At 56.9% G+C, this 115,343-nt stretch carries 100 protein-coding genes and 1 pseudogene (1 of these 101 running past the window's edge); 26 read left to right on the forward strand and 75 right to left on the reverse strand.

All coding sequences use genetic code 11. The annotated features are described in order from the left end of the window. Positions 1-389: 389 nt before the first annotated feature. The gene (locus tag ABD796_RS28115; protein ID WP_344914631.1) at positions 390-1,256 is read right to left on the reverse strand and encodes a nucleotidyltransferase-like protein; all 867 of its coding nucleotides are present in this window, start codon (positions 1,254-1,256) and stop codon (positions 390-392) included. 210 nt (positions 1,257-1,466) lie between these two features. Here ABD796_RS28115 and ABD796_RS28120 point away from each other — a divergent pair, with 210 nt between their 5' ends. Continuing rightward, a complete protein-coding gene (locus ABD796_RS28120) occupies positions 1,467-1,835 on the forward strand; it encodes a DUF2614 family zinc ribbon-containing protein (protein WP_344914633.1) in 369 nt (122 codons plus the stop codon). A gap of 82 nt (positions 1,836-1,917) precedes the next feature. Here the strand turns inward: ABD796_RS28120 and ABD796_RS28125 are convergent, their stop codons facing one another. The 12 genes from ABD796_RS28125 to ABD796_RS28180 all read right to left on the reverse strand — a co-directional run bounded on the left by ABD796_RS28125 (position 1,918) and on the right by ABD796_RS28180 (position 14,575). Then, the gene (locus ABD796_RS28125; RefSeq protein WP_344914635.1) at positions 1,918-3,660 is read right to left on the reverse strand and encodes a glycosyl hydrolase family 18 protein; all 1,743 of its coding nucleotides are present in this window, start codon (positions 3,658-3,660) and stop codon (positions 1,918-1,920) included. A gap of 167 nt (positions 3,661-3,827) precedes the next feature. Beyond that, the gene (gene perR / locus ABD796_RS28130; RefSeq protein WP_344914637.1) at positions 3,828-4,265 is read right to left on the reverse strand and encodes a peroxide-responsive transcriptional repressor PerR; all 438 of its coding nucleotides are present in this window, start codon (positions 4,263-4,265) and stop codon (positions 3,828-3,830) included. A gap of 157 nt (positions 4,266-4,422) precedes the next feature. Beyond that, positions 4,423-4,749 (reverse strand): hypothetical protein, encoded by a 327-nt coding sequence (locus ABD796_RS28135; RefSeq protein WP_344914639.1) that lies wholly within the window; start codon positions 4,747-4,749, stop codon positions 4,423-4,425. A gap of 20 nt (positions 4,750-4,769) precedes the next feature. Continuing rightward, positions 4,770-5,426, reverse strand: a complete 657-nt coding sequence (locus tag ABD796_RS28140) for a hypothetical protein (RefSeq protein ID WP_344914641.1) — start codon at positions 5,424-5,426, stop codon at positions 4,770-4,772. 15 nt (positions 5,427-5,441) lie between these two features. Further along, a complete protein-coding gene (locus ABD796_RS28145) occupies positions 5,442-6,140 on the reverse strand; it encodes an MgtC/SapB family protein (protein ID WP_344914643.1) in 699 nt (232 codons plus the stop codon). 161 nt (positions 6,141-6,301) lie between these two features. After that, positions 6,302-8,014 carry an alpha/beta hydrolase family protein gene (locus ABD796_RS28150; RefSeq protein WP_344914645.1) on the reverse strand — a complete coding sequence of 571 codons (1,713 nt, stop codon included), beginning with the start codon at positions 8,012-8,014 and terminating at the stop codon, positions 6,302-6,304. A 154-nt stretch (positions 8,015-8,168) separates the two neighbouring features. Next, on the reverse strand, positions 8,169-9,611 hold the full coding sequence (gatB, locus tag ABD796_RS28155) for an Asp-tRNA(Asn)/Glu-tRNA(Gln) amidotransferase subunit GatB (protein ID WP_344914647.1): 1,443 nt from the start codon (positions 9,609-9,611) through the stop codon (positions 8,169-8,171). Between the two features lie 19 nt (positions 9,612-9,630). Further along, on the reverse strand, positions 9,631-11,088 hold the full coding sequence (gatA, locus tag ABD796_RS28160; RefSeq protein ID WP_344914649.1) for an Asp-tRNA(Asn)/Glu-tRNA(Gln) amidotransferase subunit GatA: 1,458 nt from the start codon (positions 11,086-11,088) through the stop codon (positions 9,631-9,633). Positions 11,089-11,122: 34 nt separating this feature from the next. Further along, complete coding sequence (gene gatC, locus ABD796_RS28165) at positions 11,123-11,410, reverse strand: Asp-tRNA(Asn)/Glu-tRNA(Gln) amidotransferase subunit GatC (RefSeq protein WP_344914652.1); 288 nt, start codon at positions 11,408-11,410, stop codon at positions 11,123-11,125. Positions 11,411-11,559: 149 nt separating this feature from the next. Then, a complete protein-coding gene (locus ABD796_RS28170) occupies positions 11,560-12,525 on the reverse strand; it encodes an aldolase catalytic domain-containing protein (protein WP_344914654.1) in 966 nt (321 codons plus the stop codon). A gap of 166 nt (positions 12,526-12,691) precedes the next feature. Next, a complete protein-coding gene (locus tag ABD796_RS28175; RefSeq protein ID WP_344914656.1) occupies positions 12,692-13,072 on the reverse strand; it encodes an ATPase in 381 nt (126 codons plus the stop codon). A gap of 300 nt (positions 13,073-13,372) precedes the next feature. Continuing rightward, a complete protein-coding gene (locus tag ABD796_RS28180; RefSeq protein ID WP_344914658.1) occupies positions 13,373-14,575 on the reverse strand; it encodes a M24 family metallopeptidase in 1,203 nt (400 codons plus the stop codon). Positions 14,576-14,708: 133 nt separating this feature from the next. Between ABD796_RS28180 and ABD796_RS28185 the strand changes: the two genes are divergently transcribed. After that, a complete protein-coding gene (locus ABD796_RS28185) occupies positions 14,709-15,551 on the forward strand; it encodes an SMP-30/gluconolactonase/LRE family protein (RefSeq protein WP_344914660.1) in 843 nt (280 codons plus the stop codon). 159 nt (positions 15,552-15,710) lie between these two features. Here ABD796_RS28185 and ABD796_RS28190 read toward each other — a convergent pair whose 3' ends face one another. The 17 genes from ABD796_RS28190 to ABD796_RS28270 form a co-directional block, all read right to left on the reverse strand. Then, on the reverse strand, positions 15,711-16,193 hold the full coding sequence (locus ABD796_RS28190; RefSeq protein WP_344914662.1) for a hypothetical protein: 483 nt from the start codon (positions 16,191-16,193) through the stop codon (positions 15,711-15,713). Between the two features lie 24 nt (positions 16,194-16,217). Then, entirely contained in the window at positions 16,218-16,643 is a 426-nt protein-coding gene (locus ABD796_RS28195) for a hypothetical protein (RefSeq protein ID WP_344914664.1), read from the reverse strand. A 16-nt stretch (positions 16,644-16,659) separates the two neighbouring features. Continuing rightward, a complete protein-coding gene (locus ABD796_RS28200; protein WP_344914666.1) occupies positions 16,660-16,806 on the reverse strand; it encodes a hypothetical protein in 147 nt (48 codons plus the stop codon). A gap of 21 nt (positions 16,807-16,827) precedes the next feature. Further along, positions 16,828-16,983, reverse strand: coding sequence for a hypothetical protein (locus ABD796_RS28205; RefSeq protein WP_344914668.1), 156 nt, complete (start codon positions 16,981-16,983; stop codon positions 16,828-16,830). 49 nt (positions 16,984-17,032) lie between these two features. After that, positions 17,033-17,938: a hypothetical protein gene (locus ABD796_RS28210; RefSeq protein ID WP_344914670.1), complete on the reverse strand. Its 906-nt coding sequence runs from the start codon at positions 17,936-17,938 to the stop codon at positions 17,033-17,035. 12 nt (positions 17,939-17,950) lie between these two features. After that, positions 17,951-18,889: a hypothetical protein gene (locus tag ABD796_RS28215; RefSeq protein ID WP_344914672.1), complete on the reverse strand. Its 939-nt coding sequence runs from the start codon at positions 18,887-18,889 to the stop codon at positions 17,951-17,953. Beyond that, positions 18,883-20,298, reverse strand: coding sequence for an ATPase, T2SS/T4P/T4SS family (locus tag ABD796_RS28220; RefSeq protein WP_344914674.1), 1,416 nt, complete (start codon positions 20,296-20,298; stop codon positions 18,883-18,885). Before ABD796_RS28220 ends, ABD796_RS28215 begins: the two co-directional genes overlap by 7 nt. Next, positions 20,286-21,542, reverse strand: coding sequence for a CpaE/TadZ family protein (locus tag ABD796_RS28225; RefSeq protein WP_344914676.1), 1,257 nt, complete (start codon positions 21,540-21,542; stop codon positions 20,286-20,288). The genes ABD796_RS28220 and ABD796_RS28225 overlap by 13 nt, the downstream gene beginning before the upstream one ends. A 9-nt stretch (positions 21,543-21,551) precedes the next feature. Beyond that, positions 21,552-22,277, reverse strand: a complete 726-nt coding sequence (locus ABD796_RS28230) for an SAF domain-containing protein (RefSeq protein ID WP_344914678.1) — start codon at positions 22,275-22,277, stop codon at positions 21,552-21,554. Positions 22,278-22,562: 285 nt separating this feature from the next. Then, positions 22,563-23,303, reverse strand: coding sequence for an oxygen-insensitive NADPH nitroreductase (gene nfsA, locus ABD796_RS28235; protein WP_344914680.1), 741 nt, complete (start codon positions 23,301-23,303; stop codon positions 22,563-22,565). Further along, complete coding sequence (locus ABD796_RS28240) at positions 23,300-23,932, reverse strand: TetR family transcriptional regulator (protein ID WP_344914682.1); 633 nt, start codon at positions 23,930-23,932, stop codon at positions 23,300-23,302. The genes nfsA and ABD796_RS28240 overlap by 4 nt, the downstream gene beginning before the upstream one ends. Positions 23,933-24,048: 116 nt before the next feature. Then, positions 24,049-25,200 (reverse strand): YhgE/Pip domain-containing protein, encoded by a 1,152-nt coding sequence (locus ABD796_RS28245; protein WP_344914684.1) that lies wholly within the window; start codon positions 25,198-25,200, stop codon positions 24,049-24,051. Positions 25,201-25,544: 344 nt separating this feature from the next. Next, on the reverse strand, positions 25,545-26,180 hold the full coding sequence (locus ABD796_RS28250) for an SGNH/GDSL hydrolase family protein (RefSeq protein WP_344914686.1): 636 nt from the start codon (positions 26,178-26,180) through the stop codon (positions 25,545-25,547). 24 nt (positions 26,181-26,204) lie between these two features. Beyond that, entirely contained in the window at positions 26,205-27,848 is a 1,644-nt protein-coding gene (locus ABD796_RS28255) for a sialidase family protein (protein WP_344914688.1), read from the reverse strand. Positions 27,849-27,901: 53 nt separating this feature from the next. Beyond that, positions 27,902-31,978: a carbohydrate binding domain-containing protein gene (locus ABD796_RS28260; protein WP_344914690.1), complete on the reverse strand. Its 4,077-nt coding sequence runs from the start codon at positions 31,976-31,978 to the stop codon at positions 27,902-27,904. 138 nt (positions 31,979-32,116) lie between these two features. Continuing rightward, positions 32,117-32,947: a carbohydrate ABC transporter permease gene (locus tag ABD796_RS28265; protein ID WP_344914691.1), complete on the reverse strand. Its 831-nt coding sequence runs from the start codon at positions 32,945-32,947 to the stop codon at positions 32,117-32,119. Then, positions 32,940-33,320: an extracellular solute-binding protein gene (locus tag ABD796_RS28270; RefSeq protein WP_344914693.1), complete on the reverse strand. Its 381-nt coding sequence runs from the start codon at positions 33,318-33,320 to the stop codon at positions 32,940-32,942. Before ABD796_RS28270 ends, ABD796_RS28265 begins: the two co-directional genes overlap by 8 nt. A 405-nt stretch (positions 33,321-33,725) precedes the next feature. Here ABD796_RS28270 and ABD796_RS28275 point away from each other — a divergent pair, with 405 nt between their 5' ends. After that, positions 33,726-34,562: an AraC family transcriptional regulator gene (locus tag ABD796_RS28275; RefSeq protein ID WP_344914696.1), complete on the forward strand. Its 837-nt coding sequence runs from the start codon at positions 33,726-33,728 to the stop codon at positions 34,560-34,562. Positions 34,563-34,933: 371 nt separating this feature from the next. Here the strand turns inward: ABD796_RS28275 and ABD796_RS28280 are convergent, their stop codons facing one another. Then, positions 34,934-35,203, reverse strand: coding sequence for a YolD-like family protein (locus ABD796_RS28280; protein ID WP_344914699.1), 270 nt, complete (start codon positions 35,201-35,203; stop codon positions 34,934-34,936). A gap of 353 nt (positions 35,204-35,556) precedes the next feature. Here ABD796_RS28280 and ABD796_RS28285 point away from each other — a divergent pair, with 353 nt between their 5' ends. Further along, positions 35,557-36,933, forward strand: coding sequence for a PepSY-associated TM helix domain-containing protein (locus ABD796_RS28285; RefSeq protein WP_344914701.1), 1,377 nt, complete (start codon positions 35,557-35,559; stop codon positions 36,931-36,933). 220 nt (positions 36,934-37,153) lie between these two features. Here the strand turns inward: ABD796_RS28285 and ABD796_RS28290 are convergent, their stop codons facing one another. The 3 genes from ABD796_RS28290 to ABD796_RS28300 form a co-directional block, all read right to left on the reverse strand. Further along, entirely contained in the window at positions 37,154-38,473 is a 1,320-nt protein-coding gene (locus tag ABD796_RS28290; protein WP_344914703.1) for an ABC transporter substrate-binding protein, read from the reverse strand. Positions 38,474-38,520: 47 nt separating this feature from the next. Continuing rightward, positions 38,521-40,599, reverse strand: coding sequence for a hypothetical protein (locus tag ABD796_RS28295; RefSeq protein ID WP_344914706.1), 2,079 nt, complete (start codon positions 40,597-40,599; stop codon positions 38,521-38,523). 131 nt (positions 40,600-40,730) lie between these two features. Further along, positions 40,731-41,630 carry an AraC family transcriptional regulator gene (locus ABD796_RS28300; protein WP_344914708.1) on the reverse strand — a complete coding sequence of 300 codons (900 nt, stop codon included), beginning with the start codon at positions 41,628-41,630 and terminating at the stop codon, positions 40,731-40,733. Positions 41,631-41,896: 266 nt separating this feature from the next. Here ABD796_RS28300 and ABD796_RS28305 point away from each other — a divergent pair. Then, positions 41,897-42,394 (forward strand): annotated as a pseudogene (locus ABD796_RS28305) (DinB family protein). Positions 42,395-42,662: 268 nt separating this feature from the next. Here the strand turns inward: ABD796_RS28305 and ABD796_RS35815 are convergent. From ABD796_RS35815 to ABD796_RS28320, 4 genes are all read right to left on the reverse strand, one after another. Further along, positions 42,663-42,950: a helix-turn-helix transcriptional regulator gene (locus ABD796_RS35815; protein WP_446686432.1), complete on the reverse strand. Its 288-nt coding sequence runs from the start codon at positions 42,948-42,950 to the stop codon at positions 42,663-42,665. A gap of 25 nt (positions 42,951-42,975) precedes the next feature. Next, positions 42,976-43,245 (reverse strand): helix-turn-helix transcriptional regulator, encoded by a 270-nt coding sequence (locus ABD796_RS35820; RefSeq protein ID WP_446686433.1) that lies wholly within the window; start codon positions 43,243-43,245, stop codon positions 42,976-42,978. Between the two features lie 7 nt (positions 43,246-43,252). Continuing rightward, entirely contained in the window at positions 43,253-43,810 is a 558-nt protein-coding gene (locus ABD796_RS28315) for an FAD-dependent oxidoreductase (protein WP_344915377.1), read from the reverse strand. A 143-nt stretch (positions 43,811-43,953) separates the two neighbouring features. Next, positions 43,954-44,853 (reverse strand): LysR family transcriptional regulator, encoded by a 900-nt coding sequence (locus tag ABD796_RS28320; protein ID WP_344914710.1) that lies wholly within the window; start codon positions 44,851-44,853, stop codon positions 43,954-43,956. A gap of 153 nt (positions 44,854-45,006) precedes the next feature. Here ABD796_RS28320 and ABD796_RS28325 point away from each other — a divergent pair, with 153 nt between their 5' ends. Continuing rightward, positions 45,007-45,747 (forward strand): SDR family NAD(P)-dependent oxidoreductase, encoded by a 741-nt coding sequence (locus ABD796_RS28325; RefSeq protein WP_344914712.1) that lies wholly within the window; start codon positions 45,007-45,009, stop codon positions 45,745-45,747. A gap of 128 nt (positions 45,748-45,875) precedes the next feature. On the opposite strand, the gene ABD796_RS28330 is transcribed toward ABD796_RS28325, so the two are convergent. The 5 genes from ABD796_RS28330 to ABD796_RS28350 all read right to left on the reverse strand — a co-directional run bounded on the left by ABD796_RS28330 (position 45,876) and on the right by ABD796_RS28350 (position 52,873). Further along, positions 45,876-47,903 carry a family 10 glycosylhydrolase gene (locus ABD796_RS28330; RefSeq protein WP_344914714.1) on the reverse strand — a complete coding sequence of 676 codons (2,028 nt, stop codon included), beginning with the start codon at positions 47,901-47,903 and terminating at the stop codon, positions 45,876-45,878. A gap of 141 nt (positions 47,904-48,044) precedes the next feature. After that, entirely contained in the window at positions 48,045-49,532 is a 1,488-nt protein-coding gene (locus ABD796_RS28335) for a sulfatase (protein WP_344914716.1), read from the reverse strand. 105 nt (positions 49,533-49,637) lie between these two features. Beyond that, complete coding sequence (locus tag ABD796_RS28340) at positions 49,638-51,089, reverse strand: ABC transporter substrate-binding protein (protein WP_344914718.1); 1,452 nt, start codon at positions 51,087-51,089, stop codon at positions 49,638-49,640. Positions 51,090-51,129: 40 nt separating this feature from the next. Next, positions 51,130-51,948, reverse strand: a complete 819-nt coding sequence (locus tag ABD796_RS28345) for a carbohydrate ABC transporter permease (protein WP_344914720.1) — start codon at positions 51,946-51,948, stop codon at positions 51,130-51,132. Between the two features lie 16 nt (positions 51,949-51,964). After that, positions 51,965-52,873: a carbohydrate ABC transporter permease gene (locus ABD796_RS28350; RefSeq protein ID WP_344914722.1), complete on the reverse strand. Its 909-nt coding sequence runs from the start codon at positions 52,871-52,873 to the stop codon at positions 51,965-51,967. A 357-nt stretch (positions 52,874-53,230) separates the two neighbouring features. Here ABD796_RS28350 and ABD796_RS28355 point away from each other — a divergent pair, with 357 nt between their 5' ends. After that, positions 53,231-54,769 carry a response regulator gene (locus tag ABD796_RS28355; protein ID WP_344914724.1) on the forward strand — a complete coding sequence of 513 codons (1,539 nt, stop codon included), beginning with the start codon at positions 53,231-53,233 and terminating at the stop codon, positions 54,767-54,769. Next, positions 54,762-56,582: a cache domain-containing sensor histidine kinase gene (locus tag ABD796_RS28360; protein WP_344915379.1), complete on the forward strand. Its 1,821-nt coding sequence runs from the start codon at positions 54,762-54,764 to the stop codon at positions 56,580-56,582. The genes ABD796_RS28355 and ABD796_RS28360 overlap by 8 nt, the downstream gene beginning before the upstream one ends. Positions 56,583-56,793: 211 nt before the next feature. Here the strand turns inward: ABD796_RS28360 and ABD796_RS28365 are convergent, their stop codons facing one another. Together ABD796_RS28365 and pyk are read right to left on the reverse strand one after the other, a co-directional pair. Continuing rightward, positions 56,794-58,002 (reverse strand): MFS transporter, encoded by a 1,209-nt coding sequence (locus ABD796_RS28365; RefSeq protein ID WP_344914726.1) that lies wholly within the window; start codon positions 58,000-58,002, stop codon positions 56,794-56,796. Positions 58,003-58,140: 138 nt separating this feature from the next. Then, the gene (gene pyk, locus ABD796_RS28370; RefSeq protein ID WP_344914728.1) at positions 58,141-59,562 is read right to left on the reverse strand and encodes a pyruvate kinase; all 1,422 of its coding nucleotides are present in this window, start codon (positions 59,560-59,562) and stop codon (positions 58,141-58,143) included. 155 nt (positions 59,563-59,717) lie between these two features. On the opposite strand from pyk, the gene ABD796_RS28375 reads away from it, so the two are divergent. Then, the gene (locus tag ABD796_RS28375) at positions 59,718-60,503 is read left to right on the forward strand and encodes a helix-turn-helix transcriptional regulator (RefSeq protein WP_344914730.1); all 786 of its coding nucleotides are present in this window, start codon (positions 59,718-59,720) and stop codon (positions 60,501-60,503) included. 77 nt (positions 60,504-60,580) lie between these two features. Here ABD796_RS28375 and ABD796_RS28380 read toward each other — a convergent pair whose 3' ends face one another. The 3 genes from ABD796_RS28380 to uptA form a co-directional block, all read right to left on the reverse strand. Continuing rightward, positions 60,581-61,204 carry an MBL fold metallo-hydrolase gene (locus ABD796_RS28380; protein WP_344914732.1) on the reverse strand — a complete coding sequence of 208 codons (624 nt, stop codon included), beginning with the start codon at positions 61,202-61,204 and terminating at the stop codon, positions 60,581-60,583. Between the two features lie 24 nt (positions 61,205-61,228). Then, positions 61,229-61,795: a thioredoxin family protein gene (locus ABD796_RS28385; RefSeq protein WP_344914734.1), complete on the reverse strand. Its 567-nt coding sequence runs from the start codon at positions 61,793-61,795 to the stop codon at positions 61,229-61,231. Between the two features lie 149 nt (positions 61,796-61,944). Next, on the reverse strand, positions 61,945-62,565 hold the full coding sequence (uptA, locus tag ABD796_RS28390) for an undecaprenyl phosphate transporter UptA (RefSeq protein ID WP_344914736.1): 621 nt from the start codon (positions 62,563-62,565) through the stop codon (positions 61,945-61,947). A 308-nt stretch (positions 62,566-62,873) separates the two neighbouring features. On the opposite strand from uptA, the gene ABD796_RS28395 reads away from it, so the two are divergent. The 4 genes from ABD796_RS28395 (at position 62,874) to ABD796_RS28410 (ending at position 64,594) form a co-directional block, all read left to right on the forward strand. Further along, on the forward strand, positions 62,874-63,362 hold the full coding sequence (locus tag ABD796_RS28395; protein ID WP_344914738.1) for a cupredoxin domain-containing protein: 489 nt from the start codon (positions 62,874-62,876) through the stop codon (positions 63,360-63,362). Positions 63,363-63,472: 110 nt separating this feature from the next. Further along, positions 63,473-63,799 carry a dehydrogenase gene (locus tag ABD796_RS28400; RefSeq protein WP_344914740.1) on the forward strand — a complete coding sequence of 109 codons (327 nt, stop codon included), beginning with the start codon at positions 63,473-63,475 and terminating at the stop codon, positions 63,797-63,799. A 150-nt stretch (positions 63,800-63,949) separates the two neighbouring features. Next, complete coding sequence (locus ABD796_RS28405) at positions 63,950-64,102, forward strand: anti-repressor SinI family protein (RefSeq protein ID WP_344914742.1); 153 nt, start codon at positions 63,950-63,952, stop codon at positions 64,100-64,102. A 171-nt stretch (positions 64,103-64,273) separates the two neighbouring features. Next, on the forward strand, positions 64,274-64,594 hold the full coding sequence (locus tag ABD796_RS28410) for a helix-turn-helix domain-containing protein (protein WP_344914744.1): 321 nt from the start codon (positions 64,274-64,276) through the stop codon (positions 64,592-64,594). 114 nt (positions 64,595-64,708) lie between these two features. Here ABD796_RS28410 and hisC read toward each other — a convergent pair whose 3' ends face one another. Beyond that, positions 64,709-65,770 carry a histidinol-phosphate transaminase gene (gene hisC / locus ABD796_RS28415; protein ID WP_344914746.1) on the reverse strand — a complete coding sequence of 354 codons (1,062 nt, stop codon included), beginning with the start codon at positions 65,768-65,770 and terminating at the stop codon, positions 64,709-64,711. Positions 65,771-65,897: 127 nt separating this feature from the next. Between hisC and pdxR the strand changes: the two genes are divergently transcribed. Beyond that, positions 65,898-67,400, forward strand: a complete 1,503-nt coding sequence (pdxR, locus tag ABD796_RS28420; protein ID WP_344914748.1) for a MocR-like pyridoxine biosynthesis transcription factor PdxR — start codon at positions 65,898-65,900, stop codon at positions 67,398-67,400. A 172-nt stretch (positions 67,401-67,572) separates the two neighbouring features. On the opposite strand, the gene ABD796_RS28425 is transcribed toward pdxR, so the two are convergent. The 3 genes from ABD796_RS28425 to ABD796_RS28435 are packed head-to-tail and all read right to left on the reverse strand — an operon-like array spanning position 67,573 to position 71,675. After that, entirely contained in the window at positions 67,573-69,210 is a 1,638-nt protein-coding gene (locus tag ABD796_RS28425; protein WP_344914750.1) for a sensor domain-containing diguanylate cyclase, read from the reverse strand. Between the two features lie 34 nt (positions 69,211-69,244). Continuing rightward, a complete protein-coding gene (locus ABD796_RS28430; RefSeq protein WP_344914751.1) occupies positions 69,245-69,865 on the reverse strand; it encodes an NUDIX hydrolase in 621 nt (206 codons plus the stop codon). A gap of 40 nt (positions 69,866-69,905) precedes the next feature. Beyond that, positions 69,906-71,675: a B12-binding domain-containing radical SAM protein gene (locus ABD796_RS28435; protein ID WP_344914753.1), complete on the reverse strand. Its 1,770-nt coding sequence runs from the start codon at positions 71,673-71,675 to the stop codon at positions 69,906-69,908. 284 nt (positions 71,676-71,959) lie between these two features. Here ABD796_RS28435 and ABD796_RS28440 point away from each other — a divergent pair, with 284 nt between their 5' ends. Further along, positions 71,960-73,198, forward strand: a complete 1,239-nt coding sequence (locus ABD796_RS28440) for an aminopeptidase (protein ID WP_344914755.1) — start codon at positions 71,960-71,962, stop codon at positions 73,196-73,198. 233 nt (positions 73,199-73,431) lie between these two features. After that, on the forward strand, positions 73,432-74,202 hold the full coding sequence (locus tag ABD796_RS28445; RefSeq protein WP_344914757.1) for a sugar phosphate isomerase/epimerase family protein: 771 nt from the start codon (positions 73,432-73,434) through the stop codon (positions 74,200-74,202). Positions 74,203-74,282: 80 nt separating this feature from the next. Here the strand turns inward: ABD796_RS28445 and ABD796_RS28450 are convergent, their stop codons facing one another. The 3 genes from ABD796_RS28450 to ABD796_RS28460 form a co-directional block, all read right to left on the reverse strand. Then, on the reverse strand, positions 74,283-74,714 hold the full coding sequence (locus ABD796_RS28450; RefSeq protein ID WP_344914758.1) for a hypothetical protein: 432 nt from the start codon (positions 74,712-74,714) through the stop codon (positions 74,283-74,285). 213 nt (positions 74,715-74,927) lie between these two features. Then, the gene (locus tag ABD796_RS28455) at positions 74,928-76,061 is read right to left on the reverse strand and encodes an ABC transporter permease (RefSeq protein ID WP_344914760.1); all 1,134 of its coding nucleotides are present in this window, start codon (positions 76,059-76,061) and stop codon (positions 74,928-74,930) included. Continuing rightward, complete coding sequence (locus tag ABD796_RS28460; RefSeq protein WP_344914762.1) at positions 76,058-77,053, reverse strand: ABC transporter ATP-binding protein; 996 nt, start codon at positions 77,051-77,053, stop codon at positions 76,058-76,060. The genes ABD796_RS28455 and ABD796_RS28460 overlap by 4 nt, the downstream gene beginning before the upstream one ends. Positions 77,054-77,312: 259 nt before the next feature. Between ABD796_RS28460 and ABD796_RS28465 the strand changes: the two genes are divergently transcribed. The 4 genes from ABD796_RS28465 to ABD796_RS28480 all read left to right on the forward strand — a co-directional run bounded on the left by ABD796_RS28465 (position 77,313) and on the right by ABD796_RS28480 (position 80,864). Continuing rightward, positions 77,313-78,272: an RluA family pseudouridine synthase gene (locus ABD796_RS28465; protein ID WP_344914764.1), complete on the forward strand. Its 960-nt coding sequence runs from the start codon at positions 77,313-77,315 to the stop codon at positions 78,270-78,272. Between the two features lie 108 nt (positions 78,273-78,380). Continuing rightward, positions 78,381-79,028, forward strand: coding sequence for a class I SAM-dependent methyltransferase (locus tag ABD796_RS28470; RefSeq protein WP_344914766.1), 648 nt, complete (start codon positions 78,381-78,383; stop codon positions 79,026-79,028). Positions 79,029-79,114: 86 nt separating this feature from the next. Continuing rightward, positions 79,115-79,807, forward strand: a complete 693-nt coding sequence (locus ABD796_RS28475; protein WP_344914768.1) for a response regulator — start codon at positions 79,115-79,117, stop codon at positions 79,805-79,807. After that, the gene (locus tag ABD796_RS28480; RefSeq protein WP_344914771.1) at positions 79,755-80,864 is read left to right on the forward strand and encodes a HAMP domain-containing sensor histidine kinase; all 1,110 of its coding nucleotides are present in this window, start codon (positions 79,755-79,757) and stop codon (positions 80,862-80,864) included. Before ABD796_RS28475 ends, ABD796_RS28480 begins: the two co-directional genes overlap by 53 nt. Before the next feature lie 74 nt (positions 80,865-80,938). Here ABD796_RS28480 and ABD796_RS28485 read toward each other — a convergent pair whose 3' ends face one another. Together ABD796_RS28485 and ABD796_RS28490 are read right to left on the reverse strand one after the other, a co-directional pair. Further along, positions 80,939-81,508: a GNAT family N-acetyltransferase gene (locus tag ABD796_RS28485; protein ID WP_344914773.1), complete on the reverse strand. Its 570-nt coding sequence runs from the start codon at positions 81,506-81,508 to the stop codon at positions 80,939-80,941. 94 nt (positions 81,509-81,602) lie between these two features. After that, a complete protein-coding gene (locus ABD796_RS28490; protein WP_379118674.1) occupies positions 81,603-82,304 on the reverse strand; it encodes an HAD family hydrolase in 702 nt (233 codons plus the stop codon). Positions 82,305-82,589: 285 nt separating this feature from the next. Between ABD796_RS28490 and ABD796_RS28495 the strand changes: the two genes are divergently transcribed. Then, the gene (locus ABD796_RS28495) at positions 82,590-83,201 is read left to right on the forward strand and encodes a TVP38/TMEM64 family protein (protein ID WP_344914777.1); all 612 of its coding nucleotides are present in this window, start codon (positions 82,590-82,592) and stop codon (positions 83,199-83,201) included. Positions 83,202-83,278: 77 nt separating this feature from the next. Here ABD796_RS28495 and ABD796_RS28500 read toward each other — a convergent pair whose 3' ends face one another. Genes ABD796_RS28500 through ABD796_RS28510 form a run of 3 tightly spaced genes read right to left on the reverse strand, consistent with a single transcriptional unit; the run spans position 83,279 to position 87,472 of the window. Beyond that, positions 83,279-85,300 carry a VWA domain-containing protein gene (locus tag ABD796_RS28500; RefSeq protein WP_344914779.1) on the reverse strand — a complete coding sequence of 674 codons (2,022 nt, stop codon included), beginning with the start codon at positions 85,298-85,300 and terminating at the stop codon, positions 83,279-83,281. After that, positions 85,297-86,226 carry a magnesium chelatase ATPase subunit I gene (locus ABD796_RS28505; protein ID WP_344914781.1) on the reverse strand — a complete coding sequence of 310 codons (930 nt, stop codon included), beginning with the start codon at positions 86,224-86,226 and terminating at the stop codon, positions 85,297-85,299. Before ABD796_RS28505 ends, ABD796_RS28500 begins: the two co-directional genes overlap by 4 nt. A gap of 34 nt (positions 86,227-86,260) precedes the next feature. Then, positions 86,261-87,472 (reverse strand): GTP-binding protein, encoded by a 1,212-nt coding sequence (locus ABD796_RS28510; RefSeq protein ID WP_344914784.1) that lies wholly within the window; start codon positions 87,470-87,472, stop codon positions 86,261-86,263. 380 nt (positions 87,473-87,852) lie between these two features. Here ABD796_RS28510 and ABD796_RS28515 point away from each other — a divergent pair, with 380 nt between their 5' ends. Continuing rightward, positions 87,853-88,947: a CobW family GTP-binding protein gene (locus ABD796_RS28515; protein ID WP_344914786.1), complete on the forward strand. Its 1,095-nt coding sequence runs from the start codon at positions 87,853-87,855 to the stop codon at positions 88,945-88,947. A gap of 55 nt (positions 88,948-89,002) precedes the next feature. Here ABD796_RS28515 and ABD796_RS28520 read toward each other — a convergent pair whose 3' ends face one another. Together ABD796_RS28520 and ABD796_RS28525 are read right to left on the reverse strand one after the other, a co-directional pair. Then, entirely contained in the window at positions 89,003-90,088 is a 1,086-nt protein-coding gene (locus ABD796_RS28520) for a TIGR03943 family putative permease subunit (protein ID WP_344914788.1), read from the reverse strand. Between the two features lie 51 nt (positions 90,089-90,139). After that, entirely contained in the window at positions 90,140-91,153 is a 1,014-nt protein-coding gene (locus ABD796_RS28525; protein WP_344914790.1) for a permease, read from the reverse strand. A gap of 259 nt (positions 91,154-91,412) precedes the next feature. On the opposite strand from ABD796_RS28525, the gene ABD796_RS28530 reads away from it, so the two are divergent. Both ABD796_RS28530 and ABD796_RS28535 read left to right on the forward strand, forming a co-directional pair. Beyond that, positions 91,413-91,565, forward strand: a complete 153-nt coding sequence (locus tag ABD796_RS28530; RefSeq protein ID WP_344914792.1) for a DUF1540 domain-containing protein — start codon at positions 91,413-91,415, stop codon at positions 91,563-91,565. Between the two features lie 126 nt (positions 91,566-91,691). Next, positions 91,692-92,516, forward strand: coding sequence for an AraC family transcriptional regulator (locus ABD796_RS28535; RefSeq protein WP_344914794.1), 825 nt, complete (start codon positions 91,692-91,694; stop codon positions 92,514-92,516). Here ABD796_RS28535 and ABD796_RS28540 read toward each other — a convergent pair. The 8 genes from ABD796_RS28540 to ABD796_RS28575 all read right to left on the reverse strand — a co-directional run bounded on the left by ABD796_RS28540 (position 92,513) and on the right by ABD796_RS28575 (position 103,337). Then, positions 92,513-93,553, reverse strand: coding sequence for an MsnO8 family LLM class oxidoreductase (locus ABD796_RS28540; RefSeq protein ID WP_344914796.1), 1,041 nt, complete (start codon positions 93,551-93,553; stop codon positions 92,513-92,515). The genes ABD796_RS28535 and ABD796_RS28540 overlap by 4 nt on opposite strands. 31 nt (positions 93,554-93,584) lie before the next feature. Further along, positions 93,585-95,729: an ABC transporter ATP-binding protein gene (locus ABD796_RS28545; RefSeq protein ID WP_344914798.1), complete on the reverse strand. Its 2,145-nt coding sequence runs from the start codon at positions 95,727-95,729 to the stop codon at positions 93,585-93,587. An 18-nt stretch (positions 95,730-95,747) separates the two neighbouring features. Further along, the gene (locus ABD796_RS28550) at positions 95,748-96,578 is read right to left on the reverse strand and encodes an ABC transporter permease (protein WP_344914800.1); all 831 of its coding nucleotides are present in this window, start codon (positions 96,576-96,578) and stop codon (positions 95,748-95,750) included. Continuing rightward, positions 96,575-97,519 (reverse strand): ABC transporter permease, encoded by a 945-nt coding sequence (locus tag ABD796_RS28555; RefSeq protein ID WP_344914802.1) that lies wholly within the window; start codon positions 97,517-97,519, stop codon positions 96,575-96,577. Before ABD796_RS28555 ends, ABD796_RS28550 begins: the two co-directional genes overlap by 4 nt. A 20-nt stretch (positions 97,520-97,539) precedes the next feature. Beyond that, complete coding sequence (locus tag ABD796_RS28560; protein ID WP_344914804.1) at positions 97,540-99,198, reverse strand: ABC transporter substrate-binding protein; 1,659 nt, start codon at positions 99,196-99,198, stop codon at positions 97,540-97,542. Between the two features lie 34 nt (positions 99,199-99,232). Next, positions 99,233-100,564, reverse strand: a complete 1,332-nt coding sequence (locus ABD796_RS28565) for an LLM class flavin-dependent oxidoreductase (protein WP_344914806.1) — start codon at positions 100,562-100,564, stop codon at positions 99,233-99,235. A gap of 27 nt (positions 100,565-100,591) precedes the next feature. Beyond that, entirely contained in the window at positions 100,592-101,746 is a 1,155-nt protein-coding gene (gene ssuD, locus ABD796_RS28570; protein WP_344914808.1) for an FMNH2-dependent alkanesulfonate monooxygenase, read from the reverse strand. Positions 101,747-101,876: 130 nt separating this feature from the next. After that, positions 101,877-103,337, reverse strand: coding sequence for a 4-hydroxyphenylacetate 3-hydroxylase family protein (locus ABD796_RS28575; protein ID WP_344914810.1), 1,461 nt, complete (start codon positions 103,335-103,337; stop codon positions 101,877-101,879). Between the two features lie 308 nt (positions 103,338-103,645). On the opposite strand from ABD796_RS28575, the gene ABD796_RS28580 reads away from it, so the two are divergent. Beyond that, positions 103,646-104,263, forward strand: a complete 618-nt coding sequence (locus tag ABD796_RS28580) for a TetR/AcrR family transcriptional regulator (RefSeq protein WP_344914812.1) — start codon at positions 103,646-103,648, stop codon at positions 104,261-104,263. A gap of 174 nt (positions 104,264-104,437) precedes the next feature. On the opposite strand, the gene ABD796_RS28585 is transcribed toward ABD796_RS28580, so the two are convergent. Both ABD796_RS28585 and ABD796_RS28590 read right to left on the reverse strand, forming a co-directional pair. Continuing rightward, positions 104,438-109,201 carry an S-layer homology domain-containing protein gene (locus ABD796_RS28585; protein ID WP_344914814.1) on the reverse strand — a complete coding sequence of 1,588 codons (4,764 nt, stop codon included), beginning with the start codon at positions 109,199-109,201 and terminating at the stop codon, positions 104,438-104,440. Positions 109,202-109,301: 100 nt separating this feature from the next. After that, the gene (locus tag ABD796_RS28590; RefSeq protein WP_344914816.1) at positions 109,302-109,898 is read right to left on the reverse strand and encodes a TetR/AcrR family transcriptional regulator; all 597 of its coding nucleotides are present in this window, start codon (positions 109,896-109,898) and stop codon (positions 109,302-109,304) included. 853 nt (positions 109,899-110,751) lie between these two features. Between ABD796_RS28590 and ABD796_RS28595 the strand changes: the two genes are divergently transcribed. After that, positions 110,752-112,149 (forward strand): glycoside hydrolase family 26 protein, encoded by a 1,398-nt coding sequence (locus ABD796_RS28595; protein ID WP_344914818.1) that lies wholly within the window; start codon positions 110,752-110,754, stop codon positions 112,147-112,149. 421 nt (positions 112,150-112,570) lie between these two features. Here the strand turns inward: ABD796_RS28595 and ABD796_RS28600 are convergent, their stop codons facing one another. The 3 genes from ABD796_RS28600 to ABD796_RS28610 all read right to left on the reverse strand — a co-directional run. Further along, positions 112,571-113,539 (reverse strand): sugar phosphate isomerase/epimerase family protein, encoded by a 969-nt coding sequence (locus tag ABD796_RS28600; RefSeq protein ID WP_344914820.1) that lies wholly within the window; start codon positions 113,537-113,539, stop codon positions 112,571-112,573. 59 nt (positions 113,540-113,598) lie between these two features. Further along, positions 113,599-114,687: a Gfo/Idh/MocA family protein gene (locus ABD796_RS28605; protein ID WP_344914822.1), complete on the reverse strand. Its 1,089-nt coding sequence runs from the start codon at positions 114,685-114,687 to the stop codon at positions 113,599-113,601. Between the two features lie 392 nt (positions 114,688-115,079). Further along, positions 115,080-115,343: the final stretch of a PKD domain-containing protein gene (locus tag ABD796_RS28610; protein ID WP_344914824.1), read on the reverse strand. It continues 5,289 nt past the right edge of the window; only the last 264 of its 5,553 coding nucleotides appear in the window; its start codon lies off the right edge, out of view — the gene reads right to left on this strand; it ends in the stop codon at positions 115,080-115,082.

The raw sequence follows: 115,343 nt of genomic DNA on the forward strand, positions 1-115,343 counted from the left end.
CAAGGAGCAAACATCTTTCTTTTGCTTCATCACCGTTTTTGCGGCGACCTCTTTAATATAACACATTCACTCACTTCTTAGCAAGCTTTTTTTTCGATTATTTTTTCGAAATGTTTTTCTTGCTTTCTGGAAGTGTCTGCCGTTTGGAGCGGCGAAAATTAATTTAACATATTCGGACAAGCAAAGTCAACCCTTCCGCAAAAAGTTAAACAAGTTTGAAAACACGGAACATTTGGAATTGCTCAACCTCCCGCAAAAACGGCTGTGCATTCGTGCTCCCGAAAGGTTTGACGGCTGCGCAGCAACTCTGCCGCAATCCGCATAAAAGCCCGGCCTCCGGCCGCAAATGCGCCTTCAGCCGGGCTTTCGCCGCAAGGGCAGCTCCGTGTTCATACGGTGTATTTCATTTGCAGCAGCAGAGTATCCGGACAATCGGCAGCCTCCACCACCTCGCGAATCAGCGACTTGCGCACCAGCTTGTTAAGAAGCAGCGAAAGGTCCAGCCGAAGCTCCCCCATCTGCTCGACTTCCATCAGTTCCTTCAAGCTCCACGGCTGCTCCCGGCTGCGCAGAAGATCGATTAACACGGAACAACAGCTTTCCATCTTGGACATGACGGAAAATTCGCAGGCAAGCAGCACAAGCTGAATCCGTTTCTCCAACGATTCGTGATTGGAGGTCAGTTCCTCGTAAAACTTGTAGACGCCCGGGTTGATTTTCTTGACCTGCGCCCATACTAGCGTCTCCGGATGAATGCCTTCCTCCAGAATGGCGATATGCGCCCAGTGGCAGAGGGCGTCCAAAATATTGCTGTAAGCGTCCAGCAGATGACCTTCGGCCAAATACTGCTTGCTTTGCAAAAAGCTTTTCATAAAACGATCGAATTCCACGATCATTTTTTTGCCGCGCAGCTCCTCGGGGAGCTCCAGCAGCCGGTGCTGCAGACCTTCCAAATACATATTCCGATCCATGACAATCTCCCCTTGCAAAATCCAATGGATAACATTCCGGTTTCCGCCGCTCAAAATCCACTGTTCCAATTGGCCGGGCTGCAGGCAACGTTCTTGTATACGGATATCGTCTTTTATATAATGAGTAGTAGAGTCATTGTGATTCGTTTGCAGAACCACAAGCACGACGACATCCAGACCGTCGACAACCGGGCTGAAAGGCGCGGGATTTTGCATGATGGAGACGCTGATCGTCTCTGGATTGTGGCGATATTTATCCAACATATACTTGTGGATGGCTTCCAAAGCGTCCCCCCGGCTTTCGCTTATGTCTGGCCTAGTCAACAAAAGGCATCCCATCCCCGTTCCACGTGAACGGTCGCTGCAACGATTCCGGCAACACTCGCTTGCGGACGGTATGTTTAGTTACTAATTCTACGCCGTCGTCCAGTTTCCTGCCTTTGCAAGCTATAATTGATGGACAAACGTGACGGCTAACAGAAAAGAGGAACGGAAATGATTTTTAAATCAAGCAAGGTGAACGAATTCCGCCTATGGGGACTGCTGCTCACGATGGGCGGCATGGCCGTAATGATCGTGGGGCTCGCAGGCGTCGTGTTCGATTGGGGCCCGGTCGGCAAAGTGATTGCCGGCATCTTTATGGTCATCGGCATGATCTCGATGCTGGTCAGCATGGGGATCTACTTCTGGGCCGGCATGATGTCGACAAGCGCAGTACCGCTCCAATGCCCGGAGTGCGGCAAAATGACGAAGGTGATCGGCAAAACCGACCGCTGCATGTTCTGCAAAACGATTCTCTCGTTCGACCCGCGCTACGCTTCGCCAAGCTCCTCCGATACGGGAGTAGCGGACAAGCAGCCGTAATGCTTCCATTCATCAAAAAACAAAACCTCCAACACCCGCGCAGCATGCGGGTTTGGAGGTTTTGTTGCGATATGGAGCCCAATTACGGCCGTTTTTCCATCGTCTGCTTGATGACGTCCCATATTTCCGGTTCTTCGTAGCCCCGACGCCACGAACCGACGCCGGCCAGATCGTATTTTTTCACCAGCTCGATGCGCGCTTTTACGGAGGTTTCGTCTTCCATCCAGATTTTCATGAGCTTGCCGTCTTCCGTATATTCCACGTAGTTTTGCCCCGCTTGTGCGGAATACGTCGGCTTGAGTCCCTTGTCCTTGATCAGCTTCGTGATCGTTTCCATGAATACGGCGCGCGAGGTGACCTCTTTTTTGCCGTTCTTGGTCTGCTCCGTCCAGATCCGGATGTAGTAAGGAATGCCCAGCACGAGCTTGGAGGCGGGCACCTTCTCTTCGACGAGAAACTGCTGAATGCCTTTCTCTACCCAAGGCAAGGACGACACGGACCCGGCGACGGGACTGCTTGCCCAATACTCGTCATACGCCATGAACATCATATAATCCACGACTTCGGCCAGAGCCGGACGGTCGTAAAACATGGACCAGTTCTCGCTGGTCGACTTGAGGGTAACGTCGATGGACACGACAAGACCTTGCTCGTGCATCAAAGGCACCATTTCCCTGACGAACTGGGTCAGGTTGGCTTTGTCCTTCAAATACACATTCTCAAAATCGATATTGATGCCCTGCAGCTTATACATCTGCGCAAAGGCAAGCAGCTGCTTGATCATTTTCATCCGTTTGTCGTAGGTCGCCAGCGCTTCGGTCGTTATTTTCGGGTCGAAGCCGTTGCTGAACAGCGCCCACACCTGATAATTTTGCGAATGGGCCCAGTTGACATAGGCGGCGTCGGCCAAGTTTTTCAGATTACCCTCGCTGTCTTGCAGATGAAACCAGGTCGGGCTAATGACGTTGAGTCCGGGCATCGCTCCGATCTTCGACGTATCGGGATTTTTGGTCGTGACTTGTTCCCAAGTCATGTTGATTTTGCCTCCAAGCGGCTTCCATGGGATGAACGCCTTCGTCTCCGGCTGCTCGGGGATCGATTCCACCCGGTCCAGCACGACGTCTTTTTTGCGCGCATAACCCGCGACTCCGTTTTCCCGTTGAACAAAATACCATCCGTCCTGCTCCGACCAGATCATCACCTTCTCGTCCGACGGGATATCGGCGACGATCGGCGCCTTGATGTCTGCCGCGCTTCGGAGAGCCGCGAAGCCGTCTTTGGACGAGGCGGTTGTTTTCCCCCACTGTACGTCGTCGCCCTGCAAATAAACGATCACGTTGCCGGTTTCGTCCGACTCTGTAATATTCAGGCCGTAATATTGCCGGACCGGATCGATCGGCAAGTAGACCGTTTCCTTATCCTTCACGATGGGGAATTTCAATTCCAGCGGCTTTTCGTTGACGGTTGCGGTCAACAGGTTCGTCTTCATCCGCACAACCTTGTCCTTCGTCGTAATAATGACCGAATCGCTCGCATTCTCGTATACGATCGTGGGATCGATTTTGCCCTGGATAAAATCGAGCGGCAGCTTCAGACTTTCCTTGCTGCCCAAAGCCGATTGCCCAAGCAGTTCTCCCCGGTAAAAAACCGGTTTCTGCAAGCCGCCGTAATCCGGATCGATATGCTCCTTGTTCGGATAATACGTGATGAACCAATAGTAGGAGGCCAATGCGACGACAGCCGCCGCAACGAGCAAGCCGAATAAACGCCGCGCTATGCGGGACCGTCTTCTGGGAGGACCCGACGGCGGGTTGACCGATTCCATGTATTCACTCCTTCTGCGTTCTCGCTGACGATCAGGCAAGGCTCGGCCGCACGGCGGATGCCGCGGAATGCCTTTTCACGCGACGGTACCGACGACAAAAAAGACGTGTCGGCCGGACACGTCCATTATACTACATATTCCGACGAAGCAGACCCCCGCGCGGTTCATTAATGTTTGATGGGAACAGGCATGCAGTCTGGGCAAAGCCCGTAAACTTCAAGCCGATGTCCCTTTACCTGAAAGCCGGTTTGCCGGGCCGCGCTCCATTCCACTTCGTGTAAAGGCGGATGCTCGAAGTCGACGATTTTGCCGCAGCTGTCGCAAATGGCGTGGTAATGGTCGGACATATCGGAATCGAAACGGCTCGAGTCGTCACCGTAGGTCAGTTCCCTGACAAGACCCGCTTCAATAAACACTTTCAGGTTATTATAGACGGTAGCGACGCTCATGCTGGGAAAACGGTCTTCGAGGGCACGGTATATGTCGTCGGCGGTCGGATGCATCATCGTATCCAGCAAATAAGCTAAAATCGCATGCCGTTGAGGCGTCATTCGAACGCCGGTCGTTTTCAATTTTTCCAGCGCTTGCTCGAATCGGGACGTCATCTTCCTCACCACCATGTCAGAGATGTTAGATTATCTTTATATTTTACGTTCGTGCAATCCGGTTTGTCAATCGATCCCGGGTTTGTGTCCTCCTCCGGACCGTTTGCACGCCGTCCTTACCGTTGAGAAAACAAAAAAAAACTCCCGTCAAGCCGCTTCAGGAGGAGCCATGGAGGTTTTTCAGATTGTGCGCCACGTCGTCGAACCATCTGGAAGGCGGCCAGCCGTAACGGGAATAGGCGACAATCGCCGCAGCTACGAGCACCGACAGCAGCACGCCGCCCACATTGAGCCGTATCGGCCTGTTCTCGTTGCGGTAAGCGATATGAATCCACAAGTATTCGATGCCAAGCACGATGAATATGAGGGGCCATGCCTGCTCGGCATAACCCAAATAATTCGTATTCATCGACCAGTCGACGAGCAAAGCGCCTCCGCTTGCCAGCAAAATAAGTCCCGATGTCGCTTTGCCGATCTGGATCATGTCGAGCCCCCCTCATTCGTTCATTTCGGCTTGGAAGAATTTTTTAGAAACACGACGACGCCTATGGCGATAAGCGCGAATCCTCCGATAACCGTACCCATCTGATCCATTAGATCGCCGACCCAATCCGGCTTGGCGCTCAAGGCGAAGAACAATGCCCCGGCACCTACAAGCAGCCAACCGAGATAAGGGGCGGCGCCAGGTTTGGCCGTCGCTCCGAAGATGTCCCGATTTCCCTCATAGGGTGCGGCTTCCGGACCGTACGCGTACGCATTCACTTTGTCGGTGGAGAGCAGCGCATCGAACAAGCTGTAAAAGTAAATGATCGGCAAAAACAAAGCAAGCAGCGTGATGAGCGGAATGCTGGACATGTTGATTGAAAAATGGACAATGGCAAAAATGTCCATAATGATCAACAGCATGATCATCAACCCTTTTTGCATCAGGCCGAGATAAAAATGGCCCGTTCCGGGAATAAACAGCGATAGCAGCGCTACGAGCCACTTCCGCTTTCGCGGCAGCGGAACGGCCGGGCTACGGTACATATCCCACGGAGCGGCTCCTGGATCGTTCCCCGGAAAGTCTCTCCTATAGCTTTGCTTTTCTCCGGCCTCGTCCGACGCCTGCCCGCTTGCCGCCGTCCGCCCGGAATTGTCGCGCCGAGAATCCTCCTCCACTGAAGCGTCTCTCCTTTACTCGATCGATATATTGGTTACGTCCGGCAAATGGTGAAGTTCCTCTGCTAACGCCACAAGCAAGTCCGGCTTGGCCAGACGTACCGATAGCTCGATGCGCAGACGCTCCCTCCCCTCTTCCGAGGTGCGAAGCTGCTCTACGGTAAGCTTGCGGATTTCCGCTCCCTTGGCGTTCATAATGCCCGTTATAGCCGTCAGAATGCCCGGGCTGTCAGGCATTTCGATGCGGACGGAGCGCAACCGCTTACCTCGCAGCCAGCGCTTCTCCACTTTGTTTAGAATCCACAGACTAAGCAGCACGAACAGCGTCGTGATCGTGGCGGAATAGTAGAACCCTGCGCCTGTCGCCAAGCCGATCGCCGCTACAACCCACAGCGAGGCGGCCGTCGTCAGGCCGGATATGGAATTTCCGTTGAATATGATCGTGCCCGCTCCCAGAAAGCCGATGCCGGTAATCACTTGAGCCGCCAGTCGGGCCGGATCTAGCCTGACGCTCGTCTCGCTGGCGAATTGGCCGAAGCCGTACATGGACAGCAGCATAATGAGACAAGAGCCGAGACATACGAGAATATGCGTGCGAAATCCGGCAGGATGGTTGTTCTGCTCCCGCTCGAATCCGACCAGGCCGCCAAACGCGAGCGCCAACACCAGCCGCAAGGTCATATGAAGGGAACTCAGCTCCCAGGGACTTTCCATCTCCAAGCGGCACCTCCTGCCCGACTGTCCGTAGCAAATCGTTGGCAACTCCTATTGTATCACGGAATGCCCTGAAACATGAGCGAAAAAAAGACCTTTGCCTGCGCGCAGACGAAAGGACGCCGCGGCGGGCGTCCTCGTCGGATCGGGAATGAAAATGATCAGTGCTTGATCCATTTGGCCATATCGGTTATAAGGTAATCGGGAACATTGGCCGGAGTCGCGTACTCGGCACCGGTGGAAGGTCCGTCGAATTCGACCAGCGTATGATTCAGCTTCGGATACAGCTTGTACTCCACATCGGTACGGGAGGAGAGCGACTTCTTCCAGCCGTCCAAGTTGTCCGGGAACACTTGGGCATCGTTGCCGCCTTGAACGACAAGCAGCGGCACCTTCTGGTTTTTCGAGGCTTCCCCGGCATACAGGTTGCGAATGTCCAGCCACCACGCCGGATCTCCCAACAGGAAGCCCGGAGGCGGGTTACCGACCGTATATTTCGGATCCTTAAGCAATTTTACCTGCTGCTCATACAGCGCCAACTGCTGCTCAAACATGTCCACGGGCTGACCGGACTGCTTAACCAGCTCGAATTGAAACTTTAACTGCTCGAGAATCAAATCCTCCAGCGGTCTCGAAGGGCCGGCCAACACGATTGCTCCTTTGAGCCCGTCATTTTTGGCGGCTTCGATAATGCGCGGCATGAGCATGCCACCCTGGCTGTGGCCAGCTACGTAGATACGGCTCGGATCAATGCCTTCCGTGCGTTTCATCAGCCCGATCGCGCGCACGGCGTCATCCACCGTTTCTTCGTTGGCGGTAAGCGACTTGCCGCTCAATTGCACCTTAAGCGAATGCTCGCGGGTTACTTTCTCGTAGCGCAGCGTCGCGATGCCCTGAGCGGCCAGACCGACCGCAATGTCCCGGAACGTCTTGACTCCTCCGATCGTCTCGTCGCGATCGTTCGGACCCGAGCCGTGAACGAGTACGACGACGGGGAACGGTCCTTTGCCTGCAGGCGTCGTCAACGTGCCGGGAAGCGCCAATGCGCCATCGCCGATTGTCACGTCCTTCTCCGTGTACAGCTCCGGCTTGTCGTAAGCAGGCTTGATGAAGTCATCCCCCGATGGACTCGAGGACAGGAACAGATCGTCTATTTGCCCGTACGTATCGAACCGGACCGTCATTTCCATCGCCGACGCTTCGGTCTGATACAGAAGAGCGACGTTGCGGTGTACCGGGCTTGTGCTTTGCCCTGCGCTAAACAACGGGCCGAGCTCTCCGTACATGCTTCCGACGTTCGCCCAATATTGCTGCAGCAGCTCGTCCGGCATCAGCTTGCTAAAGGAGCTGTTCATGTAGCTTCTCGCTTGGGCCAGATTTCCTTTGTTCCAGGCGTTAATGAAGCCGCTGGCCAGAAGGGGGTAATCGTCCTTGCCCGCTACGACCGCGTCCTTAGCGGCATCCCAACCGGCGCGAACGCCAAACGCTTCGTTCAGAGCGGACAGCGGGACGATCGTCTTCTCGTTCACGAGCCGGACCGGCTCTTCAAGCGGGATCGATTTCTCGTTGACCTTTAAGACGGAATCGCCAATCTTCGCTATCACTTTCACATTCCCGCGAAACACGATAGCTGAGCTTTCTGCGGCGTTCCATACGACCGCACCGCCGATCGCTTCGCTGTATTCGCGCAGCGGAACCGTGGCCGCGCTGGGCGCAACCGCTCTATTGTCGCCCGCCGGCTTGGCGATTCCCGTCACAGGTTGAGCTCCGGCAGATGGCGTCTCCTGCGCAAATGCGCTGGCAGCCGGAACGATCAAGGCCAGCGCCAGCGAAGCGGCAGCCAGCTGTCTTGTCGTTTTCAACATTTTTTTCATATTCGTACACGCCTCCTCTTCCCACTATGTTTCATTATACGGATGAAAGGGGCTCCAGTTCAACCGAAGGAGGATATCTTTTGGTATAAACAGCAAAAAACGGGAGATTGGTTTCTCCCGCTCTTTCGCAATGCCAACAAAGGCACAGCCTTATTTATTCGCGTTTCAGCCGTTCGGTAATCAACTGGTTGACCAGACCCGGATTGGCTTTGCCCTTCGACTCCCGCATCACTTGCCCAACAAGGAAGCCGACGGCCTTCTCTTTCCCCGCTTTGAAGTCTGTAACCGACTGAGGGTTCGCTTCGACGACTTTATCGACGATCGCCTGAATGGCGCCCTCGTCGCTTATTTGCACAAGTCCCTGCTCTTCCACGATTTGTCCAGGCTGTTTGCCGGAAACGAGCATTTCCTTGAATACGGTTTTGGCGATTTTACCGCTGATCGTGCCCTTCTCGATCAAGCCGATCATTTCGCCGAGCCCTTGCCCGGTAACTTTCACCGCTTCGATCTCCAGCCCGTTCGTGTTCAAATACCCGAGCAGGTCGCCCATGATCCAGTTGGAAACCGCCTTGGCATCCTTCGTATAGCCGAGGCTTTCCTCGAACAGATCGGCCAGCTTCTTGGAGGACGTAATGACGTCGGCGTCGTAGGAAGGCAGACCGAGCTGCTCCGCATATCTCGCTTTCCGCGCATCCGGCAGCTCCGGAATCGTGGCGCGGACTCTCGCCTTCCACTCATCGTCGATGTACAGACGGACCAGATCGGGGTCGGGGAAATAGCGGTAATCGTGCGCCTCTTCCTTGCCGCGCATCGAAAGCGTCTTGCCTTGAGCTTCGTCCCAGCGGCGCGTTTCCTGAACGACAATTCCGCCTCCGGAAAGGATCTCCGCCTGACGTTTTTCTTCGTACTCCAGCCCGCGCTGTACGCCGCGGAAGGAGTTCATGTTTTTCAGCTCCGCTCTCGTGCCGAATTTCTCCTGGCCGTAGGGACGGATACTGATGTTGGCGTCGCAGCGCAGCGAGCCTTCCTCCATTTTCACATCGGACACGTCGCAGTATTGAATGATCGCCTTCAGCTTCTCCAAATACGCGCGCGCTTCCTCCGGCGAACGGATGTCCGGTTCGGAGACGATCTCGAGCAGCGGCGTGCCGACGCGGTTGAAATCGACCAGCGAGGCGTACCCGCCGTCGACGTGCGTCAGCTTGCCCGCATCTTCCTCAAGATGGAGACGGGTAATGCCGATCCGCTTCGTCTTCCCGTCCACTTCGATGTCGATCCAGCCGTTCTGGCCGATCGGCTGGTCGAATTGGGAAATTTGGTACGCTTTGGGCGAATCGGGATAAAAGTAGTTTTTCCGGTCGAATTTGCTATGCGTGGCCACTTCGCAATTGATGGCCATTGCCGCCTTCATGGCGTATTCGACCGCTTTGCGGTTCAACACCGGCAGCACGCCGGGATGCCCGAGACAAACCGGGCACGTATGCGTATTGGGCGGCGCTCCGAATTCGGTGGAGCAGCCGCAAAAGATTTTCGTATTCGTGTGCAGCTCGACGTGAACCTCGAGCCCAACTACAGTTTCGAATCGTTGGTCCGTCACGGGATGTTCGCTCCTCCTTTTACAGCGCCGGGCGCAGCTTGTGGTGTTCCGTCTGTTGCTCGAACGCATGGGCGACGCGCAGTACCGTCGTTTCGTCAAGCGCCTTGCCGATAATTTGCAAGCCGACCGGCAGGCCGTCAGTCAGGCCGCACGGTACGCTGATCGCCGGTACGCCGGCCAAGTTGGCGGGAATGGTCAATATATCGTTCAAGTACATCGTCAGCGGATTGTCCAACTGCTCGCCGATCTTGAAGGCGGTTGTCGGAGCCGTCGGGCCGACAATGACGTCGTATTGCTTAAAGATGTTGTCGAAGTCCTGCTTGATCAGCGTACGGACCTTCTGCGCTTTCAAATAATAAGCGTCGTAATAGCCGGAGCTCAAAGCATACGTGCCGAGCATAATCCGGCGCTTGACCTCGGGGCCGAAGCCTTCGCTGCGCGATCGGACGTACAGGTCCAGCAGGTTGTCCGGATCCGCGGCGCGGACGCCATAGCGCACCCCGTCGAACCGGGCCAAGTTGGACGATGCTTCCGAGGACGCGAGCAAATAGTAGGTCGCTACCGCATATTCGGTATGCGGCATCGACACTTCCTCCCACTCCGCGCCAAGACCCTCCAACGTCTTCAGTGCGGCCAGAACCGCCTCCTTGACCTTCGGATCGACGCCTTGGCCGATATATTCCTTCGGCACCGCGATGCGCAGGCCGCGCACGTCGCCGCTAAGCGCCCCGATGTAGTCGGGAATGCTTACGTTGGCGGACGTCGAGTCGTGCGGATCGTGACCGGCAATTGCTTGGAGCACGTACGCGGCGTCTTCGACGTTTTTGGTCAACGGCCCGATCTGGTCGAGCGAGGATGCAAACGCCACGAGTCCGAAGCGGGAGACGAGGCCGTAAGTCGGCTTCAAGCCTACGACGCCGCAATACGACGCCGGCTGCCGGATCGAACCGCCCGTATCGGAGCCGAGCGAGAAATAGACTTCCCCCGCAGCTACGGCTGCGGCCGAACCGCCGCTGGAGCCGCCCGGCACGTATTCCGGGTTCCACGGATTCGTCGTGACGTGGTAAGCGGAATTTTCGTTGGACCCGCCCATCGCGAATTCATCCATGTTCAGCTTGCCGATCGTAACGGATTGAGCCTGCTTCAGCTTCTTGACTACGGTCGCGTCATAGATCGGGTTGTAGTTTTCCAGAAAACGGCTGGCGCAAGTCGTCGTGAGCCCTTCGGTCACGATGTTGTCTTTGATGCCCGCAGGCAGACCAAACAACAGGCCGCGGTCGCCGCCCTGGGCCAGCTGCTCGTCCAGCGTCTTGGCCGATTGCCGGGCTCCTTCTTCGTCTACGCGCAAAAACGCCCGCACCTTCGATTCGGCACGGTTAATCGCACCGAGCGACTCGTCGACCAGATCGCCGACGGTCAGCTCTTTGCCGGTCAGCCGGCTATGTAATTCCTGCAGCTTCAGGTCGAACAACGACAAAGTAAAACCTCCTTTTGGGACAAGCTTGTGGCGTTTATTCCAATACGGCGGGCACCTTGAACTGCCCTTCTTCTTCGTCGGGAGCGTTGCGCAGGACGCTTTCGATCGGCCACGACGGTCTCGTCTCGTCTTCGCGGAGCACGTTGGACAACGGCATCGGATGGCTCGTCGGCTCGACGCCCTCGGTATCCAGCTCGTTCAGTTTCTCCGCATATTTCAATATGGCGTTAAGCTGGTTCGTAAATTGCTCCATGTCGGCTTCTTTCAACTGCAGCCGGGACAGCTTGGCTACATGCTCGACATTTTCAGTCGTAATGCTCATGACCGCACCTCCATGTTGGGCGAATATAGGGCTCTGCTCATTCTTCCTATTATAAAGGACAAGGCGGGGGAAACTCAACACGGAAACGGCAGGCTGCGGACATACCAAAGAAGGCTTCCGCAGATGCCGTATCCGCGAAAGCCTTCCGTTTATTCCCCGCCCTTGGCGGCCAACGCCGTCTCCGGCGAGGTGAGCTTGTCGTAAAACTCCGCGTACTTGTCCTTGTCGTCGCCGCTGCGCAGCGCCATGGCAACGCGCGGATGCTCGTTGAGCATGCCGGTCATCATGTACGGGATAATGTAGCCCCACTCCACCTGATCGCGAAGCGGAATCATGCGGCGCTCGATCACTTCCAGCACCGGACGAAGCTCGTATTTCGGGTTTTTCAAATAGCTGACAAGCAATTCCGTATTGCAATTGCCTGCCGCACGCCCCATGCCGAATACGGAGGAATCGAGGTACTGAACGCCCCGCTCCGCAGCCACGATCGTGTTCGAGAACGCCAGCTGCATATTATTGTGGGCATGAATGCCAAGCTGCTTGTCCGGCAGATGACGCTGGAATTTGGCAACCAGATACTCGATATCGCGGTGGTGCAGGCTGCCGAAGGAATCGACGACATAGACGACGTCAACCGGGCTTTTGGCGATTTGCTGGAACGCCTCGATCAGATCGTGCTCCATGACGTTGGACAGCGCCATAATATTAATCGTCGTTTCATAGCCATAATCGTGGAACTTGCTCACCAGGTCGAGCGCCTTGTCCACGTCCTTGACGTAGCAGGCAACGCGAATCATATCGAGCATGCTTTCGCTGCGCGGCAAAATGTCGTTTTCGTCCACACGGCCGATATCGACCAGCGCGGACAGCTTCGTATTCCCTTTCTCGGGAATGACCTCGCGAAGGAACGACTCCTCCAAAAACCGCCATGGGCCCGCATCGGCACCCTTCAGCAGCTTCGGCGAATTTTTGTACCCGATCTCCATATATTCTACGCCGGCGGCATTCAGCGAATAGTACAGGTCGCGAACAAATTCGACGCTAAAGTCCCAATTGTTCACCAGCCCGCCGTCACGAATCGTACAGTCGAGTATTTTGGCGTGTGTGTCGTTCATTTCCTCTTGTTCCTCCCGAAAACCGTTTACTGCTAATCATAGCTTTTCCCATAGGAAGTGTCAATATTTGACGAAACGCGGAAGGGTCGACCAAACACAAGAAAGACGCCTCGCAGAAGGCGTCGTAGCGGATAAGGGCTTGGTCGGGCACGCGGCCGGCAAAGGCTCAAATCCAGGCTTTCAAATTGATCTGCCGGATAAAATCTTGTTGGGACTGTACTTCCTTATTGCTGTCGGCAGGCGGCGCGTCGGCCGTTTCGCCGTTCATGACCCAGCGGAACAGCTCCTCGTTCCTCGTAGCCAGCGCGTAATCGATTAGCGCCTCGCGTTCGATCCGGTCCGCTTCCTGCTGGAGCAGCGTCTCCTCCAATTCAATATCCGCTGCCGGAACGAATACGTTCTTGTTCACCTTCGGGATCCGGACGACATAATCGAAAGCGTTGTCCGCATTGCGGTCGTAAGCGATTATATATCCATAATCTCCGATTGGAATATTTTGCTCGAAACTGTCGGACATAATAATCACCTTTTGACCGAGACGCAGCATAGTCGGTTCCTCCCCATTGTGCCAAAGCGAACAAAGCTTCTCTATGAATTGGCAGTCAACCTCATGAAGACGTTTTCTAGCTTCATAGGTTTACTATACATCGTACCAAATTCGCGCGGCAATGTGAAGTGGCGCCTCGTACCGGGCACATGCAGAGGCCTTTCGGGCTGACTTAGCGGGCAAGCGGGCCGGCTCGATATTCACGCGATTCGGTATACTTAGTATAGTCGACGGTCCGAAAAGATAGACCGGAAACGAACCGGAAACGGCCCCTTTTCCCGCGAATGTCAACGGCTCCCTTCACATTTGGCGAGACACCGTCGCGATTCCTTCCCGGGACAAGGTCAGCTTCTCGAAGCCTGTCTCGGTAATGGCATACGTATTCTCGATCCCGACGACTCCGCGGCCGGGGAACGTGAATTTCGGCTCAATCGCGATGACCATTCCCGGCTGAAGCCCGTACCGGAAGCCTTTCGCCAATACCGGCAGCTCGTCGATTTCCAGACCGATGCCGTGACCGAGAAATTTCACCTGATCGGCGCCAAAGCCCATAAAGTGGTCGCCCAAGCCGGCAGCGCGGGCATGCTCCAGAGCGGCCTCGTACAGCTCCTCGCATACCGTCCCCGGCTTGAGCCGGGCTTCCGTTTCCCGCAGTATCGTTTCCGACACCTCATATGCAAGCGCCAAATCCTCGGCCAGCTCGCCGATCACCGCCGTGCGCGTCTGATCGATGACGTACCCGTCGATGCAGCAGCCGATATCGATCAGAATCGGCTCGTCCGCTCCGATCGGCCGCCGGCCCGAGCTTTGCGGACTCGCCGCGCCCAGCCCTTGTCCCCCGGCGGGACCGTCGAAGTAAGTAGGCATCGCCGCGGCCGCTCCGGCTCCGATCATGCCGGTAATAATCTCTTGGTTGTATCCGCGCACCCGCATCAGCCCCATATGGCCGTTATGGCGAATAACGGATTCGACCACGGCCATCAGCTCCACCTCGCTCAATCCCGGCTTGATGGCGGCAAAAGCCGTCTCGTAAGCGATATCGATAACGCGCGCGCTTTGGCGGATAGCCTCGATTTCGCCGGCGGATTTGATCATCCTCAGCTCGCGGATCAGCATCGAGCCGTCCACCCAGCGCGCTCCCGGCAGGGCCCCTTCCAGCCGCTGAAACTGCTGCACGGGAAGCACGTCGTATTCCGCGGCGACAATCGTCTTCTCCCCTTCCGGCTTGCCGAACAATTCCGGATACGACTGCGCCAGCCTTGTCCCGAAGCCGCGCATGGAAGACAGTTCTTCCACCGCTACATCCGCCTCTTCCTTGGCCCTCACTACGCTTCTGCGGACAAAATAAGTCGCCTCGCCCGCGGAGGGAACGACCAAATACCCTGTCTGTACCGATCCGACGAAATAATAGAGATCGACATTTTGCGTAATTAGGAACGCATCGATACCGGTTTCTTTCATTTTGCTTTGCAGCCGTCTGCGGCGTTCGGCGCGCTCACCCATCCGTTCATTCCTCCTACTGCTTTTCCTTCATTATACAATGTTTGCGGCAAAAGGAGGAACCTCCGCCGTACGGGCGAATAAGTATTCGGACAGACTTACCGGGGGAAGCCCCTTCACGAGGAGGAACCGTTTTATGTCAAACGAACTGTACCAAAGCCGCGTCTTTACCCCGCCAGGCTTGTTTACGTCGGGTATCGAAGGTCCGGCTTGCGACGGCCAAGGCAACCTATATGCCGTCAACTTCGAACGGCGGCATACGATCGGCCGGGTGACGCCGGAGGGCGAGGGCGGCGTCTGGATCGAACTGCCAAACGGAAGCGTCGGCAACGGCATCCGGTTTGGCCGGGACGGCGATATGTTCATCGCCGACTATACGAACCATAACATTTTGCGTGTCGACATGGACCGTAAGGAACTGACCGTTCATGCCCATGAGCCCGGCATGAATCAGCCCAACGATATCGCGATCGCCGACGACGACACGATATTCGCCAGCGACCCGAACTGGAAAGACTCGACCGGCAACATATGGCGCATAGCCGTTGATGGAAAAGTGACGCTGCTGGAAAGCGGAATGGGCACGACGAACGGCATCGAGGTCAGTCCGGACAACCGCTCCCTGTATGTCAACGAGACCGTGCAGCGCCGCGTGTGGGCTTATGATCTGTCGCCGAGCGGGGACGTATCCGGCAAACGGCTGCTGATCGAGTTTCCCGACTTCGGTATGGACGGCATGCGCTGCGATGCCGACGGCAATCTGTACATTACCCGGTTCGGCAAAGGAACGATCGCCAAAGTGTCGCCCACGGGCGAGCTGTTGCTGGAGATTCAGCTCCACGCCGCAAACTGTACGAACTTGACGTTCGGCGGGCCGGATGGGCGGACCTGCTATGTCACCTTGTCGGATACCGGCAACATCGAATGCTTCCGCGTTGAAACGCCGGGGCGGGATTGGGCGATGCGCCAAGACCGTTAAGCCGCGGAAACCCAGCACGACGAAGCGGCTACGAATCGACCACGAAAAAAGATGCGGCCTGCATTCGAGAGGACGCATCTTTTTCGTATCTGGATTGGCCAGACTCCAGAGCTTCCTCGTCCGTAAACAACGGATAAGCCGGGTCTTGCATCGGCCGCTTCAATAAACCAGCTCGGCGGCGCCCTTGATCTCCCACGTTATCGGCCCGAGCACGTTGTATGTGCGCGGATACACAAGCCGCACGATCATCACGACCCCCGGCTTGGTCAAGGTGACCGAATAATCGTACTCGGGACTCGTGTACGTATATGGAAACGAACGATCTTCGTTGACGATATCCAATCGCAGCACTTCCGCCCGGGTTTTCCAGAACGAGCCGACAAGCGGCTCGTTGGCCGTATCCAACCGGAGGTTGCGCTGCAGGTACAGCATGGCGGAAGCCCTCGCCGCGTCCGCATCGATGGAGACGATTCCCTCCTTCAGCTTGATCTTGTCCGTCTGCTGCGCAGCCGCATGAGCCGCCCGATTGATCGCATGCTTCCCCTGAAACAGAGCCTGCAAAGCGACTTCCTCATCGGCCTGCAAGCCGTGCAGCAGCATGACGAAGCCGATCAGCAGCAGGTAGACGAGAAGCTTGTACATGGGGGTCGCTCCTTTCCATGGCCCTCACGGTACATATTCGCTCATCTTCAGACCGGAAGCGGCCATTCGCGCGTAATCGGACGGAACGGTCATGCCGATCAGCCGGTCGATATGGAACAGATGGTCGTAGGGATACGAGATTATCAGCTCGATGCCCGCCCCGCGCAGAACGGGAGCGGCCGCGCTCGTCGCCGTGGAGCCGTTCGTGGCCGCCACGCTGTATTCCAGCTTGTCCGGCTGGAAGCCGTGCTGGCCGAGCCGCTGCCTCGAAGCCGCGATCGCCATCGCATCCACATAACCATACGAGCCGTTTGCCCCGATTTCCAGCATGTAGTCGACTTCCTTCTGCAGCATCGCTTGCCGGAATATGAGAATATGCTTGTAGGTCGGGGCGAACATGGTCCAGCACAGCACGGCCGCGAACAGAACAAACACGAGAATCTGCTTCATATCGCGCAAGCTCCGTCTACGGATTGATCGATTGGATCGTGCCGTTCAGGCTGCCTCCGGTCGATCTGACGTTGTGCTCCATGCCCGTTTCCCCGCCGACGGTTGCCGAATAGATGGCGATGACGACAATGACTAGCATGACGGTTATCAGGATATGCCGCATAACGGGTCTGCTCCTCCCGGCTCATGAGCCGGCCTTCAGTGATGTAATGTCCGTATTGGCGGAATCGCCCTTCGTCTGAATATTCGTTCTCATGCCGGTGCTGCCGTTGTTAATAATATTCGTAAACAGCAACGCTACCACAATGAGCATCATGACCGTCATCAATATGTTTCTCATGAGCTTTCTCTCCTCTTTGTTCGAGTAGGGTCAATCTGGGTGGCTTCATTCAGTGCAATGCGTCGAACAGCTTCTGCCCTTCCTGTACCCAAGGATAAATAAAAATCCGGAACGTATTCAGAATCGGAATGCCCGCGATGACGAACAGCATGTACGAGGTCGTTTCCTTGCGGCTGTCTTTGGCCAAATCGAGCTTTTCCTTGTAGTCCTGAATCCGGTCGCGCAGCAGGGCGTAGTAGCTTCCGTGCTCGTTCAGACGCAGCGAGTTGACCGTCTCGGCGAAGCTGTACGCTTCCTCGGTGCCAAGGCGCCGCTTGAAGCGCTTGATGGCCTGTTCGGCATCCTCATACCATTCGTTCAGCAGCAATTGAAGATCGTTGCGTATCGTGCGGCAAAACGGCATGCAGCGGCTCAATTTGGCATGCAGGCTCATTCGGGAGCCGTTGTAGTAAAGAAGCTGGTTGCTCAACGCATAAATATCTTTCATAATTTGCTGCTTCCGGTACTTTCCCGACGATTCGAGCAGCGTCCGATCGAAGGCGAGCAGCACGATTACGATCAATCCGGCTACTAGCACATAAATCGGCTCGACCGAGGGCAGCCGCCAGCCTTTCTGCATCCCCGCGTAGCCGGACAGCGCCAGCGCGGAGCCGAGCAGCAGACCGCTGCGCCTTAGCAGCTCGTAAACGAGCGGGTCGAGGCGCAAGCCGCTCTCCAGAAGCAGCCGCTCCCTCCCCGAGGCTTGCACGCTCCGCTCGCTTACGCCGAGGGCGCGCAGCAGAAAGCCCGGCGCGGTCGGCCGGAGGGCAAGCCGCCGCAGAGCGACAAGCGGCCATCGCTTGCGCCGGCGCGGCAGCGAGCGGAACAGGAACAGCAGCGCCGCGAACATAGCGGCAAACAGCGCCGCATGTGCCAGCAGCTGCAGCCATCCGAGCAGCCGGGAATCGATGATCATCCGTGAACCCCCTTACATTCTTCGTATCGATAAATAAATGCCCATCAGCAGCGAAGCGAATATGAGCAGCAGCGCATCCAGCAGCATGTTCCGCCCGGCCGGATCGACAATGTAATACAAATACGCGTTTTGCGGATTGATTTTAAAATTGATAAACAGGAATAAGAGCAAAAACAAAATCGAGGAAAAATTGGCGATCCGGATTTCCAGCAGCCGGTTTCGTTCGGCCTGGTCGGAGCGTTGGGCGCGGCGCATGTCCGAGATCAGCTCCTTCAAGCTTTCGCATAGGTCGTTGCCTTCCAGCAAACCTACGCGCAATATATTGACGAAATAATCGGACCACATATGCCCGAGGCTGAGCGAGAACACGCGGAGGCTGTCCTCGGTGTCGCGGCTCGTCGTCAAGTTCCGGTACAACTGCTCGAAGACGGGCTTCATGGCGGGCTGCATACGGTTTTCCTCCAGCGTCACTTTGAGCGCCGTGCGGATATTGCTTTGTCCCGATACGATATAATATTGGTAAAACAGCTCCACCGCCGGTAAAAAATCGAGCCGGGCCTTCATCTGCAGGCTGAGCAGCCTCAGCCTCAGCACCAGGTATGGGAGCAGGCCAAGCATCGCCGCGGCGGAAAGAACTCCTTTCGCGTTGCCGAAGCATACGAAGCCGCCGACAATGCCGAGCAGCAGCAGCAGCAGCGACCCGAACAAAAAGGTACCGATATGAACCCGCGTCTGGATCGACTCCAGCAGATCGGCCAAATGCCGGTACAGCTTGTTGTAGCGGGAAGCATACTGCGCTACGCGGTTGGCGAACGTGGCGCGCTTGACGAAGTTGAGCCGGTAGCGGGCTCTCGCCTGCCTGACGACCGTATGCAGCAGCCGGTGCAGGAACAAGTAGACGAGCATAAACAGCAGCAGCAAAAACGAGCTTTTTACGAAAGGGATCAGCATCGTTCGACCATCCCCAGCCCGGCCAACAGGCGGCAGCCTTCCGGATCGTATTTCTGCATCCTCTGCACCGCCCGCTCCGAGAAGCGCTCCGGATACACCCAAGTACGGCCGGCAAAATCGTAACGGACGATATCCCTCACCTTCACCTCCCCGTCGACATAGCCAAACTCTCCGATCCGGAGCAGCTTCCGTTTGCCGTCGATAAGCCCCATCTCGAAGCCGATCTGCGCGACATATTCGGTAATTCGCTTGGTCAGCCGGGCCGGATTCATGCCTCTGCCGTCCAGCATGCACATATCGGTGATCGCATCGGGAGCGTCCTCCAGTTCGTTGACGTGCACCGAGGTGATGCTGCCTTCATGGCCACGCGTGCAAGCCCGCACATAGACGTTGGCGTCGTCGTCGCGAATCTCGGCATGGCATATCCGCTTCGGCGATTGACGGAGCGCCAGCTTGAACGCCTGATTGCCGGAATGCTGAACGTCGTCCTCGCTGACCTCGTACTCGATAATATTTTTGTGCGGAAAATCGCGCTTGAGCATGAGCTCGTGCCGCGTCTCGATCGTCACGATCCGCTCGTTGTCGGGCAGCTCGGCGATCAGCGCCTTGATCAGGTTCGTCTTGCCGGAGTTGGTCGGACCGATTACGACCATATTGAAATAGCAGCGCAGAACGATCAACAGCAGCAAGCGGATCGTCTCGTCGATCGTGGCATAGTCGGGATGGCACAGCGTGTGCAGGTTGTAATACCGCATCGTATAGAAACGGATCGTCATCGTCGGCTCGGCCGTAAAGCCGAAGCCGGTCAACGTTACCCGCGATCCGTCCTTGAGCGATACTTCCGCCCAACGCTTGCGGGGGTTAATGACCTCGTTGTTGAACAGCACCAAATTTTGCTGAATGCGCTCGACTTCCTTCACGTGCTGAAATTTATGCGGGGAAGGCGTCGCTATGCCCCCTCTCACTTCGAAAATGTCTTTGCCGACGACCTGTATCTCCTCCAATCCCTCTCGGTCCCTCAGCAGCAGCTCCAGCACGTTCATCCCGATCACTTCGGCGAACACCGCTTCGGCCAAAGTGGCATATCGGCGATTCGGAGGGACGATATGGTTGAGCCTGCGCTTCGCCAACTGGTCGTTGATGATCGCTACGAACCGGACGCGCTCCTCCTCGAAGCCTAGCACGGCGCGGTTGAGCGACTCGCTGTATTGCAGGCGTTCCTCCTCGGTTTTGCCCCGGGAAGCGACCAAGTACGTGCGGATCTCCTCCACGCAGCGCTGGAAGGCGGGATGCTCCTCTTCATAGGGTACCGCCAGCGCATCGGACGTTCCCATCGATTCCTTCGTTTCGTCCCGTCGCAGCATCGAGTACGCCAGCAGCGAAAATTTGCGTTGGGTCAGCTCTCCCATACCGGTCTCCTCGCTTTACCGGATTTGGCGCCAACTCCGAACAACCGCTGCTTCCAGGAACGCACCGGCGCTCCGACAACCGTATCGATGCCGCACAACGCCGCCAGCACCGATACGATCGCATCGAGATCGCCGACAAGCGGGTGAACGCCCAGCAGCAGCTCCAGCAGCTTGCCCTGATTGACCGTCTCCGCCAAATCGTCATACCGCCCGACTTTGCCGATTAGAGCTAGGCCCATCTCCTTGCGGATATCCCGCTCGCGAATGCCGGCGGCGCTGCCGCTTTTGTCGGACCGGGTCAATACAAGATCGAAGGAGTCGGCCGTCAGCCCGATAATCGGGCACAGCCCGCGCAGCCAGCGCTCCGTATCTTCCTGGAAGTGAGTCAGCTCCGGCGTCGTCACCAGGATGCGCGAATCGGCCTGGAGCAGGGCGCATACCGTCGCGGCATTGTCCCAGTAGGCGTTTACCTCCACGATGCAAACATCGAACGCCCGGCGAGCCGTATGCAGCAAATGCTCGATATCTTCGGCCGTAAAAAATTCGGCCTGCTCCCGCAGCTGATTGCCGAACAGGACGCGCAGCCCCGGCACGCCCTTGACCGACTCGCAGTAGGAGCGCAGACGCTCTGGCCGCAGGCTGCCCGCGCGGATTTCGGCGCGAAGCTGGTCGAGGCTCGCCTCGGGCTTCTCGATGCCCATGTACCGGTGCAGCTTCGAGCTTTTCAGATTCAGGCACAAATAAGCTACCGTTCGCCCGGTACGGGCGGCCAATCCGACGGCGGCGCCGAAGGATACGAACGTCGTGCCGATGTTCGGCGTCGATCCGACGAATACGATCGTTCGTCCGCCGTTGTTGGTTACCGCTCCGCTTTCCCCGTAAAAGCCGGCGCGCAGCGCTTCATTAATGGTCTCCCGAGTCCGATGAGGAGGGATGTGACGATAGCCGTTGACGATGCATGTCTTAATCCATTTGCCGTTTTCGTTCACGTCATGCCGGTCCGATAGCAGGACGGTCAAAGCCGTTCCGGGGCATTTTTCCTTCAGCAGTTCGGCGTATTCGCAAAAAGCGGAAAGACCGAAATACCGGTCCGACAAGACGATATGGTCGAACGGGATGTCGGAAGCGAGCTCCGCCAACGATTCCGGCTGCTGAAAGGCGTGAATCTGGCCTTCGTCCCGGGCTTTGCCGGACAGCCAGGTCTGCACGAGCGCTTCGTCTTGCGTCAGAAAAGCAATATTCACGGGATCGGATCACCTCCTTTCAGTTCTGGATAAAGCCTCTTCGGCGAAAGACGAAGCCGATACCGCAATGACCAGCTTGGCTTTCTTCGTGCGGCAAGCTTGGTCGATCGCCAGCCACTGATGTTCCGTCAAATTCAAATTGATCTGATCGATCGCCCCGTTCGCCTCCCGGCGGGAAGCGTACATTTTTTCCGCATCGCCGTTCACCCGCGAATACAGGTTGGGCGACTTCGGATTGTCTACCTCCACGTTGGCCGACGATTTGACCGAAGCTACCGTAATCTCCTCGTCGAACAAACGGCCGGATTCGCTGTCGGTGCCGGACAAGTACAGCTTGACCCGGTCTCCCGCACGGATTCCGTTGGACAACGACAAAATATAGTCCTTCGGAATCTGGAAGGTCGCCTGCCCGATCGATGGCAGCAGATGATACTTGTCCACCTTCCATGCCAATATCGGCTCGTCCGTGCCGAGCGGAACGACGGATTCCAATCCGATCAATTGCGCAGGATCGGTAAACATCCCGTCGGCCAACGCGCCCGCCTGAACCGGCTTGTAAGCCAGCATGCCGGCCTCGAGCATCGTACCCGCCCTGATAAAATCTTTCGGCACGACGACGTTGATCGTCTGCTGCAGCTCGACCTGCTTCAACTGGAGTCTGTACACCCCGTAGACGAGCGCAACGGCCAAAAGCGCGGCGGACACGCTAATCAGCACGTTCCGTTTTCTGTTCACCGACACATCCCCCCGGAACGAAGAAAAGAACGCAAAACGGCCGGCTTCCCGGTCGTTCGCGTTCTTCGCAAACGTTACAATTATTATCTTTATATCAATATAATACCATTAACTATTAACGCTGTAAATCATTTTTATCACCGTATTCGGCATGTTCCCGTCTTCCCGCCCACAACCGAAAAAGCCATTACCCGCGTCCCCTCGAACGCAGCGTAATGGCGGTGCTTCCGCATATCGCTTATCTATTCCAAAAAATAACATGGGCAGCGGCACTTGTCAATGCCATTACCGGTCAAATCGAAATCCTTGCTCCTCCAAATAGGTGCGCATATAATCGCGAGCCGGTCGCTTGAACTTCTCGCCCATGTCCTGCGACCAAGTCGTCGCTCGTTTGCCTTTCGTGCGTTCCAGGTAATAGTCGCGGGTCGTTTGATCGTATTCCTCCAATGCTTCCTGCTGCCCGGCGCGGTCGTAGCTTTCGCGATGCAGCACCGCGCGAACCGGCAGACGGGGGCGGACGGACGATTCATGATCCGGATAGCCGACGCACATGCCGAAGACCGGATAAACGAGCTCGGGCACGTCCAGCAGCCGCGTGACCTCGCGCAGATCGTTGCGCAGACCGCCGACGTAGACGATGCCGAGTCCGAGCGACTCGGCGGCAATAGCGGCATTTTGCGCCGCCAACGCGGTATCGACCGTGGCTACGATGAAATTTTCCATCGTGTCCGATACCATCTCCACGCCCTCCCGTTCGCAAGCAAGCCGGTTGCGGCGGAGATCCGCGCACCAGACGAGCAGCACCGGGCATTCCGCGACCGACCGCTGATTGCCCGCCAAGACGGACAGCGCCCGCTTCGTCTCCGCTCTCGTCACGGCGATCACGCTGTACGCCTGCACGTTGCTGGAAGTCGAAGCCATCTGCGCAGAGCGGACGATCGCCTCCAACGCTTCCTCGCTAACCGGCTCTTGCTTGAATTGGCGAATGGAGCGATGCCTCTGCAGCAAATCGACGATGTCGTTCATAAATAGTCCTCCGCTTTCTCCGGAACGCCGAGTCCCCGTAGTATAAAGACGGCGGCGTCGCGATACATGTCGTCGAAGGAAGGCACCCCGTCGCTCAGGATCGGCAGGAAATAGTCCGTATTTTTATGAAACAGCAGCGCGCCCATAATAAAAAACATCGTATTATCGAGCGAGCGGAATTGAAAGATACCGGCCTTCCGGCCATCCTCGAGCAGTTCGCGCACCTTGAGCCATACCGGAAAAATATGGTCCTGGATCGTCTTGACGCGCGGGGACTGCTTGAAAATCTCCTGCTGGACGATCATGATCATCTCCGGGTCGCGCAGCCGGAACCGGGTCACCTCTTCCACCAGCTTCTTGATGCCGATAATCGGATCGTGAAAGTAAGCGGCGTATTCGGCCAGTCGGTTTCCCGGAAAAAAGGTTTTGAACAACGCGCCGAACACGTTATCCTTGCCGCCGAAATGGTAGGAGATGAGCGCCACATTAGCTCCCGCCTCATCGCATATTTGCCTGACCGACGTGCCGTCGAAGCCCTGCTTCGCGAACAGCTTTTTGGCCGCCAGCAATATTTTCATCTTGATGTCGTGTTCCGGTGCGGACATGAGCATCTCCCCGTCGTATGGCATTGTTGCGGGAGTCTCCCCGCCGCACCCGTACCGCCAAAAACCCGGCCCACGGGAGTCGCCCGCTCGGCCCGCTTCGGCCTCTGTGTACAAGTACCCCTATTATGGCCCGTCTCCGGTCAATTGGCAAGCTTGGCGCCCGCAGCCGGAGCTTTCTCTCTGCGCAGCGCCGTCACGATCAGACCGAGCGCGATCGAAGCGGCCATAATGAGCGCGAGACCGGACGCAGCGCCGCCGACGGAAGGTCCGCCGAACAGCAGGTTCATATTTCCTTCCACGGCGTAAGTCGCGGGCAAATAGCGGCTAAGCTCGTAATAGAAGCCGGACAGCAGCTCCCGCGGCACGAGGGCGCCGGAAGAGACGAGCTGGGCGGACAGCATGACGATATTGATCAGCATGCCGGCATTGCCGAGCAGCATCACGAACAGTTGAGAGAAAAACATGAATGTGACGAGACATAACGCTTCGAATGCCCAAAGCGAGAAAAAGCCGTGCGCCGACTGCCCGCCCAACAGCAGGACGAACGAGGTACCTACGAGCGATGTTATGATGGCGGCAGCCGCATTCAGCACTACGCGGGCGGCAAACTTGCGCCAGCGTCCGACGCTTCCGCCAATCAGTTGGGCGGACATCTGGACGTTCATCCCCATAATCATCGAGCCTACATAAGAAGCGAGCACCAGCATCATCGGCACCATCTGGTTGTTCATGCCGGACACCGGGTTCATGGAAACGATAGGCCCCGTAACCTTCTCCGACAGACCTTCCGCCGTCGTCTGCGCCTGCGTCGCGGGCACGTTCATCTGGGTCAGCACCGCTTGGGCTCCGGCCGCGACCGCCTGCTTATTGACGGTTGCCGTCACGTTGGCCGCCACGCCGCTCATGATGCTTTTAATAAGAGCTGGGTTCGATTCGTTGACAAGGTACCGAAGCTCTCCCTTCTGACCGGGCGTCTGCAGCTGCTTGGAAAATTCCGCGGGAATGTGCAGCACCATCTGGACGTCCCGTTCGTTCAGTCTCGCCTGCGCCTCCTCCTCCGTCGGCACCGCAACCGTCTCGAACGGCAGGTTAGCCGCCAGCTGAGCGGCCACTTGCTTGCCGAAACCGGCATCCTCGTTTACGATGGCGATACGTAGCTGGGACGTATGATCCGTGACTCCACGGTAGCCGGTCATCCAGACGACGCAGAAGATGAGCTGGAACATGACAGCCGTTGCGACCCCTATTTTCGTAGGCGTTTTTTGCCAAAAAGCTTTTAATGCGTGAAGCATGAGCATTTCTCCTTCGTCATCGTTGAATTAAACATTTATTTAAATCAAACATTTGTTTAATAGAATATCAACGATTTTCTCTGCTGTCAACACCCGAAGGAGGAAGAAGACTGTGTGGCCGAAGCTCGAGATATTGCCGGGCTGATGGCGAAGAAGATAAGGAAAAAAGGGACACTGGCCAAGCTAGCAGGCAGCCCGAGACAGCGGCCTTCAACGGTCCCAGCGTGCCGAGTCCGTCGCCTGCCGAAAAGCCGGTCACCCCCTAAGGATGGCCGGCCTTTCGCATCCCAGCTCCCAACCGCGGCATGTTGTCGCGACGGTGCGCAACCGTAAGGAAGCCGCTGCTAGCCGCGAACCCGCAAAGCCTCCAAAATCGCCTCTTTTACATATGGCGCGATAACCTGCTGGCCTTCGCTGTTTAAGTGAACGCCGTCTGCCTTATCCGTAAACGATTGATTATTGCGTTCGTCATCCCATCCCGCAGCTTCGCCCGTAATCGTGTTCACGTCCACCAAGCCCGTGCCCATCTCGCTGCTTACCCGTTTGACGATCCCGCAATAAGCGAGCAAACGGTACTGGTTAACGTCCGTCCCCGCCACGTTGACATGAGTTGCCGCAAACGGCGGAGTCATCAAAATAACAGCCGGCTTGGACGAGCCGTCTCCAGACGCCAACCGGATCCGGTCGATTATTTGCCGCAAATTGCTTTCATAACTTTCCGGCGACACCGTCGCGGCCTCAGTCCCCTTATAAATCGCATGATCGTTCGTACCTAGCATAATCGTGACAACGGCCGGATTGAACCGGAGGCACTTATTCTTCAGATCGGCCAACACATTCTTCGTGTTCCATCCCGGAACACCGCTGTTGATCATCTCCGCAAAGGCAAACTCATCCGCGTTCTCTTGAAGCACCTCAAAGTAAGTCTTTACACCCGGACGAAAAGCGGTAATCGAATCACCCAATGCCACATAGTTCACGTTCCTTCGCCTGCCTCTTCCCATTCATTCCTTGCTTTTGATCCGGTCGACCCGCAGCCCGCCTCCTACACCGGCTGCAAAAAGACGAATGTAGGAAACTCCGTCACCTTGTTCCAGTTTAAGAATCGTCCCTGCCTCCTTGCCGTCCACCCGAATCGTCGCCATTTCCATCATGCAATCCCAACGAATCACAAGATCGTACCAGTGGCTGATTTCCAGCTTCGGCGACCGCCATACGTGAACGTATTCGCTTTCATTCCTGTATTGGGTGCAAATCTGCCCGTCCGGATCAAGCTTGATGCGGAATAACCCTCCCTGACGGTTGCCCGGCTTTAGGAACGTATCCGACAAGGCGATAAACGTGCCGCCGAACCCTTCCTCCAGCTTTAACCGCACGCTGATTTCCCCTTGAGTCTGCAGCGGAAAATTCCAAGTGATTCCGACGGGCGCATCTTCTTCGCTTCGATGCAAACGCAGCGAGCCGCCGTCATCCGCTTCCGGCGTTATCTCCACGCCGGATGGCGTTACGGAGCAGTCGGCCGTGCCATCCCGCCATTGTTCCTCGGCATACGGCTGTTCCAGCCAATTCGGATCTACCCTAACGGCTTGAAATTTCACCGTATCTGTCCAGCGGCGCATATCGACGTCGAGATAACCGACGAGTACGTTTCCGTCCGCCAGCTCCGTCATCCACGGATAGCAGACGGAATGGTCCGGGTCATTGTCGGGACGAAGCCTGACCACTTCGCGGTATCCTCGACATATGCCGTCACGTCCGCGGACGACGGCAACGAGCGATTGCCTGGCATAACCGATTCCGCCAAAGATCGGTTCACCCTGACAGTGATTCCAGCACATCATAATTGTCCCGTCACGCAGACGCAGCAAGCCTGCAGGGGCATTCGCCGAACGAAATGCGGTTGGCTGCGCGCGGCACCAAGTCTCTCCTCCGTCGGATGAGAACGACTCGTACAATTTCCCTGTCGTCGTTCGGATCACCATCCATATGCGGCCGTCCTCCAATTCCACCGTGACCGGTTCGACCGCGCCCGACTCGAGCCCCATACTACCGGTCTCTACGGCAATAAAATTTGAGGCTTGCCGCCACGTATAGCCTTGATCATCGGAGATGATGACCGTGCTATTGAACGTTTTTCCATCCAACATATACGAAAACGGCATGACGACTCTGCCCGTTGACAGGACGGTAATCGCATTGAGCGATCCCGTATAGCGATGTCCGTAATCGATTCGGCAAGGCTCCGACCAGGAGCGGCCTCGATCGGATGAGTAGAGATGCAGCATTTCTACGACTCTGTCCTTGTACGGGGTATCCTCGTCAAAGTTCAACAAGTTAAATACATAAACATGTACGGTACCTTCCGCATCGATAAACAAGCCATGATCCAAATCATGCATCTTGATCGCGCCCGCCGCAGGCGGAAATTCATATGCTAGTACCGGCGCATCCCACGTAATGCCATAATTCACCGACCATCTCGCGTAAAGCCGCTGAGGGATGGACGTATCCGCCCAAGCTTTCATCGGTTTACCTTCAATGTAGAGGGAAAGCACCGCACCGTCAGGAAATGCGGCAAATGGGCCCAGCCTGCCGGAAAAATCGACTTTGCACGGTTTGGCCGGCGTCTTCGTTTTTTGCTCCTGCATTATTATTCATTCTCCTTATCCTTTGCTTGATCCGGTCAGCATGCCGAGCGCGCTTACAATGGAACCTCGTTCAATTCGAGATCGTCGACCCAGGCCGGTCCGTTCGCGGCTTGATCCATTTTGAAGTAGATCCAGACCTTTTTCGTTTGCGAGTTCACGTTGAACACAACATCGGTCTTCATCCAGTCGTTGACTTTGGCCGCTTCCTTCCAAGTATACGTCACGGTTGCGCCGCTCGCGTCAACCTGTCTGACGCCGAGCGCCACAGAGCCGGCCGTCGCGCTGTTCTTGACCCAACCAGATAAGACGTATCGATGGCCCGGCGTTACGGCGATCGCCCGCGGCGAATCCGTATTCAGGACGTTGAATGTATTGTCCGCGTCCGGGTTCAGCCTGGCGGAATACTGCCCTTCGTGCGCGACCGTTTGGTCCCACACGGCCGCACGCATGAACCAACCGTCGGGACTTTCTCCGGCAGCCGGCTTCTCGAAGCCGCTGTTGTAAACGCGATTCGTATCGACATTCACTTGAAGAGGGAGCGTAGCAAAGCTTTCGTTCCCAACCTTCGCTTCGACCGTTACGTTAAATTCGCCAGTGGTTACCGATACTGGAACGTAAACGGAGCCCTGCACCGTCTTCGTCTCCCGGGCTGCCAGCGCAACGGAGGCGTCGAGCGTTACGACGATCCCGTTCGGCGCCTCGTTCGGCAAATCGACTGTGATCGGATTGACCGTACCGTTCGTCAGCTCGACGGAGAAAGAATACGTTCCCGCCTGGCCGACGTTGATGGTGCTCGGCGTAAGTTTCGCTTCCAGACCCGTCAAGACTTCGTTCAGTTCCAGATCGTCTACCCACGCCGCTCCGTTCGCGGCTTGATCGAGCTTGAAATAAACCGCTCCTCGATTCGCAGTCGGCAGGGCCGTAAAGATGACCTCGACTTTCGTCCAATCGCCCATTTTAGCCGCTTCCACCCACGTATAGGTCACAGTACCGCCGCGCGCGTCGATTTGGCGAACGCCAAGCGCAACCGAGCCTGCCGTCGCTTCTGTCTTGACCCAGCCCGTCAGCTTGTATTTGGCTCCGGGCACAAGCGTGAATAATTTGGATGCGTCCGTATTCAATACGTTAAACGCATTTCCCGCGTCGGGAATCAGTTTGGCGGACGCTTGGCCGCTGTGTGCGACGGTCTTATCCCATGCCCCCTTCCCCACAAACCAGCCTGCCGGGGCGGAACCGCTTAAAGTCTGCTTTTCGAAGCCGCCGTTGTATACGGGGCTCGTATCCACAGACAGCGCAAGCGGCAGCACGGCGTAGCTGACACCGGCCGTTAAGGCTTCGACGGTTACGGCATAATCGCCGTTCGCAGTCCCCTCGGGGATCGTTACGGTTCCTTGAACCGTCTTCGTCTCATATGCGGCCAGCGTCGCCGCTCCCGGAAGATCGACCTCAATGCCGTCCGCTGCCGTCCGCTCAAGCTCGACTGCACGCGGTTGACCGGAGCCGTTCGTTAGCACGATAGAGAACGGATACGATCCTGCCTTCGTGATATCGAGGCTGCCCGGCGTCAGGTTGGCGGCAAGAAGCGGCGATACCGTAAATTCCCGTTCGACCGAAACTTGAACATCCGTTCCCTTATATCGGAACGTCAGCACCGCTTTCGCAACGTAGTCACCGGGCTCCATCGCTGCCGGCAAGACCGGACTTGCGCTGAGGGTCGCGCTTTGCCCCTTCTTGATGTTCCCAAACTGTTCCTCGATCGGCGGGAGCCCCGCCGAAGCCGGCAGCTCGATGCGCAGGCGGGCGTTTTTAAGCTCTTTATCGCCGACGTTCCGGACTGCGGCGTTCATAGCCAGCGTATCGCCGTGTACAAACTGCAACGCGGCAAGCTGCAAATCCAATCTCGCCATCGATTGAACGATCGGTAGCAAGTTTGCGGTCACGTCGTTCAGCAAGGCATTCAACTCTACCCTTTTGCCCTCTAGGGCGGCGTCCGATTGTTTTTCTACCCATTTTTCCAGCTTTTTGACTTCGTCTATAGCTTTTTCCGTCTTGCTCATGGCCTTGACCGCGTCAACCGATGCGGCAATCAACTCTTGTTTCGCCTTAATCAAATCTTCAATCAGCTTTTCCGTCCTCTGCTCCCACTGATTGTTGGCGATAAGGGTTGTCGCTCCTTGCAGCTCATCGATCGCCCAATCTACACCCGCCACAAAAGGCTTGATTCGGTACACCAGCGTTTGTTCCGGCCCGAGGGTGACGCTGAGCTCATGCTCCCAACTGCCCGACGACTCGGGCTGGGCACCGTACAGAAGCTCCACCTGATTGCCCGTTTTCTCGAGAGGGATCGCGGCCGTCTGTGCTTGCTGGGTCAAGTTGATTGCGACGGCGTACTGCTCTTGCCCTTTGTCATAGATCGCCCATTGAATGTCGCTGCCAATATGTTCGGCAGCCTTGTTGCCCGCGGAGACAAGACTTCCCAGCAACGCGATCTCGTCCTTGAATTTCACCAAGCCCGGCCACAATTCGGATTCCCTCAGCTTCCAGCCCGGATCGTTGATTGAATAATAGGCGAAGCCTTTGCTGCCAGCGAGGAACGCTTGGTACGCCATGTTGCGGACTTGATCGATCGTCGGCAAATAGTTCCACATCGTACCGGGAATTTTGAACGTTTGCAGGACCGTCCAAACCGGCTTCACGTCGTCCACGCTTTCAACCGCTTGACGCACGTCGTCTCCGACTGCCGAGATGGGCGTCACGCTGTTCTGGGCGTACGGATAAACGTCGGTGACAAGGATGTCCGTTGCCTGGCCGTTCTTGTGATAAGAATTCGAATCGGCTTCGACCATATAAGTCGGATGAACCGGATCGATGGATCGAATCAATTTGTAGGCGTCCAGCAGCTCCGACTGCGGAATGCCATACAAGCTCGGTTCGTCCATAATCATATAGCCGAGAACGGCCGGATGGTTTTTGAATTTCGTCACGAATTGCCGGGTCAGCTCGAAGTTTTCCTTGACCCTCATATCGTAATATAGCGTGACGAGCATTTTCAGCCCGTTCGCCTGAGCCGTATCCAGCATCGATTGCAGGGCAGCCTCGCTATTCGTGTTCGTGCCTTGGACCGTATTGACCCCGATCTGCTTCAAGTAAGGATAATCCGCCGCGGTGGCATGATATGCGATAACCGGGAAGAAGGGCTCCCCGTCAACGAGGATCGGACCGTTCAGTGGAATGGAGGCCGGACGCGCCCAACGGTATATTGTGCGTTCCTGCTTTTCGATCAGCTGCCCCGCCCCGTTCTTCAGCTCCGCCTCCAATCGGTACGGCTGCTCCAATGCCATTTCGTACGTAGAGAAGGCAACGCTCAACGATTCGGCGGCCTTGATGCCGTTCTGTACGAATATCGCCTCGCCGGAAGCCTCGTCGATGATTTGGACGTCGACGGTTTTGCCCGCCATGCTGCCGTCGGACGGTTCAAGCTTCAGCGCGGCGCTTCCGCTCGTAACGTCAGGATAGTAATACGTGTGAGACGGCTCCACGACAAGCTGCGGCTTATCTTTCGTCTTGAGGGCGGACGTGTCGTCAAAGTAAACGGTCCCCGTTCCGTACAACCGCAAGTACACGTACATGTAGACGGCTCCAGGCGGTGCCTGAATGGTATAATCCAGCTCATGCCACTGGCCATCGTTTTTGGAACCTGCTGCTTTGTAAGTATAGCCGGATACCCAGTTTTCGACCGTTTTATCGATTCCTTTGAAAAATTCAATTTTGTAGCCTGGATTTCCGCTGACCCCGACCGATTTAAACCAGGTCGTGATGCTGTACGTAGCCCCTTCTTCCACCAGAATAGGGATCGCTACCCATGGATTGTTCCCTGTGCTCGTTTGAATCGAGATGCCGTAATTCCCCGTATGCGCCGCTTCCGGAGCCGCCTTGATCGCATCGCCCCACACATTGCCGATAACGGTCCATTGAGCGGGGACGCTTCCTGTCACATCCTCGAAGCCGGGATTTGCGACAAGATTGCCGGCCGAAGCGGCTGCTGTCGGTGCGTTAACAGCGGCGATCAGTTGAAGCATTAAACAGAGGGATAACAATAAGGATAACCGGGATTTCCTGTACAAGTACATAATTCATCCTCCACGCTTCTTTTTGGAAAAGCAGGAAAACATGACGGGCAGGAGACTTTCTATGTTCGCAGCAAGTTACAAAGGAACCCCCTCCTTTCACAATCGTGTCGGGACAGTGAGTTTAGTAGGGATACACAATCATCCCTTCAACCCCGTTGACGCGATTCCTTGCATGAACTGCTTCTGGGCGATCAAGTAGACGATTACGGCCGGAACGGTCACGATAACGGCACCGGCCATCAAGAGCGACGTGCTGACCTCCGTATCGTTCTTCAAATACAGCAGACCGATAGGCAACGTATACAGTTTTTTGTTCTGTAAATAGATGAGCGGCCCGATCGTGTTATTCCACGCGCCCATGAACGTAAAGACGCCGAGCGCGGACAAGGCTGGCTTGCACAAAGGCAAGTATATTTTCCAGAAAACCCCCATGGGGCTGTACCCGTCGACGACGGCGGCTTCATATAGCTCCTTGGGGAGCGATTTAATGAATTGATGCATGAGGAAGATGCCGAACGCCCCTCCGAGAAAATTCGGAATAATCAATGGGTAGTACGAATCGAGCATATGGAACGACTTCCAGATGAAGTAGCTTGGAATGAGCGTGACTTGAAACGGAATCATCAGCGTCGCCAGCATGGCGATATACAGGGGCTTGCGCAGCTTGAAATTGTACATGGCCAGGCCAAACGCGACCAGCGAACAGGATAGCAGTGTACCGACCATGTCCACTATCACGAGAAACATGCTGTTCAGGGTATATCGGCCGAAATTGACTTTCTCCCAGACGATTTTGTAATTTTCCCAGCTGATCGGATCGGGAATGAGCCGAGGCGGCAATTGTCCGACCGCTCCTGTCGTTTTCAGCGAGGTGGACACCATCCAGATAAACGGAAACAGCATGAGCAGCGCGCCGAGATACAGTACTAGGGAGGATGCGGTTTTGCCGATTGTGCGAGAATCAAACATAGTGCACCCACCTTCTCTCGAAGTATCGCTGGAAGAGCGTAATGGTCAAAATAATGACGAACAGCGCCCAAGCGGCTGCGGAAGCCGGCCCCATCTTGAATTGCTGGAATGCATCCCGGAAAATCAGCTTGATATAGGATGACAAGTCTTCCGCTACACCCCGCTTGCCATAGCCGAGAATGACCGCGTTCTCCTGCAGCCAGACGTCAGGGGTCATGCCGCCGGCGATTTGGGTAGCGATCTTCGTCACGAAGTCTCCCCACGGAGCGTCTTGAACTTCAACTTTGATATTCGGAAATTTGGCCGCAAAACCATCGATAATTTCTTTTTTCGTCACATCATAAGCCCCGGGCAAACCAATTTTGAGCGTCACGTTTTTCGGCCCCGACGGGCTTGCCCCCGTACCTCCCGACTTATCGCCATCCTTGGATGTCGAACACTCTGATATTGTAAGCGCTATCATTCCAGCCAATACCAAAAAACTCTTTTTGTTCACGGTTATCCCCTCCATTAATGCGAGCTTCATAGGAAATCGTCTTTCGACGTATTTCAAACAAGGATTCCAAAACATGGTTTTATTTTTTCTGCCAAAACAAGACTATATTTTTTTCCGCGGTTCAGCTGCAAAACATGGATCAGGGTGAATGCGCTGCCGATTTATAGTTTCATGATATAGGATTTCTTCCTTCCTATATATGTTTTTTTGCTGGATATTACTATCCTAATGTGAGATATTAATGGGAATCGAATGGATTAATGGAAGGAGGTATCATTCTATATGAAATACCAATTTTGTGCGGTCAAACACTTCCGCTTTTCCGAGCTTATCCCTATTCAAATGGGGTATGAATGCTGTAAACCGAATAACGCTCCATCCTTTACTCCTTTTAACACTATAATTCATTATATTTATAAGGGCAGCGGTGTTTTTACCGGAAAAACCTCCACTTACACATTGATGCCCGGACAGGCATTTGTTATGTTTCCTTACCAAACCGCCTCTCATGTAGCAGATGGTATTGATCCTTGGGAGTACGGATGGATCGAGTTTGCCGGGGCCTCCGTTCCCGAAATTTATAATGCATCAAAAATCACCATGTCGTCCCCCATCATTACCGACTCGACTTCACAACCTCTCGGTAAAGCCTTAATGGGAATACTTGATGCTTCAAAGCAAGAAAATATCTCTTATCAAATGATTCTGGCTCGCCTCTGGGAGTTTTCGGATACACTCTTGCAGCTGCGCGCCAATACGGAAAGAACCGTAGCGATGTCAGAAATCTATATAAATCAAGCGATATCTTACATTCATTCCGCTCAGATACCCCCTATAGATGTAAGTAATATTGCAAAGCATATCGGAATAGATCGCAGCTACTTAACCCAAATTTTCAAAAAGCACCTAAATATCACTCCTCAACAGTATATCGTCAATTATAAAATGACCCTTGCAAAAGACATGCTGCTCAAATCATCTCTAACACTAGCAGATGTTTCCGATGCTCTTGGATATTCTGATCCTGTGAATTTTTTTAAGGCATTTAAAAAGAATCACAAATTAACACCCACAACATGGCGAAAAATAAGCTCTGGTGAAGAACGCATAGATCAGTAACGATGTTTGCCCCAAATTAGTCTCAAACCGCAGCATATCGCGGTCAGACCCCCTTGTCATTCGCTCCAGCCACCATTCATCATCGTTTATGATCGTTCCACGCTTCCGCATTTAACTTAAGAGCCGCACCGTAAAACCAGTCAGTGTTCCGGCATCGATTAAAAAATGGGGCTGTCCCAAAGGTCATTTTGCGATTTTTTGAGCCCCACTTAGAACCAATTTTCCTTGAGAAAAAGGACCTCATCCCCCACTTTACAGTGGAATTTGAGGTCCTTTCGTGTGGAAATTGGGACGTCCCCATGTCATGCGAACACTTTTGGGACAGCCCCATTGGACTATGTTCTTGTCATCCGACCATTTTATCGGGAAGTTTAATCTCTGTGATTCTCGACCTTCATTATATCCATGAATGTGACTTTGGTAGTTTGTCCATCTTTTTGGATGTGCACCTTACCGGTACGAGAATCCATATTCTCTATTCGACCACGAACAGGCAACTCCATCCCCCATACCGTCAGCAACACTTCCGCGCTTTCAGACTTCGCTTCATTTAACTGGTTGGCGAGTTCTTCCAATGCAAATTCATCGCGTGTTGGCCGTTTGACATCATATTTCTTTTTTGGCTTCGGAATTCCGGTCAATCCAAACACCCCCTTAAGAACATTCGTTCCCATTGTAACATTGACGAATTGTGGAGAGAACCCACACTTTACTCAAACCCCGTTCTGCTTGACCCGGAGAAACTAAGGTGACGGCACCGGCAATCAACGAGCGACTTCCGCGAGGACTTAGATCCAGGTTGCGGGACGATACGCCGCCTGGGATGACGATTCATCCAAATAGTTGTTCAAAATACTTTCACTTCAGTAGCCCCATCGAGTCATTCGTCCTAAATAGAGGTGTCGGTATAATGAGTACGACATCCAGACAAGGAGAAGTTCCTCATAAACCAAACCATGCCATGGTGTAAAAATTAGAGGTCGGGGGTTAAAGGATGGAGATAACAAAAAACAACTATAATCGCTTATGGAGATGGCACTTTTATGCTGCGTTGTTTATAACGCCATTGCTGATCACATTGACATTGAGCGGTATCGGCTATTTGTTTTATACCAATGTCGAAAATCATTTTTATAAAAAGAACTTTTTCGGAAACAGCGGCCAAACGGAACAGTCGACCATTGATGAGGGAATCAAGAAAGCAACAGAGGCGCACAAAAATTACTCCGTATCGAAAGTCATTGTATTAAAGGATTCTTACAATACCCGATTGACGATGACCCGTCCGGATGGAGATCAAAAATACGTATTTCTTGATCAGAACTATCAGATCGTTGGCAGCCAAAATGCCAAGTACACCTTTTCCAATGTCATGCGAAACGTGCACAGCTCCCTGTTTGTTGGCGGAACAGTAGTGAATTATCTCGTAGAGCTGGCGGCTTGTTGGGCGATATTCCTGCTCCTTTCCGGCATCTATATGACATTTAGAAGTCACGCATTAAAAAGAATGCAAAATCCGAACAAACGGCAAAAAAGCTTAAAATGGCACGCGTTAATCGGGACGATTATTGCGATACCGATGATTATTGTTATATTCACAGGGCTGCCGTGGTCAGCCTTTATGGGAAATTTCATCTATTCGGCGGCTCAAAACAAGCCTTCCATCGGTTTCCCCCTTTTGAAGCAAAATCCGCCAATCTCGGATATGAGCGAAATTCCTTGGGCCACGCGCAAAAATGAAACGCCGGAATCAACAAGCAGCCATGCTGGGCATCATGATATGGCCGGTATGGAGGGCATGAAGCATAACAGCAGCATGATTACGGTTCGGCAGCTCATGAGCGAAATCGATAACCATCGCATTTCCAAGCCTTATTCTATCATTTACCCGTCTGGGAATAACAGCGTTTTTACGGTTTCGAAATCAAGCAACACAGGGATAACGGGACTTGACGTTAGTCCTTACCAGGAAATTACGACTTATTTTGATCCATATAGCGGCAAACCGATATCGGAAGTCGTTTATGACGATTACGGCATTTTAGCCAAATGGTTTACGTGGGGAATTCCGCTGCATGAAGGCCATTTGTTCGGATGGATGAATAAAACTTTAAATTTCATTGTATGTCTCGCATTTTTGCTCGTCATATTCTGGGGGTTCAAAACCTGGCTTGCCCGCAAGAGAAAAAGCTTGTTGTCGGCGCCGCCCGTTCATTCAAACAAAATTTCGATCGGCTTTATCGCTTTCATGGCAATCTTGGGAATGGTAATGCCGTTGTTCGGCATTTCGTTACTTGTCGTCGTGATGATCGAATGCCTGATCACATGGTGTAAAAGAGGAAAAGGAAACAAAATAAGCCTTACAAATTAATTAAGTGCTTTATCCCAACAAAAGCCAATCAGATTGGACATCTGCTTGGCTTTTTTGGTCATTGGAACTAACCCCTATTAGACTCTAGCAGCATGTATTCGTCTGCTTTTTAGCGAAATTATCAAGTACGGCCGGCACTCCACGCCAAACTTTCGCCGGCTTTGTGCCAGGAAGTTGCATAAGCCGAGCCTGACACAGGTGAACTACGATCATGACAATGCTATCTGCCCAACTTGGCGTTGATTTGTTTGTCCACCGCTTCGACCGCTTCGCGAAACGCGGAATTGAGATCGGTCTCTCCGAGCACAACCTTCTGGAAGGCGTCGCTAATGGCGGATGTCGCTATGCCGTTAAACCGGGTTGGAGGGATGATGGACGCATATCGCTTCGGAATCAAAGCCTTGGCATTTTTCCCCTGCAGGTCGGGTACGTCTGCGCCGAACGCCTCGCGGATGCCGGGATCGCGCAGCACGGACGGCAAACCATTGCGCGAGCCTTTCAACTGCACATCATGGGAGGCCGTTGCCGTTGCGGCCAGAAACGCCGCTTCCCTATGTTTGGCATTCTTCGGTATCGTCCAGAATATAACCTGCGGCTGGGGCCCCGCTTCCGAAGCCGCTGCGGTCAACACCGGATAAGTTGCTGCATCCCAATTCAAATTCACGCCTGCGCTTTTTCTCGGAAAATCGCTGTTATTCCTGACCGTGATGGCGATGTTCTGATCGCGTACGAAAGCCGCAGCCGGGGCACCGCCCGTCAATATCTCGGGGTTAGGCTCATATCCGGGAACTTGATAAAATCGGATGAAATTGTTCAGAAATTTCTTCCATGGATCCGTATCGAACATCGCTCGGTTCGTCCCCGAATCGATCAAGGGAAGCGATGACTGATTCAGTGCCAGTTGGTTCGGATACCATGACTCGGCGTACCCCCGGTAAAGCGCCCCGCCTTCTATGCGAGTCAGCGATCTGGCCGCTGTATACAACTGGTCCCAAGTCAAGCCGTCAGACAAATACGGAAAGCCAAATTTATCGAAAATATCCTTATTGTACAGCAGGGACAGCGTTTGCGTGGCGAATGGAATGCCGACAAATTTGCCTGGCTCGATCCGCTGCATGAAATCGACTATTGTCGGCTCAAATTCGTTCAGATTCGTATTGTATTTCTTGATGAGATCGGATAGATCAGGGTCAATGCCCAAATCCATCAAATTGGCCAGATTGTCTACCGTACTGTAATACATATCAATGTTGACACCCGATGCAATCACCTCCGACGGCGAATTGCCTTTGGTGTTCTGGATCCAGTTGATTTTGAAATGAGGGTATTTGCGTACGATATCATTTCCGTAGAGCGCCATAAAATCCTCGTAAGACCTCGACCAGAAATAGTAGATCGTCAATTCGACAGGCTCCTTTTCGGACGCGGATCCGCCGTCAGGCGATTTGGCCGTATCCCGGCTGCAACCCGACAGCAATATGCATGCAACCATGAACCCGACCACCCAGCAGAATATTGCGCTGCTTCGTTGATTCGACATTTCCGATGACCTCCCCGTTCATTGGATGACCGCTTGCCTTATCTCCTCTACTCCGCGGACTTGGCTTTTGTGCATGAGCGAGCTTCCGTATGCTCCGCTTCTTCTCCACTCTTGTACAACACAACCATAGACAAAGGCGGGATGAAGCTATCCAGCAGCTGCATGCTTGTCTCCCCCTTTTCCCTCCACACCGCCGTACGGCCGAACGGAGTATTGCGGCTGTATGTCATCCACCCGCTCGTATCCGGCCCGACCCCCGTCAATTCCAGCTCCGACACTTCGTCGAGCGACGCGTTGACCAGACAGATCGTCCGCTCCCGTTCGCCGGCAAATTCGAACACAGCGACATGAGGCGCGTAACTTGCCATCATCACCGGGGGCATACAGTCCGGCTTGCATAGAGCGCCTAGCAGCACATCATGCAGCACAGCCCTGCGAATCGGATGAAGCAAGGCTTGCTGGTTCTCCCAGCCATAGGGCAAGATGAACACCCGTTCGTTAACGACGGTCATCCCGGGACTTAATAGGCTGTCGTCTACGCGATGCAGCCGCGACAGGACAGACACCGTCGCCGCCTCGTCGTACTCCAATCGCAGATACGCTTCCTGGCTGTAGAACGGCCTTATTCTGCCGTTCGCGATGCCGGCGTAGCTGCGGCCGTCGGCCATCCGTTCGTAGAATTGCGCCGTAAACCACTCGGCCCGGTTGATCCCGCACAACGAGCCGAGCCCCATATCGTAGAGCGTAAACGCCGCTTCACCATCAAGCAGCACCGCACACCGGGCGAACAGCTCCCGCAACTCCGACTCGCTGTAATTCCGCAGCACCTGCCCGGACAAAGCCACCGCTCCCGAACAATCAACCCGATTGTCCACGACGTAACGGTTGGCGATTCCGCAGGCGGACAAGCAGCTGGCCCAGAATGTCTCCCGGGGGGACAGATCTCCCGGAGACTTGCCCCCGGCTGCTGCAAGCGTATAGGAAGAACGCTCGTTGACGAGCACGCCGACCCCTCTCTGATCCTGCACGCGCAGATGCATGGCGGCCACACTTTCGGCAAAATCCTTTTGCTCGCGCAGCCAGCGCTCATGCCGTTCTTCCGGATAGACTCCGTTGCCTGCCATATCGAGAATGTTCAGCGTGATGCCCTTGCTGCCGAGCAGCAGTCCGGTTTCCAATTGGAATCGTTGAAACGCGTGAGATTTGGCATAAGAAGTATAGGGCACATTCTCCAGTTCGGGGTACAACGGCGTCGTGGACGGCAGGAAGGAGGCGGTCAGCCGCGACACCGCGTGAAAGCTCCACGCATAGTGCATGCCCGTCGTCTCCCGGTATGCAGGCAGGGTAGGGCGAACCGCCGCCGCATGCACGCCGTCCAGCGCCGCCAGCAGCCGGTGCCAATCGCGGCCTTCGATAGCATGTGCGGCCGGATCGCTGGTCATCAAGCCCAAGCGGGTACGGGGCGACACCCGGTGCACAGCATCGGCAATCTCGGCGGCCACGTCCACCAGCTGTTCGCGGCAAGCGTCCAGCCAAATGCGACGGTATAGGTGCGGAGTCCCTTTCGCGAGCATTCCCTGTACAAAATCGTCGCGGTCGATCCGTCCCACCCCAGCACGAGAGGCGAACTCGGACAAATGCGCATCGCAAAAGCAGCCTCCCCACAGCAGCGGGCGATGATTGTGGAAACGGAAATCGTCCTCGATCCAGAGACAGTGAGGTTCAAGCTCCGCATAAGCGGCATACATAGAGGCGATATACCGCCTCCATTCCGGACACAGAGGGCACGCGACCGCCGGGGAGCGGTTGCCGTGCGGGTCAACCATGACCTGGAACCGCTGCCCTTGCTTCAACACACCGCCGATGGCTTCATGCAGCAGCGTGTTTAGCGGATTGATCGAGGTCGTAACCCCGATGGATGCGAGCAGCGGCTTAGCCCGTTCAATCGCCTTCAGCCATGGCCGGGTTTCTTCCAGTGTCAAATGGTTGAAATGCATAGGGTGAATAAAAAACATCACATCGTCAATTCCAGCGTTGCGGCAAAACGCCATCAGGTCTTCGAACCGTTCGCTTTCCAGCTCGCCGGACCTCATGGTATATCTCAGCATGTAGACAAATTCGGACAATCGGGACAACTCCCCTCTCAGGTTGAAAATCATTCCGCAACCTGATTATATGAAGGATGCCGCGTGCGGAACAATTAGCGGAGCATCCTTCTATTTGTCCATTTGTCTCCTCTTTTCTATGGGAAGCGAGTCTAGCGTTGGGGACGAAACTGATTGGGGGAGGAACCGGTCCATCTCTTGAATTGTCTGGAGAAGTGGCTTATGGTGGCAAAGCCGAGCCTGCGTGAGATAGCCTCCACCGTCAATTCGCTATCCAGCAACAGCTGCTTGGCTTGATTCAATTTGATCTGGGTTAAATATTGCCGGGGGGACATACCGTAGACCTGGGTAAATATTTTATAACATTGACTGCGGCTCAGATTCTGTTCCTTGGCTATACCGTTCACCGCTCCTTTGACACAGCCTGTATTCTGCAGCCTGGCTTCGATGGAGTGGGCCGCCTCGATCTGGAGCACCGACCCGGCATTCAGCGGAAGCTCCGCCGCCGGTTCCGGATCTTGCGGGAGCAAGAGAGAGAGGACTTCCTGGATGATCAGCAAGATATGCCCCTGGAAAAACAAGCGATTTCGGTAGCTTAATTGAATGACAATGCGGTGGTCCGAGTCCGGTGAGGTGAGCGGAGGCCCGGACTGCAGCAGTTCTTTGGACAGCAATCCCTCCATCTCCCGGAAGTAGGCCGGCAGCCGTGTCCGCTGTATGCGATCTCGATCCAAGTACCGGTAAGGAGCCGCAGTAAGATGCGCGTACACCTCCTTATCGTCTATTTGGAAGTGGATGTTAAAAAAAGCGTAGCGGTCGGCTGAACGATTGCGTGAGTGATGTTTAATCCCCGGCTTCAGCAGCAAAAGCTCGCCCGCTCGCAACACGATCGTCTCTCCGCTGACGGTCAGTTCCCCGGTGCCCTCCCAGCAGTAACACAGCTCGAATAAATGATGATGATGCCTGGGATACGACCAGTCCGCCGACTTCACCCCGAATTGGCAGCCGACAACCTGCAGGGTATGACTCGTATTGGAAATGCTGATCTCCATCTTTCGGATTCCCCTCCTCCATAACGTATGAAATTAGGCTCATTGCAGGCTACTGTTGGCTTTGATTGCAGCAGCTTTTCAAACCATAAAAGTACAGAGCAATGATATTTTGCACACCACACTCTGTACCTGAGAAGGGACTTGTTTTTTTGTCATTTTTTTTGTTTGATAAAATTTTGCTGACACATAGGTGTCAGCCGAGACTACTTATAATTGGAATTGAGCTCAAATCACTCGACAAACACCCCATCAGGAGGTTTTACCCTATGTATCAATCCATTCAAAGCTTCATTACCGAATACCAGAATGAGAACAAATTTACGCAGAGAATACTCCGTTCCTTGACGGACGCGTCATTGAAGCAAGAGATTGCACCAGGCTTCCGTACGCTTGGAACTTTGGCGTGGCACTTAGTACCGAAAGGCGGGATTCTAACACCAACCGGCCTTACTTTCGAAGCATCGCCCGAGCACAGCGAAGCTCCTAAATCCGCAGTGTAGATTGCTGAAGCGTACAACACCGCCTCCGCTGCCCTGATGGAGGCGATACAGACTCAGTGGACAAATGAGAAGCTGCAGGAATCCGTGAATATGTTCGGACAACAATGGAAGAACGGTTTTACGTTAGCGATTTTCCTCAAACACGAAATTCACCACCGCGGACAATTGACCATCTTAATGCGCCAAGCGGGACTTCCCGTTATCGGAATTTACGGTCCTTCCAAGGAAGAGTGGACCAGCATGGGGATGGAAGCCCCGGTTTAATCATAACTGAAGGCGCGCTCTCCAGTTGACGGTAAAGAGGCGCATTTTCTTCATTTTAATATAAAAATGGGAGTTAATATAGATGACATTGGAAAGGAATCGTATTGACGGCAGATTGGTGCGAAGATGCAAAAATGGATAGACTCCATGAGGAGGCAACTCCAACCGAAACAAGCGGTTTTAGTGAAGCGCAACAGAAGCGGACGAACAAGCGGAGAATCGCTTTGATCCGCAGTTATGGCGAAGCGTCATCAGCAGTGTGAAACCTTTATTCGTAAAGGTTATAAATCTGTAGCACACGCTCTTTGATACTGTCGGCCAAATGCTTCGGCTCTAGAACCGTCACGTCTGTACCATAACTTAGCAAGGTCCCATATAACCATACATCCTCGGTATGCTCTGTTCTCACTATGAAATAGCCATCCTCCGTGATCGTAATTTCCTCGGGGGGGAAGTATTCTTCAACCTTGACTTTTGCGCGGGGGTGAAAACGGAGCACCATTCCGATCCGATTCTCAATGTCTCGTTTACCCCATCTGGCATCAAGATCCTCCATGCTCATATCTCTGCTTATGAACCTTTCATCCGATACAACAAGTTTCTTGATACGCGAAGGTTCGGTAGTCGTTACGAAGACGGCAATACGTGTATAAGTACCACGCATATCCTTTCCAAGCCAAGCCGATGGGTTCGACAGTCCGCAGCTCTCCCGCCCCTTCGGAATTCGTATACTCGAAATGACTACGAATCGATTTCTGGCTGCCTGCCGGAGTCTTGCAAGCATAGATTTGTCTACATGTCCGCCACGCCAAATTTTCGTATCGATATGAGTTTTTCGCCGGCTTCCTCAAGCCGGCTTTACTCGGATTTGGTCACAAACCTTGCCCGAATCCGGATGGCCCCTCTCGAAGCCGCATCCGACCCGTGCCGCCAGGTCCCCGTTCCCCGTCGCATCGACAAATAATCGGCCGCGAACGCCTCCCTTCCGGAATGGCTTTCCGTCACAATCGCAGTAATTCTTCCGTCGTTCGCGACGGCGTCCACCACTTTCGTATGCTGCCGGATGTGCACGCCCGCCTCGCCGCATAGATCTTCCAGCACGGCCTTCACCGTCTCCACATCGTACGTGAAATTCTGGCTGCCAAAACGGTAGCGGATACCCTCCAATCGTTCTAGCCGTGTCCGCAGCTCGGACATCAATCCCGCCTTGCTCGCAACATCGTGAATCATGCACAGGATGCCGGACGTCCAGACGCCGCCCAGACATCCTCCTCCTTCGACCAGCAGCGTGCGTACGCCGCTTCTTGCCGCCGCAAGAGCGGCGCAGACACCGGCCGGCCCCGCTCCGCATACGACGACGTCGTAAACACCGGAAGGGACTAGCTCCCTGCGCGGCTCGATAACCGTTTCTGTCAGTCAGACCAACTCCTTTTGACGGATTGCTTCAAATCAGTAAGCATCGCGAATCCGTTTCGCTCCCGGTCCGCTCCGTCTGCTTACACCCTAGAACTAAATCATGGGGAGCAGTTGCCGCGGCGATCTGCTCCCTGTCTATTTCTCTATTGTCTGCGTTCTAATTTTTCAAATAGCTCCTGCTTGATACGCTGATACAGCTTTGCACTTGCCAGTTTCAATGGAAAATCTGAAGATCTGCAGAGAATTCCGAAAGTCATATCTATACGATTGCCACATATATTCCGTACCGTTGTTCCTTCAGGCAATGGGTTCAAAACTACCTTTGGAACGAGAGCGATACCTAATCCGCTTTCGACATAGTATTTTAGAGCTGTCATACTGCCAATCTCCATCGTATCCAGAGAACTGTTTCCTAATTCCTGCATTACCATCTCAAGTTTTCTACGGTACGGACAAGTTGCTGACGTAATGAGCAGACGATGCCCTTGAAAATCAGCTGGCACAATAACTGGCTTTTCGGCAAGCGGATGATTCTCCGGTATCAATACCACGAATTCTTCCTTGAATAAGGGTTCAAAATAGAGTTCAGACCCTAGATCCGGAGCCGAACAAAGAGCAAAATCAAGCTCCCCCATGAGAAGCCGTTCGCATAACACTGGCGTATTTGCAAACTCTATGGACACATGGATTTTCGGATAATCGGATATAAATTTCTTCAAAATAACAGGTAATCGGTAACTGGCGGTTGGCTCCGTCACCCCTATCCGAATATTCCCTGCTTCACCTAACTGCAAATCCGACAAGTTCGCTTGTAATTGCTCCATATTCTTTACAATTTGCATACTTTGTTCGTGGAACATTCTTCCTGCTTCTGTTAATCTGATCTTTTTTCCACGTTCGATCAGTTGAATGCCCAGGTCGGATTCAAGCTTCTGAATTTGCATCGTGACGGTAGATTGAGCATAATTCATTTCTTCGGCAGCACGGTTGAAACTTCCGTATTTGACTATGAGTTGAAACGTCTTTAATGTTTTGAGATCCATCTTAACTCCTCTAGACATTAGTTCAATTATTTTGAAGAGAATGTTCAAGTAATTCAATTATACAAAACCAAGACCGAATCATACAATTATCACATTACAGCATGTCATAAATATTCTAACGAACAGGACATTTTGGATAAGGAGTGAATGAGCATGAATTTATTAAATAAAGTGGCTATCGTTACCGGTGGGGGGACTGGGATAGGTAGAGCTACATCTATAGCCTTAGCGGGACGTGGAGCTAACGTGGTCGTGAATTACTCGCGCTCTAAATCAGATGCCGATGAAACGGTCCAATGGATCAATAGAAATGGTGGGCATGCCCTAGCGATACAAGCAGATGTCTCACATGACGTGGAAATACGAGATATGGTCGAACAAATTGTACAACAATTCGGAACGATTGATTTGCTTGTAAATAACGCTAGCATTACATCGCATATCCCATTTGATGATCTGGACGCGGCAACAGATGATGTATGGGATCATCTTTTTGATGTGAATGTGAAAGGAATGTTTCACTGTGCCCGAGCCGTTGCGACTTACATGAAAAAGAGTAAACAAGGTGCGATTGTCAATCTCGGGAGTATAGCAGGACTTACAGGATTAGGATCCTCACTTCCATATGCCGTTTCCAAAGCAGCAGTTCACGCTCTTACGAAATCGTTAGCTCGTGCCTTAGCTCCAGATATTAGAGTCAATTGTGTCGTACCTGGAGCCGTCGCAACAAGATGGTGGGCTGGAAGAGAAGAACAGATGAAAAAGCTAGCTCCTAATCTTCTATTGCAACGCATTTCAGCACCCGAAGATATTGCTCAATTGATTTGTGCAGCTTTGGAACAAGAAGCAATGACGGGACAAATCATAACTGTAGACAGCGGTCAAACGTTGTAACCAATCTCGTTCTGATGACTGATTTGAACCATTAATTCGGTAAGTAGTTCACCCGATCAAACATACACGGCAAAAAGAAACAGCAAAAAAACGGCCGCCCAGCACATGCCGGAATCGACCGTTCCCATTTAACCCTCGCTCAGCTCGATGATCGTATGAATATGCACCCTCGGAATCGTAAAGGCAATGCCGTCCGCCGCAGCTTCGACCGGCAGCTCCGCCCCTTCCGGCTGCACGACCGCTTTGCGCAGCCCGCTGTCGCGGATCACGACGCGGATGTCGTGGACCGGAGTAATATTTTCGATCGGGTTGTAGTACGCCGTGCTTTTCTCGCCCGTATGGTTGCTCTGGAAGTTGATGACATGCAAGTACGTTTTGCCGTTCTTACGCATCAGATTCGTCTCGATATGCGTAGGAGCCTCAACCAATGCATAACCCGCATAATAGCTGCGGAGCAGATTGTCCACGATGCGCCGCACCCAGAAATGATTCGAATGCCAGTACGAGCCGAACACCGGTGCGGCGATGTACAGTGCCGTCCCTTTGCCATACCGATTAACGCTGATGCCCGGACAATCGCTGACGTTGCCGCCCGGCGGAATCGGATGACGGAACGCCCGGCTGACCGCCGGAACCGTAAGCGGCCACTGAATATGACTCAGCGTTTCGGCCGTCGTCGGTACCGTTTTGATAAACGGCGCTTCGACCAGCTGCGGAATACGGGCGATACCCTTCCACAGCCCCTCATGCTCGGTCAAATAACCGCAGCCGTACGGCGAGCGCTCCAGGTAGTTTAAGCCAAGCACCTCAGACAGCAGGAAGTTTTGACGGTTGCGGCAAAACGTCGCTTCTCCGGCCGCGAGCAGCAGTCCGCCGCCTGCGACAAACGATTCGATCCTCGCAACGGAAGCTTCCGACAGTTTGACCGATTCGGGCAGCACGACAACACGGTACCCGTCCAAATCCGGGAAGTCGTCATTGTAATACATATCGAACTGATGACGGCCCTCAAGCAGCATTTTGGCTGCGCCGAATGTCGCCGCGTCGTCTTTGTCATGATACCAGTTGTTCGTATTGTTCGCGATGAGCGCCACCTCGCGGACGCTTTCCGCCCTTGTGCAGAACGTCTCCCGCTCCTCGACAAAACCGAACGCTTCGCCGATGATGTCGTAGACGCCATCCTGCAGCGTCCCATCCGGGAGCACCTGATCGCCGATGTTGATGATGCCGCCGTTCGCCAGTATGGTCGCGAATTCGTACTTGAGCTGCTCGGCCGTTTTGCACGACATCAGCCCCCAGCCTTCGGTAAAACGCACTGTCATGATCTGTACCGGTACATCCAGCGTACGGGCATAACGGGCACGGATCGAATGGTTGTAGAACGAGCCCGTCGCCGAGGGCTGCGATTCCCATAACCCGTAGTCGCTTGTCGCGTTGATACGGCCAGGCTCGCCCATCCGCCAGGCGCCGTTGCAGTTCATCAGCACGTTCGGGCGAATCCGCTTGACCGTCGCGGCGATTTCCTCCATGCAGCGCGCCGCCGTATCGATGCCGAAGCGGAGCACCAGTTCGCGGTCCGTTTGCAGCAGCTCGGGCGTCAGCTCGCGTCCGTGCTCCTCAGCGAATTTCTTTTTGCAATACGAGCAGAAACAGTAATGGTTGTGCAAATACGGAATATCCAGAAGATAGCCGTCCATGTCGTATTTTTCGGTTATCTCCTTAATCTGCGGCAGAACCAGCTCCTCGCGATAAGGGCTGTTCAGGCAGGGCAGCTCCCATACCGTTCCTTCCGCGCCGCGCACCTTGCCGTGCTCATCGACCTGATACCAGTCGGGGTTGTCCTGAACGGCTCTCGCGTCGGTGCCGAGCGAGTAATAGGCGATCACCTTGATGTCATGCTTGCGCGCTTCCGCCAGCACTTCGCCGAAAAAATCCTCCTTCAGCCCGCTATGCTTATGCCCGACCGTGTTATCGTAAAAGGCGTTGCCGAAATGGCATTTCGTAAATACGCCGATGACGTTGACCTTCGCCCGGACGAACCGTTCGACGAACGATTTCGCGTCAAAATTGCGAATCGCCTCGCGCGGAAACTCCGGCATATGAAAATCGATGTGCACTTGGCGCATCCGATCCCAAAACCAGCTATCTTTTCTCATGAGACGCATCCTCCTTATCCGGCGCCGCCGCCGAGCTTCATTAATTTAGGTAAATACGGAGAGCAGCCTGCCCAAGAAAAGGTACAGCCTTGCACTCCCCGCTCTCTATCCGTCGCTACTTCGCCGCCCACGGCAACTGTCCTACAAACCGAGCCGCTCCAACTGCTCGGGAGGCGCGCCTAGCTCCGCCAGCTTGTCCGCCAGAGCCCGCTGCAGCTCCATCAGCTTGTCCGGACGGACTTCGGCCAAGTTGACGTATTCGTTTGGGTCCGCCTTTTTGTCGCTCAGCCATGTCGGCGTGTCCCACGACGGACAGTCGACCGCGCGGCGACCGCCTTCGTACGGACCGAGATCGTAAGGGATAAACCGCGCCGTGCTGTGCCCGTACCAGTACAGCGGCTTGTTGTCCGGCACCGGTGATTGGTGCAAAATCCACTCCCCGTCCGTTATTGTAACGCTGCGCCCGAACATGCCGCTCACCGCATATCGGCGCGTTTCGGCTCCGGGATCGCGCAGCACCGGCAGCAGATCGACGCCGTGCCGATCCGGCGGGCAAGGACGACCGACCGCGGCAAGCACCGTCGAATAAATGTCGACGAGCTGGACAAGCTGGCTACGCCGCTCGCCGTGGCCGTCCGTTGGATGCGCCACGATAAACGGGATATGCCCGCAAGCATCGTGCTGATGCGTCTGCAGCTTGCCGATTCGGCCGTGATCCCCGTTGTAAGTGCCGTGGTCGGAGGTGAAGATGATCATCGTATCGCGCCACAAATCGAGCTCGTCCAGCTTGTCGAGCAGCTTGCCAAGCCACTTGTCGGTGAGCGCAACCATTGCGGCATAACGCGCCTGCACGTGGCGCAATTCCTCCGGCGTGTAATGATTGCCCCATTTGTCGTACGGCACCATCGATCTCCACCGGTCCACGTTGTAGCCGCGCGGATCGAACTTGGTCAGCCACTCCTCCGGCGGGTCCCACGGCTCGTGCGGGTCGAAGCAGTCGATATGCATATAAAAATTGTCGTGCGTCCGGTTCGCCTCCAGCCAGTCGGCCGCCTGCGTGAACACCTGCGCGCAAAAATAATCTTCCTCCGACTTGCGGGTCAAGTGTACGTTCCGGTGATGACGCTCAACCTTATGATCCGGCTCGTCCGGACACGGGAAAACGACCGGGTCGGTTTTCCAGGCGTCCGCTTCGTGGCCCCGCACGAAATCGAACCCGGTATAGCCCATATGGTAGTTGCCCGCGCCCTGCTCCCACAAATGGAAATGGTCGGTCACCATATAGCTGACCGGGTACTGCTGCGCAAGCTGCCACGAAAGCGAGCGGTTCGGCGGTCCTGATACTTGCCGCGGCAAGTCGAGGTCGTCGTCCTCGAGCGGTCCCCAACCCCGCTCCAAAAACTCGTACCGCCCCGTGTAAATGTCGCGTCTGGCCGGCATGCAGGGCGTCGAGCCGCACCAGGCGTTGTCGAACACGGTGCCCCGGCGTGCGAGCCGGTCCATATTCGGCGTGGGCACGATCCACTCCGGCTGCTCCGGGCTCGTCACCCGGTTCAGCGGTCTGCCATGATGATAAGGTCCGCAGTGATCGACACGCAGCGTGTCGCAAACGATAACGATACAGTTCATCCGGTTCCCCTCCCGATCCTCCAGTCGCCCCGGTCCGCAGTCAGACTATTCCCCCGATCGCCGTTTGTGCAGGCGCGGGGGAATCAGGGCAAGGCTTGGCTATTTTTATTTCTTTGTTCCGTATTGGTTGTCCTTACTCCAGTTGTTTTGCTTCATCGTCTCGGCCATGTCGGTTTTGAGCGTCTTCTGCATTTCGTTCGAGAACTTGTCCAGCGTTACCGAATCTTCCATATAGAGCTGGCCGATCCGCACCAGATCTTCATTCAGCTTCTTGCTGATATGGGCGGCGTAGAAGTTGACGAGAATGCGTTCGCCTACGAACTGGAAGCCTTGCAGATTGTCAGGCAGCTTGACACCGACCAGCGTCGTCGCCGTGTACATTTTGTTGCCCATAATCGTCGCCACTTCCGGCGAGGATAAATATTTCAGGAAGTCGACCGAAGCTTCCAGCTTCTCGCCTGTCACCTTTTTCGGAATCGTGAACACCATGTCCGGGTAGCCGCCGAGCTCGTAATATTTTTCGGCAGCATTCGGATTTTCCTTCTTCGTAAGGTAAGGCAGCGCGAACGTGCCGAACTCGAACTTCCGCGCCTTCGAATCCTGAATCGTATTCAGCTCGTAGTTGCCGGCCATCACCATCGCGACATCGCCGCGGATGAACATTTCCTTCGAAGTATCGCCGTTCATGCCGTTGTAGCCTTTGGCCCAATATTGCGACCAGTCCTTAATAATCGGCATGACGCCGAACCAGTCCGGGGATTGCAGGTCGATAACGCCTTGATCGACAGCGGCCGAGATTTCGTTCAGCTCGAGCTGGCGGTTCTGGTTCCAGTCGAACGACTTGACTTTGTCGGCGGCGATCTGGTTCGTCATTAGATTCGTTACCCAGAGCAGATGGTTGTCACCCGGCTTCGAGTTGGCGAAGGCAAACGGCGTAACGCCGGCCGCTTTTAGCTTTTTCTGCACGTCTATAAATTCGGTCCATGTTTTAGGCACCTGCAGCCCGTGCTTCTTGAACAAGTCTTGATTGTAAAATACGCGGATCGCCAGCGTTTGCAGCGCTACGCCGGACAGCTTGCCCGAGATCGGATTTTTCATCTCGTTCAAAATCGTCGGCGTAAACGTGTCTTTCCACACCTTGTTCTCCGTGTACGGATTCGGCTTGTCATACTCCGGCGTCAAATCGGCGACCAGATCCTTGTTCAAATCTTCGTGCGTCCATGTGTAGCGGCTCGGCACGATTTCCGGAGCCGTACCGCCGATCAGGCCGGTCGTCAGCCAGGTGCGGAAGGCGTCTCCGTCGTTCGGCGCATAATCGAGCTTGATTTTGACATTCGGCTTTTTCTGCGCGTACCCGTTGACGATTTCCTGCCATACCGCTTTGATCTCCTCCTGCTTCGGCGTTTCCACGGCAAACGTCAAATTGATCGTTTTCTCGCTACCTTCCGCAGCCTTGTCTCCGTCCGGCTTGGACGTGCCGCACGCGGCTAATATGACCGACGAAGCTACAGCCAGCGTCAAGCCTTTGGCAAACAGGCTCCCAGTTCGATTCGACATCGGATTGCCCCCTATTATTGTATGATGGCTTTCTTCTATCCTAGCCTTTCACCGCCCCGGACGTAATGCCGGAGATGAAAGGTTTGGTAGCGACGAGAAAAAGCGCGAGCAGCGGGATCGACGAGATGATATAACCGGCCAGCTTGACGCTGACCCCTTGATCCAGATTGCCGGTAACGGTGCTCAAGGCGAGAATGACAGGCTTTACCTTCTCCCCGGTCGTCGAGACGAGCGGCCAAATGTAGTTGTTCCAGCCGGACAGAAAGTTGATGATCGAAACGGTCGAGATGACCGGCAGCGAAAGCGGCAAAACAACCTTCGAAAAAATTTGCAGCTCTCCGGCCCCTTCAGTTTCGGCCGCCTCCAGCAAGCTGCGCGGCAGCCCCTCAAAAAACGTGCGCATCAGAAAGGTCGCCATTGAGGCGCCGAACGCCATCGGAGGAAAAATTTGCCCTTGATACGTGTTCAGCATGCCCAACTTCTGCACGAGCAAAAACTGCGGGATCAGAATGAGAAAGCCGGGCACCATCATCAGCGACAAGATGAGCATGAACAGCACGTTTTTGCCCGGATACGAGAAACGCATGAACGAATACCCGGCGAACGAGGAAATGATCAGCACGCCGACCACGATGCAGGAGGAGATAAACACCGTGTTCCAGATGAAGGGCCCGATCTGCCTGAACGCCGTCACGTAGTTATCGACATGCAGCGGCAACCCGATACCCCAGAAGTTCAAAATCATCTGCTCCGAATATTTGAGCGAGCTGACGATCAGCATATAAAAGGGAAACAATGTAAGCCCAAGCAAGATGGCGAGCGCCGCGTAGTGCGGCACGGCCGATAGCTTGAATCGCATAAGCCATTCCTTCTTTCTAGTCGATCGTTTCGGTATTTTTGACGAACCGGTTGTTCGCCCATGTCAGCACGAGCAGCAGTGCGAACAGGACAAGCCCGATGGCGGAGGCGTACCCCATTTTGCTGTAGGAGAAGCCCTGAATGTACAAGTAGAGCGCCGGGGTCATCGTCGCTTGCCCGGGACCGCCGTTGGTGAGCACGAGAATGTTCTCGAAGCTTTGGATTTGCTGGATCACAGTCAGCACCGCCACGAGCTTGAGCTGGCTGCGGACGAGCGGCAGTTCCAGATGGATGAACCGCTGCCAGGCGTTCATCCCGTCAAGCCTCGCCACTTCGAATAGCTCGCTCGAGATGGCCATCAGTCCGGCCAGGTAGATCAGGAACGTAATGCCGCCTATCCACGGAAAGTTGACGAAAATGACCGACACAAGCGCCGTCTTGCTTTCGCCGAGCCAGGCGTGGGTCCACGACTCCAGCCCGATCTGCTCGAGAAGCTGGTTCAGCACGCCGTAATCGCCGGCGAAAATCCACTGCCACGTCAAATAGATGACGATGCTTGGAATGACGAGTGGAATGACGAACCACAGCTTGAACATATTTTGCAGCCGGATCTTCTTCACATGAAAAACGAGCACGGCGGCCAGCAGCGGTACGATCAGTTGGATGAGCACCCCGGTTACGGTGAAGACGCCTAAGTTTTTCAGCGATACGTAAAAGGTCTTATCCTGAAACAGCTTGATAAAATTGTCCAGTCCGACGAACGTCCGGACGTTGGCGCCGTTCCAGTCGTAAAACGACATAATCAGCGCATTGAAAAACGGAATATACTTGAATGTGGCGAGTACGGCAAACACCGGAATGAGGAAAGCGTAGCCCTTCCAATGCTTGCGTATAACTCGTGAAGCCCGCGATGCGGTTGCAGCCATGATGTGTCGACCTCCCAACGATCGTGTTGCAGCTATGAAAGCCGAATCCCGCCCGGCTCCGCGAGCTTGTAGGCCGGTTCAGGACTTCGGCGGCATGAGACGGTGTTTTTGGGAAACGCCCTCATCATCTCTATCGATACGTTTACTGTACGTGAAAACGTTTTACGTTTCGAGGTAACATTTTTTGTTTTGGAGGGGGGCCATTTTTTTGCATCTCGTTCGGACCGGGCGCGAGTAAGGGAAGGGCCGCCAACATATGCTATACTTAGGGGCAAGATAATGCGGCTTCATGCCGTCCTGGCAAAGGGGCGGCTAACGCGGATCGAAACGATAGCAACCGGAAGGGCGGGAACTTGCATGAACGTATTGATCGTGGACGACCAGAGGCTTTCCCGCGCCGGCCTCGTCAAAATGATCGAATGGGAAAAGCTCGGTCTTACTCCGGCGGGAGAATGTGCAAACGGGCGCGATGCACTGGAGCGGATCGGAGACGCGGAGGCGGACATCGTCATCACCGACGTTAGAATGCCGGTCATGAACGGGCTCGAATTGATCGAAAAGGCGAGAGAGCAGTACCCCGACATTGCCTACGTGATCGTCAGCGGCTACGACGACTTCGCCTATGTGCGCAAGTCGGTCCAGCTTACCGTGGCCGATTATTTACTCAAGCCGGTCGACCCGAAGGAACTGAACGAATTGCTGGCCAGACTCGTCAATCGCGGGGAGCAGCGGCTGAAAAGGGCGGAAGCGGAGCTTCGCAGCTCGCGCGAGCAGTTTTTCCGTTACTTGCTTGAAGGCGCTTACGGAGAGGACGGACCGGACATGCTCGCGGAGTTTGCGGAAATCCGCTTCGCCAGCCCCGGAGACCGGTTCGTGGCCGCCGTATTCGAAAGCGAACTGGACAAGCCGTCCGTATACGAAGCGCTGCGGCCGCTGGCGGAGATAATCGCCGACATATGCGTCTTTCGCACCCGCGGCGTGTATATGCTGATCGCAGCCGCCCCTTCCCTTACGGCCGATGACATCGCGGCGGAACTGGAACGGGCGGCCCCGGATAACGGCCAGGCATTCGCAAGAATCAGTATCGGACGCGCGGCGGAAGGCATCGGAAGCGTAAAGGAAACGGTGGGCGAGGCGTTCGACGCCTATACGATCCGGACGAGCCGGGGCGGAGACCGGGCGGAGATGCCGGTCACGTTCGGGGAAATGGAGGCGCAAACGGCCGATTTCGTGCCGCTTACCGCCGCTTGGGAGCAGGAGTGGGCGTTCCATCTTCGCCAGGGCAACCGGCGCGACGCGCTGTATAAGCTGGGCGAGCTGCTTGACGCCGGGCACTCCGCCCATCCCGATATCGTGAACGGCTCGTACCATTACGTGCTGCTGCGAGGCGCCCGCGAGCTGTACGAAGCCGGTCTCATCCGCGAGCCCGACTTCCTCGAAGCTTGCCGCATCGCCCGATCGCTGTCCCGGATCGTATCGCTGGAGGACAAACAGCGGACGGTGACGGATTTTTTCCGCCGGCGCTTGAAGGAAACGGACAGCGAAAACGTGATGGAAGCGCGTCTCGCCGTAGAGAAGGCGAAGGCGTATATCGACGCTCATTTTTGCCAGACGATCAACTTGTCCGAGCTCGCCCAGAGCAGCTATATGAGTCCGGGCTATTTCAGCTCGCTGTTTCGCCAGTTCACGGGAAAAAACTTTCTCGAATATGTCGCCCACCTGCGGATCGAGCACGCCAAAAAGCTGCTGGCGGCCGATCCGAGCCGCAAAATCGGCGACGTGGCGCTCCAGTGCGGCTACCAGGACCTGAAATATTTCCGCAAGCTGTTCAAGCGCCATACCGGCATTACCCCAGTCAGCTATAAGGAGGACGCGTCCGGTGGCCGGAATGATTGATCGCGCCATACGAAGCGTAAGCGGCAGCATTCGCAAAAAGCTGTTTCTGTCCTACTTCATCGTCATCGTCATCCCGCTCGTGTTGATCGGCAGCATCCTGTTCGTAACCATGTTGTCCATGACCGAGCGGCAGACGCTCGACAAACGGGCGGTGGAGATGAAACTGGTCTCCCAGCAACTTCAGGCTTACACCGATCAGCTCGAGCTGTACTCCCGGGTCATTTATACCGGCGAAGTGCAAGCGCTGCTGAACGCCGGACCCCCGTCCGACGCCATCGCCTTCACCCGCTGGAGAGGGGCGCTGTTCCAGCAGTTTGAAGAATGGTACGGTTATATGAACATTAAGGCGGCTATTCAAAATGTGACGATCGTAAGGGCCGACGGCAGGGCGATCGCCAAGGAGCCTTCGTATGCGCCCGACGCGGCGTTCGCCGTTCAGCCGTGGTACCGCGAAGCGATTGCCCGACAGGGCGAGGTCGTCATTGCCGGGCCGTTCGTCCGGCCTTTCGCGAATGCGCGCCCCGCAGACGGTCCGCACACGTTTTCGCTCATCCGCAAAATCAACAACCCGCTAGGCGGACCGGATCTCGGCGGCATCGTCGTGGACATCAACGTGATGGACCTAGCCCGTCTGCTCACAAGCTTGAATTTACGCAATATGACGATCCTGAACGAAGACGATATCGTCGTTTACGCCGATGAGGCTAAAACGATCGGGCAGCGCTGGCCTTACGGAGCGAGCATTCGCGGTTCCGATTCGGGGTGGATCGATACGGACGGGGGGCGAATGTTCGTCAATACGGGAGAGCTGCCCGCGACCGGCTGGCGTTTTGTCAGTCTTGACCCCATGAGCACACTGTCCGTCTACGCCGTCGCGTTCCGCAATTTGACCGTCGGTGTCGGGCTTATCTCCCTGCTCGTCGCCCTCGCCATCTCGACCTTCATCGCCGGAAGGATCACGAAGCCGCTCCGCACGCTTCGGCGCCATATGAAGCAGGTGCAGGACGGCCGCTTCGATATCCGGCTCGAGGTAACTCGCACGGACGAGGTCGGGCAGCTCGCGAACAGCTTCAACCAGATGACGGAACGGGTGCAAACGCTCGTCAACGACGTATACAAGGCGGAAATTATTCGCAAGGAAGCGCAGCTCAAAGCGCTCCACTCGCAGATCAACCCGCACTTCCTGTACAACACGCTCGATTCGATGAATGCCCTCGCCATGCTGCAGGACGTACCGCTGCTCGGGCGAATGTCGAAAATGCTGGCCGACATGTTCCGCTACAGCATCTCCCAAGGCGAGCCCGTCGTGCCGCTCGGCGAGGAGCTGAAGCAGGTGAAGCGGTACGTCGAAATCCAACAAATCCGCTACGACCACAAGTTCAGCCTGCTGCTGTCGGTGCCGGACAGGCTGCTGCAATACCCGATCCCAAAGCTGACGCTCCAGCCGGTCGTGGAGAACGCCGTTTATCACGGGCTCGAGATCATTCCCGACGAGGGCCTCCTGGCGATAACGGCCTACGAAACGGCGGAAGGTGTCGTCCTCGAAGTATTCGACAACGGCGACGGCATTGCTGCGGAGGAACTGGTGCGAATCCGCCAGCGGATGCGGGAACCGATCGACTATGCCGATCATCTCGGGCTTGCCAACGTGCAGGAGCGGCTGCAGCTGCATTACGGCGACGAGTACGGGATCTCGATCGACAGCCTGCACGGCAGAGGAACGAACGTCGTGTACCGGCTGCCCCCGCTTCGAAAGGACGGGAGCGGGGATCGGGATAGGGACGAGGCCCCTTTGTCGGCTCCGTCTTCCTAGCCGGTTAACGTCAAACAAAAGGACCTCAAATTCCACTACGAGGTGGAAGCCGAGGTCCTTTTTTCGCGTACAAAATCGATTTACTGCTTCCGCAACCCGAATGCCGGACGATTCTCGCCGACAATTGTGCCGTTTCCGTTCGTGAATAGCTTCGGACAAAGCCGGTACAATCGTTCGGATTTCACCAATTTATGGCGAAAAAGAAGACGGGCTATTCGCCCGCCCCCCTCCCCGCCTTGCGGAGCGTTTCGCCGCTGCGGTCAAGCCTCCAGCCGAGCCAGCAGCAGCCGACCGACAGCAGCGCCGCGAAGCCGAAGGCCGCATCAAGACCACCCGCATGGAGCAGCACCGCGCCGCCCACCGGACCGAGCGTCATGCCCATGTAACGCAAAAAGTTGTAAACCCCGACGGACGTCGCCCGTTTGTTGAGGAAAGTCGCGGTCAGCAGAACCGTCTGTACCGGCAGCGACAGACCGACAAACAGCCCGAACAGCATGTTCGAAAACAGCAGCAGCCCCAGCGAATGGGACTTCGTCGCCATAAACAGAACGATCGATACCGCAATCAGCAGCGATGTCGCGGATAAAAGGCGCGCCGGACGCATCCGGCCGGCCAGCTTGCCGCCCGCATAGCTTCCGATCACGAGGAACAAGGAGATCGAGATGAATGCCATTCCTTTCTGCGACGAGCTTAGCGCATACCGCTCGTTCAGCAAGTCCGGCAAGAACACCAAGTAGTGGTACAACGCATAATATTGCACGAAGCCGAGCGCCGCCACGAAGAAGCCGATCCGGTTCCGGAGAACATCGGCATAATCCCGCCAGGAAAAGCTTTCCGGAGCCCGGTTCGCCGACTTCGTCTCGGGCACATACTTGATATTGAGCGCCAGCACGGCGCAGCCCACCGCGAACAGCACGAGAAATACCGCATGGAAGTCGAACCATTGCGAGATCCAGCCTCCCGCTACCGGCCCGAGCACCGGTCCGAGAGCGACCATCATCTGGAACGTGCCCATCGCCTTGCCGCGCTTTGATCCCTCGAACAAGTCGCCGATCACGGTCACGGCCACGACCGACCCCGCCGCGATGCCGATCGCCTGCAAGCCGCGCAGCGCCAACAGCGCGCCGATCGTATGGGTGAAATAGCAGCCGAGCGTGGCTGCCAAATAAATCACGTTCCCGGCAAGCAGCACTTTCCTGCGTCCGATCGTATCGGTCAGCGGCCCGTACACCATCTGCATTACCGCCAGACAGAGCGTATAAAACGAAACCGTCATGCTGACCCAGAAGCCCGTCGTATGCAGAACGTCGGCCACCTCGGGCAGCACCGGCGTATAAATCGTTTGCGAGAACGGCCCCAAGAAGGCCGAAAACGACAGCAAATAAGCGATGCCCGTGATCGGCTTGCGCGCGTTGTCCATCTGTCTCTCCTCCAGCCGTTGTCGATTCGCCGCATCGTTCGTCGAACATGCGGCAGCACTACACGTCAGTCATTCTACGCGCGCCGGCCGATCCCTTTTTTTTTTGCGGAAAATGGATGCCGGTTGTGCCAGACGGCTTTATGCCGGCACTTCCACGATCTTCATCAAATTCGTCGCCCCGCTGCGGCCTACCGGCACGCCTGCGGAGACGATCACCGTGTCGCCGGGAGCAAGCGCTCCGGCTGTCACCGCGCTCTTCAGCGAGGAAGCGAGCATCTCGTCGGTCGTCTGCGCCGGTTCGCCCTTCACCGGGATGACCCCCCAGACAAGGCACAGCCCGCCCAATACCCGTTCGTTGGTGGTGACAGCGACAATCGGCACCTGCGGCCGGTATTTCGATACCATGCGGGCCGTAAATCCGGTTTCCGTCGGCGTTACGATCGCCGCAGGCCGCAGATCGAGCGACGCCCCGACGACCGATTGGCTGATCGCCTCGGTCACGTTGGTCGGGTGCTGCACGATTTTCTGCTCGAACGATTCGCGATAAGGCAGAATCGTCTCCGTCTTCTCCGCGATGCGCGCCATTGTGGCTACCGCTTCGACCGGGTATTTGCCTGCGGCTGTTTCACCGGACAGCATGACCGCATCGGACCCGTCCAGCACCGCATTGGATACGTCGCTCGCTTCGGCCCGCGTCGGCCGCGGGTTCGTCTGCATCGATTCGAGCATGTGCGTGGCGGTAATGACCGGCTTGCCGGCCGCGTTGCATGCCCGGATCATCCGCTTCTGCACGAGCGGCACGTCCTCCACCGGTATTTCCACGCCGAGATCGCCGCGCGCCACCATGATGCCGTCGGACACTTCTAGTATGTCCTGCAGGTTATCGACGCCCTCCTCGTTCTCGATCTTCGAAATAATCCGCACGTGACCGGCCCCGTGCTGCTCCAGCAGCTCGCGGATTTGCACGATATCCGCCGCCTTGCGCACGAACGAAGCGGCGATAATGTCCACCTGCTGTTCGACGCCGAAGGCGATGTGCGCGATGTCCCGCTCCGTTACGCCCGGGAGCGACGTGCGGATGCCGGGCAGGTTGACGCCTTTGCGCGGCTTCAGCTTCCCTCCGTTCAGCACGCGACAGATGACCTCGGTGCCTTCGATCTGCTCGACGCGCAGCTCGATGAGCCCGTCATCGATCAGAATGGTCGAACCGACCCGCACATCGTCGGTCAGCTGCGCATAGTTGACCGATACGCGCCGGCCGTCGCCCGCGATCGTCTCGGTGGTCAAGGTGAATAGCTCATTCTCCGCCAGCTCGTACGAAGGCTCGGCGAGCAGGCCGATACGCACCTCCGGCCCTTTGATATCCATCAGAATGGCTACATAGACTCCCGTCTCGTGTGAAGCCTGACGCACCCGCGCAATGCGTGCGGCATGATCCTCCAGGCTGCCGTGAGCCATATTCAAGCGGGCTACGTTCATGCCCGCGGCGATCATCTGCTTCAATACGTCGACCGAATCGCAGGAAGGTCCCATCGTACATACAATTTTAGTTTTGCGCATAGTCGGTTTGTCGTTCCTTTCATTCCTGAAATAATAAGCGTCCGGCCTCTATTGTACGACTCCCCTTTGTCATTTGCTATGAAGTATAGTACTCGTCCTGTATAATGGTATTCAATATTCTTCAATAGGCAAATCAACCGGAGTGATCGTTCGCTATGCTGGAGATCGTCGATATCCGCCAAGACAAAGGAACCCGCTGGTATGCGGAGGCCGATCCGGCTATCCCGCTCTGGTCGCTCGTGCTTGTTACGTACGGCTCGTGCGTCTATTGGATCGGCGGCAAGAAGATCGTGGCGGAGAGGGGCAGCGCCCTGCTGCTGACCGATCGGGAGGCTTACTACGGCAAAAGCATTCCGACCGTGCTGCATGAAAAATATGTCGTCGCATTTCGTCCCACGGCCTCCGATCCGGCGCTGCCGATCTTGCGCTCGGATTCGTATACGCTTTGGAGAACCGGTATGTATGAGCTGCTCGCCGACCGGCTCAAGACCGCTTACGAGCAATGGCGCGACGAGCTGCCGTACCGTGCCGTTATGGCTCAGGCGCTGCTGCTGGAAACTCTCGTGCACGCGAACCGCGAGCTCGACCGCGGCCGACCATCTGCAGACAAATTCCGGCTGGCGGAGACGATGCGCAGCTACATCCAGCTTCACCATCGCGAGCCGATCGGCAAGGAGCAGCTCGGCGATGCGATTGGCAAAACCCCGAACTACGCCGCCACTCTGTATCGCAGCGTAACCGGCCAAACGATCGGGGAAAGCGTCCATGCGGCCCGGATCAAGACGGCGCAATATTTGCTGCGCCACTCTTTGCTGACCGTCGCGGAAATAGCCGAGTATGTCGGCTACGCCGATCCGTCTTACTTTTACCGGCTGTTCAAGCGGTTGACCGGGCAGGTGCCGTCCGAGCTCATAGCCGAGCGCGACGAGTCGCACAACTGAACGAACGGACGCCGATGTAAACGCAAAGAAGCTTCCCCTCCGCCCTCAGGCGCCGGGAAAGCTTCTTTGTTTTATGGTTATACGTAAGGATTGTTATGCTTCTCGAAGCCGATCGTCGTCGGTTTGCCGTGCCCCGGATATACTTTCACGTCATCGGCAAGATCGAACAGCGTGCCGTGTATCGATTCCAGCAGCAGCCGTTCGCTTCCGCCCGGCAGGTCGGTCCGTCCGACGGACAACCGGAACAACACATCGCCGCAGAACAACCGGTCGCCGTATAGCAGGCTTACACTGCCGGGAGAGTGGCCGGGCGTATGGAACACCCGGAATGTCTCGCCGAGCAGCGTAAGGGTTTGGCCGTGATCCAAAGCGTACTCCGCCGGATCGGTGACGATGGGGCCCCCCAGCTCCGGCCAGCGGGCCGAGCCGTTTTTCTTCGGGTCGGACAGCCAGTCTGCCTCGGCGTCATGCACATATACCGGACATTTCTTCCATTTGCGCAGCTCGTCCACTCCGCCGATATGGTCGAAATGGGTGTGTGTCAGCACGATCGCTTCGATCTCGATCGACTCGATCCGCTTGAACAGCGATTTCGGGTTCATCCCCGGATCGATCACGACGCCTTTCGTCCGCTCCGCATTCGTAAGCAGGTAGGCGTTCGTTTGCAGCGGGCCAAGCTCGAAAGCTTCCACATTCAGCATATGATCCATGTCTCCGTTCAGCAATTAAAAAGTCGAGATCAACTCGCGAAGTTCCTTGGCGATCAAAGCCTGGTAACCGGTTCCTTCGCCGTACCGGGCCATAATTTCGGCGCGCGTCGCCTTCAAATTGTCCTCGTAATCCGGAGCGTTGCGGTCCGTATTGTCCTGCTTGAACCGCACCATAGGCTCCTGGACATGTGTCGGCCTAGGTCCCCATTGTCCGAGCACGAAGCCTCCCGTGTCGGCGAATATAACGATCGGGATCGAACGCCCGCCCAAGGTCAGAAATTGGTCCATCGTATCGAGATTCTCTTCCATAATGAGCACTTCGACCGGAATGCCGGAGTTTTCAAGCAAACGGAATACGACGGGGATGTTGCGGACGACGTCGCCGCACCAGTCGGCGGCGAGAATCAAGCAACGCAAATCGTCGCGGTTCGATAACGATTCGAAAAACTCGCGGTCGTCCTCGCTGCCCCATTCGAATCCGTTGTACCAATCGAGAAATTTATCCTGGTTTTTCGTCATCGCATCGATAAACTGCTGCGGGGCGAGTCCTTTGCCGAGCTTGTCGGCTAAATTTTTACTCATTGCTCCTGCCTCCTTTATATGTATCGCTTGCCTTTATATTAGCCGAAAAAGCCGATCCATGTCCATTCGCAAACGAAAAGACGGCTTCTCCGGCATTGTTCAGCCGCGAGAGCCGTCCTTTTTCAACTCCATCTATCTTGTTCGTGCTTTTATGCCTTCGTACGTTTTTTCTTCGAACGCTTGTACAACAGGTAGATGACGTACAATGCTGTCAAGGCGACGGCGCCCCACATGATCTCGGTCATATATTCGGCCGCGGTTTCATCGATATTTTTCCAGTTGTCGCCAAGCTTCATGCCCAAATAAATGAACAACATCGACCAAGGAATAACGGCCAGCGTAGTGAGCAGCGTGAATTTGAACAGCGGCATGCGGGCCATGCCGGCAGGCACGGAAATCGCGTGGCGCACGACGGGAATAAAGCGGGCGGTGAAAATAACCCCTGTCCCGTACTTATTGAACCATTGCTCGGACATGTCGATATGATGCTTGTTGATAAAAATATATTTGCCGAACTTCTCCAACACCGGTCTGCCGCCGTACCGTCCGATCCAGTAGACGAAAATTTGCGCGATCACGCCGCCGATCACGCCGAACAGGACAGCCAGCCAATAATTGACTTGCCCCAACGAGACCAGGTAGCCGCCGAACGCGAGCACGATTTCGCTAGGAATAATCTCGATCATCAGGCCCAGCATAATGCCCCAGTAGCCGAGATCGGTCAACCAGGTCATAACCGAATCGATGAATCCGTGAAGCCATTCGCTCATTCTTACCCAACTTTCTTCATCATCTTTTTTAGCGATCGCCGGCATCCGCCGCAAACCCGCTCAAGCCGCCGAACGCAAGTCCACCTTATTCTATCATAATACGGCACATTCTCCCACCGGTTTCATAGACTTGTGCACGCATGCCCCGCATGTCCGAAAATGCTCTCCCCTCGTTCTGCTGTCATGTCGGAACAAGCCCCTACATACGCTAATAACAGAGGCTGACAAGCTGCAGGAGCGTGTCTGCCTGGAAGCGGGCAAGCTTCGGCGACCATAACAGTTCGTTTTCAAAAAAGGAGGGAACAACGATGGCCAACGGACCATGGAGGTCCCCAACCCGCAAGCAATCGTTTCCGGCCATATTCGTGCTGAGAAGGAAGTATGTGCTGCTCGCCGTCGGCGTGTTATTGATGGCGACCGCCTACGGACTTTATGCCCGACAGCAGCATGCCGCCGCGGTAACGGGCACGGTCGGGGAGGAGCGCACGATACATATGGTGACGGGAGAATTCAAAGCGACGAAGCCGGACGGAACCGTCCTGGAGGCGTACCGCTGGGATCCGGGCACCGTATTCGTCCGCAAGGGCGAGAGGGTGAAGCTGACGATTAACGGAATCAACGGCGTCAGCCACCCTTTTATCGTCGAAGGGCTTGGTTTGAAAGGAGAAGTGAAGCAAGGACAGGAGACGTCCGTTTCGTTCAAAGCCGACAAGCCGGGCATTTACCGGATCATCTGCCTTACCCATCCGGATGCGGCCCATAACGGCCCGATGATCGGCTACATCGTGGTTCAGTAGCGACCGGGCTAAGAACGCATCGGGCGCCGCGCACATAATTTATCGGCCTATCGTGTACCCCATCCGCCTTCCTGCATAGTGTAGTAGCAGAAAGGAACGGGTGATACGGGATGAATAAGCCTTCGAACGAAAAGTATACCGAAAAGCACAGCCAGGATTTGCCGACTCTGCGCAAAATTCGCCGCGCTTGCAACAAGGAGCTGTACCGTACGGCCAAACGGCTGAAGCTGTGGGTTCCCCCGGAACGGCTCGCCGAAGCGGAGGAGCTGTATCTGAAGAAGGTCGTGCTGAACTTGCCTTATATCGTGGAGCACAGCAGCAACCGTAAGCTGCTGTCCGATTGGTGGTCGGAAAACGTCTGCGCGGATATCGCCACGCTCTGGAACGTCGAGCAGGACGATCTGTCGAAGGCATTCCGGGAAGCATTCGGCGGATGACCGCGGAGTCGGCAAGCGGCTTTACAGGATGGTCGGCAAGCCCCGCGAAGCCTAGTCCGGCGGCGGATTGCGGGCCATCCCCCCACAAAAAGCAGCCCTGCCGCGAATACTATAGCAACAACAACCCCGACCCGATGGGAGAGTTCGAACATGCAAGGCTTTCGCCTTAATCCGAATGATTACAAACTGGATCCCAACTGGGTCCATCTGATGCTTGCCGCCAAACAAATCGGGATTTCCGTCGACGAAATCCGGCAATTTTTAAGACAAAGCCCGTCCGCGGAAGAAGAGCCCTCCCCGTGACGGGCTTTTGCGTTTGCCTTCTTTTGTTTACGCTTCCTTTACAAACGCCAGCTCTCGCTCATTTCTTTCAAATTCCCCCACCCCTGCATGCATCTTGCGGCCATTTTTGTTATGATGGGCTTAACGGAAAGACCGTCGCAAGTGGCGGTCAGATGGCAAAGGGGAAATCGCATGATAGGCAAACGCGTGAAAGAACTCCGACTGGGCAAAGGGCTATCGTTAAGCGAGCTGGCCGAGAAGGCCGGGATAGCCAAATCCTACTTAAGTTCGATCGAGCGAGACATCCAGACCAATCCTTCCATACATCTCCTGGAGAAAATATGCGCCGTCCTGGAGGTCCCCGTAGAGACGTTCCTGAACGAAAAGCACCAGACGGCCCGCGAGCTGGATACGGAGTGGATCGAACTGATTCGAGAAGCGATGGGCTCCGGCATAAGCAAGGAACAATTCCTCGAGTTTTTGCAATTCAACAAATGGCGCAATGGCAAGTAAATAGACGCTCGACAAGAAAGCGGTTTCCGTCTTGGGGAACCGCTTTTTTGTGCTTAATCTGGAGAACGACCGGCGGGTCCGGGCAACGCAGCCGGAGCAGCCGCTTTACGCTGTCTACGCTCCGGCGTCGCTTAACGCCTCCAGCAGCGTCTTCATCTCGGTGTCCGTCCCGATGCTGATGCGCAGCTTGTCGGATAACCTCGGGGCATCGAAGTAGCGGACATAGATGTGTCGGTCCAGCAGCCGCTGGTATATCTCCTGCGCCGTAGGACCGTCAGACGGCGGCGTGGCCAGCAAAAAGTTGGTGAACGAAGGCCATGCCCGCCAGCCGGTATCGGTCAGCGCCGCCCGAAACGCCTCATGCGTCCGGTTGATCCTCTCCACGGTCAGGCTCGTGTACGCCGGATCGGTTAACGCCGCCTCCGCGGCGAGCTGCGCCACCGCGTTGACGCTGAACGTCTCTCTGCCCTTGGCCATCGCCGCAATGAGCCGCTCGTCGGCAACCGCATAGCCGATGCGCGCGCCGCTTAGTCCGTACGCCTTAGAAAACGTGCGCAGCACGATCAGGTTGGAGTACCGCTTGGTCAGGCCGATGACAGACGTCCCTTCCGGTACGAAATCGATATATGCCTCGTCGACGACGACCAGTCCCCGGAAATCGTTCAACAGCCGTTCGATTTGCTCCGCCTCGACATAAAGCCCTGTCGGCGCATTCGGATTGGCGATAATGATCGCCTGCGGCGACGGTTCCGCGAGTTTGCCGGGCTCCAGACGGAAATCGTCGTCGGTTGGCACGCTGACGATTTTCACGCCGACCAAGGCGGCCGCCGTCGCATACAACCCGAATGTCGGATCGGGAACAGCCACTGTATCGTTTTCGCACAGAAACGATTTGTACAAGAGCGTGATCAGCTCACTGGAGCCGTTGCCGCACAAAATTGCTCCAGCCGGAACGCCGTGCAATTCGGAGAGGGCCGCCCGCAGCCGCCCGCACCCGGAGTCGGGGTATTCCCGCAGCAGCTCCGCGCCGGACGAGCGGATCGCCTGCTCCACCTTCGGCGAGACCGGATAAGGACTTTCGTTCTGGTTCAGCTTGATTGCGGCTATGCCCGGGTCGGGGCGGGTTCCGGCCGCATAGGGCTGCAGCCGTTCGATTCGGGGATGAATTTGGACCATGTTCATGGACTCCTTTCGTCAGTCGGATCTTTGTGATACTCTTACGATAAGGAAAAACTGACATTTTGAACATGGACAGAATCATAAATATTCGGGTGACAGATTATTGATAAAGGAGTGCTTGTCCGTGGAGCTGCTTCCCCTTCTCGACCCAAACAGCGCCGAGCCGTTATACGGCCAGCTGTACCGCCATATCCGCGCCGAGATCGAAGCCGGCCGGCTTGCTCCCGGCTCCCGCCTGCCCTCCGTCCGCAAGCTGGCCGCCCATCTGGGCGTTAGCCGCACGCCGGTCGAGGACGCCTATCAGCAACTGCTCGCCGAAGGCTATGCGGAAAGCAAGCCGCGAAGCGGGCTGACGGTACGCGCGTACGAGCCCGATTTCGGCAAAGCCAGGCATCCAGCAAGCCGCAGCGGCGCCGTCCTCCCCGACCGCGGAAGCGAAAGGCAGCGGCCGGACCGGACGCTGCCCGCCCCCGGCTCCCCGGTCTTCTCCGCGTCTCCGGAGGCCGCCGGGCCGTCGGGCACGATCGATTTTTCCTACGGCGATGTCGATCTAAGCCATTTTCCATTCGCCTTGTGGAAAAAGCTGCTTGGCACCTGCTTTTTGCCCGAGCACCGCGATTTGTTCCGCTACGGCGACCCGCTAGGGGAAATTGGCTTCCGCCGTGCGCTCGCCGACTACGCCTACCGGGCGAGAGCCGTCCTGTGCCCGCCGGAACGTATGGTTGTGGGCGCGGGCACTCACCACTCCATGGAGCAGCTTTGCCGTTTGCTGCGAGAAACGCCTTACGGGCCCGGGGCAACGGCGTTCGCGGCGGAGCAGGCGATGAGCGACGGTTTGGCGGCCATTATGCGGCAGCACGGCTACCGGCTTGCCCCTTTGCGTCTGGAGGAAGACGGCATCTGCATCGAGGACTTGTACGAATCCGGCGCGACTATCGTATACACCACGCCTTCGCATCAATTTCCTTACGGCATGGTCATGTCGATCGGCAAAAGGAGGCGTCTGCTGAAGTGGGCGGCCGACGTGGGCGGATTGATCGTGGAGGACGACTACGACGGGGAGTTCCGCTATGCCGGACGGCCGATTCCGTCGCTGCAAGGGCTGGACGCGGCGGCCAGCTTCGTCGTCTATATGGGGACGTTCTCGCGGGCGCTGGCGCCTGCGTTCCGGCTCAGCTATACCGCCCTGCCCCCCGCGCTGGCCGAGTCCGCTCAAGCGGCGCTGCACCCGTTCGACCGGCTCGCTTCCCCGCTTCACCAGCGAACGCTGGAGCTGTTTATGACAAACGGCCATATGCAGCGGCATATCCGCAAAATGCGCAGCGTCTACCAGCGCAAATCGGCTGCGCTGCTGGCTGCGATCAAGGACGGCCTGGAGCCGCATTTTCGCGTCGAAGGCGGGAGCGCCGGCCTGCATGTGCTGCTAGAGCCGGACGACGGCCGCTCCGAAGCGTCGCTGATGGAGTCGGCGCTCGACGCGGGCGTGCGCGTCTACCCGACATCCGTCTACCGGACGGAAAGCCGGACGGATGAGCCTGCGGCGGTTCTGCTCGGGTTCGGCGGGCTCGACGAGCAGCATATCCAAGAAGGCGTGCACCGTCTGGCGCACGCCTGGAACCGCGGTTAAGGGGCGCCTGCAGCTTGGCTTCCGCTACAGCCGCAAGAAGCGCAAAAAAGCGGTGCCCCTATCCGGGCACCGCGCGTACAGCCGAACGCTTAGCGGGAAAGCCTGCGTCCGCCCATCTTCCTAACATATAATCGCTTCCGAATAGCAGCCACGCCAGCTTCTTGGAGTGCGCTTACGGGTCAGGCTCGACCGCAGGCGGCAGCGGAGGATCGTCGCATTCGACCCGGTTCCGCCCATTGTGCTTGGCTCTGTAGAGCGCTTTGTCCGCCCGTTCGATCATATCCTCGAGCGTATTCGTGCCGTACGTGCGGTGCGGATTCGACTGGGCAACGCCGATGCTGACCGTTATCGGGATGACTCGCTCCTCGTCGCGGTAGGGCGATTCGCCGTACGTTGTCCGAATTCGGTGAGCCAGCTCGCAGCCCTGTTCCAGCACGCAGTTCGTAGCGAGCACGACGAACTCCTCGCCCCCGTAGCGGGCGGCGACGTCGGAGTTGCGCACGCAGGCGACGAGCAAGGCGGCGGCATGCTTCAGCACGCGGTCCCCGACCAGATGCCCGTGCGTATCGTTGATCTGCTTGAAATAGTCGACGTCGACCAGTAAAATGCAGGACGTGTTGCCGGCCCGGGCGGCCGCCTCTTCGATCTTCGCCCCTTCGTTCATCAGAAACCGGCGGTTGTACACCTCGGTCAAGTGGTCCACCACTGCGGATTCCTCGAGCAGCTGCACCGTTGTCCGCAATTTCTCCGACATGATGTTGAAGTTGTCCGACAGCTCCTGCAGCTCCGATGGCGCCGAGCGGATCGTAGCGGCGTCGATCCGGTAGCCGAACCGGCCTTCGCGTATGCGCTTCGTGCCGTCCAGCAGCAGCTTGAGCAAATCGCTGATTTTGCGCGTAAACATGACCGCCGCCATATAGGTGGCGAGCAGAATCAAGACGCTGATCGCGGCGAGCGCCGCAAGCAGCCGGTAATAAGGCCTGTAGACGTCCTTCGCCAGCGTCTCTCCCACGATGATCCACTGCCGGTCAGCCGACCAGGCGTATGCTCCGAACACCCGGTCGCCCTGACGGTTCACGTACGATTTGCGCTCCTGCTCGCCGGCTAGCGCCCGCTCGTAAATGACAGTTCGGTACGGAGCTTCGCCCGACGGCGCGCCTCCCCCTCCCCGCAATGACGTCATGCGATAGCCGTCCTTGTTCAGCAGAAACGTCTCTCCGGACTCGCCGTGACGCAGATCTTTAACGATCGCCTCCAGCGTTGCCGTGCCGACCGTTCCGGCCACGGCTCCCGCGAAGGACCCGTCCGGGTTGCGAAACGGGGCGGCAAACGCCAGCAGCGGCTTCCCGGTGAGGCGTCCGATCATAATATCCGAGATGAACGTCTCGTTATTGCGAGCCGCGCGAAAATAGTCGCGATCGGCAACGTTCATATCCGCGTCCTCTCCCCCAGCGGTCGCCACCTTGCCGTCCGCGTCGATCAGGCCGATCGAATCGAATTCCGTATGCGTTTTTTGAAAAAGCCGAAACTGGGCCAGCATCTGCTGCCGGTCCATCGTCAAGGGGCTCCCTATCGCAGCCAAATAAACGACGTCGGACAGCCGCTCCGCTTTCCACTTATCGATAAAGAGCCGCTGCAAATCGATCGCTTCTTGAAGCGCGGCATGAATCTCCTGTTCTTTGATCATTTTGCCGAAAAGGGACGTCGTGAGAAGGACAAGCAAACACATCGCCACGATCAGCACGATCACGAGCAGCCGAAGACGGCCTTTCAAGGAGGAAACCCGCAATAAACCAAGCAGGTTATACATCGGTCAAACCCACCCACTCCTGCACTGTTGACAATCAGTCGAGCGTTACTGCCTTGTTCGGATCCCGCAAATACTCGAACATAAGCCGGATCTGCGATTCGGTCGTCCGGTTCAACGATAGCTCCGGAAGCGCATCCTCCGCGAAGTAAGCGACGTCCGACGTTTCCAGCCCCGCTTCCGGCCGTCCGCCGGTCTGTTCGCACCGGATGAATATCTTATAAATATAGTACGACTCGGGCGGGTGAGGGTGACACTTTTTATCCAGCACCGCCAGCAGACGGTCCGCGCGCACGTCCAAGCCGGCTTCCTCGCGTATTTCCTTGACCGCCGTTTCCTTCGGCGTATACCCGATATCCGCCCAGCCGCCGGGCAGCGTCCATTTGCCGTCCGACTTCTCCTTCACCAGCAGAATGCGGCCTTCCTCGAATACGACGCCGCGCACATCCACCTTCGGCGTCGGATATCCCGTCTCCGAAGCGAACAGCTCCTTCACGACGGGATAAGGAGCGCCGCTCAGTTCCTGCATCATGGCGATGCTGATTTCCCGCAGCTCCTCGTACCGTTCCACGTCATAGCCGTTCTCCGTATACGTAAGCCCCGCCTGGGCTAACGCCTGTATTCGCTGCGTCCAGCGCAGCCAGCGTTGATCGTCCATTCGCGCTCCTCCTCCAAGACCGCCGCCGTTTCCGTCCCCTTTATCCGGTCACGGCCGAAGGGGCGGCGAGCTCCATGCTATAATATGCAGCGCCGGCTCCGTCCGGCTCATAGACGACAACCAGGAGCGACCTCCGGCTGCGATCGATCGTCCCGTCGCGCTCGTAGCGCGCCAAATCGAAGGGAACCGTCTCGATGACGGCGTGCTTGTGCAGCTCCTTCTCCGTAAGCCCGCGGGCGGCGAATTCCGCGGATACCCGCTCGGGATGATCCGCGAGCATGTTGACGCTGCGCATTTGCGCCGATTTATCCATGGAGAAGTCCCACCAAATTTTACGCGGCTTGTACTTGTGATTCATAAAATAATCGAGCTTCATCAAGCCTTCCGCTATATCCCGATCCGGCGCATCCCGGTAAGCGAGGAAGGCGTTCAGCCTCTCGAACAAGTCTTCGAGCTGGTGGCCGATCTTCTGCCAGCCTCTCTCCTCCCAGTAATCGCCGAACAGTTGAAAAAAATCGAAAGCCGATTCAAAATGGCGGTCGATCAAATACCGGACCGTGCGGTCTAGCCGGTGCGAGTTCCAATATTTCTCCAGCACGTCCTCCACCCGCTTGATGCGCATGAGATCGGAGAATGGCAGGATGGCATTGCCCAATATTTCATAAGGCGCCGTGTCCATGTACACGTAGCCGTATTTGGCGGCGTCGTGGCGCAGGCCGGTGCCGCGCAGCATTTTCAGAAAACCGAGCTGCAGCTCTTCCGGACCGAGGTCGAATACGTCGTTGAACGTTTTGCGAAAAGAGGCGTAATCTTCCTCCGGCAAGCCGGCGATCAGATCGAGATGCTGGTCGATTTTGCCGCTGTCGCGCACCATCGTCACCGTACGGGTCAGCTTTGCGAAGTTTTGCCTCCGCTTCACCAGCTCGTTCGTCGCATCGTTCGTCGACTGGACGCCGATCTCGAATCGGAACACGCCCGCAGGCGCATGCTCGGCCAGAAAATCCAGCACCTCGGGACGCATGATGTCGGCGGTAATCTCGAACTGAAATACGCAGCCGCGGTGATTGTCGATCAGGAACCGGAACAGTTCCATCGCATATTCGCGTTTGATATTAAACGTGCGGTCGACGAATTTGATCAGCTTGGCCCCGGAATCGATCAGATACAGCAAATCCGCCTTCGTCCGCTCGATATCGAAATACCTTACTCCGACCTCGATGCTGGACAGGCAAAACTGGCAGCTGAACGGGCAGCCTCGGCTCGTCTCGAAATAGACGACGCGGTTCGCAAGGGCCGGCACGTCTTCCGCGAAGCGATGGGCCGTCGGGATCTCGTCCAGATTCAGCTTCGGACGGCCCGGATTGACGCACACCTCGCCGGCGGCATTACGGTAGGCGATTCCGAACACGAAGTGGTATTTGCGCGTGCCGGCTATTTCCCGCAGCAGATGGAGGAACGTCTCCTCCCCTTCGCCCATGACGATAAAATCGACCTCGGGTACGCGCTTCATCCAGTATTCCGTATCGTACGACACTTCCGGCCCGCCCAATACGATCCGAACCTCCGGCTTGATCTTCTTCAGCATGCCGATTACCCGGATCGTCTCTTCGATGTTCCAGATGTAGCAGGAGAAGCCGACCACGTCCGGATTGCGCCGGTACAAGTCGGATACGATGTTCATCACGGGGTCTTTGATCGTATATTCGGCCATCTCCACGGGAAACTCGTCCCCGCAGAACGCTTTCAAATATCGAAGCGCGAGACAAGTGTGGATGTACTTGGCATTCAAGCTGGAAACGACGACGTTCATAGAGGCGAACACAACCTTCTTTATGGATAAGGCGCATCGTGATCGATACGCCGGTTTCAATGAAACGTTCTCATCTCTGTATTGTACACGAAAAAGAGTGCGCAACAAAATAGGAGCCGTCTCTCGATTCGCGCCCGCGAATATCGGGTTCGACGGAAATCGCGCGTATTGCGCGGCAGGTTTCTGACGCCCGGGATGAATTGGAACGGACAAAGCGATAATGATATAGTAGTGCGTATACGCCGCTGTATGCAGACTACATAAAACGTGTGGAGGGAACATTCATGCCAACCCAACGCGATTTGGAGCAGTACGCCGAATTGGCCGTGCGCGTCGGAATCAACGTGCGGCAGGGACAGACGCTTGTCGTGAGCGCCCCTTTGTCGGCAGTAGAGCTGGTCCGCCTTATTGTAAGGAAAGCTTACGAAGCCGGGGCCAAAAACGTTCACGTGGAATGGAACGACGAGCAGCTGACGCGGATCAAATACCAGCTGGCTCCCGATGAAGCGTTCCAAGAATATCCGATGTTCCGGGCTCAGGGCTGGGAGCAATTCGCCGAGAACGGCGCGGGCTTCCTGAGCATCTATTCCCCCAATCCGGATTTGCTCGACGGCATTGATCCGGGACGAGTGGCCACGGCCAGCAAGACGGCAGCCATCGCGCTGCAGGGCTGGCGGAGCTATACGATGGCCCATCGCGTAGCCTGGTCGCTTATTTCCACCCCGACTCCCGAATGGGCGGGCAAAATCTTTCCCGACCTGCCTGCCGCCGAAGCGGAGAGCAAGCTGTGGGAGCTGATTCTCAAGGCCGTAAGGGTCGATCTGGATGACCCGGTCGGCGCCTGGAAGGCGCATAACGCGCGTCTGGCCGAAACGGTCGACTACTTGAACCGCAAGCAGTACAAACGGCTCGTGTACCGCGCCGAAGGGACCGACCTGTCGGTCGACATGCCGGATAACCACGTCTGGCACGGAGGCTCGACCGAGAACGAGAAGGGCGTCACGTTCAACCCGAACATGCCGACCGAGGAAGTGTTCACGATGCCGCACAAGGACGGCGCGAACGGCGTGGTGCGCAGCACCCGTCCGCTCAACCACGGAGGAAACCTGATCGACAACTTTACGCTGCGCTTCGAGAAAGGCAAGGTCGTCGACTTCTCCGCCGAGAAGGGCTACGACACGCTCAAGCTGCTGCTCGAGACCGACGAAGGGGCGGCCCGCCTGGGCGAGCTGGCGCTAGTGCCGAACCGGTCGCCGATCTCCGATACGAATCTGATTTTTTACAACACGCTGTTCGACGAGAACGCGTCCTGCCACTTCGCGCTTGGCCGCGCCTATCCGACGACGGTGCAGGGCGGTACCGCGATGACGCAGGAGCAGTTGACCGCAAGCGGGGCCAACGACAGTCTCGTACACGTCGACTTCATGATGGGCGGACCGGACCTGAGCATCGACGGCATCGATGCGGAAGGACGCGTCGAGCCGATATTCCGCGACGGCAACTGGGCGATCGGGCTGAGCTGACGTCCGACGATTCCTTGACCGGAAGCGGGTTTTGACGAAGCCTCGCCGGCAACGGCGGGGTCTTCGTTATTTGGCGAAACATAGGCGCATGCGGTTGTAAAGAACGTGAGAACTTTTAGGAAAAGCTATAGTCCTGCGGAAGCGATTACGGTATAATAGCTGCGATAACGCACACATATCAGACATCCAGCGGAACGGCCGCACACCATTATTTTAGGGAGATGGGACAGATCATGATGAAAATAGCGGCACAGCTTTACACGCTTCGCGACTTTTTGAAAACCGAGGAAGACATCGCGGCGACGTTTCAAAAGGTAAAAGACATCGGATATAACGAGGTTCAAGTTTCCGGTCTCGGTCCGATCGGCGACGAAGCGTTGAAAGCGATTGCCGATAAAACCGGGCTGCATATTTGCGCGACGCATATCGGGTTTGCCGATATGGTGGACAACCTGGATGCGGTAATCGCCAAACATAAGCTGTGGGACTGCAAATACGTAGGTATCGGCGGGCTGCCGACGGAATTCCGGACGAGCGCGGAAGGGTATTCGACGTTTGCCAAGCAGGCTTCGGATATTTCGCGCAAGCTGAAGGAAGTCGGGCTGCAGTTCGTTTATCATAATCATGCGTTCGAATTCGCCAAATTTGACGGCAAATCGGGCATGGACATTTTGTTCGAGGATTCGGATGCGTCGGCTTTCGGGTTTGAGCTGGACGTCCACTGGGTGCAAGCCGGCGGAGCCGATCCGGTAGACTGGATTCGCAAGGTGAACGGACGGATGCAGGTGATCCACTTGAAGGACTTTATCGTGACGCCTAACAGCGAACGGCTGTTCGCCGAGGTGGGCGAAGGCAACATGAATTTCCGGGCGATTTTGCAAGCTTGCGAAGAAACGGGCGTGGAGTACGGTGCCGTGGAGCAGGACAGCTGCTACGGACGCGACCCGTTCGAATGTCTGGCCGTGAGCGCCCGCAATTTGAAGGCGCTGGGCGCCTCGTTCTAAGCCGCTATCCATCTTTCGATTTATTCGACATACGGACAGGAAGAATCGTTTCGCGCGATCTTCCTGTTTTCTTATGTAGATCAAGGCTGGGGCTGAGCCGTTCCGTCGACTTCGAGCACAGTCCGCAGCCACTCCTCGGACAACAGCTCCTCGGCATGCAAAGGTTCTTCGTTTCTCCGGCCAGGGACTTGCTCCCTCCCGGCCAGCTCGAAGAAACTCGCGCGCGCTTCGGTCAGCACTTCCCGCCAATCGTCCGCCGAGTGCCCGGCCGTCTCGTCCAGTCCGAAGACGGGCTGCTGCACGCCGAACAGGTCGTGCGTATATAGCACGATGGCGGATTCCGCCGACAACGCCGCTCCCGGTTTCATATAATCGAACGCTTCCTGAAGCATTTGACGCTCCACCACGCGTTTTTGCCTTTTATATAAAGCGCAATCCCCTTCCGCTTCGGCAATCAGCCGCTTCAGACGCATGCGCTCCTCCATCCATTTCGCCAGCCGGTACAAGATCATGCATTCCACTCCTTTCGCTTATGACTCCATTCTAGAGCCCGAACATTAAAGCCACATTAGCGGAACGTTAACTTTGTGTGACAATCGCATAACAAAGTCCGGCTTGTCGTTGAAGGAGCTCGTCATCGGAAGCAGAGCTTGGCCATATGGTCCGAAAAAGAGGTCATTCAAGGGGTGCGCTCGTATACGTAGTCTTTCTGTCTTTACACACATTTATTCCCATCTAAACAAATAGCTCGAGAGGGCAAAAGCGGCGATCATCCATCCGGCCAGCAGCGCCACTTCGGGCCATAGTACCGACATATCCGCCCCTACGTTCATCACCTGACGCATCGCCGTCGTCAGATGCGAAATCGGCAGCAGCTTGACGATATGTTGAAGCAGCACGGGCATCTCCTTGATCGGAAAAAACACCCCGCCGAGAAACAGCATCGGATACGACACGAAGCCGGCGATCGGTCCGGCGCTTTCCGGCGTCTTCGCCAAAGATGCGATAATAAAGCCGATCGACATGAACGTCAGCGTCCCGAGCGCGACCACCAAGCCGAGCAGCAGCCACGAGCCGTTCACCTGCGTCCCGAAAAAGGTCGAGCCCACCCATACGACGATCAATACCTGAAGGCCGTTCATGACGAGCCTGGCCGTAATTTGCGCAGCGATAAACGTCGCCGCCGTCAGCGTCGTGCTCTGCATCCGCCGCAAAATGCCGCGTTCCCGCCAAGAGGCGATCTGGCCGGCAACCCCGTTCAAATTGTTGGACAAAATCATCATCGCCAATATGCCGGGAACGAGAAAATCGATATATTTCAGATGCAGCGATTGAACCGCGGAGGCATCCACTGTCACGACCGGAGAATAGTTGGCCAGTTGCTTGCTCACCCCGTCGACAACCTGGGACAGGATGGCGAGCGCGATTTGCGACGTCGTCATGTTCGTCTCGTCGTAGTAGGCTTTGACGGTGGCCACCTCCGGCGTCGACATGAAGACGGGGTCCACGAACTCTTTCGATTCGTGCATCGACAGCAGCTCCTGATAGCCTTTCGGAACCACGACGACGATATGCCGGTCCCCCTGCTTCAGCTCCTTGAGCGCCTCTTCCTTATCGAACCGCTCCTGCAGCTCGATGACCGTATTCATCTGCTGCAGCGAGCGGACCAGCTCCCGCGAAGCGGGACTGTAGTCTTCGTCGATAATCGCTCCGCTGAGGGAGATGCCGTTTCCGTTGCCGAGGAAAAAGCCGAGCATGGCGACGAAAAACACCGGAAACAGCAGCGACCAGAACAGCACTTGACGGTTTCTCGCAAACATCCGGAGCTGAGCGAGCGTGAGCTGCAAATAAGCTTTCATGACTCCCTCAAGCTCCTTCCCGTCATCTGAATGAACACGTCTTCAAGCGTTGCCGAGCGCGTGCGCAGATCGGCAAAGACAAGGCCGTTCGCCCCGGCCACCGCGATCCAGTCGGTCAGCGTCGCCTGCATCCGTTCCGTATACAGCACGTACCATTCGTTGTTCCGCTCAACCCGCTTCACGCCGCTAACTTCCCCCATAAGCCGAAGCGCTTCGCCGCACTCCGGACTTTCCGACGGGACCGCCTCGAGCAGGGGCAGCCGGAATTCGAGCGCCCCGTCCGACTGCAGGCTGCTGATCAGCTTGTCCGGCGTATCGAGAGCGATTACTTTGCCGCGGTCCATCAAGCATATGCGGTCGCACAGAACGTGGGCCTCGTCCATATAGTGCGTGGACAGCACGATCGTTTTGCCGCGCGCCTTCAGCTTCAGCACGATGTCCCACAGCGTCCGCCGCGCCTGCGGATCGAGACCGGTCGTCGGCTCGTCGAGAAACAGCACCATCGGGTCGTTGACCAGCGCTAGAGCGATCGCCAGCCGCTGCCGCTGTCCGCCGGACAAATGCTTGATGCGGTCGTTTTTTTTCTCTTCCAAAATCATATCTTGAAGCAGCGGCTGGATCGGCACGGAGTAGCGGTAAAAGCTTGCATACATGCGCAAAATTTCTCCTACCTTCAGCATATCGAACAGCGAAGTCGATTGCAGCTGCACGCCGATAACCTGCTTTACTTTTTTTAATTCCTTTTGCGTATCGAAACCGGCTACGAGAGCCGCGCCCGCGTCGGGCCGGCGCAAGCCTTCCATCATTTCCAGCGTCGTCGTCTTCCCCGCGCCGTTCGGCCCGAGCAGACCGAAGACTTCGCCCCGCCGCACTTCGAAGCGGACGTCGTCCACGGCGGTCAAAGCCCCGTACCGTTTCACGAGTCCCACAACCCGGATGACCGGTTCATCCTTGTCAGACCGGGATTGTGCCCCGCTGCGCGTTTCGTTCATAAGTCCCCTCCTAGCATGATTCCTATTATAACATTGTTTGGGAATGACCGCATAAAGTAGGGAACCCGATTCAAGCGCGATTGGAGGGAGGAGCAAGGGGGCGCCGCAGCTCCGATTTGCCGCCGAATTGTCCGAGGCCGATTGCCCCGGCGCCCAGCCCCCGACAGGATGCTTTTTACTGCGGGATACGCTATAGTAAACGGATAAGAGTGATCGGAGAAGCATTCCGATACACCGTCCACATCATAAGGAGACCGGCATGAACAAGAAACACCGCACAACCGCACGAACCTCCTCCGCCCCGAAGACGGAGGCTACGGAGCTCTCCGTCAAGCAGCCCGCGCAGCTGCTCGATTTTTTGCTGGCGTCCTTTCCGGGCCGGGGGCGCAATACCGTCAAATCGATACTGGCCCGGGGCCAGGTGTCGGTAGACGGCCGATCGACGACCAAATACGATTATCCGCTGCAGCCGGGGCAGGCCGTCGCCGTCAATTGGGCCAAAGTAACGTCGAGCCGGGATAGCCGTCTGATCGGCTTGACCATCCTCCATGAGGATGCGGATCTGATCGTTATTCATAAAGAAGCCGGATTGCTCTCGATCGCCACCGAGCAGGAGAAGGAGCTTACCGCTTACCGCCAGCTGTCCGACCATGTGCGAAATGCCGATCCGCGCGCCCGGATCTTTGTCGTGCACCGACTGGACCGCGACACGTCGGGCGTCATGATGTTTGCCAAGAGCGAACGCGTGCAGCAGCTGCTGCAGAACGACTGGCACAACGCGGTGCAGGAACGCACCTACGCGGCCTTGGTGGAAGGCGAAGTCCGGACGCCGGAAGGCACGGTCAAATCGTGGCTCAAGGAAAATAAAGCCATGATTATGTATTCGAGCCAAAAGCCCGATGACGGTCTGCTTGCCGTCACGCACTATAAAACGCTGCAAACGGGCAACCTATATTCGCTGCTGGAAGTTCGTCTGGAGACCGGACGCAAAAACCAAATTCGCGTCCATATGAAAGACTTGGGCCATCCGGTCGTCGGGGATAAAAAGTACGGGTCCCGTTCGGGAGCAATCGGCCGGCTGGGCCTACATGCGCGTGTGCTTTCTTTCCGCCATCCGACCGGCGGCCAGACGATGCGCTTTGAAAGCCCGCTTCCTCCCGCTTTCATGCGCGTCTTCCGGGAGCCGGGCAGCCGACAGACCCCTAAAACCGGCGAATAAAGCGAAAAAAAAGCAATCTTCAGAAACTCTTCAGAAATTCCTTCACTTGATCTGAACATTTATCAACTACGATAAGTGCATCGGATACGAGAAAGGAGTTTGACCCTGATGTTGAATACAATGCGCGAAAGGCTGCTGTTTCTGTATAAATTCACCCGTTTCCCCAAGCAGATCGGCAGCGTCACCCCCAGTTCCGTCTTCTTGGCCCGCGGCATGCTCGGCCAAGTTCCCTGGGATCGGGTGCGTAACGTAGCCGAGCTGGGCGCGGGCACCGGAGCCATTACGAAATATATCAGTTCCTATACTAAATCGGGAACCCGCGTCCTTCTGTTCGAGAAAGACGAGACGCTGCGGAACGCCCTCCAGTTCCGTTATCCCGACTATAGCTGCCACGTCGACGCCTGCGACATGACCGGGGCGCTGGCGGAGCGGGGCATGGAGCCGGGCCAGTTGGATTGCATCCTGAGCGGCCTCCCTTTCTTTAATTTTCCCCAGCCTCTGCGCGAACGACTTATGCAGCAGATCGATTCCGCCCTGAAGCCGGGCGGTCTGTTTATCGCCTTCCAATATTCGCAGCAAATGAGAAAACAGCTCGACGCACGGTTCGAGCTGGAGCAAATCCGCTTCGTGCCGATCAATGTACCGCCGGCCTTCGTCTATGTTTGCCGTAAAAAGCGCGACGGCGAGTCCTCTGTTACTTTCGAGCAGACACACGCTACTATCGCCGCGGTGAAGATCGCAGGCCATGAGCAGTAAATGGCTGACGGAACTGTTCGCGTATCTCGGCCATGTACCCTTAACTTGTAGCGACACGTTCCGCAAACGAACGGAGGATTGAACCGATGGCTCACACTGTACTCGTCGCCGACGACGATCCGGAAATTCGCGATGTGGTCGGCATTTATTTACGCAATGAAGGATACCGCGTCGTGGAAGCGGAGGACGGGCTGCAAGCGCTTGAGGCATTGGGTCGGGAGGACGTGGATCTGATCGTGCTGGACGTGATGATGCCCCGCCTGGACGGCATTAAAGCCTGCTTCAAAATCCGCGAGCAGTCCGGCATCCCGATCATCATGCTGTCGGCCAAGAGCGAGCCGATCGATAAAATAACCGGCTTGACGACAGGAGCGGACGATTACGTCGCGAAGCCGTTCAACCCGCTGGAGCTAATCGCCAGGATCAAAGCCCAGCTTCGCCGGCAAACGTTGGCGGGAGCGGCGGGCAAGCCGGCCGACGGCACAGCGATCGAGATCGGCGAGCTGCTGATCGATCAAGGGCGGCATCTCGTGACCGTCAAGGGCAAGGAAGTGTCGCTTACCCCGATCGAGTTCTCGATCCTGATGCTGCTCGCCAGCCATCGCGGCCAAGTGTTCAACGTGGAGCAAATTTACAAGAACGTATGGAAGGAAAACAAGTTTTGCACGGACAATACGGTGATGGTCCATATCCGGAACATCCGGGAGAAGATGGAGGAGCATCCGCGTGAACCGCGATACATTCAAACGGTTTGGGGCGTCGGCTATAAAGTGGAATAAAGGCATACTGGCCGTACTGAACTGGAGGAGAAGCATCCGCGGCCGCATTCTCTGGTCGACCTTGCTGAGCTTTGTCGCTTCCATGCTTTTGACGATGTCGATCAACAATATCGTGGTGACGTTCGCCGCGTTTTTGCTGTTTTTTTTCCTGCTACTGCACAATATCGTCGCTTATATCCGCACCTTGGCGGACGGCCTGATGCTGATCGCCCGGGGCAATCTCGATTACCGCATCCCGCTGTCCCGGCACGACGAGCTTCGCGGCGTGGCGCAAAACATCAACTTCATGACCGAGCAGCTTCAGCTGATGCTGGAAAAGGAACGCCAGATCGAGAAATCGAAGATGGAGCTGATCACGAACGTGTCCCATGATTTGCGCACGCCGCTGACGAGCATGATCGGCTACTTGAATCTGCTGAAAAACGACGATTACGCGGACCTGGACGAGCATAAACGGTACATTCAGAACACCTACAACAAGACGCAGCAGCTGAAAAAGCTGATCGACGACTTATTCGACTACACCCGGCTGACGAGCGGCTCCTCGCGGTTTGTCTATCGGACCGTCGACATCTCGGAGCTGCTGGAGCAAATCCGGACCGAGTTCGAGCCGATCGCCCAGGAGCACTCGCTGACGATCAGCTGCATGCGCGAGCAGGAGCCGCTGTACGCCGAGGTCGATGCGGAACAGTTCGTCCGCGCCATCGACAATTTGTTGATGAACGCGCTTAAGTTTTCCCGCAAGCCCGGAGAAATCGCCATCCGGCTGAGCGGAACGGAAAACCGTATGCTGCTGTCCGTGGAAAATCAAGGCATCCCGATAACCACGGAGCAGGAAAGGCTGCTGTTCGAGCGCTTTTACAAAGCCGAAGCATCCCGCCACGATACGACCACCCAGCCCGGTGCCGGTCTGGGGCTGTCCATCGCGCGAAGCATCGTCGAGCTGCACGGCGGAACGCTCGGCCTGGATCACCGGGACGGCTCGTTCGTCTTCCATATCGAGCTGCCCCTTGCGCTGCCGGCAGCGTCTGATGAGGCGGGGGGCCCGAGCGAATAGACTGCCCCTCCCTCCCCTCCGAAAAACGAAAAGGAGCTGGCGACGGGCCAACTCCTTCATGCGAAGTACCGCGTTCACGCGTTTGGCGGCAGCGAAAGATTCCTGTACAATTGCGCATATTCCCCGGCCGTCAGGCCAAATACGTATTCGTCAAAATGTCGGCCTTTAGTAAAAATCATGTTTCGAAGCTGTCCCTCCTGCACGAAGCCAAGACGTTTGTGAAGAGCCAGCGAGCCTTCATTGAAAGCGTAAATATGCGCGGTCGCTTTCTGATAGCGCAATTCCTCGAAGTAATATCTCAACAAAAGCAGGATCGCTTCCGAGGCGTATCCATTTCGCCAATACTCCCTGAAGATCGCCACGCCATACTTGAACGTACCATGCCGCGGATCGCAGCTATGGGTGCTTATGCTTCCGATCAATACGCCTTCTACCGTCTCGACGGCAAGCATGATCGCATCGCCCTCCGGCTTTTGCGACGCCTGCTGTTCGGCCCAATACTTGGTGCCGTCCTCCGATCTCGGAAAATAAATGACATCGCAGCTTCTTGCGCAGTCGGAATCGTAATCATTGGCGTGAAACTTGTCCCAATCCGTCGGGACAATCGCCCGCAGCCTCACTTTGTTCCCCGTCCAAATATTCATGCTGATCCCCCGTTCGTATCGTACAACGCATCAAATCTCTTTTTCGCCACGTTCCCATCCGTTCGACCGCGATTCTCCAGCGACTCGTCCGGTCCTAGCGGCCATCCAGCACCTCACGCAAATCGCTGATCCGTTCGACCACGTACCGGGGGGCGATCCGCTCCTCCAGCGCGATCTTGCGGCGATTGTAGAAGCAGAAATCGATGCCGGCTGCTTTGGCTCCTTCATAATCATCCTGCAGGGAGTCGCCGACAAACAGAACCTCCGAACGGTCGACGTCCAGCTCCTGCAAGGCGATCTCGAAGATGGGCCGGGACGGCTTCCAATGGCCGACCTCGTCGGAGACGATAAACGCATCGAACAGATGGTCGATACCGCCGGATGCCGTTCGCCTGCGCTGCGATTCTCCGATCCCGTTCGAAACGATCCCCAGCTTCGGTCCGCCGTGCAGCTCCCCTAGCAGCTCCTTGGCTCCTGTCTCGAAATGACAAATCGCGCAAAAATGCTCCCAATACGTGCGGGCCAACGCGGTCGAATGCGTCCGGTCCCGGTCGAGCTTGACCAGCGTATCGTGGAACGAATACTCGAGCACTTGATGGATCGATAGCTTACGCGCGACCCGATCGCTCCAATATCCCCAATTGATCGGCCCGAACGTCTCCCAGAACCGTTCCCACGTAAACTGCTCCCATTGCTCCAGACCGTGCTGAAGGCCGGTGCGGTGCATCGAATCGGCTTCGCAGCGGTCGTAATCGAGCAGCGTGTTGTCCAGATCAAACAAAATCGCCTTATACACGCGCATCCCCCCATTTCCGTTTTCGGTATAGTTCTCTATTTCCTGCTAAAACTCCTTTGCCGCATTCACAAAAAATCCGGCCTGCTCGGACCAGTGACCGGCGAACGTTGTCGCGGAAGCTTGACTAGAAATACTCAACCAGCACGTCATTGGAGGCATAACGATGAAAAAGCCCAAGGACCCGCCGCGCCCGGCGCACGATCCATAGGCTTGCCGCCTGTTCCGGGCCTTCCTCGTATGCTACAATACTTAAAAAAAGCAACGGATGGGACGGATGACGCTACTATGAAATTATGGCAAATGATCGTCGTATACGCCGCCGGGGCCATCCTTTTGTTCGTATACCGCAACGAACTGGCGGATTGGCTGCTGGAACATCAGCCTTCTCCCTTTATCGCTTTCTGCCTCGCCCTCTGCTTCGTCCTGTTCCCCGTGCTGCCCTATAAAATCATTATCGGTACGCTAGGCTTCCTGTACGGCCCTTGGCTCGGCTTCGTAGTCAGTTGGTCGGCGGCCACGGTCGCCTCCATTGTGTTGTTCGCGCTGGTGCGCAGCCGCTTCCGCCAGCAGGGACGTGTGTATTTGGCCAAATTCGATCGCATGGAGAAAGTATCGCGGCTCATGGAAAAACACCCGTTCGCCGCGATCCTCGCCGCCCGCCTTATCCCCGTTCTGCCTCAGGCTATCGTCAATATGTATCCCGCCCTCCTGTCGATCCGGCCCGGCGTTTACATTACCGCATCGGCTTTGGGCAAAATGCCGGCCATCCTGCTGTTTTCCTATTTAGGACAGCAGCTGTTCGTCAATACGCACAATGCTCTGATCGTGATCGGCGTGTATGCCGCGCTGCTCGCTGCCGCCGGCGTCGGCTACCGGATCTGGGCGAAGCGGGCGTGATCAGACGCACCGTCAGGCACCCCGTGCCCGCCGTGCCCAGCTGCGGTTAACCGACGGCTTCAGCCGGAAGCCGGGCGCTACTTGCCCAGCAGGCCGCGAACCGCATCGGCCATCGCGTTCGCATCCAGCTCCTCCAGACGGCAATAGCTGGCCCTCAGCGCCTCGGCAAGCTCCGCCGCCTGTCCTAGCCGGACAAAACCTTGCTCCGTGTCGATAACGAGCGATAGGAAGCCGCTATCGGCAATATGACGGCCGAGCGCCAAGCCTTCCTGCCGGATCTCCGCAGGAGAAGCGTCCGCGCGACGGCCCGCATTCGCCTTGCCGTCCGTCACGACGATCATGACCGGGATGATATCGGCGTCTCTCGCCTTGGCCGCCCGCAGCACCTCCCAGCCCTTCAGCAGGCCTTCCGCAAGCGGCGTCTTGCCTCCGGTCGGCAGCTCGCGAAGCTGCCTGGACGCTGCCTCCACGCTGCGTGTCAGCGGCAGAAGGGCTTCCGCCGTATGCTTGCGAAAAGCGACCATGCCGACGCTGTCCCGTTTCCGGTAAGCGTCCTGAAGCAGCGACAGGATGGCGCCTTTGACTGCTTGCATCCGCTTCCGCGCCGCCATCGAGCCGCTGGCGTCCACGACGAACAGCAGCGTTGCCCCGACGCGTTTCTCCCGCCGCTTGATGCGCAGGTCGTCCCGCTCGATCGCCAGCGCCGGGCCTCCCTCTACGGCACGACGGCTTCGGCGAAGCCGCTGGAAAGGCGCGGCGGTGCGAAACGTCGCTCCGAACGCCAGATCGGTCGGCTTGCCTTGCGCCGGCACGGCCCCGACGAATCGTCCGCGAGACGAGTCGGAGCGCGTCAAGGCCCGTCGGCCGCTGCCGCTGCGCAGCAGCCGGTCGCGCAGAACGAAGTCCATCTTGCGGACATCAAACGTCGCTCCGACCGTCTCGACAATATCTCTCGCCTCCGTCGGCACCGGACCGTCCCGGCTTTCCGAGCGATCCGGCTCCTCGGCATCCCCGTCCGCAGGTTCGACCTGTCCTGCCGGGGCCGTGGAAGGGGCCGTGTCGGGCGCGGACCCGGCATCGGGATGCCCCGACGGGGGCTCTCCGCCCTGCTCCGGCGGTGCGGAATCCATGCTCCCCCCGAGACGGTCGGGCGCCGGAACGGACGGCTCGCGGGCGCTTCCGTCCTCGCGCGAAGGTCTCATCCGATGCGGCAAAACAAAACGGGCCGCCTCACGCAGCTCCGCCGCTCCCGCCCGCTCCAGCCCGTTCCAAGCGGCAAGCGCCAGCGCCGCCTCTATCAAAAACAGCTCCGCTCGGTGCCCGGGGCAATTCGCCTCGCCGGCGATCATCGCCGCCAGCGCGAACGCCTCCTCGTCCATGATAACGCCGGGCAGACGTGCGTGCGCCGCCGCCAGCCGCGAGCGCAGCTCCGCCATCTCGGCGTCCGACTGCTCCGCGAAGCACAGCGGGTCCCGCTCGTAGGCGAGCCGCCGCCGGGCAATAGCGGCCCTGCCCGCCGCCGTATTGTCCCGGCCGATCGCCACATACAGGCCAAAATGGTCGGATACGGCGGGAGCCAGCAGCCCTTCGTCCGGATTCATCGTGGCGAACAGCCGGAAGCGGGCTCTCGCCCGCGCCGACAGTCCTTCCCGCTCGATCTCCAGCATGCCCGTAGACATCGCCCCCATGATCGGCTGCAGGACCGAACCGGGCAGCAGATTCAGCTCGTCGAGATGCAGCAGATGGCCGTCCGCTTCCGCGAGCAGGCCGGGCTGAAGCACCCTTCTGCCCGTCGTCAACGCCGCCTCCACGTCCATGCTGCCGATCAGACGGTCCTCCGTCGCATTCAGCGGCACCTCCACGAGCCGCAGGTCGGGCAGCAGGCTCGGCAGCGAGCGCACGAGCACCGTTTTGCCGCAGCCCCGCTCGCCGCTCAGCAGCACCCCTTTCAGGCGGGGATTGACCGCATGGAGCAGCAGCGCCAGCTTGGCGTCTTCCATTCCGACCACGGCGCAGAACGGAAATGCCGGCGGTACCGGCACTGAAGCCCCGTACGCTCCGGCAGCAGCCGCAGAGCTGTCCCGCATGCCGGCCGTCATCCGGCCTCCGGCGCCAGCGAAGCAAGAAATTGCTCCAGCCGGGCGCGCTGACCGTCGATCTCCTCGAACGGCTTCCGGCGCAGCCGGTGCGGCAGAACAAGGGCCGCCGCCTCGCGCAGATCGCCGGCTTCGGCCGCCAGCCTTCCCTCCCACGCGGCAAGCGTCGCCGCCGTCTTGATCATCGTAATATCGGCGCGATGTCCGTCCACCTCCAGGCCGATGCCGATCTCCGCGGCAAGCTCGAACAGCCTGTCGGGAATTGCCACATAGGGCAATGTCTCACGGGCGGCGGAGATTCGCTCGCTCCATCGCCTCTGTTCCTCTGCATACGCCTGTACGAAGCTGTCCGGATCGGACTCGTACGCCATTCTGCGGCGGATGACCTCGACCCGTCCGGCTATTTCCCGCTCTCCGCCCACCTCGACCGACAAAGCAAACCGGTCCAGCAGCTGCGGACGCAAGTCGCCCTCTTCCGGGTTCATCGTGCCGACAAGCACGAAACGGGCGGAATGCGCCACCGAGATGCCTTCGCGCTCCACCGTGTTCACGCCCATCGCGGCAGCATCCAGCAGCACGTCGACCAGATGGTCGTCGAGCAGGTTGATTTCGTCGACGTACAGCAGGTTGCCGTCCGCCTGCGCCAGCAGGCCGGGCTCGAATCGTTTCTCTCCGGTTTTAATCGCGTGCTCGATATCGAGCGTACCGACGACCCGGTCCTCGGTCGCGCTGACCGGCAAATTGACGACCGATAAATCGGGCAGCAGATCGGCAACGGCCCGCACCGCCGTAGATTTGGCCGTTCCTTTCTCGCCGCGGATCAGCACTCCGCCCAAGCGAGGGTTAATGACATTAAGCAGCAGCGCACGCTTCATCGAATGCTGCCCGACGATCGCCGCGAACGGGTAATTGACCGATAGGGTGGACATTGCCCCCACACTTCCTTTGCAATATTTTGCCTCGTTAATGAACGGCACCGATCTCGTCCTCCGGCGCGTTCGGGAATTCGTCCGCGTAGCCGCTCCAATCCTGCTCCCACTCGTCATCGGTCAGCAGGCAATCGTCCAAAGCCGAGGACAACCGCGCCCGGTCCATCCCGATGCCGATCAGCACCAGCTTGTTTAGCCGGTCGCCATGCACCGGGTCCCAGCCGGCTTGCAGCTCCTTGTCCTCCTCGAGCAGCTCGCGGCGCTCCTCCTCCGGCAGCGCGGCCACCCAATTGCCTGCCGGCCCGAATTGGATCGAAGGACCCGCCTGGCTCAAGCTCTGCGCCATATCGTTACGGCTCGCCAGCCATACCGTACCTTTGGCCCGCACGACCTCCTCCGGCCAATCGGACATCCATTCCATGAGCCGCGCCGGATGAAACGGCTTGCCGCGCTCGTACACGAACGAAGAGATGCCGTATTCTTCCGTTTCCGGCGTATGCGCCGGTTTTTCCATTTCCTTGATCCAGCCCGCCGATACGCTCGCTTCGTCAAAATCGAACAAGCCGGTGTTCAATATCGCCGCCGACTCCACGCGGCCGCGCACCGTGCGGATCAGCCGGGCTCGCGGCTGCAGCTTACGCAGCACCGCCTCCAGCTCCAGCAGGGCGGCTTCCTCCACCATGTCGCATTTATTCAGCAGCAGCACGTCGCAAAATTCGATCTGGTCGATCAGCAGATCGACGACATCGCGCGTATCGTCTTCCCCGACCGCCTGTCCGCGATCGAGTAGCGTCTCGCCGGAGGAGAAATCGTGCCAAAAACGGTAAGCGTCGACAACGGTCACCATGCAGTCCAGCCGGCAAAAGCGGGTCAGGTCGATGCCGTGCTCCTCGTCGATATAGCTAAACGTCTGGGCTACCGGCACCGGCTCCCCGACCCCGGTCGATTCGATCAAAATATAGTCGAACCGGCCTTCGCGCGCCAGCTTCTCCACCTCCCGCAACAAATCCTCGCGCAGCGTGCAGCAGATGCAGCCGTTTGACATCTCTACGAGCTTCTCGTCCGTGCGGGACAAGCCGCCCCCGTCCTTCAGCAAGCCCGCATCTATGTTCACTTCGCTCAGATCGTTGACGATCACCGCCACCCTCAGCCCGTCGCGGTTATGCAGCACATGGTTCAGCACCGTTGTTTTCCCTGCGCCCAAATACCCGCTCAGCACCGTTACCGGTATTTTGAAATCGCTCATCATCGAACACTCCTTATAAGTAAAAATTACGATTTTTATTCAATCTTGCTTAAACGTAAATATTACTTTTAAAACTATACCAGCCCGACTTCCTCGCGTCAATACGCCCCCCGATGTGGGCGCTTCCAACCTCAGCTCCATGCGGCCTACAAGGGAACTGCCGCACACCACACCACGTCGGGAACTGCGCACTTCAAGCAATCCGTGCAGTCCGATTTTGCCGGGCTGGCATGTTTCGCTTATCGGCGTCATATACCATAACGACATAGACGAACCTCTCTCGGCTAGCTCAGCAGTCCTTTTTTTGCAACTTGGCACGAAAAATCGTAAAATTTACTGTATAAGCACATTATGCTGTTCGGAAAGGATGGACGATGAGGATGAGCATACCGGTTACCGTGCTAAGCGGATTTCTAGGCAGCGGCAAAACGACGCTGCTGCTTCGCCTGCTGGAGGAGACTGCGCGTCGCGGATTGCGTCCCGGCGTATTGATGAACGAACTGGGGCGGCTGGATGTGGACGGCTCGATTCTGGAGGCGCACTCCCGCGCTTCCGTGCAGAAGCTGCTGGACGGCTGCGTCTGCTGCAGCAAGAAGGGGGAGCTGCTCGGGGCTCTGCAGACGCTTGTCGAACAGCAGCCCGACCTCATCCTGATCGAGCTTACGGGGGTCGCCAATCCCGAGGAAATCGCCGAGACGATCACGGAGCCGGAGCTGCTTGGGCATGTACGGCTCCGGCAGGTCATAACCGTGCTCGACGCCGAGCATGTTCTCGACTACAACAGCATTTTCGCGGCAGATAAACAGCTTGTCCGTACGCTAAGGCGGCAAATCGAGGTGGCCGATCTGCTTGTGCTCAACAAAACCGATCTCGCTCCCTCTGCCAAGCTCGGCAAAATCGAAAGCACGCTGCGCAAATATAACGAGCGTTCGCGGATTGTCCGTACGACGCACAGCCGCCTGGAATGGGACCCGCTGTTCGCGGAATCCGAAGGCGAACCGGCCGCTCTCCGTCAGCCGGAGCCGGTGGCCGCTCCCTCCGGATTTCGCGCCAGTCTGCTCGGCAGCCTCGCCTTGGGCCGGCAGAAGCCGCCCCGCTCCACTCACGATGCGGAAGCGAGCCGACCGGGAAACGGGCCGGTTCGTTCCGGGGGCCGACTGACCGACCGTCTGCCGGCTTCGCCGCAGCAGCGCTCCTATTCCCGTATCCAGACGGTCTCCCTGCCCTGGAACGGGTCTGCCCGAGCGTCGCGGGCGAAGGTGGAGGGCTTCCTGCGAAGCCGGGAAGATCAGCTGCTGCGGGCCAAAGGCTATATGCGGTTTCCGGGGGATTCCGCGGTTTATCTGATGCAGTATGCAGGCAAGCGCACCGTATGGGAACGAGTCCGCTACGAAGGCCAGTCCTACGTCGTGCTGATCGGCATCGACCTGGACGGGGAGCTTCTGGCCGAGCAATGGAACCGGACATTCGATTGAGCGCGGGTGAGCACCCCATTCGTTTCATGAAGGCGGTTCGAGGCCTGGCTTTCTACTAATCGGCCAGTTTCTCGAAATCGTCGAAATACGGATATACATAAGGCGATTCGGGCGCTTGCACCGTTTTGACGCCGGTCGCGTCCAGCTTCATAATCTCGTTGTCCTTGTATGTCGTTTTGCTCAATTTGCCGGTAATCTGCACCCAAGCGTCCTTCTCCAGCTTTTGCCCGAGAGAGCTTTCCACCAGTACGCCGTAAGGAGAAGAATCGGCCGAGCAGCACATCATCGCCAGACGCGAGACGACGAACTGGCCGGGCTTCATATCCGGCTCGCGATACACGAACCCGGTAATCTCCATCTCCTTGCCGATATACCGGTCGAGGAACAGATCGACCGCCGTCAGCACTTCCATGAAGCCGGTGTCGCGGACGACGATCTTGTCGCGCCCGTACAGCTTCTTGCCGAGTGCGAGATACGGGCCGTTGACGATATCCGACGGGAACAGCTCGCTCAGCTTGTCGTTAGCGGCTGCACCGGCAGCTCCCGCGCCTGCACCGGCGACCGGGACGACCGGAACGCCATTGACCGCCGCTCCTCCCTCCGCAGGAGCAACCGGCTTCGCAGCCGCAGCGGCGGGCGGGGTGCCCGGACCTTGCCCCGGAGAAGCGAGGTCGGATGCCTGTGCACCGTCAGTGGGAACAGCCGCAGCGACGGGCTGCGCTTTGGCACCCGATCCGCCGGCCCCGGCTTTGACCGCGCCGTTTCCGCCGCTCAAATTCATCCCCTTGATAGCGGCAATATCGCTGCCCATCAGCTTGTCCGGCAGCAGAAAGCCGAACGCCAGCGGGAGCAAAAACAAGCCGTACAGCCAGACGTTGCGCCAAACCGAGCGCGAAGGCATATGGTCGCAATCGCATGCTTCAGCGGTTCGCCCGAAAAATGAACGAAGCCCGAGGAAGCCCTGAAACAAAGCAATAACGAACAAGGCAATCGCCGCGCATTTGACGTACACTTCCATTCTCGGCGCGATGTAATAGACTAGCCTCCCGGCTTTCACCAGGTGCAGAATATAAAAGCTAAACCCGGCCATAATCGCCGCCCTGAACAAATAATGAACAGTCAGCGAGCGCTGTTCCGCCATCCCGATCCCTCCCCTAACCTGCGAACGATATAAGTTGAACGTAATGACCGCTTACCGCCCTATCAGCTGTCCGGCTGCGCTGGCCCCCACAAATACGAAGACGGCGACCAGAACGGCCAGCAGGAGCACAAACCGCAGACGGAATATCGAGGACAACATCAGCGTCGTCTTCAGATCCATCATCGGACCAAACACCATGAACGTCAGCAGCGATCCCGCCGAAAACGTATTGACGAACGAGGAAGCGACAAAGGCGTCGGATGTCGAGCATAGCGACAGCACGTAGGCGAGTCCCATCATGAAAAAGTGCGACAAAACCGGGGCTTGGCCGATATCCAGCAAGCTGGCACGCGGCACGAACGTCTGCATGGCGGCGGCCACGACCGAGCCGAAAATCAAATATTTGCCCATATCGAAAAACTCCGCACCGGCATGCTCCAGCATCGCATACAGCCGGTTGCCCCCCGCGTGTTGGTGTTCGGCGGCAGAGCCGTACAACGTCGCGGCGCTGTGCTTCATCACGTTCTTTTTCACAAATGCGTATACGATCAATCCGATCGCGGCTCCAACCAAGAGGGCCAGTCCCATCCGGGCGTACAGCAGCTCCGGACGGTTGCGGAAAGCCATGAACGTGGCCCCATAGACGATCGGGTTGACGATCGGGCCGACCAGGATGAAGACGACGCCGATATACAAAGGCATGCCTTTGGCGATCAGTCTGCGGATAACCGGCACCATGCCGCATTCGCACACGGGAAACAGAAAGCCGAGCAGACAGGCAAAGGCGATGCCCGCCAACGGATGCTTCGGAGCGAACTTGCGAATCCAGCTTTCCGGAATAAACGTATGTACAAAAGAAGAAACGATCACGCCCATGACGATAAACGGCAAAGCTTCCAGCACGATGCTGACGAACATCGTCTTGAACGATTGGACGCTTTGCGCCGCCGGGGTCTGGAAATCCAGATGCAGCAGAACGCCCGGATTCATCGCCATCACGATCAGAAAGCTGAGCAGCAGCAGAAAAAAACCGTGCAGCGCCAGTTGGGAAAGGGCCGTACGCAAATGGTCATCCTCCCTCTCGCCTTAGTAACGGGTTGCTCCGTCTTTTTATTTTATCAGTAATTATTACTAATATCCAGTAGGCGAATTTGCACAATGGGAGATTTTCTGGTAGACTGAGAGTGTTTACAATCAACGGCGGAAACACAAATAACCCTCCATTTGTAGAGGGTGCGGTACTCTCGACAAGTGCCACCTTGTTCAAGAGACTTACCATTTTGTGCGATTCCCGTCAACCCTTCGCAATAGGAGGTGAAGAAGAATGGCTAAGGACGTACTGTGCGAAGTAAATTCCTGTCGCTTCTGGGCTACCGAGAACAAATGCAGCGCCGAATCGATCTACATTACCAGCCACGGCAGCAAGGAAGCTCACAACTCCGCAGAAACCGACTGCAAAACGTTTGAAACCAAATAATTATTCGATCGGGAAGGGACCCTGCACGGTTCCTTCTTTCTTTTTGTATTGTATCAGGTATGATAATGATTATCAAGCGCAAATTGCGTAAATCCGCTACTTAATTTCTCCGCGCGGGAGGTTCTTATGAATTCGCCGACTTGCGAAGTGCTGGCTGCCGGGTATTCCCACCATACGAAGCCGTTTTACATCCAATCGACCCGCGGCTTGCGCAATTATTTGATCCGCTTTCAAGTAGAGGGCTGCTGCCGGGCGCTCGTGGACGGCGAAGTCCGGCTCATCTCCGCCGGAGATTTGCTGCTTTATAAGCCCAAAGACCAATACGACCTGCGCATCGAGCCCGAGCTGCAGCCCGGCGGAGAAAGCGAGGTCGCGAGCGGCGACTACTATTTCTTTTGCCGCGGCAGCTGGCTGGAGGAATGGTGGGGCCGCACCGTGAAGCAAAGCCGGATGAGGCTGCCGATCAACGAGGACGTGCTGCACCTGTGCCGACAAACGATACTCGAGCAGCGCCGCGGCAAAGCTCCGGCCAAGGAGATGGCGGAATATTATTTTCGCCTGCTCTGTCTGACGATCGAGCGGGCCAGCCAGGAGCAGCAAGCTGCTTCCGGCAAAGGCAAGTCGTTCCTCGCCTACGAGATGAAACGGTACATCGAGGAGCATGCCCTGTCTCCGCTGAAAATCGAAGACGTCGCCGGCCACGTGGATTTGAGCGTCTCCCGCGCCGTCCATCTGTTCCGTTCGATGTTCAACCAGACGATCATGCAATACGTCCAGCAGATCCGTCTGTCCGTTGCCAAGGAGCGCATTTTGTTCAGCAAAATGTCGCTCGAGCAGATCGCGGAAATGTCTGGATTCAACAGCTATACGTACTTTTACCGCGTGTTCAAAGCCCGTTACGGGCTTAGCCCCAAAGAATACCGGTCGGGGGAAGCGTTCCTGATCGATTAAAATCGGACAAGACGGGGCCCGAGAAGCCCGGCCAGCCCGGAGCGAACCGCTTCCGCCGCAAGCAGCCGCTGCGCAAAATCGGCGTTCTCGAAGCTGATGATCATCTCGTCTATGCCGAAGCGGCGGTGATAGCCCTCCAGTTGTCGGCATACCGATTCGGTCGTTCCGTGAATGATGATCGTTTCCCGCTCCTCCACGCGAAACGGCTCGGTCGTCCGCTTGCGGAACTCCTCCAGCTGACCGGACGTGCCCACCCGCAAGCTTTTGCCGCTTTCCAGCTCGATCCGGATCACTTTAAATTCGCGGGTTTGCCTCCGCGCCTCCTCCTCCGTCTCCGCTATAAGCACCGATACGCCGATCACGAATCGCGGCTCCCCTCCCCGGGAACGGTCAAACGCGCTGCGATATACGGTCAAAGCCTGCTCCAGCACGTCATCGTCGCCGCTGATCCACTGCGAGAACACATACGGAATGCCCAGCTTCGCAGCGCTTTCCGCGCTCGCCGCGCTGGCCCCGAGCAAATAGAGCGCAGGCGGCCGCGGCGGAATCGGTCTGGCCCGCAGAACGTCCGGCTCGTTCGTCGCATCGTCCGTTTCCCGGCTTTCCCGCACGTATCGCTCCAATTGCTCCAGCTTATCGGCAAAGGAAACCGCCGCGCCTGCGGCTTCGCCTTGAAGCGCCTTCGTCGAACGGTCGAAGCCGCCCGGCGCGCGACCTACGCCGAGATCGACGCGGCCGGGCGCCAGCGCGGACAGCATGTTGAAGTTTTCGGCTACTTTATACGGACTGTAATGCGTTAACATCACGCCTCCGGAGCCGATGGTGATCCGTTCGGTGCGGGCCAGCAAATAGCCGATCAGCACTTCCGGCGAAGAGCAGGCGAAGCTGTCGAAGTCGTGGTGCTCGGATACCCAGAACCGGTCGTACCCGAGCCGTTCCGCCGCCCGCGCCAGCTCGACCGTATTCGCCAGCACTTCGGCGGCCGTTTCCTTGCCGTGTAACGGGCTTTTATCCAATATGCTCAATTTCAAGCTCATTGCCATTCACTCCTATCGTTGGCACGCCGCTCTATAGCGGATAATGGCACGCCGCGTAATGGTCTTTGCCGACTTCGGTCCATTCGGGCTTCTCTTCCCTGCAGCGGGCCGTCGCAGCCGGGCAGCGGGTATGGAACCGGCAGCCCGAGGGCGGGTTGGCGGGGGAAGGGATCTCGCCGACGACCGGGTAGCGGCCGCTTCTCCGGGTCGGGTCCGGCAGCGGAATGGAAGCGAGCAGCGCTTTCGTATAAGGGTGGGCCGGATGCCGGAACAGCTCGTCGCTCCTTGCCGTTTCCACCAGCTTGCCCAAATACATGACGCCGATCCGGTCGGACATATGCCGCACCACAGGCAGCCCATGACCGATAAACAAATACGTCAGTCCCCGGCTCGCCTGCAAATGCTGCAGCAGATTGACGATCTGCGCCTGCACCGACACGTCCAGAGCGGATACCGCTTCATCCGCCAGCACGAACGAAGGATTGAGCGCAATCGCTCTCGCAATGCCGATCCGCTGCCGCTGCCCGCCGGAAAATTCGTGCGGATACCGATCGTGCCAAGTGCTGTTAAGACCGACGGTTTCCAACAGCTCCCCGATCCGCTCCCGCTTCTCCTTCGGACCCATGCGCCCGTGCACCCGCAGCGGCTCGCCGATGATGTCGCCGATCTTCCAACGCGGATTCATCGAGCTGTAGGCGTCCTGAAAAATCATCTGCATGTCTTTGCGGACGTCCCGCAGTCGACCGCCGTCCAGGGCGGTCAAATCTTGGCCGCGAAACAGCACGCGCCCTTCCGTAGCCCGTTCCAGCCGCAGCAAAGTGCGGCCGAGCGTGGATTTGCCGCTGCCCGATTCCCCCACAAGACCGAACGTCTCGCCTTGACGAATGTGGAAGGACACGTCGTCTACCGCGCGGATGAACGAGGTGGAGCGCAGCCCCTTCCGGATCGGATAAAAGCGGCTTAAGCCGTCGATTTCCAGCAAAACGGACGGGAAGGAAGGTTTCTCCGCCTCCGTCGCCGATTCCCGCACGGCCGTTTCGCGTATGGCCTCTTCGAGCACGGCTGCTTCCTGTATAGCCGATTCCGCTCTAGCAGCTTCGCGTACTGTCGTTTCGCGCGCAGGCCCTTCCCGCCCGGCCGCTTCACGCTCGCGGACAGCGGCCGTTGCAGCGCCGCGTTCCTTGCGGGCTTCCGCCGCTTCCTCCAGCAGCCGCTCCGTATGCCAGCAAGCCGTCTGGCGGCCGTCGCGCTCCGCCAGCTCCGGCTGATTCGTCGCGCACTGGCCGGTCGCATACGCGCATCGCGGATGAAACCGGCAGCCGGACGGCATCGCCGCCAGACTCGGGATCGCTCCCTCTATGGCGTGCAGCTTCGCTTTTCTGTCGCTATCCGCATGGGTAACCGAAGCCAGCAGCCCTTTCGTATAAGGATGATGCGGCTGCCGGAACAGCTCATATACCGTCGCCTGCTCCACAATCCGGCCGGCATACATGACGATGACGCGATCGGCCATCTCGGCGGCTATGCCCAGATCGTGCGTAATGAGCAGAATGGACATGCCGAGCTCCTGCTTCAGCTCCTGCAGCAGCTCCAAAATTTGCGCCTGGATGGTCATATCTAGCGCGGTTGTCGGCTCGTCGGCAATGAGCAGCTCCGGCTCGCAGGCCAGCGCCATAGCGATCATCGCCCGCTGGAGCATGCCGCCGGACAGCTCGTTCGGGTACTGCTTCATCCGCATCTCCGGATCGGGAATGCCGACGCGCCGGAGCAAGTCGACCGCATGCGCCCACGATTGCTTGCGGCTGCCCGGCTTATGCTGCGCGATCGCTTCGACGATCTGGCTGCCGATCGTAAACACCGGATCGAAGGCGGCCATCGGCTCCTGAAAGATCATCGCGACCTTTTTGCCGCGCAAAGCCCGCATCTGGGCGGCAGACAGCGAAACGACGTCCACGCCGTCAAGCTCGATTGAGCCGTGCGCTATGTTCCCGCCTTCGTCTTCGATCAGCCTCATAATCGATTTGGCGGTTATTGTCTTCCCGCTACCCGACTCGCCCACGATGCATACCGTCTCCCCCGCCCCAAGCCGGAACGAGACATCGGCGATCGCCGTAAGCGGACCGCCGCGGGCCGGAACCTGCACCGTCAAGCCGTGAACGTCAAGCAAGCTCTTCAAAGCCGTCCCTCCTCTCGGTCATGTCCTTCTGCTCCGGGGGTCCAGATAGTCCCGCAGCCGGTCCCCCAGCAAATTGACGGAAAGCACCAGCAACGTGATCGTCAGTCCCGGGAACGTCGACATCCACCAGGCGACCATCAAATAGCTGCGCCCTTGCGACAGAAACGCGCCCCAGTCCGGCACCTCCTTGATGATGCCAAGACCGAGGAAGCTCAAGCCCGAGCCGACCAGGATCGAGGTGCCCAAGCCGATCGTCGCCATGACCAGCAGCGGCGACCAGGAATTCGGCAGTACGTGCCGAAAAAAAATAGCGGTTTCGCTCGTCCCGATCGAATGCGCCGCCGTAATGTACGGCCGGCTGCGAATGCTGAGCACTTGCCCGCGGAGCACCCGCGCATAGCCGGGAACGGCCGATATCGCGATCGCCAGCACCACGTTGAACAAGCTCGGCTTCAACGCGGCGGCGATGGCAAGCGCCATCAGGATGCCGGGAATCGTCATCAAAATTTCCACGAGCCGCATCATGATCGTATCCAGCAGCCCGCCCGCATAGCCGGCCAACACCCCGATCGCGCCGCCGATGATAACGGCAAACGTGACGCTCGCCACGCCGATGATCAGCGAATCGCGGCTGCCGTAGACGACGACGCTTAACACGTCCCGGCCCATAAAGTCCGTTCCGAACAGATGCGCCGAACTAGGAGGCTTCAGGACGTTGGCGGGGTTCATCTCCGTCGGCGAATAGGGGGCGATCCATTGCGGAACGGCCGCGCAGACGACAATGATGGCCAGAAACAAAACCGCGCCGTATACGAGCCATTCCGGGCGAAACAACAAACGCCTCTTCACCGCATTCTCCCCTCCTTCGCCGCCGTGCGCCTCACTCTCGGATCAATAAACGAGTACGAAAGATCGACAAGCAAATTCACAAGCACGTACAAAATCGCCGTGAAAAAAATAACTCCCTGGACGACGGGCAAATCTTTGGCCATCAGCGCTTCCGAGACGACCCGGCCGATGCCCTGCCGGGAAAATACCGTTTCGATGACGACGGCCCCTGCCAGCAGCTCGCCGCTCAGCACCCCGATCATCGTCAGCGCCGGAATGAGCGCGTTGCGCAGCGCGTGCTTGTACATGACCAGCCTCTCGGACACGCCCTTCGCCCGCAGCGTCACGATGTACGGCTCGCTGATCGTCTCGAGCATGCTGTTGCGCACCAGCCTGACGATAAAGCCCGCTCCGACGATGCCTTTGGCGAACGCGGGCAGCACCAGCGTCTGCCAGCCGTTCGAGCCGATCGAGGGGAGCCATTTCAGATGGACGGAAAAAATAAGAATGAGCAGGATGCCGGTCCAAAATGTCGGCATCGAGATGCCGAACAGCCCGACGACCCGCGCCGTCATGTCGAGCCAGCCGCCCCGGTGAACCGCCGACAGCACACCGAGCGTAATGCCGATGACGGCGGCGATCAGAGCGCTCGCGGCGGCCAGCTTGAGCGTCGACGGGAAGTTCTTCCATATTTTCGGAAGAACGGGCTCGCCGTTCATCAAGCTTTTGCCGAAGTCTCCGCGCAGCATGCCGCCGACATACTCGGTGAACTGCACGTAGAAGGGCCTGTCCACGCCAAGCTGGTGCCGCAGCTGCGCGATCATTTCCGGCGTTGCGGAAGCATCCAGCATATGATCCGTCGGATCGCCGGGAAGCATATATACAATGACAAAGACGAGCACCAGCGAACCGACGATCACGATCAGGGATGACAATAATCGCACAACGACTTTACTTAGCACGCGAACGGACTCCTTCTCGTTTATTTGGAAATATAAACGTCATTAAAGAACGGGTAACCGGGGGAATCGAACACGAGCCCGTGAACGGACTTGGACGCCGCCACCGTGTAAGGGAACACATAAATCGGGATAATGACCGCTTTATTGATAATCGCCTGCTGCAGTTCCTTGTAAATTTGCTCGCGCTTGGCTTTGTCCGATTCTATGCTGCCCTTATCGATCAGCTTGTCGATTTCCGGATCGGCCAGACCGGGAATGTTCCGCTGGTCGCCGGGCACGTTCTGCACCTGAGAATGATAGAAGAAACGGAGCCGGTCCGGGTCCGGGCTGACGGTGCTGTTGCCGAAAATATCGTACGGCTTGCCTTTCGTAATGACCGTGGTATAGGCGTCCTTCGTAATTTCCACTTCGACGGAAACGCCGATCTGCTTCAGCTGCTGCTGGATGATTGCGGCGATGTCGTTGCGCTTCTCGCGGTTCGGCGAGCTTTCCACGTACAGGATCGACAGCTTCTTGCCGTCCTTCGCGCGAATGCCGTCGGCTCCGCGAACCCAGCCGAGCTCGTCGAGCAGCTCGTTCGCTTTTTTCACGTCAGGCTTGACGGTATTCTCAAGCGACTTGGAGTAGCCCAGCGTCGAGGGAGACAGCGGCGACCACGCCCGCTCGTACGTGCCAAGGTACAGCGTCTTCACGATCGAATCGACATCGATGGCGAGCTGCAGCGCCTGTCTCGCCTTCAGCTCGTTCCAGGGCTCGCGCTTCTGGTTGATGAACAGCGTGAACGGCAAGCCGCCGGTTTGCGTTTGGATGATTTGGAGTTTGGAATCGTTTTGCAGCGAGACGACATTTTGCGGCGGCACGGTTTCCCCGGCGAGCACTTCTCCGCTCATGACGCTGCCGATCCGCGACGCTTCCTCCGGCACGATTTTGAACGTCAGCTTGTCCAGGTAAGCCGGCCCTTTATTGGAAATTCCTTCGGGCGCCCATTTGTAATCCGGGTTTTTCACGAGGGCAATTTCCGTATTTTCCGTCCATTTGACGAATTTGAACGGTCCCGTTCCGGCCGGCGGCACTTTGCCGAGCTCTGCGCCGATTTTCTCCAGCGCCTGCGGCGAAACGTTGCCGATCAGAAATTGGCTGATTCCGGTCAGAAACGGCGAGTACGGGTCCTTCAGGTTGACCTTGAGCGTATGCTCGTCGAGCACCTCGGAAGACGCATAGGGACCGATCGCTTCCCGGCCGACTCCCGCTTTCGTATTCGGATCGTAGATGCGGTCGAAGTTTTCTTTCACCGACTGGGCCGTAAAGGGAGTACCGTCGTGAAATTTGACGTCCTTGCGCAGCTTGAACGTGTAGCTCTTGCCGTCCGGCGAGACGGACCATTCCGTCGCCAGCCAAGGCTTCACCTCGTTGTTGACGAGAATGACCAGACTGTCGAACATCGCTCTCTGCACCCGACCGCCGAGTGCTGAGCCGTCTCCGTGCGGGTCCATGCTCCTGGGCGAGCCGGCAAGCGCAAACGTCAGCTCGCCCCCTTGCTGCGGTCCTTTCTGTTCCACCTGCTTGCCTGCGTCAGGACTGCCAGCCTCTTTGTCCGGCGTGCGGCTGCAGCCCGTTACCAGCACCGATGCGACGACGACGGCTGCCAACCAATTGGTCCAAGCTTTCTTTTTCACCATATGCGTTCCCTCTTCTCCCTTGAAATGAATCGGTTTATCCAAACCGGTTGGCCGGCCGCGGCAAGCCGAAATGATCGCGAAGCGTCGTTCCTTCGTATTCGGTCCGGAACAATCCCCGCTTCTGCAGCTCCGGCACGACCAGATCGACGAAGTCGTCCAGCCCGCCGGGCAAATACGGAGGCAAAATGTTAAACCCGTCCGCCGCCCCGCTGACGAACCACCGCTCCATGACGTCCGCGATCTGCTCGGGCGTTCCTTTAACCTGAAGGTGCGCCCGGTTGCCGGCATAGCGCTCGTACAGCTGTCGGATCGTCAGTCCTTCACGCTCGGCCGTTTCCTTGACGACCTGAAACCGTCTGCTTGCTCCGTCTTTGTCGCCCAGCGTGAACGACTTCGGCAGCGGCTCGTCCATCGGGTATTGCGACATATCGTGCCCGAACATATAGGACAGCTTCGCAACGCCCACCTCGGGCAGCAGCAGCTCCTGCAGCTCCCGCTCCTTGCGGTCGGCTTCCTCCTCCGTCCGTCCGACGATGGGGATGAGACCGAGCAATATTTTCAGCTCGTCCCGCTTTCTACCGTAACGGGCCAGCCGTCCCTTGACATCGTCGTAGTACGCTTTGGCCTGATCCAGCGTCGACCAGGCGGTAAACACCGCCTCCGCGGTTTCCGCCGCCAGCTCCTTGCCGTCCTCCGACACGCCGGCCTGAAAAATGACGGGGTGCCCTTGAGGTGGCCGCCCGATATTGAGCGGTCCGCGTACCGAGAAATGCGGTCCCTCATGGTTCAGGAAATGAATTTTGCTATCGTCCGAGAACACGCCGTTCTCCTTGTCGGCGATCAAGGCGTCGTCCTCCCAGGTGTCCCACAGCCCCTTGACCACCTGCACGAATTCCCTCGCCCGCTCGTACCGAAGCTTCGGATCGGGCAGCGATTTCTGGTTGAAGTTGCTCGACTCCTCCGCCTTGAAGCTGGTCACGACGTTCCACGAGGCGCGGCCGTTGCTGAGGTGGTCTAGCGTGGCGAACCGGCGGGCCACGTTGAACGGCTCGTTGTACGAAGTGCTCACCGTACCGACGAGGCCGATTCGCTCCGTGACCATGGCGAGCGCCGCCAGCGGCAGCAGCGGATCGAGCCGGACGTTGCTCGGGTCGTACCGTCTGTCGCTTTGCCCGATCCCGAGCACATCGGCGAAGAAAAACGCGTCGAATTTGCCCCGCTCTGCCGTTTGGGCAAGCCTCTTGTAATAATGAAAATCATGAACCCCGGACGCTGCCGCGGCGTCCGGATGTCTCCAGCCCGCCACGTGGTGTCCCCCTGCCAGTAAAAAAACCGCCAAATGAAGCCGATTGCGAGACTCGCCCAAGCTGCCCACCTCCGTGAAAATGTTTCGTCAAGATTTTGGCGCCGTCTGATGTACGGGAATCTGGTTGTTGGCGATCATCTCGCCGAACGGACTGATGAAGGAGCGGTCGTCGCCGCTCTTTTCGTCTCGCGTCAGCGGCAGCTTCGGGAAGAGCAGCTCGGCCGTCCGATACGCTTCCTCCAGATGCGGATAGCCGGACAAAATAAACGTCTCGATGCCCAGGTCGGCGTATTCCTGCATCCGCTTTGCCACGTTTTCCGGGCTCCCGACGAGCGCCGTGCCGGCGCCCCCTCTGACGAGGCCGATGCCTGCCCACAGGTTGGGGCTGATCTCCAGCTTGGAGCGGTCCCCTTGATGAAGCCGGGACATCCGGCTTTGCCCTTCCGAATCCATCCGGGAGAAAATCTTCTGCGCCGACGCGATCGTCGCTTCGTCCAGATGCTCGATCAATTCGTCCGCGGCCTTCCAGGCTTCTTCCTCCGTCGGCCTTACGATCACGTGAAGCCGGATGCCGAACTTCAGCTTCCTTCCTTTGGCAGCGGCCAGCTTGCGCATTCTCTCGATTTTCTCCTCTACCTGCGCCGGCGGTTCGCCCCAGGTCAAGTAGACGTCCACGTGCTCGGCTGCGACGTCCATCGCCGCTTCCGACGAACCGCCGAAGTACAGCGGCGGGTACGGCTTCTGAATCGTCGGATACAGCACCTGTCCCCCCTGAACGCGCAGATGCTCGCCTTCGAAGTCGACCTCGGCTCCGCTCGCCAGCTCCTTTCTCCAAATGCTCAGAAACTCATCCGTCACCTCGTAGCGCTCGTCATGGCTCATGAACACGCCGTCTCCGGCAAGCTCGACCGGGTCTCCGCCGGCCACGACATTGATCAACAGACGGCCGTTTGAAAACCGGTCCAGCGTTGCAGTCATCCGAGCCGACAAGGTCGGAGACATCAAGCCCGGTCTGACGGCCACCAGAAATTTCAGCTTCTGCGTAGCGGGCACGAGCGTGGAAGCCACGACCCAAGCGTCCTCGCACGATTTCCCCGTAGGGAGCAGCACCCCGGCATAGCCGAGCTCGTCGGCCGCCTGAGCGATTTGCCGGCAATACGCATAGCTGACCGCCCGCGCCCCTTCCCGCGTTCCCAAATATTTGCCGTCCCCGTGCGTCGGGATAAACCAGAACAGTTCCATCTCGATCCTTCCTTTCTTGATCCAAACAAAAAGGCGCCTGAAATGTTTTTCAGGTGCCGTTAGTTGACTAATAGGCAATCCGTCGTGTAAAAGCTTCTTGAAGTGGAGTACGCCCGGCAAAACCGACCGCTTATTTCGCGCTCCATGCCGCGCCGCCCTTGCTCGTTTGTTTCAACAGCCTCCAGATCGGCTCGGTGAGCGAGCTTTTATCGAAGGCGTTGTACTGATTCGCCAAGCCCCGGATAGGGTCCCCGGCATAAAACCGCTCGTACAGCAGATGCCTCGCGCCAAGAGAGCTGCCGATCAAATCCCAGGCGAGCTTGAACAGTTGGACCTTCTTCTCGGCGCTTACGGATGCTCCCTCGAAGTAACGGTGCATCAGCTCGGAGATCGGTCCGTAAAAATCCTCGACGCCGGACGGGGCTTGTACGAAGCCGCCTCCGCCCACGATTTGCAAAATCTCGACCGCCCGCGGGTAATACTTGGTGCCGAGGCTTCTAGCCGTCTCAATGTACGACAGATCGGGTACAAGCACGCCGGACACATCCGGGACCGCCTTCGTTTCCGCCGCTATAATCAGCGCCTTGATCACGTCGATCTGCGTCAACAGCTCGCCGAGCTTCTCCTGAATATGCAGGAAGCCGGTCGTGCCGATCGATTCGGCCACGGCAAACGCGACCCCGGTCACAAACTCCAGCTTCGCCGTAAAGCGTACGACGTTCTGGTGAAAAGCAAGCGCATTGGCCGTCTTGTTGGCCCGCAAAGCGAGCACATGCTCCGGATTGCCGTACAGCAGCACCCTTTCCCACGGGATCAGCACATCGTCGAAGAACAATACCGCGTCCATCTCGTCGTATTTGGCGCTGAGCGGGTGATTCTGTTCTCTCGCGTCCGCGAACGATTCCCGGCATACGATGTGCAGCCCGGCCGAATTCGCCGGCACGATCAGCACATGCGCATGGTTGCGGTTATGGGACTGAAACTGCAGGAAGGAGAAGATAACAAAATCATGCGTGTACGGTGCGCCGGTGGCAATCATCTTCGCGCCACGTACGACGATCCCTTCCTTCGTCTCGCGCACGACGTGCAGAAACCGTTCGGAGATCCGTTTGTCGTCCAGATTGCCGGACCGGTCGATCTGCGGATCGATGATTGCCGTCGTTAGGAACAGATCGTTGTCCCGGGCCTGCTCGTAATAGGCGGCGATTTTATCCGCAAAATGCGGGTCCAAGCCGGCCAGCTGATGTCGGGCCGAGTACCAGCCCGTTACGAGCGAGCGGGCGTAGTCGGACAGCCGGCTCATCATCCCGCTCGTTTCCGAGGACCAGCGGGCAAAGGAGCTGCTCCGCCGGGCCAACTGCTCGGGCGTATGCGGGACCAAAAAAGAGCCGTGCGCATAGCGGTCCGTACCGGGTACCCGAAAGCCTACCTCTTCCTGAGTGGCCGGATTGTCCAACATATTGAACAGATCCTTGATCGTGTGGAGCGTCCCTTTAAATGCCGGGTGCTCCTGGATCGCACTCACTTTCTTTCCTTCCAGCCAGACGGTTCGTCCGTCGTTCAAGCTGCTAAGAAATCGTTCGCCTCTCAAAATGGGCCTCCCTCTTACCGCAAAATAAATATCTAAATTCCGATTGATTTGCTTTGCTTTATTTATTATCATAGCTATAATTCAAATTTGTTCAACGATCATTTTTCGGCATTTTGGCGGATATCCGACGTTTTTTCGCATTTTGTTCCGTAACGGACAAATAACCCACGCCCGGCCTGCATGTTGTAGCGACCGTCAGAGCAAAGGTTTTGAAAAAGGATCCAGTTTGGGTATGTACAAGAATTTTTAATGTTGTTGCTTATCCAACATTCATTGAAATTATGTTGCTTTTATGGAGGGGAACAGGGATGACGGACAATCGGGTGAAGGACCGGAGAATCGTGCGGACGCGAAGCATGATTACCGATGCACTACTCGCTTTGCTGCAAAAAAGGGCCTACGCGGAAATCAGCATCATCGACATTACGGAGCAGGCCAACATTAACCGCTCCACCTTCTACGCCCACTATATAGACAAGGACGACCTGCTGAACAAAATGATCGACGAAAAGCTGGACCGTCTGATCGCCCTGGGGCGGTTTCATCAGGCGAGCCCTGCTTCGACTTCCGCCTTCAACGAGCCCGACCCCTATTACGTCGCCCTCTTCGAGCATCTAGGCGAGCACGACATCTTTTACCGCGTTATGCTGGACCGTCCGGCTGCCGGCGATTTTAACGCCAAAATGCAGGACATCATCAAAAGCAGCTTCTTCTCGCGCATCTCCAATATGGGACTGGATCAGAAGCTGCAAGTGCCGCTCGACATCCTGCTCGATTACATCGGCTGCTCCACGCAAGGCGTCATCGCCACCTGGCTGTTCAACAACCGGATGTACTCGCCTCACTACATGGCGCTTCAACTGACCCGCCTGTCTTCGCTTGGCATCTATTCCGCCATGGGAATCGAGGGAGCCTCGACGCGGTAGCACGATCGCGACGGATGCTGCCGAACTTCCTCAAAACCGTTCGCACCCTTACCCCTCGCGAGATAGGGGCGAACGAACATTTCCTCCCTTCCTCCTCTTTACTCACGCCGAGCGCAAAAAAAAGAACCGACAGCCTGCCTGCCGGTCCTTCCAGTCCGATTTCCTGTAAACATGCTAGCCATGCTGCGCAGCACCGTATGCGGACAAACGCAGCAGCAGCACGACCGCTTCCGCCCTAGTCAGCAAGACGTCCGGTTCGAACCGATCGTCCGCCTTTCCTTGGACAAGTCCGGCTTCCCGGGCCGCCTCGACGAAAGGCAAAGCCCACTCGCCGACGGCGTCGCCGTCCGCAAACGACGTCATTAGTGCTTCCGGGCGGGGCAGCCCGGCCGCTTTCGCGATCATCACGGCCATTTCCGCCCGGCTGATGCCGGCGGCCGGACGGAAAGTATGGTCCGGATAGCCACCGATCACCCCGGCTTGCACGGCCGCCGCCACCGCCCCGTGCGCCCATGCGGGAATGTCCGCCCGGTCCTCGAACCGCACCGGCCCTTCTTCGCGCCAATGCAGCGTTCTGCCCAGCATGACTGTGAACTCCGCCCTGGAGACGGAAGCGTCGGGACGGAACGTGCCGTCGGGGTACCCGTCGATCAGCCCTCCGGCAACACCGTTCCGTATCGCCTTCGCGGCCCAATGCCGATCAATATCCGTCAGAACCGGCTCCGGGTTCGGCTTCGCTTCCGGCGCCTCTTCCTGCTCCCGACGGACGGCGAGGACCGCAAAGGTGGTGAAATGGTCGGTTTCCCCCGTCACCGTGCCGCCGGAAACCGTCCCGCCGATGCTCATCCATGTCTTCGCCGTCTCGTCGTAGTAAGCCAATACCGGCCGTTGGCCGTCGCTCCATTCGCGGGCGGTCAGATCCAAGCTTAGACGAACCGGGACTTGAAAGGTTCCCGGCGTATCCTTCCTCAAGTCGAACACGCCGCTCAGCAGCGCTTGCCCGGGCTCAAGCAAGCCCCTCGCCTCCTCGGTTACACGCGCAACGGTGACGGTGGTCGCCCGTTCGATCGCGCCGGCCGGGATGAACAAGGTCAAGCCCGGTATCGCAATCGTGCTCTCCTTGCCCGGGACAAGGTAGAACCGATTCCCGTCGCCGTCGGTGCTTGCCTCCGTCCCCGACGAAGCGGCAGGTTCACCGGGATGATCGGGATTTCCGGAATCGGCGATAGTGGTGATCCGGATCATCTCGACGCGGTCGTTCCCAACCGTGTCGGCGGCGTACACCGTGTAGCTTCCGTTCGCGGTCACGCGGAACGTTCGCGAAGGCGGGACATCCGCGCCGAAATTCCCCGAGCGGAACTCCGCCACGGTAAACGAGCCTGCGACCCACTTCACCGTCTCGACCCTATTGCCTGCGGCCTCGCTCCCGGCCTGAACGAGCACCGTCACATCGACCCCGATTCCGCCCGCCTCCTTGGGCGTGTAGTCGAGCGCAAGGCGGGGCGGCTCGGTGACGATATTGCGGATTTCGATCGTCCGCACTTCCCCGTTGCCCGCCGTGTCGGCCGCATAGACGGTATACATGCCGTTCGCCGAAACCCGGAACGCGCTTCCCGCCGGCACATCGGAACCGACCGACGGCGAAGCCATCTCGACTGCGCTCCGTTCGCCTGCCGCCCATTTCAAGACTTCCAGCCGGTTGCCGGTGCCGCTCCCGTACACGGACGCCGTGACCGCCACATCGACTCCCGTACGGACCGGCGAGGTCGGATAGGCACTCAGCGCAATGGTCGGCCGCTCCGTCACGATATTCGCAATCTCGATCGTCTGAACCTGCCGGTTGCCTGCCGCATCGGCAGCGTAGACGGTGTACGTCCCGTTCGACGTCACCCGGAACGATCCCCCGGGCGGCACATCCGCTCCGACCGACGGGGAGTCAAAGTCGGTCTCGGTTCGCTCCCCCGCCGCCCACTTCAACACCGCCAGCCGGTTGCCGGCTCCGCTTCCGTACACGGACGCCGCAACCGTCACGTCGACTCCCGTACGGACCGGCAACTTCGGACTGTAGTCCAAACGCACGGTCGGCCGCTCCGTCACGATATTGGCGATCTCGATCGTCCGCACCTGCCGGTTGCCCGCTTCGTCCGCAGCATAGACGGTATAGCTCCCGTTTTCGTCGGCCACGAAGGACGAAGCGGTTATTGCGGTCCCGGCATCGCTGAAATAGGTGACCGGGCGTACGCCCTTGGCCCATTTGAGTCCGGCCACGCCGGTTCCCGTTCCGTCCGCATAGACGGCGACTACGACGCTGCCGGTCGTCGGGGCCGTTGTCGACGGTGTAAGCCCGATATCCGGCTTTACCCCGTCGATCACGATCGCGGCCGTATTCGGCAGCGGGGCCGGCAATTGCAGCGAGACGGGATCGCCGTTTGCCGTAATCGCCAAAGGAGCCAAGGCCGCCAAAGCGGTGGCGGGCACGATTCCGGCACTGCCTCGATCGCCCTCCTGCACCGTATAGCGAAACAGCAGTTTGCTCGCATCGCCTTCAAGCTTTCCGGCGTATACGGCCGCTCTCTCTGCACCGCTGTCCAGCCGGATCGGCCATACGGGCGCCCCCGCGTGGTCCACATCTACGGGAAAATCGTACGCCGCGATAAAATCCAGCGCAGCCCCGATCCCATACTTGCCTTTCGCCGGAACGCGCACAGCTTCCACAACCGGAGACGGCACCTGGATCGTCAAGCGGTACACGCCTTTCGCACCGTTCGCGCCCTTCACGTCGATGCGTACCGTTTGATTGCCCAAGCCCAGGCCAATGTCGGCAGTCGGTCCCGGCATACCGTTGATCGTAACGATTTGGCCCGCCCCGGGCACAACCGTTACGTTCGCCCGGGAGACCGGCGCGGCGAGCGCAGCCGTATACGTCCCCGTGTCGGGTTGAAAAGTGGAGGGCGCGACGGATACCGTCGTTCCGGGCGCTATAACCGCCAACGCCTGCAGGCTCACTCCCCGATAGGCGTCCAAAGGCATCGGATACGTCGTTCCCTCGATCATCCCCCATCGATGGCCGTTGCCGAACTGCCAGACCGAGCCGGGATAGTTCGTATACGTAGCCTTTCGCATCAAATCTACGGTCGGCTTCGGGGTCCCCCCTCCCGACGAGGCGGCCTGGCCGCTTGCTTCGCGGTCCCAGAACGAGTCCGTCACGGCCCCGGCGGCGGCGCCGGAGGCGATCAGTCCGCCCGCGCCGCCCGCCTCGGCCGTGACCGTCGCCGCCCCATACGACTCGCTTACGGTTGTCAGCGCGTCCGCAGAGCCGATCAAGCCGGCAATGTCGCCGATGCCGGCCACCGCCCCCTGCACCGCCACGCCGCTTACCGCTGTCTGGTTCGCGTGGCCGACCAGAGCGCCGACATGGCGATTGCCGCGGACGTCCGCGTCCGGCAAGGCGAGATCGGACACGCTTGCCCCGAATGCGAAGCCGAACAAGCCGACATGGTCATCGCCCGGACGCTGGATGGTCAGATGGGAAATCGTGTGACCGTTCCCCCGGAAAGTTCCGCGGAACGGCTCCGCCTCGGTGCCGATGGGCGACCAGCCCGCGCCTGTTGCGTACCCGGACAGATCGAGGTCCGCCTGAAGCGCATAAACCTGGTCCAACCCGTAACCTGCGGACGGATCGCCCAGCTTGGACAGTTGTTCGGCGGTTGTAATGCGATGCGGAAGCTGGACGGTGCCCGCATCCCGGTACACGATCAGCTTGTAGACGGCTTTCCGCCCCGTCGGGTCGGCGGAATCGCGGACTTCGATCGGAATCTCGTTCCGTCCCGGCTGAAGCGCCAGCGTGTTCGCAGCTCCCCCGCCATCGACCGATACGGAGGAGGACGGGCGAAGCGGCGTGCCGGACACGACAATGTGATCCGTCTTGCTCACCACCTGCACGGCGTACGACCCGTACGCGCTCGAAAATTCGCGATCGAGCTTCAGCAGCGTATCGTCCGTATCTTTTACCGTCAACGAGCCGAGCGCTACCTTCTTGTAATCGCCGAAATGGAGCGGATAGGTCGCTTGCTGCACCATGCCCCAGACCGGATCGGCCGACCCGTTGCCAGCGATGTCCCAGTCGACGAACGTCTCCCTGTCCATCATCTCGGCCGTCGTCTTCCCCATTCCGCCTGCGGAGACGAGCTGGCCGCTCGCCTGCGTATCCCAATACGACGAAGCGACAGGCGCCGGCCCGTCCCTTTGCCCGATCAAGCCGCCGGAGAAGGAGCCGTTCCCGACCGATGCCGTCGAATAGGAACGCACAATCGAGGCCTGGCTGTTGTTGCTCGCTCCATAACCGACCAACCCGCCAAAGCTGTCCGCGGGCGAGGCCGCCACGACCAGCCGGCCTGCTGCATAACTGTCCGCTATGGTCGAAAAATCGTGATAGCCGACCATCACACCGGCCCGCGCCCTTCCCGTCACGCTTCCTTCGACGGAAGACAACGAGAGGGACGAATATTGGAGCCCGCCGGCAATACCGCCGACATCTTGGCTCCCTTCCACCTGGACATTGGTCAAGTGCACGTTCGTAATGGTTGCGCCGTTGGTCGTGCCGAACAAGCCGACCCCGTTATCGTTGGGTCTGGCAATCCGCATATTCCGGATGGCAAAACCGTTGCCGTCGAATTGACCGGCAAAGGCGCCCGACGTCGTGCCGATCGGCTTCCACCCTCCGCCGTCTCCATCATCGTAACCGGCCAAATCAATATCCTGAATAAGCCTGTATTTGCCCGTCAACTGATTGCGCATATTGTTCAACTCCGCGGGACCGCTGACCGCGATCCACGCTTCATCCGCCTGGACGGGGCGGCCCGGTCCGTAGGCGATCGGAACGAAAAGCAGGACAAACAGAAACAGAAGCGTACGCGAAACGGCTTTGGACTTCATCATCAGGAACCCCTCGCATCTAAAATGTGACGGAGGATGGCGTCTCAAACGCCTGCGGCCGAACGGCTGATCGCCTCGCCGTCTCCTCCTTTGCTCTCGCCTTCTAACGCAAAAGCTTGACCAAACCTTCCATGAGCACATGTGGGTCCGTTCCCCCGAACAAGGCCGAGAAGAGCGAGTACCCTTCGTTGAACGCAATGAGCTGCATGGCAATCGGACGCGGATCTCGCTCGCTGTCGACCCAGCCCTGCGCCTGCAAGTTCCGCACCAGTTGCTCGATCCCCGCAATCCATTGGCGGTATTTCGTCTGGAACAGCTCGCGGACGTCCGGGTCCTGCTTCGTCTGCTGGTAGAAATCGGCCAATGCCACAATCCAGTTGTCGACGCCCAGCAGCATATCGCCAAGCCGCGTCAATGTGATGGTCATCACTTCCTCCAGCGACGTGTTCGCCGGGCTGTATTGCTTGGGCACCTCGTACCACCCGCTCGTCATGTCCATCTGATAGTCCAGCACTTCCAGAAACAGCTGTTCTTTCGTTCGAAAATGGACATAAAACGCCCCGTTCGTATGTCCGGTGCGCGCCACAATATCTCCGATCGTCGTAGAAGCGAACCCCTTCTCCGCGAAGCATTTCAACCCCGCTTCCAGGAGCTGCCGGTGAGTCGTTTCCCGCTTCAATTGAAATTTGGTTTTTGTCACAATTCCCTCCACTTATTTAATTACATTCATGTATGTATTTAATTTAAATGTAATCGGGCACCCCGCGTTCGTCAAGATGCAAAACTCGCCGCTGCTTGGGCCAGCCGGTTATTTAACTTTTGTTGCTTTAGCAGCATTAATTGCTGTCACGGTAGTTATCTGGGCTTATTTTCGAATTAAGTAATAGATTTTGAACAGCCGCTCCTACCTCATGCGGCAAATAACTCGCATTTTGCAGCGTCATCTGCCGGCCAAATCCCGACGACCTGTACCGTTGTCGCCGCAGCCCCCGCGGAATAACGCGCTCCACTTAAGAGCCCTCTCGCAGTTGATAGCCTTAATTTGATGCCGCATGCCCTTAGCTGGGCTCGTATCAATTCCCCTGGCAGTTGCCAATAATATTCCGCCTAGAATATCTCTTTTTTTACCCATCTCACGGCGCAGCTTGCGCTTACATTCACTAAGATCGAGACGGGCGACGTCCCGCTCCCCCCCTTGACCATACACCCGCTGATACATTAACCCGAATAAATTTATTTCCACCGTTGAAAGTCAGAGCCCCAACCCTATGTCACATTATGCCGTCCCCGATTGTAAATATTGTATAGCTGTAGTAGAAAGGGGGACTGCGGAGATGGAAAATGAAGCTTTAAGCGGAAGTGTAAATCGTTTTAAAAATGGAATGGAGCACTAGTGGACATCATTAGGTCACAAAAATAGGCATGTGGTACGACATTCTTAAAGGAGGACTTGAATTCTGAAACGAAAGAAGCTGCTTTACGTTCTGACAGGCATCGTTATACTTGCCGCAATCGGCGTTTTTTTACTTAACCGCACTCCATCCTCCGGGGATATGGCCTCCTATACGTATTTGCCTTACGGGTATCAGTTGCAATATCCGAAACAGATGAAGACGGACGATTCTATGGCGGCCATCAAGACGAGTTTCTACGACGATCATACGCAAATCGACGTGTACTATGATAATTTCAATCATACCGTTACCGACGCGGCCGCCTATATCGGATATGGCAACCGTTTTACAAAAAACGCCTCGGATCATCGCGTTACTGAAGATAAAAGCATGATTGTAGAGGGTTCGACGGTACATCTATTGAAATGGGAGCGCGATAAACTGGAGCGTGTGGAAAGCGATAAACATTATTACGCAAGCGCCCAGATCGTTAAAAATGACAGAGAAGTTTATACGATTCAGATCAAGTCCGATCGACCCATTCATAATGAAATGGATATCGTGTCTTCGTTCCGGATGTTTTCACCTCAGGGGAGCGCGAATATTGGCAAAGTGACGACAAGGAAGACCCCTCGGGTAAACAAAGAAGCGGCCGACCTCTATAACCGGCTTTTCTTATCGGACGGTTTGAAGTGGGGCATCTACGAGCCTGATGCAGCCAAATCGAAAATGAATCGGCTGCTGGAGCTGGAGCAAAAGCTTGACTATAAATTCGGGCTGCTTATCCGCTACCAGTCGCTGGATACGGGACTTCCGGTAGAAGATTTAAACAAGATTTACGAGAACGGACGCATCGCCGTTCTGACTTTGCAGACGATGCACTACAACAAGGATAATTCCAGTATCATGTACGACATCTTGAAAGGAAAGTACGACGAATATTTGATGAAATATGCACAAGACATCAAGGCGTTCGGTCACCCCCTGCTATTCCGGCTGAATAATGAAATGAATGGGGACTGGGTTCCGTATTCGAGCTATCACAATTCGAAAGATACGGATATTTATACCGATACGTGGAGATACATTCATGATATTTTCAGCAAAAATGAAGTAGACAACGTACTATGGGTATGGAATCCGAACAACTTGTCCAAACCCGGGTTCGCTTGGAATCATACTCTGCTATATTATCCCGGAGACGACTATGTGGATATCGTCGGCCTGACAGCCTATAATACCGGCACGTTCTACGAAGGGGAGGAATGGAGCACGTTTCACGAACTTTATGCTCCGTTGTATGCCCAATACAGCGAATGGTTCGATCAGCCGATGATGATTGCGGAGTTCGGTTCGAGCTCCATCGGCGGGGATAAGGTCGAATGGGTGAACCGCATGTTTGGGGAACTGGATCAATATCCGAAGATCAAGGCTGCCGTCTGGTGGAGCCACAAGGACTTCGATCCGAACAATCGGCCCGCCCGCATCTATACGCTTGACGAGAGCCCTGAGCTGGTTGACGCGTTCCATAGGCATTTGCAAAACTATAAACCGTAAGTTTCGGCATTGAGTTTCTGAACTTGGCTTCCTTAGTTTGATCGAGGTAGAAACTTTCACACAGGCTGCTTTATACAAGCTAACTACACATTTTCACTAAGAAAACGATATCCTGAAGTGGAATCCGTGTCCCACTATAGACAGAAAGAGCACGATCCCCCCTCTTCGTATGGAATTTCGGCCGCCGTTTACCGCCCCCTCCTCCCTGCAAGGTACGGAACAAGCCTTTCTTCTCGGCATAGTCCACAGCCATTGGCGTGACGCCATGGCCTTCCTGTTTCATTTCTGTATGCTGGATTCCGGGTTACGCTTGTGATTATAAAAACATCGAGCCCGCCATAATTCAGTACGTTAACGGTTAAAGACATTAAAAAAAGCCCCCCGGTTCAAGCTCAAACCGGAGAAGCTTTTAAATGCCGTTTTACACCCACCACATCTCGCCAAGCGGCTCGCGCAGCAGCACCTGCTGCAAGTTCGCAACCGCCTTGGTGAAGCCTTCGTCCACGGACATCAGGCCGTCCTCGTGCTCGATGCTGACCACATAGTCGTAACCGACGAGACGAAGCGCGCTCAGAATGTCCGCCCACGTCTTCATATCGTGACCGAAACCGACCGTGCGGAACTGCCAAGCCCGGTCCAGCATGAGCGAATACGACTGCATATCCGTAATGCCGTGCTTGTTCACGTTGATCGGATCGATCGTCGTGTCCTTCGCATGGAAGTGATGGATCGCGCCGGCGCGGCCCAAAATATGCACCGCCTGAACCGGATCGATGCCTTGCCACCACATGTGGCTCGGATCGAGGTTCGCGCCGATCGCTTCGCCTGCCGCCTCGCGCAAACGGAGCAAGGTGCCCGGACTGTGTACGGAAAAGCCGCCGTGAAGCTCCAGACCGATCTTCACGTTGCGTTCCGACGCGTAACGGCCCCATTCACTCCAATACGGGATCACTTTTTGCTCCCACTGCCAGGTCAAAATCTCCTGGTAATCGTTCGGCCAAGGCGCGACCGGCCAGTTCGGGTACTTCGCGTCCTCGTGATCGCCCGGGCAGCCGGAGAACGTATTGACGACCGGCACTTCCAGTCTTTGAGCCAAGTCTACCGTCTTGACGAAAGCGTCGTGAAATTCTTTGGCGATCTGCTTCTGCGGATGAAGCGGGTTGCCGTGGCAGCTAAGTGCGCTGATCGTCAGACCCCGCGATTCCACCGCTTGCTTGAACGCCTTCAGCTTGCCGGCATCGCCGAGCAGCGTGTCCGGATCGCAATGCGAGTTGCCGGGATAGCCGCCGGTGCCGATCTCGACCGCGTCCAGCCCTTTGGAGGCGATATAGTCAAGCGCTTCCTCCAGCGGACGGCCGGCGAACAGAACGGTAAATACGCCCAATTTCATGGTGCAGTCCTCCCTTCAAATGTCGTGAAGGCCGAAACGGAACGAGGTCCGTCCGCCTATTAATCGTTCAAATAAACCGTTTTGCCCGTGCGGCCGGATTCGTACAGCGCTTCGAGAATTTCGGTGACGACCAGCGCTTGCTCCGGCTTCACGAGAGGCTCGGTATCGTTCGCAATCGCATCGATCCACAGACGCGCTTCCAGATCGCCGCTCGATTCGCTCTTGCCGTCAAAGAACGCCACGCCGCCGGAATCCGTCTTCACAGTCGTATCGAACAAGCGGCTGAACTGCTCGCCGTTGATGCGCAGCCCGTTTTCCATATCGGCTCCGCCTTCCGTTCCGCACAGAACGGCTTTTGCTTCGCCTACTTGCAGCGTGTTGAGCGCCCAGCTCGATTCCAGGACGATCGTTGCGCCGTTCTCCATCTTGATGAAGCCGAATGCAGAATCTTCGACGGTGAATTTTTTCGGGTCCCAAGGTCCCCATGCGTTGGCCGCATTTTCTTTGCTGCCGAGCTTGTGGAAGACCGAGCCCGTTACGCTGACCGGCTTGTAGTTGTCCATCATCCACAGCGTCAGGTCGAGCGCATGCGTACCGATATCGATAAGCGGTCCTCCGCCTTGCTTTTCTTCATCCAGAAATACGCCCCATGTCGGAACCGCACGCCGGCGAATAGCGAGCGCCTTGGCATAGTAAACTTCGCCCAGTTGTCCGCTCTCGGCCACTTGCTTCATGTGCAGGCTGTCCGGACGGTAGCGGTTGTTGTAGCCGATCGTCAGCTTCTTGCCTGTTTTCTTAGCGGTTTCCACCATGCGGCGGGCATCGGCAGCCGTCTTGGCCATCGGCTTTTCGCACATGACATGCTTGCCGGATTCGAGGGCGGCGATGGAAATTTCGGCGTGCGAGTCGTTAGGCGTACAAACGTGCACGACGTCAAGCGTGTTATCTTCAAGCAGTTCACGGTAATCGGTATATACGCGGGCGCCTTCAGCACCGTATTGCTTGGCAGCTTTTTGGGCGCGATCTTCTACGATATCGCAAAAGGCGACAAGCTCCACATTCGGCAGCTTGAACAATGCCGGCAGATGCTTGCCGTTGGCGATTCCGCCCGTACCGATAATACCGACTCTCACTTTTCCGTTAGCCATTATAAAATACCCTCCTACTGGTTGCTTTCATGAATGATTGCGGCGGTACAAGTTTCAGTTCTATGTAATCATAAAGCGCATTCTTTGAACATGAAGTATATGACAAAAAGTTGAACTATTTGGCTACGATTATTACGACATGCCCCCTGCAATATCACGACATTCCGCTCCAGCAAAGGGATTCAGCGACTTTATCCGACAAAACCGGCGGTGCGAACGGTTAAAATTTCACGAAAATCGGCAGCATTCCGCGAAATGCGTCCGCCCTTGTCGACGCCTCTTCCGCGATAAGCGAAAACAAGACCTCCACCGCCGCGAATCGCGGCTGCGGAAGTCTTGCGGCTTATACGCCGATTTGTATATTCGCTCGGGCCTTCGGCAGACTGCGCGCTTTATTGCTTGCGGTGCACCTCGACCGCGCCGGCCGCATTGCCGATAATCGTGACCGGCACGTCCTCCAGCTTCACCACTCCGTTCGCATAGCGGATACGGAAATGGATGAGCACCTGCCCTGGCGGAAGTCCCTCCGTAGGCGACATGAACTTGTCGTCGTACAGGCGTCCCTCGAACCGGGTCGTTTCTCCCGCCGAGGACGCCAGCAGAACGTTCACCTCCAGACGGCTCCCGTCCAACCCCGGCGTATCGATCCAAGCCGA

This window comes from Paenibacillus hodogayensis, from assembly GCF_039536325.1.
GTDB classification, from domain to species: Bacteria; Bacillota; Bacilli; order Paenibacillales; family NBRC-103111; genus Paenibacillus_AB; species Paenibacillus_AB hodogayensis.

Bases quoted from the DNA above. Each gene is read 5' to 3' on its own strand.
- ABD796_RS28435 (WP_344914753.1), bottom strand. From the start codon at position 71,675: ATGAACGTCGTCGTTTCCAGCTTGAATGCCAAGTACATCCACACTTGT.
- nfsA (WP_344914680.1), bottom strand. From the start codon at position 23,303: ATGAACGACATCGTCGATTTGCTGCAGAGGCATCGCTCCATTCGCCAA.
- ABD796_RS28355 (WP_344914724.1), top strand. From the start codon at position 53,231: ATGAACGTATTGATCGTGGACGACCAGAGGCTTTCCCGCGCCGGCCTC.
- ABD796_RS28395 (WP_344914738.1), top strand. From the start codon at position 62,874: ATGGCCAACGGACCATGGAGGTCCCCAACCCGCAAGCAATCGTTTCCG.
- ABD796_RS28400 (WP_344914740.1), top strand. From the start codon at position 63,473: ATGAATAAGCCTTCGAACGAAAAGTATACCGAAAAGCACAGCCAGGAT.
- ssuD (WP_344914808.1), bottom strand. From the start codon at position 101,746: ATGGAACTGTTCTGGTTTATCCCGACGCACGGGGACGGCAAATATTTG.
- ABD796_RS28340 (WP_344914718.1), bottom strand. From the start codon at position 51,089: ATGTCGAATCGAACTGGGAGCCTGTTTGCCAAAGGCTTGACGCTGGCT.
- ABD796_RS28595 (WP_344914818.1), top strand. From the start codon at position 110,752: ATGGCCTCCTATACGTATTTGCCTTACGGGTATCAGTTGCAATATCCG.
- ABD796_RS28245 (WP_344914684.1), bottom strand. From the start codon at position 25,200: ATGCTTCACGCATTAAAAGCTTTTTGGCAAAAAACGCCTACGAAAATA.
- ABD796_RS28530 (WP_344914792.1), top strand. From the start codon at position 91,413: ATGGCTAAGGACGTACTGTGCGAAGTAAATTCCTGTCGCTTCTGGGCT.
- ABD796_RS28200 (WP_344914666.1), bottom strand. From the start codon at position 16,806: ATGCGGCATATCCTGATAACCGTCATGCTAGTCATTGTCGTCATCGCC.
- hisC (WP_344914746.1), bottom strand. From the start codon at position 65,770: ATGGTCCAAATTCATCCCCGAATCGAACGGCTGCAGCCCTATGCGGCC.
- ABD796_RS28190 (WP_344914662.1), bottom strand. From the start codon at position 16,193: ATGTACAAGCTTCTCGTCTACCTGCTGCTGATCGGCTTCGTCATGCTG.
- ABD796_RS28220 (WP_344914674.1), bottom strand. From the start codon at position 20,298: ATGGGAGAGCTGACCCAACGCAAATTTTCGCTGCTGGCGTACTCGATG.
- ABD796_RS28430 (WP_344914751.1), bottom strand. From the start codon at position 69,865: ATGGACGATCAACGCTGGCTGCGCTGGACGCAGCGAATACAGGCGTTA.
- ABD796_RS28175 (WP_344914656.1), bottom strand. From the start codon at position 13,072: ATGCTGCGTCTCGGTCAAAAGGTGATTATTATGTCCGACAGTTTCGAG.
- ABD796_RS28425 (WP_344914750.1), bottom strand. From the start codon at position 69,210: ATGTATAACCTGCTTGGTTTATTGCGGGTTTCCTCCTTGAAAGGCCGT.
- ABD796_RS28170 (WP_344914654.1), bottom strand. From the start codon at position 12,525: ATGAACGACACACACGCCAAAATACTCGACTGTACGATTCGTGACGGC.
- ABD796_RS28290 (WP_344914703.1), bottom strand. From the start codon at position 38,473: ATGTCGAATCAACGAAGCAGCGCAATATTCTGCTGGGTGGTCGGGTTC.
- ABD796_RS28300 (WP_344914708.1), bottom strand. From the start codon at position 41,630: ATGGAGATCAGCATTTCCAATACGAGTCATACCCTGCAGGTTGTCGGC.
- ABD796_RS28180 (WP_344914658.1), bottom strand. From the start codon at position 14,575: ATGGGTGAGCGCGCCGAACGCCGCAGACGGCTGCAAAGCAAAATGAAA.
- ABD796_RS28405 (WP_344914742.1), top strand. From the start codon at position 63,950: ATGCAAGGCTTTCGCCTTAATCCGAATGATTACAAACTGGATCCCAAC.
- ABD796_RS28145 (WP_344914643.1), bottom strand. From the start codon at position 6,140: ATGGAAAGTCCCTGGGAGCTGAGTTCCCTTCATATGACCTTGCGGCTG.
- ABD796_RS28325 (WP_344914712.1), top strand. From the start codon at position 45,007: ATGAATTTATTAAATAAAGTGGCTATCGTTACCGGTGGGGGGACTGGG.
- ABD796_RS28125 (WP_344914635.1), bottom strand. From the start codon at position 3,660: ATGGAATCGGTCAACCCGCCGTCGGGTCCTCCCAGAAGACGGTCCCGC.
- ABD796_RS28385 (WP_344914734.1), bottom strand. From the start codon at position 61,795: ATGAGTAAAAATTTAGCCGACAAGCTCGGCAAAGGACTCGCCCCGCAG.
- ABD796_RS28455 (WP_344914760.1), bottom strand. From the start codon at position 76,061: ATGAAAGCTTATTTGCAGCTCACGCTCGCTCAGCTCCGGATGTTTGCG.
- ABD796_RS28460 (WP_344914762.1), bottom strand. From the start codon at position 77,053: ATGAACGAAACGCGCAGCGGGGCACAATCCCGGTCTGACAAGGATGAA.
- ABD796_RS28500 (WP_344914779.1), bottom strand. From the start codon at position 85,300: ATGACGGCCGGCATGCGGGACAGCTCTGCGGCTGCTGCCGGAGCGTAC.
- ABD796_RS28540 (WP_344914796.1), bottom strand. From the start codon at position 93,553: ATGAGCTTGAAATTGAGCATATTGGATAAAAGCCCGTTACACGGCAAG.
- ABD796_RS28120 (WP_344914633.1), top strand. From the start codon at position 1,467: ATGATTTTTAAATCAAGCAAGGTGAACGAATTCCGCCTATGGGGACTG.
- uptA (WP_344914736.1), bottom strand. From the start codon at position 62,565: ATGAGCGAATGGCTTCACGGATTCATCGATTCGGTTATGACCTGGTTG.
- ABD796_RS28380 (WP_344914732.1), bottom strand. From the start codon at position 61,204: ATGCTGAATGTGGAAGCTTTCGAGCTTGGCCCGCTGCAAACGAACGCC.
- ABD796_RS28410 (WP_344914744.1), top strand. From the start codon at position 64,274: ATGATAGGCAAACGCGTGAAAGAACTCCGACTGGGCAAAGGGCTATCG.
- pyk (WP_344914728.1), bottom strand. From the start codon at position 59,562: ATGCGCAAAACTAAAATTGTATGTACGATGGGACCTTCCTGCGATTCG.
- ABD796_RS28445 (WP_344914757.1), top strand. From the start codon at position 73,432: ATGATGAAAATAGCGGCACAGCTTTACACGCTTCGCGACTTTTTGAAA.
- ABD796_RS28345 (WP_344914720.1), bottom strand. From the start codon at position 51,948: ATGCGATTCAAGCTATCGGCCGTGCCGCACTACGCGGCGCTCGCCATC.
- ABD796_RS28560 (WP_344914804.1), bottom strand. From the start codon at position 99,198: ATGGTGAAAAAGAAAGCTTGGACCAATTGGTTGGCAGCCGTCGTCGTC.
- ABD796_RS28475 (WP_344914768.1), top strand. From the start codon at position 79,115: ATGGCTCACACTGTACTCGTCGCCGACGACGATCCGGAAATTCGCGAT.
- ABD796_RS28260 (WP_344914690.1), bottom strand. From the start codon at position 31,978: ATGTACTTGTACAGGAAATCCCGGTTATCCTTATTGTTATCCCTCTGT.
- ABD796_RS28195 (WP_344914664.1), bottom strand. From the start codon at position 16,643: ATGAAGCAGATTCTCGTGTTTGTTCTGTTCGCGGCCGTGCTGTGCTGG.
- ABD796_RS28320 (WP_344914710.1), bottom strand. From the start codon at position 44,853: ATGGATCTCAAAACATTAAAGACGTTTCAACTCATAGTCAAATACGGA.
- ABD796_RS28150 (WP_344914645.1), bottom strand. From the start codon at position 8,014: ATGAAAAAAATGTTGAAAACGACAAGACAGCTGGCTGCCGCTTCGCTG.
- ABD796_RS28285 (WP_344914701.1), top strand. From the start codon at position 35,557: ATGGAGATAACAAAAAACAACTATAATCGCTTATGGAGATGGCACTTT.
- ABD796_RS28605 (WP_344914822.1), bottom strand. From the start codon at position 114,687: ATGGCTAACGGAAAAGTGAGAGTCGGTATTATCGGTACGGGCGGAATC.
- ABD796_RS28265 (WP_344914691.1), bottom strand. From the start codon at position 32,947: ATGTTTGATTCTCGCACAATCGGCAAAACCGCATCCTCCCTAGTACTG.
- ABD796_RS28210 (WP_344914670.1), bottom strand. From the start codon at position 17,938: ATGATCATCGATTCCCGGCTGCTCGGATGGCTGCAGCTGCTGGCACAT.
- ABD796_RS35815 (WP_446686432.1), bottom strand. From the start codon at position 42,950: ATGGAGGATCTTGATGCCAGATGGGGTAAACGAGACATTGAGAATCGG.
- ABD796_RS28360 (WP_344915379.1), top strand. From the start codon at position 54,762: ATGATTGATCGCGCCATACGAAGCGTAAGCGGCAGCATTCGCAAAAAG.
- ABD796_RS28465 (WP_344914764.1), top strand. From the start codon at position 77,313: ATGAACAAGAAACACCGCACAACCGCACGAACCTCCTCCGCCCCGAAG.
- ABD796_RS28580 (WP_344914812.1), top strand. From the start codon at position 103,646: ATGACGGACAATCGGGTGAAGGACCGGAGAATCGTGCGGACGCGAAGC.
- ABD796_RS28135 (WP_344914639.1), bottom strand. From the start codon at position 4,749: ATGATCCAGATCGGCAAAGCGACATCGGGACTTATTTTGCTGGCAAGC.
- ABD796_RS28330 (WP_344914714.1), bottom strand. From the start codon at position 47,903: ATGAGAAAAGATAGCTGGTTTTGGGATCGGATGCGCCAAGTGCACATC.
- ABD796_RS28205 (WP_344914668.1), bottom strand. From the start codon at position 16,983: ATGAGAAACATATTGATGACGGTCATGATGCTCATTGTGGTAGCGTTG.
- perR (WP_344914637.1), bottom strand. From the start codon at position 4,265: ATGACGTCCCGATTCGAGCAAGCGCTGGAAAAATTGAAAACGACCGGC.
- ABD796_RS28440 (WP_344914755.1), top strand. From the start codon at position 71,960: ATGCCAACCCAACGCGATTTGGAGCAGTACGCCGAATTGGCCGTGCGC.
- ABD796_RS28185 (WP_344914660.1), top strand. From the start codon at position 14,709: ATGTCAAACGAACTGTACCAAAGCCGCGTCTTTACCCCGCCAGGCTTG.
- ABD796_RS28275 (WP_344914696.1), top strand. From the start codon at position 33,726: ATGAAATACCAATTTTGTGCGGTCAAACACTTCCGCTTTTCCGAGCTT.
- ABD796_RS28375 (WP_344914730.1), top strand. From the start codon at position 59,718: ATGCTGGAGATCGTCGATATCCGCCAAGACAAAGGAACCCGCTGGTAT.
- ABD796_RS28505 (WP_344914781.1), bottom strand. From the start codon at position 86,226: ATGTCCACCCTATCGGTCAATTACCCGTTCGCGGCGATCGTCGGGCAG.
- ABD796_RS28515 (WP_344914786.1), top strand. From the start codon at position 87,853: ATGAGCATACCGGTTACCGTGCTAAGCGGATTTCTAGGCAGCGGCAAA.
- ABD796_RS28535 (WP_344914794.1), top strand. From the start codon at position 91,692: ATGAATTCGCCGACTTGCGAAGTGCTGGCTGCCGGGTATTCCCACCAT.
- ABD796_RS28520 (WP_344914788.1), bottom strand. From the start codon at position 90,088: ATGGCGGAACAGCGCTCGCTGACTGTTCATTATTTGTTCAGGGCGGCG.
- ABD796_RS28470 (WP_344914766.1), top strand. From the start codon at position 78,381: ATGTTGAATACAATGCGCGAAAGGCTGCTGTTTCTGTATAAATTCACC.
- ABD796_RS28600 (WP_344914820.1), bottom strand. From the start codon at position 113,539: ATGAAATTGGGCGTATTTACCGTTCTGTTCGCCGGCCGTCCGCTGGAG.
- ABD796_RS28335 (WP_344914716.1), bottom strand. From the start codon at position 49,532: ATGAACTGTATCGTTATCGTTTGCGACACGCTGCGTGTCGATCACTGC.
- ABD796_RS28215 (WP_344914672.1), bottom strand. From the start codon at position 18,889: ATGCTGATCCCTTTCGTAAAAAGCTCGTTTTTGCTGCTGCTGTTTATG.
- ABD796_RS28495 (WP_344914777.1), top strand. From the start codon at position 82,590: ATGAAATTATGGCAAATGATCGTCGTATACGCCGCCGGGGCCATCCTT.
- ABD796_RS28350 (WP_344914722.1), bottom strand. From the start codon at position 52,873: ATGGCTGCAACCGCATCGCGGGCTTCACGAGTTATACGCAAGCATTGG.
- ABD796_RS28585 (WP_344914814.1), bottom strand. From the start codon at position 109,201: ATGATGAAGTCCAAAGCCGTTTCGCGTACGCTTCTGTTTCTGTTTGTC.
- ABD796_RS28485 (WP_344914773.1), bottom strand. From the start codon at position 81,508: ATGAATATTTGGACGGGGAACAAAGTGAGGCTGCGGGCGATTGTCCCG.
- ABD796_RS28510 (WP_344914784.1), bottom strand. From the start codon at position 87,472: ATGAGCGATTTCAAAATACCGGTAACGGTGCTGAGCGGGTATTTGGGC.
- ABD796_RS28255 (WP_344914688.1), bottom strand. From the start codon at position 27,848: ATGCAGGAGCAAAAAACGAAGACGCCGGCCAAACCGTGCAAAGTCGAT.
- ABD796_RS28240 (WP_344914682.1), bottom strand. From the start codon at position 23,932: ATGCCATACGACGGGGAGATGCTCATGTCCGCACCGGAACACGACATC.
- gatC (WP_344914652.1), bottom strand. From the start codon at position 11,410: ATGAGCATTACGACTGAAAATGTCGAGCATGTAGCCAAGCTGTCCCGG.
- ABD796_RS28450 (WP_344914758.1), bottom strand. From the start codon at position 74,714: ATGATCTTGTACCGGCTGGCGAAATGGATGGAGGAGCGCATGCGTCTG.
- ABD796_RS28365 (WP_344914726.1), bottom strand. From the start codon at position 58,002: ATGGACAACGCGCGCAAGCCGATCACGGGCATCGCTTATTTGCTGTCG.